General features: G+C 42.7%; 104 protein-coding genes, 2 tRNA genes and 1 riboswitch (2 of these 107 cut by a window edge). Of the genes, 54 read left to right on the top strand and 52 right to left on the bottom strand.

What is annotated here, in order from left to right:
* Window positions 1-717, top strand: the 3' portion of a protein-coding gene (locus KP803_RS02855; RefSeq protein ID WP_248007312.1) for a YccT family protein. The gene continues 36 nt to the left of window position 1, outside the view; 717 of the gene's 753 nt are visible here — the last part of the coding sequence; its start codon lies beyond the left edge, outside the window; its stop codon occupies window positions 715-717.
* A 36-nt stretch (window positions 718-753) separates the two neighbouring features.
* Here the strand turns inward: KP803_RS02855 and KP803_RS02850 are convergent, their stop codons facing one another.
* From KP803_RS02850 to KP803_RS02825, 6 genes are all read right to left on the bottom strand, one after another.
* Window positions 754-921, bottom strand: a complete 168-nt coding sequence (locus KP803_RS02850) for a hypothetical protein (protein WP_248007311.1) — start codon at window positions 919-921, stop codon at window positions 754-756.
* Window positions 922-1,049: 128 nt separating this feature from the next.
* Entirely contained in the window at window positions 1,050-1,499 is a 450-nt protein-coding gene (locus tag KP803_RS02845; protein WP_248007310.1) for an NfeD family protein, read from the bottom strand.
* Between the two features lie 8 nt (window positions 1,500-1,507).
* Entirely contained in the window at window positions 1,508-2,431 is a 924-nt protein-coding gene (locus tag KP803_RS02840; protein WP_248007309.1) for an SPFH domain-containing protein, read from the bottom strand.
* A gap of 156 nt (window positions 2,432-2,587) precedes the next feature.
* Window positions 2,588-3,442, bottom strand: coding sequence for a thioredoxin family protein (locus tag KP803_RS02835; RefSeq protein WP_248007308.1), 855 nt, complete (start codon window positions 3,440-3,442; stop codon window positions 2,588-2,590).
* Between the two features lie 352 nt (window positions 3,443-3,794).
* Window positions 3,795-4,622, bottom strand: coding sequence for an SDR family oxidoreductase (locus KP803_RS02830; RefSeq protein WP_248007307.1), 828 nt, complete (start codon window positions 4,620-4,622; stop codon window positions 3,795-3,797).
* 42 nt (window positions 4,623-4,664) lie between these two features.
* Entirely contained in the window at window positions 4,665-5,579 is a 915-nt protein-coding gene (locus KP803_RS02825; protein ID WP_248007306.1) for a TIGR01777 family oxidoreductase, read from the bottom strand.
* 187 nt (window positions 5,580-5,766) lie between these two features.
* Between KP803_RS02825 and KP803_RS02820 the strand changes: the two genes are divergently transcribed.
* From KP803_RS02820 to yfcE, 5 genes are read left to right on the top strand one after another with little or no spacing between them, the layout of a single operon-like run.
* Complete coding sequence (locus tag KP803_RS02820; RefSeq protein WP_248007305.1) at window positions 5,767-6,501, top strand: DUF1538 domain-containing protein; 735 nt, start codon at window positions 5,767-5,769, stop codon at window positions 6,499-6,501.
* Window positions 6,498-7,292 (top strand): DUF1538 domain-containing protein, encoded by a 795-nt coding sequence (locus KP803_RS02815; RefSeq protein ID WP_248007304.1) that lies wholly within the window; start codon window positions 6,498-6,500, stop codon window positions 7,290-7,292. Before KP803_RS02820 ends, KP803_RS02815 begins: the two co-directional genes overlap by 4 nt.
* Entirely contained in the window at window positions 7,282-7,632 is a 351-nt protein-coding gene (locus KP803_RS02810) for a P-II family nitrogen regulator (RefSeq protein WP_248007303.1), read from the top strand. The genes KP803_RS02815 and KP803_RS02810 overlap by 11 nt, the downstream gene beginning before the upstream one ends.
* Entirely contained in the window at window positions 7,629-8,039 is a 411-nt protein-coding gene (locus tag KP803_RS02805) for a CBS domain-containing protein (protein ID WP_248007302.1), read from the top strand. Before KP803_RS02810 ends, KP803_RS02805 begins: the two co-directional genes overlap by 4 nt.
* Window positions 8,040-8,085: 46 nt before the next feature.
* The gene (gene yfcE, locus KP803_RS02800) at window positions 8,086-8,637 is read left to right on the top strand and encodes a phosphodiesterase (RefSeq protein ID WP_248007301.1); all 552 of its coding nucleotides are present in this window, start codon (window positions 8,086-8,088) and stop codon (window positions 8,635-8,637) included.
* A 68-nt stretch (window positions 8,638-8,705) separates the two neighbouring features.
* Here the strand turns inward: yfcE and KP803_RS02795 are convergent, their stop codons facing one another.
* The 3 genes from KP803_RS02795 to KP803_RS02785 form a co-directional block, all read right to left on the bottom strand.
* Window positions 8,706-9,461 carry a sulfite exporter TauE/SafE family protein gene (locus tag KP803_RS02795; protein WP_248007300.1) on the bottom strand — a complete coding sequence of 252 codons (756 nt, stop codon included), beginning with the start codon at window positions 9,459-9,461 and terminating at the stop codon, window positions 8,706-8,708.
* Between the two features lie 168 nt (window positions 9,462-9,629).
* Window positions 9,630-10,142: a regulatory protein ToxS gene (locus KP803_RS02790; protein ID WP_248007366.1), complete on the bottom strand. Its 513-nt coding sequence runs from the start codon at window positions 10,140-10,142 to the stop codon at window positions 9,630-9,632.
* Between the two features lie 11 nt (window positions 10,143-10,153).
* Complete coding sequence (locus KP803_RS02785; RefSeq protein ID WP_248007299.1) at window positions 10,154-11,011, bottom strand: winged helix-turn-helix domain-containing protein; 858 nt, start codon at window positions 11,009-11,011, stop codon at window positions 10,154-10,156.
* A 252-nt stretch (window positions 11,012-11,263) separates the two neighbouring features.
* Between KP803_RS02785 and htpG the strand changes: the two genes are divergently transcribed.
* The 4 genes from htpG (at window position 11,264) to rfaH (ending at window position 15,863) form a co-directional block, all read left to right on the top strand.
* Window positions 11,264-13,168 carry a molecular chaperone HtpG gene (htpG, locus tag KP803_RS02780; protein ID WP_248007298.1) on the top strand — a complete coding sequence of 635 codons (1,905 nt, stop codon included), beginning with the start codon at window positions 11,264-11,266 and terminating at the stop codon, window positions 13,166-13,168.
* A gap of 351 nt (window positions 13,169-13,519) precedes the next feature.
* Window positions 13,520-14,164 (top strand): adenylate kinase, encoded by a 645-nt coding sequence (gene adk, locus KP803_RS02775; RefSeq protein WP_248007297.1) that lies wholly within the window; start codon window positions 13,520-13,522, stop codon window positions 14,162-14,164.
* 117 nt (window positions 14,165-14,281) lie between these two features.
* A complete protein-coding gene (gene hemH / locus KP803_RS02770; RefSeq protein ID WP_248007296.1) occupies window positions 14,282-15,244 on the top strand; it encodes a ferrochelatase in 963 nt (320 codons plus the stop codon).
* Window positions 15,245-15,368: 124 nt separating this feature from the next.
* The gene (rfaH, locus tag KP803_RS02765) at window positions 15,369-15,863 is read left to right on the top strand and encodes a transcription/translation regulatory transformer protein RfaH (RefSeq protein WP_248007295.1); all 495 of its coding nucleotides are present in this window, start codon (window positions 15,369-15,371) and stop codon (window positions 15,861-15,863) included.
* 90 nt (window positions 15,864-15,953) lie between these two features.
* Here rfaH and asnB read toward each other — a convergent pair whose 3' ends face one another.
* The 4 genes from asnB to nagA all read right to left on the bottom strand — a co-directional run bounded on the left by asnB (window position 15,954) and on the right by nagA (window position 21,896).
* Window positions 15,954-17,618 carry an asparagine synthase B gene (gene asnB / locus KP803_RS02760; protein ID WP_248007294.1) on the bottom strand — a complete coding sequence of 555 codons (1,665 nt, stop codon included), beginning with the start codon at window positions 17,616-17,618 and terminating at the stop codon, window positions 15,954-15,956.
* A 218-nt stretch (window positions 17,619-17,836) separates the two neighbouring features.
* The gene (locus KP803_RS02755; RefSeq protein ID WP_248007293.1) at window positions 17,837-19,432 is read right to left on the bottom strand and encodes a cation:proton antiporter family protein; all 1,596 of its coding nucleotides are present in this window, start codon (window positions 19,430-19,432) and stop codon (window positions 17,837-17,839) included.
* 110 nt (window positions 19,433-19,542) lie between these two features.
* On the bottom strand, window positions 19,543-20,757 hold the full coding sequence (gene nagC, locus KP803_RS02750) for a DNA-binding transcriptional regulator NagC (protein ID WP_248007292.1): 1,215 nt from the start codon (window positions 20,755-20,757) through the stop codon (window positions 19,543-19,545).
* A gap of 2 nt (window positions 20,758-20,759) precedes the next feature.
* Window positions 20,760-21,896, bottom strand: coding sequence for an N-acetylglucosamine-6-phosphate deacetylase (gene nagA, locus KP803_RS02745; protein ID WP_248007291.1), 1,137 nt, complete (start codon window positions 21,894-21,896; stop codon window positions 20,760-20,762).
* 520 nt (window positions 21,897-22,416) lie between these two features.
* Between nagA and nagE the strand changes: the two genes are divergently transcribed.
* Window positions 22,417-23,919 carry an N-acetylglucosamine-specific PTS transporter subunit IIBC gene (gene nagE / locus KP803_RS02740; protein ID WP_248007365.1) on the top strand — a complete coding sequence of 501 codons (1,503 nt, stop codon included), beginning with the start codon at window positions 22,417-22,419 and terminating at the stop codon, window positions 23,917-23,919.
* Between the two features lie 253 nt (window positions 23,920-24,172).
* A complete protein-coding gene (gene glnS / locus KP803_RS02735) occupies window positions 24,173-25,831 on the top strand; it encodes a glutamine--tRNA ligase (protein ID WP_248007290.1) in 1,659 nt (552 codons plus the stop codon).
* A gap of 69 nt (window positions 25,832-25,900) precedes the next feature.
* Here glnS and fcrX read toward each other — a convergent pair whose 3' ends face one another.
* Window positions 25,901-26,347 (bottom strand): ferric iron uptake transcriptional regulator FcrX, encoded by a 447-nt coding sequence (fcrX, locus tag KP803_RS02730; RefSeq protein WP_248007289.1) that lies wholly within the window; start codon window positions 26,345-26,347, stop codon window positions 25,901-25,903.
* A 202-nt stretch (window positions 26,348-26,549) separates the two neighbouring features.
* Between fcrX and KP803_RS02725 the strand changes: the two genes are divergently transcribed.
* Complete coding sequence (locus tag KP803_RS02725; protein ID WP_248007288.1) at window positions 26,550-27,032, top strand: DUF4442 domain-containing protein; 483 nt, start codon at window positions 26,550-26,552, stop codon at window positions 27,030-27,032.
* Between the two features lie 97 nt (window positions 27,033-27,129).
* Here the strand turns inward: KP803_RS02725 and fldA are convergent, their stop codons facing one another.
* The 3 genes from fldA to KP803_RS02710 all read right to left on the bottom strand — a co-directional run bounded on the left by fldA (window position 27,130) and on the right by KP803_RS02710 (window position 28,801).
* The gene (gene fldA, locus KP803_RS02720; protein WP_248007287.1) at window positions 27,130-27,663 is read right to left on the bottom strand and encodes a flavodoxin FldA; all 534 of its coding nucleotides are present in this window, start codon (window positions 27,661-27,663) and stop codon (window positions 27,130-27,132) included.
* A 50-nt stretch (window positions 27,664-27,713) separates the two neighbouring features.
* The gene (locus tag KP803_RS02715) at window positions 27,714-27,935 is read right to left on the bottom strand and encodes a DUF2788 domain-containing protein (protein ID WP_248007286.1); all 222 of its coding nucleotides are present in this window, start codon (window positions 27,933-27,935) and stop codon (window positions 27,714-27,716) included.
* A 104-nt stretch (window positions 27,936-28,039) separates the two neighbouring features.
* Window positions 28,040-28,801 carry an alpha/beta fold hydrolase gene (locus tag KP803_RS02710; RefSeq protein WP_248007364.1) on the bottom strand — a complete coding sequence of 254 codons (762 nt, stop codon included), beginning with the start codon at window positions 28,799-28,801 and terminating at the stop codon, window positions 28,040-28,042.
* Window positions 28,802-28,894: 93 nt separating this feature from the next.
* On the opposite strand from KP803_RS02710, the gene seqA reads away from it, so the two are divergent.
* Both seqA and pgm read left to right on the top strand, forming a co-directional pair.
* The gene (gene seqA, locus KP803_RS02705) at window positions 28,895-29,443 is read left to right on the top strand and encodes a replication initiation negative regulator SeqA (protein WP_248007285.1); all 549 of its coding nucleotides are present in this window, start codon (window positions 28,895-28,897) and stop codon (window positions 29,441-29,443) included.
* A gap of 92 nt (window positions 29,444-29,535) precedes the next feature.
* On the top strand, window positions 29,536-31,182 hold the full coding sequence (pgm, locus tag KP803_RS02700; RefSeq protein WP_248007284.1) for a phosphoglucomutase (alpha-D-glucose-1,6-bisphosphate-dependent): 1,647 nt from the start codon (window positions 29,536-29,538) through the stop codon (window positions 31,180-31,182).
* Between the two features lie 68 nt (window positions 31,183-31,250).
* On the opposite strand, the gene KP803_RS02695 is transcribed toward pgm, so the two are convergent.
* A complete protein-coding gene (locus KP803_RS02695; RefSeq protein WP_248007283.1) occupies window positions 31,251-32,003 on the bottom strand; it encodes a DUF1853 family protein in 753 nt (250 codons plus the stop codon).
* A gap of 104 nt (window positions 32,004-32,107) precedes the next feature.
* Between KP803_RS02695 and KP803_RS02690 the strand changes: the two genes are divergently transcribed.
* Complete coding sequence (locus KP803_RS02690) at window positions 32,108-32,866, top strand: Nif3-like dinuclear metal center hexameric protein (protein WP_248007282.1); 759 nt, start codon at window positions 32,108-32,110, stop codon at window positions 32,864-32,866.
* 102 nt (window positions 32,867-32,968) lie between these two features.
* On the opposite strand, the gene KP803_RS02685 is transcribed toward KP803_RS02690, so the two are convergent.
* Complete coding sequence (locus KP803_RS02685) at window positions 32,969-34,258, bottom strand: citrate synthase (protein WP_248007281.1); 1,290 nt, start codon at window positions 34,256-34,258, stop codon at window positions 32,969-32,971.
* A gap of 392 nt (window positions 34,259-34,650) precedes the next feature.
* On the opposite strand from KP803_RS02685, the gene sdhC reads away from it, so the two are divergent.
* The 8 genes from sdhC (at window position 34,651) to sucD (ending at window position 44,277) form a co-directional block, all read left to right on the top strand.
* A complete protein-coding gene (gene sdhC, locus KP803_RS02680; RefSeq protein WP_248007280.1) occupies window positions 34,651-35,043 on the top strand; it encodes a succinate dehydrogenase cytochrome b556 subunit in 393 nt (130 codons plus the stop codon).
* A complete protein-coding gene (gene sdhD / locus KP803_RS02675; protein WP_248007279.1) occupies window positions 35,037-35,384 on the top strand; it encodes a succinate dehydrogenase, hydrophobic membrane anchor protein in 348 nt (115 codons plus the stop codon). Before sdhC ends, sdhD begins: the two co-directional genes overlap by 7 nt.
* Window positions 35,385-37,151: a succinate dehydrogenase flavoprotein subunit gene (gene sdhA, locus KP803_RS02670; RefSeq protein WP_248007278.1), complete on the top strand. Its 1,767-nt coding sequence runs from the start codon at window positions 35,385-35,387 to the stop codon at window positions 37,149-37,151.
* 15 nt (window positions 37,152-37,166) lie between these two features.
* On the top strand, window positions 37,167-37,880 hold the full coding sequence (locus tag KP803_RS02665; RefSeq protein WP_248007277.1) for a succinate dehydrogenase iron-sulfur subunit: 714 nt from the start codon (window positions 37,167-37,169) through the stop codon (window positions 37,878-37,880).
* An 88-nt stretch (window positions 37,881-37,968) separates the two neighbouring features.
* Complete coding sequence (gene sucA / locus KP803_RS02660) at window positions 37,969-40,794, top strand: 2-oxoglutarate dehydrogenase E1 component (protein WP_248007276.1); 2,826 nt, start codon at window positions 37,969-37,971, stop codon at window positions 40,792-40,794.
* A gap of 28 nt (window positions 40,795-40,822) precedes the next feature.
* Window positions 40,823-42,028: a 2-oxoglutarate dehydrogenase complex dihydrolipoyllysine-residue succinyltransferase gene (gene odhB, locus KP803_RS02655; RefSeq protein ID WP_248007275.1), complete on the top strand. Its 1,206-nt coding sequence runs from the start codon at window positions 40,823-40,825 to the stop codon at window positions 42,026-42,028.
* 210 nt (window positions 42,029-42,238) lie between these two features.
* Entirely contained in the window at window positions 42,239-43,405 is a 1,167-nt protein-coding gene (gene sucC / locus KP803_RS02650; protein WP_248007274.1) for an ADP-forming succinate--CoA ligase subunit beta, read from the top strand.
* On the top strand, window positions 43,405-44,277 hold the full coding sequence (sucD, locus tag KP803_RS02645) for a succinate--CoA ligase subunit alpha (RefSeq protein ID WP_248007273.1): 873 nt from the start codon (window positions 43,405-43,407) through the stop codon (window positions 44,275-44,277). The genes sucC and sucD overlap by 1 nt, the downstream gene beginning before the upstream one ends.
* An 83-nt stretch (window positions 44,278-44,360) precedes the next feature.
* Here the strand turns inward: sucD and KP803_RS02640 are convergent, their stop codons facing one another.
* Window positions 44,361-45,686, bottom strand: a complete 1,326-nt coding sequence (locus tag KP803_RS02640; RefSeq protein WP_248007272.1) for a Na+/H+ antiporter family protein — start codon at window positions 45,684-45,686, stop codon at window positions 44,361-44,363.
* Between the two features lie 28 nt (window positions 45,687-45,714).
* Complete coding sequence (gene rnt, locus KP803_RS02635) at window positions 45,715-46,362, bottom strand: ribonuclease T (protein ID WP_248007271.1); 648 nt, start codon at window positions 46,360-46,362, stop codon at window positions 45,715-45,717.
* Window positions 46,363-46,546: 184 nt separating this feature from the next.
* On the opposite strand from rnt, the gene motY reads away from it, so the two are divergent.
* Window positions 46,547-47,431, top strand: a complete 885-nt coding sequence (motY, locus tag KP803_RS02630; protein ID WP_427916915.1) for a flagellar protein MotY — start codon at window positions 46,547-46,549, stop codon at window positions 47,429-47,431.
* Window positions 47,432-47,449: 18 nt separating this feature from the next.
* Here motY and KP803_RS02625 read toward each other — a convergent pair whose 3' ends face one another.
* From KP803_RS02625 to KP803_RS02580, 10 genes are all read right to left on the bottom strand, one after another.
* Window positions 47,450-47,887 carry a DUF2753 domain-containing protein gene (locus tag KP803_RS02625; protein WP_248007270.1) on the bottom strand — a complete coding sequence of 146 codons (438 nt, stop codon included), beginning with the start codon at window positions 47,885-47,887 and terminating at the stop codon, window positions 47,450-47,452.
* Window positions 47,888-48,005: 118 nt separating this feature from the next.
* Window positions 48,006-48,422, bottom strand: a complete 417-nt coding sequence (gene gloA, locus KP803_RS02620) for a lactoylglutathione lyase (RefSeq protein ID WP_248007269.1) — start codon at window positions 48,420-48,422, stop codon at window positions 48,006-48,008.
* Between the two features lie 9 nt (window positions 48,423-48,431).
* Complete coding sequence (gene nth, locus KP803_RS02615) at window positions 48,432-49,073, bottom strand: endonuclease III (RefSeq protein ID WP_248007268.1); 642 nt, start codon at window positions 49,071-49,073, stop codon at window positions 48,432-48,434.
* Between the two features lie 27 nt (window positions 49,074-49,100).
* Window positions 49,101-49,790, bottom strand: a complete 690-nt coding sequence (locus KP803_RS02610) for an electron transport complex subunit E (protein ID WP_248007267.1) — start codon at window positions 49,788-49,790, stop codon at window positions 49,101-49,103.
* Window positions 49,783-50,418: an electron transport complex subunit RsxG gene (rsxG, locus tag KP803_RS02605; RefSeq protein ID WP_248007266.1), complete on the bottom strand. Its 636-nt coding sequence runs from the start codon at window positions 50,416-50,418 to the stop codon at window positions 49,783-49,785. The genes KP803_RS02610 and rsxG overlap by 8 nt, the downstream gene beginning before the upstream one ends.
* Window positions 50,419-50,426: 8 nt before the next feature.
* Entirely contained in the window at window positions 50,427-51,473 is a 1,047-nt protein-coding gene (rsxD, locus tag KP803_RS02600) for an electron transport complex subunit RsxD (protein WP_248007265.1), read from the bottom strand.
* Window positions 51,473-53,956 carry an electron transport complex subunit RsxC gene (rsxC, locus tag KP803_RS02595; RefSeq protein ID WP_248007264.1) on the bottom strand — a complete coding sequence of 828 codons (2,484 nt, stop codon included), beginning with the start codon at window positions 53,954-53,956 and terminating at the stop codon, window positions 51,473-51,475. Before rsxC ends, rsxD begins: the two co-directional genes overlap by 1 nt.
* A complete protein-coding gene (gene rsxB / locus KP803_RS02590) occupies window positions 53,953-54,549 on the bottom strand; it encodes an electron transport complex subunit RsxB (protein WP_248007263.1) in 597 nt (198 codons plus the stop codon). Before rsxB ends, rsxC begins: the two co-directional genes overlap by 4 nt.
* Window positions 54,549-55,130 carry an electron transport complex subunit RsxA gene (gene rsxA, locus KP803_RS02585; protein ID WP_248007262.1) on the bottom strand — a complete coding sequence of 194 codons (582 nt, stop codon included), beginning with the start codon at window positions 55,128-55,130 and terminating at the stop codon, window positions 54,549-54,551. Before rsxA ends, rsxB begins: the two co-directional genes overlap by 1 nt.
* A 256-nt stretch (window positions 55,131-55,386) precedes the next feature.
* Window positions 55,387-55,462: transfer RNA gene (locus KP803_RS02580), tRNA-Asn, on the bottom strand.
* Window positions 55,463-56,030: 568 nt separating this feature from the next.
* On the opposite strand from KP803_RS02580, the gene uvrB reads away from it, so the two are divergent.
* From uvrB to luxU, 3 genes are all read left to right on the top strand, one after another.
* On the top strand, window positions 56,031-58,061 hold the full coding sequence (gene uvrB, locus KP803_RS02575) for an excinuclease ABC subunit UvrB (protein WP_248007261.1): 2,031 nt from the start codon (window positions 56,031-56,033) through the stop codon (window positions 58,059-58,061).
* Between the two features lie 264 nt (window positions 58,062-58,325).
* Complete coding sequence (luxO, locus tag KP803_RS02570) at window positions 58,326-59,714, top strand: quorum-sensing sigma-54 dependent transcriptional regulator LuxO (RefSeq protein ID WP_248007260.1); 1,389 nt, start codon at window positions 58,326-58,328, stop codon at window positions 59,712-59,714.
* Window positions 59,715-59,716: 2 nt separating this feature from the next.
* Entirely contained in the window at window positions 59,717-60,058 is a 342-nt protein-coding gene (luxU, locus tag KP803_RS02565) for a quorum-sensing phosphorelay protein LuxU (protein ID WP_248007259.1), read from the top strand.
* Window positions 60,059-60,085: 27 nt separating this feature from the next.
* On the opposite strand, the gene KP803_RS02560 is transcribed toward luxU, so the two are convergent.
* Window positions 60,086-60,973 (bottom strand): YvcK family protein, encoded by an 888-nt coding sequence (locus KP803_RS02560; protein ID WP_248007258.1) that lies wholly within the window; start codon window positions 60,971-60,973, stop codon window positions 60,086-60,088.
* A 219-nt stretch (window positions 60,974-61,192) separates the two neighbouring features.
* Window positions 61,193-61,356: riboswitch (molybdenum cofactor riboswitch) on the top strand.
* On the opposite strand from KP803_RS02560, the gene moaA reads away from it, so the two are divergent.
* From moaA to KP803_RS02500, 12 genes are all read left to right on the top strand, one after another.
* Window positions 61,345-62,334 carry a GTP 3',8-cyclase MoaA gene (moaA, locus tag KP803_RS02555; RefSeq protein WP_248007257.1) on the top strand — a complete coding sequence of 330 codons (990 nt, stop codon included), beginning with the start codon at window positions 61,345-61,347 and terminating at the stop codon, window positions 62,332-62,334. Its footprint overlaps the riboswitch before it by 12 nt.
* A 77-nt stretch (window positions 62,335-62,411) precedes the next feature.
* Window positions 62,412-62,924, top strand: coding sequence for a molybdenum cofactor biosynthesis protein B (moaB, locus tag KP803_RS02550; RefSeq protein ID WP_248007256.1), 513 nt, complete (start codon window positions 62,412-62,414; stop codon window positions 62,922-62,924).
* A 15-nt stretch (window positions 62,925-62,939) separates the two neighbouring features.
* The gene (moaC, locus tag KP803_RS02545) at window positions 62,940-63,419 is read left to right on the top strand and encodes a cyclic pyranopterin monophosphate synthase MoaC (protein WP_248007255.1); all 480 of its coding nucleotides are present in this window, start codon (window positions 62,940-62,942) and stop codon (window positions 63,417-63,419) included.
* A complete protein-coding gene (moaD, locus tag KP803_RS02540) occupies window positions 63,416-63,661 on the top strand; it encodes a molybdopterin synthase sulfur carrier subunit (RefSeq protein ID WP_248007254.1) in 246 nt (81 codons plus the stop codon). Before moaC ends, moaD begins: the two co-directional genes overlap by 4 nt.
* A gap of 2 nt (window positions 63,662-63,663) precedes the next feature.
* Window positions 63,664-64,122, top strand: a complete 459-nt coding sequence (gene moaE, locus KP803_RS02535; protein ID WP_248007253.1) for a molybdopterin synthase catalytic subunit MoaE — start codon at window positions 63,664-63,666, stop codon at window positions 64,120-64,122.
* 148 nt (window positions 64,123-64,270) lie between these two features.
* Window positions 64,271-64,480 (top strand): nitrate/nitrite transporter NrtS, encoded by a 210-nt coding sequence (gene nrtS, locus KP803_RS02530; protein WP_248007252.1) that lies wholly within the window; start codon window positions 64,271-64,273, stop codon window positions 64,478-64,480.
* A gap of 158 nt (window positions 64,481-64,638) precedes the next feature.
* Window positions 64,639-65,055, top strand: a complete 417-nt coding sequence (locus tag KP803_RS02525; protein ID WP_248007251.1) for a CBS domain-containing protein — start codon at window positions 64,639-64,641, stop codon at window positions 65,053-65,055.
* Window positions 65,056-65,131: 76 nt separating this feature from the next.
* The gene (locus KP803_RS02520; RefSeq protein ID WP_248007250.1) at window positions 65,132-66,619 is read left to right on the top strand and encodes an MATE family efflux transporter; all 1,488 of its coding nucleotides are present in this window, start codon (window positions 65,132-65,134) and stop codon (window positions 66,617-66,619) included.
* A gap of 82 nt (window positions 66,620-66,701) precedes the next feature.
* A complete protein-coding gene (locus KP803_RS02515; protein ID WP_248007249.1) occupies window positions 66,702-69,074 on the top strand; it encodes a zinc/cadmium/mercury/lead-transporting ATPase in 2,373 nt (790 codons plus the stop codon).
* 257 nt (window positions 69,075-69,331) lie between these two features.
* Window positions 69,332-70,090 (top strand): uridine phosphorylase, encoded by a 759-nt coding sequence (udp, locus tag KP803_RS02510; RefSeq protein WP_248007248.1) that lies wholly within the window; start codon window positions 69,332-69,334, stop codon window positions 70,088-70,090.
* A 236-nt stretch (window positions 70,091-70,326) separates the two neighbouring features.
* Complete coding sequence (locus KP803_RS02505; RefSeq protein ID WP_248007247.1) at window positions 70,327-71,505, top strand: efflux RND transporter periplasmic adaptor subunit; 1,179 nt, start codon at window positions 70,327-70,329, stop codon at window positions 71,503-71,505.
* Window positions 71,498-74,620 carry an efflux RND transporter permease subunit gene (locus KP803_RS02500; protein WP_248007246.1) on the top strand — a complete coding sequence of 1,041 codons (3,123 nt, stop codon included), beginning with the start codon at window positions 71,498-71,500 and terminating at the stop codon, window positions 74,618-74,620. The genes KP803_RS02505 and KP803_RS02500 overlap by 8 nt, the downstream gene beginning before the upstream one ends.
* Window positions 74,621-74,714: 94 nt before the next feature.
* Here KP803_RS02500 and KP803_RS02495 read toward each other — a convergent pair whose 3' ends face one another.
* Both KP803_RS02495 and metG read right to left on the bottom strand, forming a co-directional pair.
* On the bottom strand, window positions 74,715-75,260 hold the full coding sequence (locus KP803_RS02495) for a hypothetical protein (RefSeq protein ID WP_248007245.1): 546 nt from the start codon (window positions 75,258-75,260) through the stop codon (window positions 74,715-74,717).
* A gap of 205 nt (window positions 75,261-75,465) precedes the next feature.
* Window positions 75,466-77,526 carry a methionine--tRNA ligase gene (gene metG / locus KP803_RS02490; protein WP_248007244.1) on the bottom strand — a complete coding sequence of 687 codons (2,061 nt, stop codon included), beginning with the start codon at window positions 77,524-77,526 and terminating at the stop codon, window positions 75,466-75,468.
* A 155-nt stretch (window positions 77,527-77,681) separates the two neighbouring features.
* On the opposite strand from metG, the gene apbC reads away from it, so the two are divergent.
* The 3 genes from apbC to KP803_RS02475 all read left to right on the top strand — a co-directional run bounded on the left by apbC (window position 77,682) and on the right by KP803_RS02475 (window position 81,933).
* Window positions 77,682-78,773 carry an iron-sulfur cluster carrier protein ApbC gene (gene apbC, locus KP803_RS02485; RefSeq protein ID WP_248007243.1) on the top strand — a complete coding sequence of 364 codons (1,092 nt, stop codon included), beginning with the start codon at window positions 77,682-77,684 and terminating at the stop codon, window positions 78,771-78,773.
* A gap of 170 nt (window positions 78,774-78,943) precedes the next feature.
* A complete protein-coding gene (gene udk, locus KP803_RS02480) occupies window positions 78,944-79,585 on the top strand; it encodes a uridine kinase (protein WP_248007242.1) in 642 nt (213 codons plus the stop codon).
* 182 nt (window positions 79,586-79,767) lie between these two features.
* Window positions 79,768-81,933, top strand: a complete 2,166-nt coding sequence (locus KP803_RS02475) for an AsmA family protein (RefSeq protein ID WP_248007241.1) — start codon at window positions 79,768-79,770, stop codon at window positions 81,931-81,933.
* Window positions 81,934-82,063: 130 nt separating this feature from the next.
* Here the strand turns inward: KP803_RS02475 and KP803_RS02470 are convergent, their stop codons facing one another.
* The 4 genes from KP803_RS02470 to cobO all read right to left on the bottom strand — a co-directional run bounded on the left by KP803_RS02470 (window position 82,064) and on the right by cobO (window position 85,209).
* Window positions 82,064-82,450, bottom strand: a complete 387-nt coding sequence (locus tag KP803_RS02470; RefSeq protein ID WP_248007240.1) for a hypothetical protein — start codon at window positions 82,448-82,450, stop codon at window positions 82,064-82,066.
* A gap of 356 nt (window positions 82,451-82,806) precedes the next feature.
* Entirely contained in the window at window positions 82,807-83,541 is a 735-nt protein-coding gene (locus KP803_RS02465; RefSeq protein WP_248007239.1) for an SDR family NAD(P)-dependent oxidoreductase, read from the bottom strand.
* A gap of 58 nt (window positions 83,542-83,599) precedes the next feature.
* Window positions 83,600-84,361, bottom strand: coding sequence for a bifunctional 2-polyprenyl-6-hydroxyphenol methylase/3-demethylubiquinol 3-O-methyltransferase UbiG (ubiG, locus tag KP803_RS02460; RefSeq protein ID WP_248007238.1), 762 nt, complete (start codon window positions 84,359-84,361; stop codon window positions 83,600-83,602).
* 242 nt (window positions 84,362-84,603) lie between these two features.
* On the bottom strand, window positions 84,604-85,209 hold the full coding sequence (gene cobO, locus KP803_RS02455; protein WP_248007237.1) for a cob(I)yrinic acid a,c-diamide adenosyltransferase: 606 nt from the start codon (window positions 85,207-85,209) through the stop codon (window positions 84,604-84,606).
* A 268-nt stretch (window positions 85,210-85,477) separates the two neighbouring features.
* Here cobO and KP803_RS02450 point away from each other — a divergent pair, with 268 nt between their 5' ends.
* Both KP803_RS02450 and KP803_RS02445 read left to right on the top strand, forming a co-directional pair.
* A complete protein-coding gene (locus KP803_RS02450) occupies window positions 85,478-87,028 on the top strand; it encodes a phospholipase D family protein (protein WP_248007236.1) in 1,551 nt (516 codons plus the stop codon).
* Window positions 87,029-87,058: 30 nt separating this feature from the next.
* Window positions 87,059-87,553, top strand: coding sequence for a low molecular weight protein-tyrosine-phosphatase (locus KP803_RS02445; protein ID WP_427916914.1), 495 nt, complete (start codon window positions 87,059-87,061; stop codon window positions 87,551-87,553).
* A 9-nt stretch (window positions 87,554-87,562) separates the two neighbouring features.
* Here the strand turns inward: KP803_RS02445 and KP803_RS02440 are convergent, their stop codons facing one another.
* From KP803_RS02440 to sodB, 3 genes are all read right to left on the bottom strand, one after another.
* Entirely contained in the window at window positions 87,563-88,246 is a 684-nt protein-coding gene (locus tag KP803_RS02440; RefSeq protein WP_248007234.1) for an SDR family oxidoreductase, read from the bottom strand.
* A 189-nt stretch (window positions 88,247-88,435) separates the two neighbouring features.
* Complete coding sequence (locus KP803_RS02435) at window positions 88,436-88,939, bottom strand: VC2046/SO_2500 family protein (protein ID WP_248007233.1); 504 nt, start codon at window positions 88,937-88,939, stop codon at window positions 88,436-88,438.
* Window positions 88,940-89,119: 180 nt separating this feature from the next.
* Entirely contained in the window at window positions 89,120-89,704 is a 585-nt protein-coding gene (gene sodB / locus KP803_RS02430) for a superoxide dismutase [Fe] (RefSeq protein WP_248007232.1), read from the bottom strand.
* Window positions 89,705-89,960: 256 nt separating this feature from the next.
* Here sodB and KP803_RS02425 point away from each other — a divergent pair, with 256 nt between their 5' ends.
* Both KP803_RS02425 and KP803_RS02420 read left to right on the top strand, forming a co-directional pair.
* The gene (locus KP803_RS02425; protein WP_248007231.1) at window positions 89,961-90,296 is read left to right on the top strand and encodes a Grx4 family monothiol glutaredoxin; all 336 of its coding nucleotides are present in this window, start codon (window positions 89,961-89,963) and stop codon (window positions 90,294-90,296) included.
* Between the two features lie 84 nt (window positions 90,297-90,380).
* Window positions 90,381-92,321: a DNA topoisomerase III gene (locus tag KP803_RS02420; RefSeq protein WP_248007230.1), complete on the top strand. Its 1,941-nt coding sequence runs from the start codon at window positions 90,381-90,383 to the stop codon at window positions 92,319-92,321.
* A gap of 24 nt (window positions 92,322-92,345) precedes the next feature.
* On the opposite strand, the gene KP803_RS02415 is transcribed toward KP803_RS02420, so the two are convergent.
* Window positions 92,346-93,032, bottom strand: a complete 687-nt coding sequence (locus KP803_RS02415; RefSeq protein ID WP_248007229.1) for an SDR family oxidoreductase — start codon at window positions 93,030-93,032, stop codon at window positions 92,346-92,348.
* 383 nt (window positions 93,033-93,415) lie between these two features.
* Between KP803_RS02415 and KP803_RS02410 the strand changes: the two genes are divergently transcribed.
* A complete protein-coding gene (locus KP803_RS02410; RefSeq protein WP_248007228.1) occupies window positions 93,416-94,582 on the top strand; it encodes a nucleotide sugar dehydrogenase in 1,167 nt (388 codons plus the stop codon).
* Here KP803_RS02410 and KP803_RS02405 read toward each other — a convergent pair.
* The 6 genes from KP803_RS02405 to KP803_RS02380 all read right to left on the bottom strand — a co-directional run bounded on the left by KP803_RS02405 (window position 94,572) and on the right by KP803_RS02380 (window position 102,720).
* Window positions 94,572-96,920 (bottom strand): phosphotransferase, encoded by a 2,349-nt coding sequence (locus tag KP803_RS02405; RefSeq protein WP_248007227.1) that lies wholly within the window; start codon window positions 96,918-96,920, stop codon window positions 94,572-94,574. The genes KP803_RS02410 and KP803_RS02405 overlap by 11 nt on opposite strands.
* Window positions 96,921-96,923: 3 nt before the next feature.
* Complete coding sequence (locus tag KP803_RS02400) at window positions 96,924-98,711, bottom strand: ABC transporter ATP-binding protein (protein WP_248007226.1); 1,788 nt, start codon at window positions 98,709-98,711, stop codon at window positions 96,924-96,926.
* A gap of 33 nt (window positions 98,712-98,744) precedes the next feature.
* Window positions 98,745-99,902 (bottom strand): glycosyltransferase family 4 protein, encoded by a 1,158-nt coding sequence (locus KP803_RS02395; protein ID WP_248007225.1) that lies wholly within the window; start codon window positions 99,900-99,902, stop codon window positions 98,745-98,747.
* A complete protein-coding gene (locus KP803_RS02390) occupies window positions 99,899-101,119 on the bottom strand; it encodes a glycosyltransferase family 4 protein (RefSeq protein WP_248007224.1) in 1,221 nt (406 codons plus the stop codon). Before KP803_RS02390 ends, KP803_RS02395 begins: the two co-directional genes overlap by 4 nt.
* Before the next feature lie 75 nt (window positions 101,120-101,194).
* Window positions 101,195-102,382: a glycosyltransferase family protein gene (locus KP803_RS02385; protein ID WP_248007223.1), complete on the bottom strand. Its 1,188-nt coding sequence runs from the start codon at window positions 102,380-102,382 to the stop codon at window positions 101,195-101,197.
* 247 nt (window positions 102,383-102,629) lie between these two features.
* A tRNA-Ser gene (locus tag KP803_RS02380) sits at window positions 102,630-102,720 on the bottom strand.
* 443 nt (window positions 102,721-103,163) lie between these two features.
* On the opposite strand from KP803_RS02380, the gene KP803_RS02375 reads away from it, so the two are divergent.
* Window positions 103,164-103,985: a ParA family protein gene (locus KP803_RS02375; RefSeq protein ID WP_248007222.1), complete on the top strand. Its 822-nt coding sequence runs from the start codon at window positions 103,164-103,166 to the stop codon at window positions 103,983-103,985.
* Between the two features lie 198 nt (window positions 103,986-104,183).
* Here KP803_RS02375 and KP803_RS02370 read toward each other — a convergent pair whose 3' ends face one another.
* Together KP803_RS02370 and KP803_RS02365 are read right to left on the bottom strand one after the other, a co-directional pair.
* Window positions 104,184-105,977 (bottom strand): DUF3413 domain-containing protein, encoded by a 1,794-nt coding sequence (locus tag KP803_RS02370; RefSeq protein WP_248007221.1) that lies wholly within the window; start codon window positions 105,975-105,977, stop codon window positions 104,184-104,186.
* 24 nt (window positions 105,978-106,001) lie between these two features.
* On the bottom strand, window positions 106,002-106,226 hold the full coding sequence (locus KP803_RS02365; RefSeq protein WP_248007220.1) for a YejL family protein: 225 nt from the start codon (window positions 106,224-106,226) through the stop codon (window positions 106,002-106,004).
* Window positions 106,227-106,311: 85 nt separating this feature from the next.
* Here KP803_RS02365 and yejK point away from each other — a divergent pair, with 85 nt between their 5' ends.
* The 4 genes from yejK (at window position 106,312) to asd (ending at window position 111,511) form a co-directional block, all read left to right on the top strand.
* Window positions 106,312-107,310: a nucleoid-associated protein YejK gene (gene yejK / locus KP803_RS02360; RefSeq protein ID WP_248007219.1), complete on the top strand. Its 999-nt coding sequence runs from the start codon at window positions 106,312-106,314 to the stop codon at window positions 107,308-107,310.
* A 102-nt stretch (window positions 107,311-107,412) separates the two neighbouring features.
* Entirely contained in the window at window positions 107,413-108,867 is a 1,455-nt protein-coding gene (locus KP803_RS02355) for an Hpt domain-containing protein (RefSeq protein WP_248007218.1), read from the top strand.
* Between the two features lie 104 nt (window positions 108,868-108,971).
* Window positions 108,972-110,150: a chemotaxis protein gene (locus KP803_RS02350; RefSeq protein WP_248007217.1), complete on the top strand. Its 1,179-nt coding sequence runs from the start codon at window positions 108,972-108,974 to the stop codon at window positions 110,148-110,150.
* 245 nt (window positions 110,151-110,395) lie between these two features.
* The gene (asd, locus tag KP803_RS02345) at window positions 110,396-111,511 is read left to right on the top strand and encodes an aspartate-semialdehyde dehydrogenase (protein WP_248007216.1); all 1,116 of its coding nucleotides are present in this window, start codon (window positions 110,396-110,398) and stop codon (window positions 111,509-111,511) included.
* A gap of 94 nt (window positions 111,512-111,605) precedes the next feature.
* Here asd and KP803_RS02340 read toward each other — a convergent pair whose 3' ends face one another.
* Complete coding sequence (locus tag KP803_RS02340) at window positions 111,606-112,451, bottom strand: ion transporter (RefSeq protein WP_248007215.1); 846 nt, start codon at window positions 112,449-112,451, stop codon at window positions 111,606-111,608.
* A gap of 332 nt (window positions 112,452-112,783) precedes the next feature.
* Here KP803_RS02340 and KP803_RS02335 point away from each other — a divergent pair, with 332 nt between their 5' ends.
* On the top strand, window positions 112,784-114,604 hold the full coding sequence (locus KP803_RS02335) for a PhoX family protein (RefSeq protein WP_282437151.1): 1,821 nt from the start codon (window positions 112,784-112,786) through the stop codon (window positions 114,602-114,604).
* A gap of 109 nt (window positions 114,605-114,713) precedes the next feature.
* Here the strand turns inward: KP803_RS02335 and KP803_RS02330 are convergent, their stop codons facing one another.
* Window positions 114,714-115,343, bottom strand: the 3' portion of a protein-coding gene (locus tag KP803_RS02330; RefSeq protein ID WP_248007213.1) for a YchE family NAAT transporter. The gene runs 9 nt beyond the window's last position; 630 of the gene's 639 nt are visible here — the last part of the coding sequence; its start codon lies off the right edge, out of view — the gene reads right to left on this strand; its stop codon occupies window positions 114,714-114,716.

The raw sequence follows: 115,343 nt of genomic DNA, 5'->3' as shown, positions 1-115,343 counted from the left end.
ATGTTTACTTCATTCGCTCCTATGGCAGCGGTAGATGTTATATTAGATCGAAATATATCTGCATTAGTAGCACATGGTGAAGAAGTCGGGTTCTCTATTTCTAAAGTAGATAAATTAGAATTTGGAAATGGCCAAAATCAGGTTGTTTTACGCGTTGAACAGCTTGTTTCTAACCGTGGTGAGAAAGAAAAATTCAACTCTAAACCTATTGTTTTGACATTTGACGCGAAAAATACCACTTTAAATGTTGCAACTAAGTCGCCTATTAGTCGTGTTGAACATTCAGAAGCCTTTAATCGTGATCCTAGCTTTTTAATTACAGATGCTTCAGGAAAGGAAATTACAATCAGGCAGGATATTTTACCTGCATCTAGTGGTATCTCACGTGATTATCTCAAAGAGTTAGATAGATACAATTCTAAGCATTCAATTAATATTGCAACAGCTACTGTAGCAACCGCTGCTGTTGTTGTAGAAGCGAAACCTGAGGCATCACTAGCGTCAAGTAAACCAACTCAAATGGTTGAATACTGGTTTGAAAAAGCCTCAAAAGAAGATAAATCGACTTTTAGTGATTGGGCATTTGATAACCGAAAAGCTAAAGAAGTAGACGCGTTAGAGGGGAGCAAAGCGCTTGAAATGGCGAGCTATTGGTTTACTCAGAGTAGCAGTAAAGAAAGAAAACAGACTCTATCTTGGTTATTAGAGCAAGAATAAAACGAAAGGCAGGTGGTGATTCATCTGCCTTTTACTTTAACCCCTTTGACCCCCATTTTGTTTGCAAAGAAAGCTTGTCATTCTTACCACATCGCCACTCGACAGTTTACAATCGACTAAAGGGCCTGTTTGTGGTGTTCCTGTATTCGCAATAACAGAAAATGAAAATAGCGCGGTTAGGTATATCGATATAGTACGTTTCATTGACTACCTCCCTATCAAGTTAGTTTATCATTTTAGACTGATTTGAGAGGAGATTGAAATTCTATGGATAAAGAGCAATTTCCAAGTATAAATTTAGTGCTAATACAATAATCAGTAGCTTTTTAGTTTTACACTTTATTAATAGTTAAAATTATTCCATCAATTTTAGTGATGATGACTTTTTGACCTTTTTCTAAACTTGACTCCGATTTTGCCGACCAAGTCGTATCACCAAGCTTCAAACGATTAGTTCCAACGACAATATCTTCTTGTAAGATTAGTGTCTTACCTATTAACTGCTTTTGCTTCTGATTTAAGTCTCGGTTTTTATCATCTTGAGTATCGGTTTTTAGTTGTTTTCGCCACCATAGCCAAGTGGTGATGAGAGATAATACTCCAAAGCAGACCCATTGCAGCTGCCAACTCATCGGTAGACTAGTAAAAATAGCCCCAACGATAAGTGCTGAAATTCCTAGCCATAAGAAGTAACCAGCCGTACCGAGTAGCTCTATAGCGAGAAGAGCTAGACCAAAAGCGAGCCAGTGCCAATGATTAATTGATTCTAAGAATTCCAACACGTTACCACCTATTTATCTTGAGAAGAGTCTGCTTTAAACATTTCCGCGATGCCAGCAACAGAACCCATTAGACCGGTTGCTTCAAGTGGCAGCATGATGATCTTGTTATTTTCAGCTTGACCTATTGATTTTAGAGCATCGGTGTAGCCTTGCGCGATAAAGTAATTCACCGCTTGCATGTCACCTTGAGCAATAGCGGTTGATACCATTTCTGTCGCTCTGGCTTCCGCTTCCGCCGCACGTTCACGAGCTTCTGCTTGAAGTATAGCGGCTTGTTTATCACCTTCCGCTTTTAAAATTTCAGACTGTTTATGGCCTTCTGCTTTCAGAATTTCAGCTTGTCTTACACCCTCGGCTTCTAATATATCGGCACGCTTATTACGTTCCGCTTTCATTTGCGCGTTCATTGCGGCGGTCAAATCTGCTGGTGGCTGTACATCTTTAATCTCGATACGAGTGACCTTTACACCCCACGGATTGGTTGCTTCATCAACGATCGACAGCAGCTTGGTATTGATCATGTCACGCTGGCTGAGCATTTCATCGAGCTCCATTGAACCTAATACCGTACGAATATTCGTGAGCGTTAGATTACGAATAGCATGAGCGAGGTCGGTAACTTCATAGGCGGCTTTTGCAGCATCAATGGCTTGGATAAAACAGACGGCGTCAATAACCACATTCGCGTTATCTTTAGAGATCACTTCTTGAGCTGGGATATCTAGCACACGCTCCATCATATTGATTTTTTGCCCAATACGGTCAACAAAAGGGATGATGATGTTTAATCCGGGTTGAAGCGTTTGTGTGTAACGCCCAAATCGTTCTACGGTCCAGTTGCTACCTTGTGGAACGGTTTTTACCGCTGAGGCAATAAGCGCAATGATGACGAATACGAAAAAACCAATGGTGATCAGAGAGTCGATAGGCATAACAATTCCTTATGGGGGTTGTTGCATTATTTCTATCTATACTATCTTAGTTTTCGTCTAAATAGTCGATTTAGTGGCTAAGTTTTAATGACTTAAGGATTTAGTCGCAACCTTAAGTCATTGTATGAAATGCATTTTGATCAGGAGAAGAAGGGGCTAATAAAGTAGTGAGTAGAGCTGACGACGATACTTTCCAGCAATTGGGCTTGTCTGGCCTAGCGCACTCAAGATATCCATAATGGTCTTTTTCAATTCACCATCATGAACATTTAAGTTGGTTTTCAGGTGACTCCAAAGTAATTCTAGAGCTTCCTCTGAGCGGCTAACTTGATGGTATTGAAGTGCAAGCTCACAAACCGTGTCGTAGTCATTCGCATTTAAGGAAAGCGCAGATTCTAGAGCTTGAATTTCAGGGCTATCAGCAGCTTGTTTATGTAGCTCAAGTTTCGCTATTAGGCTCTTGTAGTAATTATCTTGGTATTCAAGCGGAATGCTGTCTAATTGCAGTTCTGCTAGCTCAAATTGTTGTGTTTCAAGTGCACTTTCAGCGATAGCAAGCTTCACTTCAGGCTTTGCTTTTAGTTCATCAGCAAGCTCAATAAATAGGGCTAATGCTGGCTCATATTCTTTCGCTTGCATTAACTCTATGGCTTTATTGAGATTTAGCTCATCTTGGCTTGGTAGGTGCTTTGATAGCATCTGTTCAATGGCGGTAATTTCTTGAGGGCCACCCATTCCGTCAACCGCTTGGCCATTGATAAACAGTGCGATGGTTGGTAGTGCTTGAACGCCAAATTGTGAGGCGATTGCTTGTTCTTGTTCACAGTTAAGTAGCGCAAGCGTAAAAGCACCGTTGTATTGTTGAGTCAGTGATTGAAGCTGTGGGATTATCGCTGCACTTTCTTGACTCATAGGAGCCCAGAAGTGAATAAGAACTGGGGATGTCGTTGAGCCTTCAAGGATCTCTCTGAAGTTTTGCTCATTCATTTCTACAATATAAGGGGATTGCATGTGTACTTATCCTAGATGAACTGCCTAATTACTATAGGAAATAAGGGCGAATCTTGAGTTTATCAAGGGGTAACAAAAAATGCCGCTGGGAGTGGCGGCATTTCAGTCCAATATCTGAATAATCTCGTTCGAAAGAACAAAAGACTTTAGAGATATCGTAGAGAACTTAAGGGAGCTAAAAGTTGCAAGCTAAAAATAGATAAACAATGTCAGCGTAACGCATACACCTAGTATGTTTAGTTGAGTTAATGTCATTGAATGTCTCACCTGATCAAATATTTTAAGTAACACTTTTGTATGTTTCATAAACAATATGACAGAGATCTGTGACGCTTTCATTACAGGTCGAATTTTAAGCTGCTTTTTGGAGAAGTTTATCAAGCCATCTATTAGGCAATATACGTTTCAACACTGAAAAGACCTTTGTTGGGGTCGTAACTCGATAACGAATCTTAGGCATTTTGGCTTCTAGTGCATGGATGAGAGGGGGAATACACGATTCAGGGGGAAGTACGAAAGCGTTGTTGGATTTGTCGTTATCCAGCCTAGACTTTTGAAGTGCATAAGCTTTGTGATGAACACTGTTATTAGGATCTATCCACTTTTCAAATGCAACCAAAGCATTGGAACGAAACTCAGTCTCAATCGGCCCAGGCTCAATTAAGCTAACATGAATATTGGTATTTGCTAGTTCAAGTCGAAGGGTATCGCTCCATCCTTCAATCGCAAATTTGGAGGAATTGTAAGCCCCTCGATATTTCATTGCAGCAAAGCCTAAAACGGAACTGTTTTGAATAATTCGACCTTCACCATTTTGACGTAAAGTTGGCAGTAACAGAGTAGTCAATGTATGCCAACCAAACACATTGGCTTCAAACTGTTCGCGAAGTGCTTGGGTTGGTAGGTCTTCAAGGGCTCCAGGTTGCCCATATGCGCCATTATTAAACAGTGCATAGAGCTGATTGTTAGAGATCCTTAGTGCAGACTCAACGGCGGCGTGAATGCTCTGCTCACTGTTTAAGTCAAGTTGAATGCAAGTGATACCTTGCTGATTGAGGGATTCTACATCTTTAGCACTTCGGCAAGAGGCAATGACGTTGTACCCTCTCTCTGTTAACGCCTTTACGGCTGTTAAACCAATGCCAGAAGAGCACCCTGTAATTAATATCCATCGACTCATATGTATGCTACGTACAATTAAACTTGACGATAGAATAATGGATCAGCCCTGATGATGTAACAGGTTTTTTAACGCAGGGTCGATACGTGAGTAGGTAAAGCGGAATCCTAGGTCCGTTAACTTTTTCGGTTTGCAGCGCACGCTATCAAGAAGCAGCATGGCACATTCACCGAGCATTAATTTAATTAACCAATCGGGCGTGAATAAGATATGTGGTCGCTTTAACGTCTTAGCCAGAGCCTTGCTAAAGTCTTGGTTTGTGACTGGGTGAGGGGCGGTAAGGTTAAATTCGCCGTCAGCATGGTGAGTATCAAGAAGGTGATTAATGGCTCGAACCATATCAATCATATGGATCCACGGCATATATTGCTGCCCAGAGCCAACCGCACCGCCTAACCCTAATTTATAAACGGGAAGCATTTTAGATAGAGCGCCACCGCTAGGGTGTAGCACGACTCCTGTTCTTAGTACGCAAACTCGCGTCTGTTCGGATCGCGCTCTCTTGGCGATTGACTCCCACTTTTCACAAACTTTATGTGGAAAATTCTCTTGGCTGACATGCAACGATTCATCAAAAGGGTGACTCTGCTGATCGCCATAATATCCAACCGCTGAGCCACTGATGAATACAGAAGGAGGAGAGGTACTAGCGTGAATTAAAGCGACTAACTTTTCTGTAATCTCCCAACGACTGTCACATATCTTTTCTTTCTGTTGTTTTGACCAACGCTTATCGGCGATGGGTTCGCCCGCAAGGTTTATAATGGCATCAAAATCATTAAGTTGTTGGAGCTTGTTAAGTGAAGAGACAAAGGAGAGGTTAATACTACTGATGTGAGACAGTGTCTGTTTTGCTCGCTCAATATTGCGTGTGAGTATGACGACCTGATGAGTTATTAGACTTTTTAAGAGCTCTTGACCGATAAACCCTGTCCCCCCTGTAATCAATATCTTCATTCGGCCTCCTTTTTCTAAATTATAATCACTTTGTTATTAAAGTAATGATAGACGTACATTTTTAGCATTAATAGGCGTTAACGCTACAATTAATAAATCTTTTATTACCACCTCGCTATGTTTATCACATCACTGCGGTGATCTATTTGCCATGATGTAAATGCCCCTTTAATTCCATGGAGATTGAATGAAAGGACTATCAGCCCTATTTAAATCATTGCTTTCAAGCTTTCGAGATCTCTTGCCCATTATTGTGGTCATTGCTTTTTTCCAACTTCTCGTGTTGCAAGAGCCTTTACCTAATATTGTATCGATAGTGATGGGTTTGGTTCTTGTCGTACTAGGGTTAACTTTCTTCATCTACGGACTAGAGATGGGGCTCTTTCCGATTGGAGAATCAATGGCTCAGACTTTTGCTCGAAAGGGGAGTGTCTTTTGGTTGCTGGTTTTTGCTTTTTGTCTTGGTTTTGGGACGACTGTAGCCGAGCCGGCTTTAACTGCTGTGGCTAATGAGGCGGCTGAAGTGGCAGCGGAAGGCGGAGTGATCACGAACTCAATGGAAACGAGGGATGATTATGCGAATGGCCTGCGCTATACCGTTGCATTGTCTGTCGGAGTCGCCATTCTAATCGGCGTGTTAAGGATACTTAAAGGCTGGCCTATTCAATATATGATCATTGGTGGCTATATTGGTGTGGTGGTCCTTACCGGTTTTGCACCCTCGCATATCATTGGTATTGCTTATGATTCAGGAGGGGTGACGACATCAACAATTACCGTTCCTCTTGTAACTGCGCTTGGTGTTGGATTAGCTTCTGCGATTAAAGGAAGAAACCCAATGCTTGATGGCTTTGGTTTGATCGCTTTTGCATCCCTATTACCCATGATGTTTGTGATGATCTACGGGATGGTGCTGGGATGATTAGCCTTAGCCATTTTATCAATACGTTTGCCGATACCATTATCAATGTATTTCCCATTGTAATAATACTCTTTGCCTTTCAAGTGGCAGTACTTCGACGTCCAGTCAATAACCTTCCTAAAGTAATCATTGGATTTATTTATGTTCTTTTAGGTCTATCCCTATTTTTGATCGGGCTAGAGCTCGCTCTTTTTCCCTTAGGAGAGACGATGGCGAGACAATTGACGGCACCCGACTTCTTAAACGAAGTTCGTATCAGCCTAGGTGCTCAGCTTTCATGGATTGATTATTACTGGGTGTACCTTTTTGCTTTTTTGATAGGTTTTAGTACGACAATTGCTGAGCCCTCTTTGATTGCCGTTGCGATAAAGGCCAATCAAGTGTCTGGTGGCAGTATCAGCGTAAATGGCTTGAGAGTTTCTGTGGCTTTAGGTGTGGCTTTTGGTATTGCACTGGGTAGTTATCGGATTGTAGTGGGGGATCCCATCCACTATTACATCATTGTTGGTTATATCGTTGTCGTCATCCAGACTTTTTATGCCCCTAAACTGATTATTCCATTGGCTTACGACTCTGGCGGCGTCACCACTTCGACAGTAACGGTTCCGTTGGTGGCAGCCTTGGGGTTGGGATTGGCTTCAACGGTGCCTGGAAGGAATCCAGTCATTGATGGCTTTGGGCTCATCGCGTTTGCCAGCTTATTCCCAATTATTTCAGTGATGGCTTATGCACAAATCACACAGTTTCTAAACAAAAAGAAAGTATCAAAGGAGAACTCTGATGCGCTTTAAACTCATACTGGCGTTTGTTGAAGAAAGTAAAACCGACATTGTTCTTGATGCCGCTAGGAATACTGGTGCAACTGGAGCAACCGTGATTAACAATGCTCGAGGTGAAGGACTCAATAAAAAACGAACCTTCTTTGGTTTAACACTCGAGGTACAAAAGGATGTGCTGTTGTTTGTCGTCGAAGAGCATCTATCGAGGCATATTTTGGAAACAATCAGTGAGGTTGGCGAGTTTGATTCCGAGTCAGGGCAGGGAATTGCTGTGCAAATCGATATTGAAGACGCTGTAGGTGTAGCCCATCAAGTTGAGACATTAACAAAAGTGGTAGAGGACGAATTATGAATGCTCATTTGAAAATACGAGTGCGAGATGTCATGGCGAATACTTATGTCATGGTTGATGGTTTAACGACCGTCAATGAGGCAATCGCTTTGGCAAGGAAACATCAAGTAAAAGCGCTTGTAGTGAATAAGCGCCACGATGACGATGAGTTCGGAATCGTATTGATGAATGATATAGCGAAGAAAGTCTTGGCACAAAATCGCTCTCCACTGAGAACCAATGTGTATGAGATTATGACCAAGCCTGCTTTGTCGGTAGAGCCTAATATGAACGTCAAATACTGCGCACGCCTGTTTGAACGTTTTGGTATCAGCAGAGCTCCAGTCATTGAAAATGGCGAAGTCATTGGGATGGTTAGTTACAATAATATTGTGGTTAATGGTATGGCTAGAGATGACGAAAGCTAGAATAGGCCTTAGAATGTGCCTCAATATTGATTGAGGAGTCATACCCGTGGAATTATTTTTTGCTTCTGATTTGCATGGAAGCCTGCCGGAAACCCAGCTGGTTATTGAAAAATTTAGGGAGTCTGGTGCCGGTACATTGGTTCTACTAGGGGATGTATTGAATCATGGCCCAAGAAACCCAGTACCAGAAGGCTATGCCCCTGCCGAGGTAGCAACATTACTAAATCAGTATGCGGACTCTATTATTGCCGTTAGAGGTAACTGTGATAGTGAAGTTGACCAAATGCTTCTGAATTTTCCAATGATGACGGATTATTCATGGCTGCTGCTTGAGTCTGGCCAGCGTATGTTTATTACTCATGGACACCTTTATAATTCAACTAAAAGACCTCCCTTAAAAAACAATGATCTCATGGCATTTGGGCATACACACATACCATTGGCAGAAAAAGAACAGGGAATCATTCTATTTAACCCTGGCTCGGTCACTTTTCCTAGAGAGGGACACCCGGCAAGCTTCGGCTACTACAGAAATGGTGAGTTGCAAGTGATTAGTTTCAAAGGTGATGTGATAGCTCAGTGCCGCTGCTCAGATTAATTTAGAAGCAGCTCGAAAGTTCAACAGACCTAGTGAGTAAAGCTCTTTCTAATTAAAAATATCTTCTCTTAGATTAAGAGCTTTATTCCCACGGCAAAAGTAAGAACCTCAAAACAGATCTTAATGGTCTTATTACTCTTTTTTAGAGCAATATAGGCGCCGATGCTACCACCTAGAAAAGAGCTCAATAAAAGAATAGGAATCCACTGCCAGTAAATAGGCGCCCCTGCTTGAGCGATGGCAATACCACCGATACCATTCCAGAAAATCCCCACGCATAGCATGGTATAAGCGACCGCTTGTTTGTAACTAAAACCGAACCAGCGAACTAAAAATAGTGTGACAAGTAGCCCTGATCCTGCGGTCAAAGAACCGTTGATGATGCCTATTGTGAATAGTCCTATTGCACCAATTACCCAGCCCATTGTGGTTCTATTTATGGATAACTCCTCTTGCCCAAGTGTTTTCTTAAATCGTGAGTAAACCCCTAAACAGAGAATCATGCTGCCTAATAACTTAGTGGCGATAGCTTCAGGAATAAGCATAACGATATTGGCCCCTACAATCGCCCCAGCGCTACCAACAAGTGTGATAAATAATGCGATTGGAAGGTGACATGTTCTGTGTTTTATATGGGTGTAGGCCGCCCCAAGACCTAAAGCGACACTCGCCACTTTATGCGTTCCTAAAGCGATAGAAAAAGGTAACCCTAGAAAAATAAGCAGTGGAAATTGGAGTAAGCCAGCGCCACCACCAGAGAGCGAGGCGAGGGTGTTAGCGATAAGTGAGCCAAAGAAAAGTACACTTGAGTCGATGATATCCATTGAGTTCCTTCTCAATCTGGTGCTGTTTTTTATTGCTAGAGATAACTTAAAACAAAAGGGAGACAAATTGTCTCCCTTTAGATTTTTTAGTTTAAGCTATGTGACGCTACCTAACTTATTGAACATTAAAATTTAGTCAGTAAGTGCTAACTAAAGGTTATGTATTGATTAGTTAGTAAACAGTACCGTTGAACCATGGCTAAGGCTTGTTAACAACAAGGTTTTAGCGTTAACGATATCAATACGACGGCTTTGCTGAGCATCCATCTTAAATAGCTGAGTAATCAGAGAGAGTTGGTCCTCGGTGAAATCTCTCGTTTGCGCTGATGAGACATCTTTAAATTCTCTTGGTGATACTAATAGGTAGTTGTCACTGATATCCCACTCGCCTGTTTCTGAAATATTAATAACGGTTTCATTATCGCTATTTTCTACAAGCAGTCTAACTAGCGAAACGCGAATATAAGTACCATTAGGCAGGTATTTTACATTGGAATTTACTTCAGCACGTCTTAGGGGGCCAACAGAGTCTTCAACGGTATGAGAAATCTCTGTGATCATACGTGATTGCCATTCGTGAGAGGTAAGCACCTGTTCAACTTTAAGATCACTTCCCCAGTATAACCAAGCACTGAATATCGCGGATAGTGCAAGAATTAGGGCCGCGACTTTTTGAGTCATCATCTTATTCATCACTTACATACCTTCTTGATATTTGGGTTATTCCAGATAATGCGAACACTCTTATTGTTAGAGGATTTCTCAACATCATGAATGTAGTTCAAAATGATTTGGTCATTTTGTCCACCAGTTGCAATGATCATGCTAGGTATTAATTCACCATCGTGTGATTCTACATAGTTATTAACACACGCTTTGAGTGATGGAAGCCATTGACTAAGTTCCGGGTGATTCATTGGAGCCATAACGGGTACATCGTTGTACACAGCAAGCTCTCTAAATTCTGTTTCACTTGGCGTAGAAAGCAGAGTGACGGATAGCGGGAGAAGAACCGCTAGAATCAATAGAATATTAGCGAGTAGCTTAGAAGGTTTAGCAATCCCAAAGCTTGGTTTGATATTTGGTGATTTTGCGTGCTCAACTGTCGGCTCTAAAGCCGCCTCAGGTGTGAGCGTTGTTGAAATTTCATCGATAGAACCCTCTTCTGTGGCGTCAATATTGACGTCTTTAGAAGAGCTTAATGCCGTTGTTTGTTCAACGGAACAGATCAACTGGTAACCACGCTTTGGCACTGTTTTGACGAATAATGGCGATTTTGTTGAGTCCTTCAACATTTTTCTAAGTGTTGATATTGCTTGTGTTAGGCTTGAGTCATCCACTTCAAAGCCTTGATCACGCCAGACGAATTCATGCAGTTCATTACGAGTAATGACTTCATTTGGGCGCTCACACAATAACAATAAAATTCGACTTTCATTGCTTCCTAAGCGAACGAGGTCGGTATCATTTTCTTGATCTACTAGTGAGTTGTTATTTGGGTCAAAAGTAAATCGGCTTGCGAGGATAAACTTCGTGCCTATATTGCTCATTGGACTCTTCTCAATTTATACAAATTCGGGGGCAAACGGTCAGTTTGAATGGCAACAACTGAAACATCAAATGATAGATTTTAGCTTCTTTGATGATTTTCGGTTGGTAGGATAAACAAAAATGATAAAAAAAACAGTGTTTTTATGACTTTTGACCTTGAATTTACATTTGTCATCCTCATGTTAACTATCAATTGCCCCTTAGGTGGGCTTATTACCGATTAATGAATTAATTAGAGTCACGGAGCTAATATGAGCGAAACGGCAACAAGCAATAAAGAAACGCGCGGCTTTCAGTCTGAAGTAAAACAGTTACTTCATTTAATGATTCACTCTTTGTATTCGAATAAAGAAATTTTCCTAAGAGAGTTAATCTCAAACGCGTCGGATGCTTCTGACAAACTACGCTTTCAAGCGCTTTCAGATCCAAGCTTATATGCTGGAGATGCGGATCTTGGCGTTAAACTCTCATTTGACGAAGCGGCTAACACGTTAACTGTTTCAGATAACGGCATTGGTATGAGCCGTGAAGATGTGATTGAGCACCTAGGAACTATCGCAAAGTCTGGTACTGCCGATTTCTTCTCTAAGCTTTCGGAAGACCAAAGTAAAGATTCTCAACTTATTGGTCAGTTCGGTGTTGGTTTTTATTCGGCATTTATTGTTGCTGATGCGGTAACGGTTCGTACTCGTTGTGCAAATCAAAATGCCGATCAAGCTGTTCAATGGCACTCTGCTGGTGAAGGCGATTACACGATCGAAGATACCACTAAAGAGACTCGTGGTACTGATATCATCTTGCACATGCGTGACGAAGGTAAAGAGTTCCTTTCTGAGTGGCGCCTTCGTGAAGTTATCGGTAAGTACTCTGATCACATCGGGATTCCTGTCTCTATTCTAACGGCGGTAAAAGACGAAGAAGGGAAAGAGACTGAAGAAACTAAGTGGGAGCAAATTAATAAAGCTCAAGCACTTTGGACTCGTAATAAGTCAGACATTTCAGAAGAAGAGTACCAAGAGTTTTATAAGCACGTTTCTCACGACTTTGCTGATCCATTGTTATGGAGCCATAACAAAGTTGAAGGTAAAAACGATTACACCAGCTTACTTTACATCCCAGCGAAAGCCCCTTGGGATATGATGAATCGTGATCATAAATCTGGCTTAAAACTGTACGTTCAACGTGTCTTTATTATGGATGACGCTGAGCAGTTCATGCCATCTTACTTGCGCTTTACTCGTGGTTTAATTGATTCAAATGATCTACCACTGAACGTTTCTCGTGAAATCTTACAAGATAACAAAGTAACGCAATCACTACGTAATGCATGTACCAAACGTGTGTTGACAATGTTAGAGCGTCTAGCGAAAAACGACGAAGATAAATACCAAAATTTCTGGAAAGAGTTTGGCCTTGTGCTAAAAGAAGGCCCTGCTGAAGATGCAGCGAATAAAGAAAAAGTAGCGGGCCTACTACGTTTTGCATCGACAGAAGTTGACTCTTCAGAGCAAACCATTGGTCTTGCTTCTTACGTTGAACGCATGAAAGAAGAGCAAGATAAGATCTACTACCTAACCGCAGACAGCCATGTTGCTGCGAAGAACAGCCCACACTTAGAACAGTTCAAAGCGAAAGGTATTGAAGTCATTCTAATGTCAGACCGTATTGACGAATGGTTGATGAACTACTTAACTGACTTTGACGGTAAGCAGTTCCAGTCAATTACGAAAGCGGGTCTTGATTTAAGTAAGTTTGAAGACGAAGCAGAGAAAGAGCAGCAAAAAGAGACGGAAGAAGAGTTCAAGTCAGTTGTTGAGCGTACTCAAGCTTACCTAGGTGACCGAGTTAAAGAAGTTCGTACAACGTTCAAGCTTGCTAATACTCCAGCAGTTGTTGTCACTGATGACTTTGAAATGGGTACTCAAATGGCGAAGCTTTTAGAAGCAGCTGGTCAGGAAGCGCCTCAAGTGAAGTACATCTTTGAGCTGAACCCACAACACGATTTAGTTAAGCGTATGGCTGATGAAGCTGACGAACAAGCATTTGGTGGTTGGGTTGAAGTTCTACTTGGTCAAGCAATGCTAGCAGAGAAAGGTTCTATGGAAGATCCGTCTCAGTTTGTTGGCGCGATCAATAAGCTTTTGACTAAAGTGTAATACGCAAATAAAAATCAAAGCTCGCTTAGGCGAGCTTTTTCTTTTTGTTGATTAAAACCATCGAAATTACTTACGTTTTTCTATTTGAGTAAGAAAACGGTTGCGTCTAGGACCATTCTTTAGTCGTAAATCGGATCGATTGATAAAAAAATATGTTAATATGCCTGCCGGATTGACATGCTCTATGCACTGTTATTCATTCAAAAGGCGACACATTTAATACATTATACCGAAACTTATCGTTACTACCCTGCTGTAAAATAGTGGCTTTGGAACCATAGAAATATGGTAATCAGAACAGTAGTGCAGTGAGCTTCGGTATAAATCATTTATTTCTAAAGAGGAACAAACATGCGCATCATCCTTCTAGGTGCTCCAGGTGCAGGTAAAGGCACACAAGCTCAATTCATCATGGAAAAGTATGGCATTCCACAAATCTCAACGGGTGACATGCTACGTGCTGCAATTAAAGCGGGCACTGAAATGGGCAAGCAAGCGAAAGCGGTAATTGATGCTGGTCAACTTGTTTCTGATGAGATCATTCTTGGTCTTATCAAAGAGCGCATTGCGCAAGATGATTGCGAGAAAGGGTTCTTACTTGACGGCTTCCCACGTACTATTCCACAAGCTGATGGCTTGAAAGCGATGGGCGTAGCGGTTGATTACGTAATCGAATTTGATGTTGCTGACAGTGTTATCGTTGAGCGTATGGCTGGTCGTCGTGCTCACCTAGCTTCTGGTCGTACTTACCATACAACATACAATCCACCAAAAGTGGAAGGTAAAGACGATATTACTGGTGAAGATCTTGTTGTTCGTGATGATGATAAAGAAGAAACCGTTCGTGCACGTCTTGGTGTATATCATGAGCAAACAGCACCTCTTATTTCTTACTACGGTGAAGAAGCAAAAGCAGGTAACACTCAGTACCTGAAATTTGATGGTACTAAGCAAGTAGACGCTGTGAGTGCTGACATTGAAAAAGCACTAGCATAAATCGTTAACTTCTTACCTAAGAATTTGATATATTTGAAGCGACCTTAAAGGTCGCTTTTTTTGTTTTAATTTTTAGTACATTACTTTCAAAAAGTAAAATGTTGGTCTCAGGTATCTATGGAAAATAATAAGAAACAGGGTGTTTTACTGGTGAACCTAGGTACTCCAGATTCAGCTACCCCGGCTGGTGTTCGTCGTTTTTTGGGTGAGTTTTTACACGATAAGCGAGTGGTAAGCTTAACTCGCTGGCTTTGGTGTCCAATTTTACATGGCGTGATTTTGCCAATTCGCTCACCAAAAGTGGCAAAGTTGTATCAGTCTGTTTGGATGGATGAGGGGTCTCCACTGCTTGTTTATTCAAAGAGGCAAGCTGAAAAACTGCAGAAGAAAATAGACATACCTGTTGCATTGGGTATGACCTATGGCAACCCAAGTCTCAAGACGGGCATTGAACAGCTGTTGGAACAGGGCGTTGAAGACATCATCGTATTGCCTTTATATCCTCAATATTCAGGGACAACCACCGCGGCGGTTTCTGATGGTTTAACGAAAGCCTTTAAACAGATGCCGGTTATCCCAAATTATCGCTTTATTCGCGACTATTACTCACACCCGAGTTACGCGAAAGCACTAGCTGAAAGTGTTCGCAGTCATTGGGATAAAAATGGCCGAGCCGATCATTTGGTTTGTTCTTTCCATGGGATTCCGAAGCGGTTGGCTGATGAAGGTGATATCTACCCGCAACATTGTGAAGCGACGACAAAGTTGCTTGCTGCAGAGTTAGGGTTGTCGGCGGAAGAAATCACGATGACCTACCAGTCTCGATTTGGTCGAGAAGAGTGGTTAAAACCCTATACAGATGAAACGTTAGAATCTTTGCCGGGAAAAGGCATTAAGAAAATTGATATTATGGCACCTGCATTCTCAGTAGACTGTTTAGAGACGCTGGAAGAGATTTCTGACCAGTGTAAGGAAACCTTCATCGAAGCTGGTGGTTCGGAGTTTAGCTATATTATGTGCCTGAACGACAGAGACTCACATATCGATATGATGGCGGAGTTAGTTGATCTTCATCGTTAATATCGATGTAAATGAACTAATTACCGAATAAGGTTTCAGTGTGATTATCCCTGTTTACCTAATTCAATTAACACCATTTTGGGCTTATGTTAATATGTCCGAAAAATAGAAAATGGCTAGTAAAATGAAACGTTGGTATCTTCTCTATTGTAAAAGAGGCGAACAGCAAAGAGCTAAACAACACTTGGAAAACCAGTCGGTGGAAGTGTTTTACCCTGAAGTGGAATTAGAAAAAATAACGCGCGGTAAGAAATCGATCAAGAAAGAGCCTCTCTTTCCTTCTTATATGTTTGTCCGTTTTGACTTTGAAGCCGGTCCATCGTTTACGACCGTCCGTTCTACACGTGGCGTGGTAGACTTTGTACGCTTAGGGAGAGACCCTCAGGAAGTTCAAGGTGATTTGATTTATACACTTAAGAAGTTTGAGAAAGAGACGGTAGAGCTACAAGCAAAAGATTTACCGAAAGAAGGTGAAACGGTCAGCGTGGTTAGCGGACAATTTACCGGACTAGAAGCGATTTATAAAGAATCCGACGGTGAGCTTCGCTCGATATTATTGGTGAAAATGATCAATAAAGTGGTTCCCGTTAGCATTGATAATAAACATCTGGATTTGTAGCTCAGATGATGAGTATATACAGAAAAGGCACCCGTGGGTGCCTTTTTCACATGAGACTATCTGGTTTACAGAAAGTCTTAACTTATCGTGTTAGTAAGAGTCATTATGTACAGCTTGTACAGCACGACCTGACGGGTCTACGCAGTTTTGGAATGACTCATCCCATTCAATCGCCTTCGCTGAAGAACACGCTACTGATGGACCACCAGGTACACATTCTGCAGCAGAAGGAAGAGGGAATAGCTCTTCAAAAATCTCACGGTAAGCGTACGCCTCTTTGGTTTGAGGAGTATTGTATGGGAAACGGAATTCAGCGGTTTCCATCTGCTTATCAGTCACTTTTGCATCTGCTGTTGCTTTCAGAGTGTCAATCCACTCGTAGCCAACACCATCAGAGAACTGCTCTTTTTGACGCCAAGCGATAGCTTCTGGCAGGTAGTGCTCAAAACACTCACGAAGAATGTGTTTTTCCATTTTTCCATTGCCACACATCTTATCTTCAGGGTTTAGTCGCATTGCTACGTCAATAAACTCTTTATCTAAGAATGGCACTCGGCCTTCAACGCCCCATGCTGCCAATGATTTGTTTGCACGAGCACAGTCAAACATATTAAGAGCTAATAGCTTACGTACTGTTTCTTCATGGAACTCTTTCGCGTTTGGTGCTTTGTGGAAATATAAATAGCCGCCAAAAATCTCATCAGCGCCTTCGCCAGATAGAACCATTTTGATACCCATGGCTTTGATCTTACGTGCCAGTAAGTACATCGGTGTTGAAGCACGAATGGTTGTCACATCGTAGGTTTCAATGTGGTAAATAACATCTCGAATGGCATCTAGGCCTTCTTGAATGGTGTAGGTCATTTCGTGGTGTACGGTACCAATTTGGTCCGCAACTTCACGAGCGGCTTTCAAATCAGGTGCACCTTCTAAACCAACAGCAAAAGAGTGCAGTTGTGGCCACCAAGCTTCAGATTGGCCATCATCTTCGATACGCTTTGCTGCAAAACGTTTAGCAACTGCTGATGTAATGGATGAATCAAGACCGCCAGAAAGTAACACACCGTAAGGTACATCGGTCATTAACTGACGTTTAACCGCCGCTTCTAATGCTTCGGTAAGATCTTCTTTACTCGTCGAGTTACCATGTACTGCAGCATACTCATTCCAGTCACGAGTGTAGTAACGTTGTGGCTCTGAGTCGCCAGACGTGTAGTAGCAACCTGGAGGAAATTCACTGACTGTCTTACAAACAGGGACTAACGCTTTCATTTCTGAAGCAACGTAGTAGTTGCCATGTTCGTCATAGCCTTGGTATAGCGGAATGATACCAATGTGGTCACGTCCTACTAGGTATTGATCTTTTTCTTCGTCGTATAGTACGAAGGCGAAAATGCCGTTAAGTTCTTCTAGAAGCTCTGAGCCGTACTCTTGATAAAGTGCCAAAATAACTTCACAGTCGGAATCGGTTTGGAAGTCAAACTTTCCTTCATAGCGAGCGCGGATCTCTTTGTGGTTATAGATTTCACCGTTTACCGCTAATATGTGTTTTTTATCTTGGCTATAGAGAGGCTGAGCACCACTATTTAGGCCAACGATAGCAAGACGTTCATGGGCCAAAATAGCATTGTCTGAAGTGTAGATTCCTGACCAATCCGGGCCACGGTGGCGTAATTTTTTAGACATTTCCAGTGCCACGGGACGTAGTGCACTTGCATCACTTTTAATATCTAAGATGCCAAATATTGAACACATAGAACTTCCTTTTAAATTATGTTTAACCTGTTAATAGCAATTTGCCATTTTGGTTAAGAAAAGCAACACTTAAAGAGAAATAAATACAATAAAATGGCCACGAGAAAGAAAATGTTTAATACAAGGTGTGTTTTGGTGAATTTTTTTTAAGGCGGGACGGTGTTTTAGTCGAGAAAGGCGAGATACCCTGTATCTCGCCCTTAAACATTAGATTTTATTTAGTGCTCGTTTTCTTTGGCGAACGTCGGCTCTAGCTGATCGCAAACGTGACGAGCGAAGCCACTCCCTGCTTCGTTATAGATATTGAAGGCAGCATCGACGCCATTTTCAATAAGAAGATCAAGTTGGTCTGAGTGCTCAGCAATCGCGGCGATTTGCCCCTGGAAGTTACGGGACTGAAGCTGTTTTAACGCGATTTGATTACCTTGGTGATGTGGCATCGCAAGCAAAACGAGCTTCACATTGGCTGTATCGAGAATTCGCTCCCAAAAATCAGGGTCGGTTGCATCGCCAGAAATTACATTCCTACCTTCCGAACGATGCTCAATGGCAGAGTCTTCTTTGATTTCTATCCCAAGGCTAATTTTACCATAACGGCTTATAAGCTCATCGTACGCACCCGATCCAATTCTTCCCATACCCAGTATGAGTATTTGAGCGTTTCCTGGATTAATCAATTGATCTCGATTATTGAGCTTTTCAGCTGCATGCTCTTTTAGCCAACGACCAGAGCGTTGGTATAGTTCATGACCTTTACGGTTAATTGGAGCTGCAACAATAAATGACATTGATACCGTTAGTGCTAACGCAACAAGAATGTCGCTAGAAATCCAACCTTTACTGAATGCTAATCCACCAACAATCAAACCAAACTCACTAAAGTTCAATAGGGATAATGATGTGAGCAGTGAGGTTCTAACTCTGAATTTATAGGAATTAAGAATTAAGAAATATAGAGCCCCGTTAATTGGCAGGATAAGCATAAATAGCAGAGAAAGACCAATAGCAGACAGGGTTGGCTGACCAGATAACCCGATATTTAAGAAGAAACAAACTAGCAGTAGCTCCTTAATGTTAAAGAGCGATTTAGAGAGCTCTGATGCCTTTTTGTGCCCTGCTAGCAACATGCCAATAAGCAGTGCACCTAAGTCTGCTTTAATGCCGACTAAGTCGAATAATCCTGCGCCAAGAACTAGGCAGATGAAAATACCGCAAAGGACCAGCATTTCACCATGTCCCACCTTATCAAGTAGGCGGTAAATTAATGGCCTTAAGAATGGCAGGGCAAACAGTGCGATGGCGTACCACTCTGGTATCTTACCGGTTGATACTGTAAGGAAGATGACAGCAAAGATATCCTGCATAACAAGAATACCAATGGCGAGTGTGCCGTACGTGGCATTCATTTCACCTTTCTCTTGCAGTGTTTTAACGGCGAAAACAGTGGATGAGAAGGAGAGGGCAAATGCGAGTAATACAATCTGTTCAATTTCTACCGACGCTAAACTTGACACACCTAAGTACTTAAATAGCAAAAGTGCGGCACTAAAAGATAGTGTTGATAGAAGGTTGTGTACCGTTGCTCCTGCCCAAATCTCTTTGGAGAGTAAAATCTTTACATCGAGCTTTAACCCAATGGTGAAAAGGAGAAGAGTAACACCGAGATCGGCAAGGGTAATTATCGTTTCATTGCTTTGGTAACCAAAAGCATGAAGACCGAAACCGGCTAATAGAAACCCCACAAGAGGGGGAAGGTTGCACTTTAGTGCAAGAAACCCTGCGACAAACGCAGTCGTAATAAATATGATTTCCATATGATTTGGATGTTCCTAGATAGCAAAAGGCTGTGAAAAATCACAGCCTAGGATTGTACATCAGTTAGTTGTAAATGGGATAGATGCAGATGGATTAGCTGCTATTAAAGCTAATCTTCGAGCAGCTTTTGCAGCAATACACCATTGAGCATTGAACGCTTTATCATCGCAAATGCGCCAATTGTAGGTTGGTTATCAACTAATGACGCCACGATAGGGAGTGATTGGTGGAACGTTGTCAACGATTGGTTTTCTACATTACGGCGGATCGCTGGAAAGAGAATATCTTCACTTGCGGTAATGTCGCCTGCTATGATCACTTTCTGTGGGTTAAACAAGTTGATGGTGATTGCGATGGCCTTGCCTAGCTGATTCCCAACACGAACTAGACTTTGGCTTGCAAGTTCATCCCCTTTATTGGCATGTTCACACACATCTTGAATAGTGACGCTATCAAGTTTTGTCAGGCTAGATTCATACCCTTGCCCTATCAACTTTCTTACGCGCTCTAAAATTGCAGGGTTAGAGGCGACGGTTTCTAAACAACCAAAGTTACCGCATTGGCACTGTTCACCAAGAGGGTCGATTTGAATATGGCCAATCTCACCGACGTTACGGTTGAAACCTAGAAAAACCTGACCATTGACGATAATGCCCGCACCCGTACCACGATGTACACTAACCAAAATCGAATCTTGGCAATCTTGGGATGCACCAAAATAATGTTCTGCTAGTGCAATACCTCTGACATCGTTGCCTACAAAGCACTCGACATTGAATTTATCTCTGATGATTGAGCCTAGAGGAAGGTGGTCGATATCAGTATTTGGCATGTACTCGACGATGCCTTTCTCTGGGTCGACAAGGCCAGGTAGCGCAATACCAATCGCAATAAGTTGCTGAGTGATAGATTTGTATCGCTCGATAAAGGAGCTTAAGTGCGCCACTAAACCATCGGTCAGTTCAGTTTGATTAGTATAGAAAAGTTCGTGATGTTCAGTGACCAGTTCTTTGCCACCAAGGTCATAGAGACTAAATTGGAGGTAGTCTCGTCCTAGTCTCACTGCCACAGAGTGGAAGGGTTCCACTTCTGTGGTAAGCGATATTGCTCTACGTCCACCCGTAGAGGCTTGTTGCGCGACTTCTTTAATCAAGCCGCGCTCTAATAGTTGACGGGTAATTTTGGTAACACTTGCTGGTGCTAATTGACTCACATCAGCGACCTGTATTCTGGATATAGGTCCTTTTTGATCGATCAATCGATATACTGCTGCGCTATTTAGTTGCTTAACTAAATCTACGTTACCTATTTGTCCGCCATTCATTATTAGTTGTGCTCATATTGTCCGTTAACAACAGTCGCTTGAACATTAAAGTCTCTATCAAATACAGCTAGGTTTGCAACCATGCCTTTCTTAATTCGGCCTAGTTGGTTATCAACACCAATTGCTGCAGCTGGGTATAGCGTAGCCATACGAAGAGCTTCATCCAAAGCGATACCGACATGCTCTACTGTATTTTGAACTGCTTCAATCATAGTCAGCGCAGAGCCGCCAAGCGTGCCATTTTCATCAACACACTTGCCATCACGGTAATATACTTTCTTGCCGACAAAAATAAAGTAATCCATCTCAGCGCCTGCTGGAGCTGTGGCATCGGTCACTAATACGAGCTTTTCACCCTTAATTTTGTGAGCGATTCTGATGTTTGCGTAATCGACATGGAAGCCGTCTGCGATAATACCAGCGTACACTTCTGGTGTGTCATAAATCGCGCCTACAACGCCAGGTTCACGACCAACCATTGGTGTCATTGCATTAAACAGATGTGTGGCAAACGTGATACCAGATTCGAAGCCTTGACGAGCTTCAGCGTAAGTTGCGTTCGTGTGACCAATAGCAACAACAACACCAGCTTTACGCAAGCGTTCAATATGCTCAGGCGAATTTTGCTCTGGTGCCAACGTTACCTTAGTAACAAGGTCTGCGTTTTCACAAATCAGATCAATCATTGCATCGTCAGAAGGACGGATGTGGTCAACACTGTGAATGCCTTTTTTTAGAACATTCAGGTAAGGGCCTTCAAGGTGCAGTCCTAGAGACTGGTTTTGGTATTTGTTGTGGTATTCACGAGCAGCGCTGATTGCACTCTTCATATCTTCATCAGAAGAAGTGATAAGAGTTGGCAAAAAGCTCGTACAACCTGATTTTAGGTTAGCAAGGTGCATCGTTTGCATCGTTTCTGCAGTCACTTCGTCATTAAGCATAACACCACCACAACCGTTTAGTTGTAGATCGATGAAACCTGGGCTTAAGTTTGAACCTTGCAGATCTTTGGTTTCGATACCTGCAGGCAACTCTGATAGAGGGCATACAGAGTCAATGATGCCTTCATTAATAACAACGGCGTGATTGACGAGCACATCGCTGCCGGTGAAGATTTTACAGTTAGTTAGCGCATACATGATCAGCTAATCCTTATATTTAAAAATTATTAAATTTTAATGAACCTGACTGAGAACAAGGTGTTTAATTAGTACTTAATTTCTGTCGTTCAATTAGGTTTGAATTATTGTTAGCAAACGGCTTTTAAAGGTAGCGGCTCTTGGTTGTTAGTGCTTTGTTCTCATGCGCTTTATGGTCTATCCCCGCATGATGAAAAACTATCAAACCCCTTTATTTTATTACTCTGAGCTATACTCTTAGAGTGTAAATAACGCTGAAATATTATCGTCATTTAACCATTTTTTTGAATTGTAAAATAAGTTTTATGATCTAGCTAGCAAAAACCTTCTGATTTGGTTGTTTCTGGTGATTAGGATCACAAATGGTGAGGTTTTAATTTGCGGAGCAAAATTAATATCATAAACTGAGTGTGACTAAATTGAGTGACCGAAATAAGTCGCTCGCAAAAAATATTAAATCCTATAGGGGGAACTTAAGGTGAATATTCTTGGATACGCGCAAAAGTTAGGTAAAGCTCTAATGCTACCTATCGCAACGCTACCGATTGCGGCATTACTACTACGTCTGGGTCAGCCAGATCTACTAGATATCGCATTCATGGCATCTGCTGGTAACGCAATCTTCAGCCAACTACCATTGTTGTTTGGTTTGGGTATAGCTATCGGTCTTTCGAAAGATGGTAACGGTGCAGCAGGTCTTGCTGGCGCAGTTGCTTACTTTGTACTGACTGCAACAGCAACAAATATTGATGCAAGTGTAAACATGTCGTTCTTCGGCGGTATCTTTGCAGGTATCATCGCAGGTCACTCTTACAATGCATTCCACGCAACTCGTCTTCCTGAGTGGCTAGCATTCTTCTCTGGCAAACGTCTAGTTCCAATTATGGCTGGTCTATTTGCTCTAGTTGCTGGTGCAATCTTCGGTGTTGTATGGCCTGCAGTTCAGTCTGGTCTAGATGCTCTTGCTCACGCAGTTTCTACATCTGGCGCAATTGGTCAATTCGTTTACGGTACTCTTAACCGTGCACTTATCCCTGTTGGTCTTCACCATGTTCTTAACTCGTACTTCTGGTTCGGCATGGGCTCTTGTCAAGAGATCATCGTAGCTGCAGAAGGCTTCTCTCAACTTTGTATTGACCCTGCACTTGCTAAAACACTAGTTGTTGGTCAAGAGTACACATTTGAATTTGCTAACTCAGTAAACCCAGAAATCGTAGCAACTGTTAAAGAAGTAACTGAAACAGTGAAAACGGGTGACCTACACCGTTTCTTCGGTGGTGATAAAGGCGCTGGCGTATTCATGAACGGCTTCTTCCCTGTCATGATGTTTGGTCTACCTGGTGCAGCTCTTGCTATGTACCTAGCAGCTCCTGCTGAAAAACGTAGCCAAGTTGGTGGTGCGCTATTCTCTGTTGCATTCTGTTCATTCCTAACAGGTATTACAGAGCCTCTAGAGTTCATGTTCGTATTCCTAGCGCCTGCACTATACGCAATGCACGCGGTGTTCACTGGTCTGTCTCTAGTTGTTGCTAACATGTTTGGTACGCTACACGGCTTTGGTTTCTCTGCTGGTCTTATCGACTTCGTATTGAACTGGGGTCTAGCAACTAAACCATTCGTTCTACTACTGATTGGTCTAGCATTCGGTGCTCTATACTTCTTCACATTCAGCTTCGCTATCCGCGCATTTAACCTTAAATCGCCTGGCCGTGAAGATGAAGATGAAGCAGCTGCTCCAGCTGGTGATGCTCCTAAGGGTGACGTTGCACGTCAATACCTTAAAGCACTAGGTGGTCATGAGAACCTAACATCAATCGATGCTTGTATCACACGTCTACGTCTAACGCTTAAAGACCGCTCTATCGCTGATGAAGCTGTACTTAAGAAACTAGGTGCTAAAGGTGTAGTGAAACTTGGTGAGAATAACCTTCAAGTTATCCTAGGCCCACTGGCTGAAATCGTTGCTGGCGAAATGAAAGCAATCGGTGCTGGTGAAGACCTATCTGAAGTAAAACTTCCTTAGTCGCTAATTACGACAAGTAAGTAATATTTTAAAGCCTCCCATTTTGGGGGGCTTTTTTGTGTCTGCAATATTTTGAGATAGGAACAATGTCGGTTAACTCGCGAGATAATTGAGTGCAGATCGTACGACTCTTCATTGAATCGACCACTAATTGGAAAATTAGTGCGAGAACTTATTGTGTAAAGGCGCAGAATTGTGGATCATAAACGGCTATATTTTCTGAACAATACTAAACCATATTGAGGTGCTATAGATGACTGAAGCTGAGGCTCGTCCATCGAATTTCATTCGCCAGATCATTGATAAAGATTTAGCGGATGGCAAACACACTAGCGTGCATACTCGTTTTCCACCGGAACCGAACGGTTACTTGCACATTGGACACGCTAAATCCATCTGTTTGAACTTCGGTATTGCTCAGGACTATCAGGGTCAGTGTAATCTACGCTTTGATGATACCAACCCTGAAAAAGAAGATGTCGAATACGTTGAGTCAATCATGAACGACGTAAGCTGGCTCGGTTTTGAATGGTCAGGCGATATCTGCTACTCATCAAACTACTTCGATACGCTGTATAGTTATGCAGTTGAGCTTATTAATAAAGGCTTAGCATACGTCGATGAGTTGAGCCCTGATCAAATTCGTGAATATCGTGGCACGCTAAAAGAGCCAGGTAAAGCAAGCCCGTATCGTGACCGTAGCCCTGAAGAGAACCTCGAACTGTTTGAAAAGATGCGCGATGGCGGCTTTAAAGAGGGGACTGCTTGTCTACGAGCTAAAATTGATATGAGCTCGTCATTTATGGTAATGCGTGATCCAGTGATTTACCGTGTCCGTTTTGCACATCATCATCAAACAGGAGACAAGTGGTGCATCTACCCGATGTATGACTTTACTCACTGTATCTCTGATGCGTTAGAAGGTATTTCGCACTCTCTATGTACGCTTGAGTTCCAAGATAACCGTCGTCTCTATGACTGGGTTCTTGAGAACATTACTATTGATTGTCAGCCTCGTCAGTATGAGTTTAGTCGTCTTAACCTTGAATATACGGTTATGTCTAAGCGTAAGCTAAACCAGCTTGTCGTTGATAACCTTGTTGAAGGTTGGGATGACCCTCGTATGCCGACAATTTCAGGCCTACGTCGTCGTGGATTTACGCCAGGCTCTATCCGTGAGTTCTGTAAGCGTATCGGTGTGACCAAGCAAGAGAACATGATTGAATTTGGCTCTCTTGAGTCTTGTATTCGTGACGATCTCAATGAAAATGCTCCTCGTGCGATGGCAGTTCTTGATCCTATCAAGGTTGTAATCGAAAACTTTGATGCTAACAGTGTTGAAACATTGACCGTTTCTAACCACCCAAACAAACCAGAAATGGGCACACGTGACGTTCCGTTTAGCCGCGAAGTTTGGATTGAACGTGATGATTTCCGTGAAGAAGCAAACAAGAAATACAAGCGTTTGGTTCTAGGGAAAGAAGTGCGTTTACGTGGTGCTTACGTAATTAAAGCTGAACGTATTGAGAAAGATGCGGAAGGCAATATTACTACTATCTTCTGTTCTTACGATAACGAAACGCTAGGCAAAAACCCTGCTGATGGTCGTAAAGTAAAAGGTGTGATTCACTGGGTTTCTGCAGATAAGGCATTACCTGCTGAGATTCGTCTTTACGATCGTTTATTTACAGTGGCAAACCCAGCGGCTGAAGATAACTTCTCTGAGACAATTAACCCAGAATCCTTGGTGAAAATGAACGGTTTTGTTGAAGCAAGTTTAGCATCAGCGAAAGCGGAGCAAGGGTATCAGTTTGAACGAACAGGGTATTTCTGTGTTGATTCAAAAGACTCGACAGAAAACGCATTAGTGTTTAACCGCACTGTCGGTTTACGTGATACTTGGGTCGGCTAAGTAAGCGAAATTAAGTTCAAAAACAAAAATGCCAGCTGATGCTGGCATTTTTTTATTGTTTAAAAAGATTTATTTCGGCTTATGAGCGTCTGCTTTCTCTTTACAATCACCACTTGCACATTTGCCGTAGAGGTAAAGGCTGTGGTTAGTCAGCTCAACATTAAACTTCTTCGCGATCTCTTTTTGACGTTCTTCAATAAGGTCATCTGCAAACTCAATCACAGTTCCACAGTCTAGGCAAACTAGGTGATCATGATGTTGCTGAGTTGAAAGTTCAAAAACAGACTTGCCGCCTTCAAAGTGATGGCGGGTTACAATACCTGCATCATCAAATTGGTTAAGAACACGGTACACGGTGGCTAAACCAATTTCCTCACCAAGATCTATCAGCTTCTTGTACAGATCTTCCGCACTAATGTGCTGAGAAGCTGGTTGTTGCAGAATCTCTAAAATCTTAAGCCTTGGTAGGGTTATTTTAAGACCCGCATTTTTTAACGCTTGGTTATTGTCTGACATACACTTTCCTGTTGATGCTCTGCGGTCGTAACAGAATCTAATATTCTCGTTATTATAAGTCAGTGCTTCCCAACAATAAACCGTCAACTTCAAAGGGTTATTATGAATGCTTGATAAACGTTGCAAAAATAGCCATTAAACATGTCTGACCAGTGTGTTTTGTGTAACAATTTCGTTCTCTTATGTGAAGGTCAACATTGTTATGGACGTATTTCTATCAAAAATTTATAAGCCAAGTATCGTCAAGTTTGCTCTTAATAGTTGGCCACCGTTTTGGGGGGCAGGTATAAAAATCATTTCCATCAGTGAAGACTTCAGAGAGGTGAAAATGAAATTGAAGTTGAGGTGGTGGAATAAAAATGCCAATCGTACCCAGTATGGAGGCAGCATATTTTCGCTGACAGATCCCGTTTATTCATTGATGCTCATGGGCATTCTCCGTGAGCAATATTTTGTTTGGGATAAAGAGGCAAGCATTAACTTTATCAAGCCGGGAGGAAGTGATCTTTTTGCTGACTTTATGATTTCACAGCCACAACTCGACGCCATTTATGAAAGTACGATAAATGGTGATAAGTGTTTTCCAGAATTTGTTATTCATGTGAAGAACAATAAAGGAGAGGTTGTCTCTGAAGTACAAAGAAAGCTGTATATTAGAAAAAAGCCTAAATATAGAACCGAGTAGAAGATTAGTTGGTCATTTAGAAAGGCGCAATAAAAAAACCTCCACTTGGGAGGTTTCTTGAATCGATTAAGCGTTGCTTAGGTAAACAACTGGATGACTAGCCTTCCAGTTCTGCTAAGCACATCTCTTCGTGAATCTGAGCTACCCACGTGTTAACGCGTGAGTCAGTTAGCTCTGGTTGACGGTCTTCATCGATACACAGGCCAACAAATTGGCTCTCATCACCTTCAACAAGTGCTTTTGATGCTTCAAACTCGTAACCTTCGGTAGAAGTGTAACCTAGAATAGTGCCGCCTTTCGCTTCAACGATGTCACGGATTGTGCCCATCGCATCGCAGAAATATTCAGCGTAATCTTCTTGATCACCACAACCAAATAGAGCAACTAGCTTGGTAGAGAAATCAATGCCTTCTAACTCAGGGAAAAAATCGTCCCAATCGCATTGAGCTTCGCCATAGTACCAAGTTGGAATACCAAGAAGAAGAAGATCAAAATTATCAATGTCTTCTTTACTGCTTTTTGCGATGTCTTGAACGTGAACTAGTTGCTTACCTAGTTGCTTTTGAATCATCTTAGCAACAGCTTCAGTGTTGCCGGTGTCGCTACCAAAGAAGATACCTACACTTGCCATAGAATCATTACCTTAAATATTATCTGTATCGGGTGACAGCGAGATAGTGGTTAGCCAAGCCCTGTACCTTCCCAGCTTATTTGGATTAATCCTTTAGTGATAAACCCAGCGCAGCCAAGAAAGAGAACTAGCCATACAATACGACGCCCAAATGGAGGAACATTACCTTGCTTGAGAACATCTTTAATCGCCATACCGATAAGGAAGAAGATAGATGCAAAAAGTAAGTCCAAGCCAATAGACTCGAGTATGTTCATATAGTCGTAGAGCATGATATCCCTTTATGCCAATTTACTTGCGCGCACTATACCATTGTTAAACGGTAAAGTTAATGCATCGCATTTATCAAAATCTTAGATCCAATCGATAAAACTGACTATATGAAATTTCGAATCACACGGATCACTTCTTTAGGCTTTTCGGCATGTAGCCAATGACCCGTATTTGAAACGATATGCGCTTTCGCGTTTGGGAACTGTTTCTGAATATCAGCTTGATGTTCAGCAAGTAAATAATCTGATTGTTCCCCTTTCACAAAGAGAGTAGGTACCTCAATGGCTGACAAAGTGTGCCAGCCTAATATGCCCCAATAATTGTCAATGATAGCGTCGACATTAAAGCGCCATGCCATCGCATCGTTTACTCGATAGAGTGATTTACTTAAGAACTGTCTAACACCTTCAATTTCTATATGCTCTGACATTAAAGATATTGCGTCACTTCTATTGCTTGGTTTCGCATCAATGACAGCTTGCAGCCCATATAAAACATTTTCATGGCGATGGACGGTATATGAGACGGGGGCCATGTCTAAGACAATCAGTTTTTGAACTCTTGCTTGAATAAGTTCAGTGACTTTCATAGCGACCTTTCCACCCATTGAGTGGCCAATCAAAATGACATTAGATAGACCAAGGTGAGAGAGCAGGTCAACGACATCTTCTGCCATAGTGTGATAGCTATGTTTGTCTGAATGAAATGACAAACCATGATTTCTCAAGTCGACACTCAAAACTTGGTAATCTTTGACAAGATCGCGAGCAAGTAACCCCAAATTATCCAAGTTTCCGAATAGACCATGGAGTAAAACCAGAGTTTGACCTGAGCCTTCGAGTTTATAGTTCAGTAGTTGTGACATTTTTATCTTATTCATGATTGGTTTGACGTAGAGTATCAGCAAAGATCTCGCTATAATCCCCAAGAGTTTAAACATAGAGATTGTGAAAAGCGAATGAAAACAATTGAGGTAGATGAGGATCTATACCGTTATATTGCGAGCCAGACTCAACATATTGGTGAAAGTGCGTCAGACATTCTGCGCCGTTTACTGGATGAGAAATCTGAAGCTGCACCGGTAACTCAGAAAGAGACGCAAGTACCAGCTGCAGCGAAAAGCATCGTGGTCAGTAAAGATGCAGGGAAAACACCTGTTGTTGATAGCGTGAAAGAGATGCGTTCATTATTAATATCAGATGAGTTTGCGGGCCTGAAAAAAGCTATTGATCGATTTATGTTGGTTCTGTCGACTCTACATCGCATTAATCCAACTAGCTTTTCAGAAGCCACTCAAGTAAAAGGGCGTAAGCGAGTTTACTTTGCCGATAACGAACAGACGCTATTGGCAAACGGAAATACAACCAAACCGAAAGCGATACCAAATACACAGTTTTGGGTTATTACCAATAATAATACAAGTCGTAAACGACAAATGACTGAGCAGCTGATGACAAGAATGAACTTCCCAGCTGACTTAATCGAAAAGGTAATTAACACCATTTAGAATTTTATTTAGAGCCTCACCGTAACGCGCTTCTTAGCAAACTATTGTGAGGCTTTTTATTGTTTTAAAACTACCAAGAAAGGACGTCACTAATGGCTATGCATCCAAGGGCTGGAACAAAAGCACAACAAAAAGATTTGCACAACATTCCAGCTTTAGTCTCAAACTACTTTTTATTAAAACCAATTGCGGGAAACCCTGAGCATCAGGTTCAATTTGGTACATCGGGTCACCGCGGTACGGCTGACAAGTCGACATTCAATGAAAACCATATCTTAGCGATTGCTCAAGCGGTTGCTGAAATTCGTGCTGAGCAAGGGACGACAGGCCCACTTTTTGTCGGTAAAGATACGCATGCTTTATCAGAGCCTGCGTTCTTTAGCGTGCTAGAAGTTCTTATTGCGAACGGCGTTGAAGTCATCACCCAAGAAGATAATGGTTACACGCCAACACCAGGCGTGTCTCATGCGATTCTTACATACAATGAAACGCATCAAGAAAAAGCGGATGGCCTTGTTATTACGCCGTCCCATAATCCACCGCAAGATGGTGGTATTAAGTACAACCCAACACACGGTGGACCTGCGGAAGACGCACTGACGAAAGCAATTGAAAACCGTGCTAATGCACTTATTGCTGAAGAGATGCAAGGCGTTAAACGCATGCCTCTTGAACAAGCGAAAGTCTCTCCGTTATTTAAGCAAGTGGACCTTGTGAAGCCTTACATTGAGGACTTAGTGAATGTCATCGATATGGAAGCCATCCAAAAGTCGGGTCTGAAACTGGGTGTCGATCCATTAGGCGGCTCTGGGATTGATTATTGGCGTCAAATTGGCAAGGCTTATAACCTAGATCTTACACTGGTTAGCGAAGCGGTTGACCCAACTTTCCAATTTATGTCTCTGGATAAAGATGGCGTCGTTCGTATGGACTGCTCATCACCGTACGCAATGGCGGGTCTATTAGAACTTAAAGACGACTATGACTTAGCGTTTGGTAATGATCCAGATTACGATCGCCATGGCATAGTTACGCCAAAAGGTTTGATGAATCCAAACCACTTCCTAGCTGTTTGTATTGATTACCTATATCGCAACCGTGGAGGTTGGGGCAAAGATGTTGCCGTGGGTAAGACATTAGTTTCAAGTGCACTTATTGATCGCGTCGTTGCTGATTTAGGCCGTGAACTGTGTGAAGTTCCAGTAGGCTTCAAATGGTTTGTCGATGGCTTGTACGAAGGTAAGTTCGGCTTTGGTGGCGAAGAGAGTGCCGGTGCCTCTTTCCTAAGAAAAGATGGTACACCTTGGTCAACAGACAAAGACGGTATCTTACTTTGTTTGCTAGCGGCTGAAATTACGGCGGTAACGGGTAAGAACCCTCAAGAATACTACGAAGAGCTAGCTGCGAAACATGGCGCTTCTAAGTACAACCGTATTCAAGCGGTTGCGAACGGCCCTCAAAAAGATATTTTGAAGAAGCTATCAGCCGAAATGGTATCAGCGGAAACATTAGCGGGTGAGCCGATTACAGCGCGCTTAACCCATGCTCCGGGAAATGGTGCGGCGATTGGTGGTCTTAAAGTGACGACTGAAAATGGTTGGTTTGCAGCACGCCCTTCAGGCACAGAAGATATCTATAAGATCTACTGTGAAAGCTTCAAAGGCTCAGAACATTTAGCTCAAATTGAAGCGGAAGCTCAAGAGATTGTAAATCAAGTGTTTGCTGATGCAGGATTATAGAGCGAATTCATAATTGGAAAGGCGGCCTAGTGGTCGCCTTTTTTGTGTCTGGCATTTAAGTACGCTGATCAGTTAGGCCATTTATCGGGAACAACAAACCAAAATTTGCCTTTCTTGGTTTGAGCGTGAATAAAACCTTCTTTAGGCTTTTCTTCGAGTTCATCAAAGGTATCCGTGCCTATCGCCCAATTGGATTTCTCTAATGCGTATAGAGGCACATCAATGAGATGCCATTGGCTTTGGTAGCACCAATATCCTGAAATCTGGCTTGAGTTGAGTTCAAACCCTAAACACTCTGTTGGAATCGGTTCTGGGGAGAAAGGGTTCACGTATAAGCGCCCTTGCATTAGTAGGTGCTCACTCAATGAACCGAAGCCATCATATTTTTGGGTAAATTCGTCTACTGAACTCATCTTAAGTTGATGAGACAGCATTCTATCGAGTTTTTTATCGAGTTGGTCATGAGCGTTTGGCCCATACCAAACTCCTTTATGGAGCAGGTAGAATTTGATCGCGACTTCCCAGTGCTCATAAGAACGAGTATCAATATTGTGTAGTATCAAATCTATCGCTCCGATGGTTTGTCCAGATGCCGAGTTGATCTGGATTTCATCGAGTTCAACTTGATAGTCGGGGATGTTTTCAATCAACTTGGTACATAAGTGTTGATAGAGAAAGCCAAGTCTTCGGTTACCATCATAAACCTCTGATGAGCTTAGATCTGAAACATCGATACCACGAAAATCAACAAAGGGAGGCTGTAGTTGAAATAGTGAGGGGGTAGAAGCGACCCATCGATAGAAACGTTGAAGTTGGTTCATCCATAATCCTATTGAATTTCCATAGGCCACTATTGTAACCATTAGCCACCAGAGTATACACTTTGGTCAACAGATAATAAGTAAAGACATCATCGGAATGCATCATGAATAATCTACAGCTTGAAAAAATCCTCAATGAGAAGCTCTCCCCTCATCTGATTAAAGACTACGCCCCAAATGGCCTTCAAGTAGAAGGTGGTGCGCAAATTAATAGGATAGTCACAGGGGTAACCGCATCACAAGCATTAATAGATAAGGCCATTGAGTTAAAGGCAGATGCTATTTTGGTTCACCATGGCTATTTTTGGAAGGGTGAACCAGCGCCTATCCGAGGAATGAAAGGGAAGCGTATTCGCGCGCTAATAAAAAATGATATCAATTTATATGGGTATCATCTTCCACTTGATATTCACCCAGAACTTGGGAATAACGCAGAACTAGCTAGGCTTTTGGATATAGAAGTCGAGGGTGGGCTAGAGGGGCATGCTCAGTCTGTCGCCATGTTTGGTCGTTTGACTGCTTCTTTAACAGGTGAAGAGTTTGCGCAGAAAATTAGCAAGACTCTGAACCGCGAAGCTTTGCACATTGCCCCGGATAATGCTGAAAAAGTGATTGAGACAGTAGGTTGGTGTACTGGTGGTGGACAAGATTATATTGAACTTGCTGCTCAACATGGCCTTGATGCGTTTGTGTCGGGAGAAATATCAGAACGCACAACTTACACTGCTAGAGAGCTAAATATTCACTATTTTTCGGCAGGCCATCATGCGACCGAGCGCTATGGTATTAAAGCATTAGGAGAGTGGTTGGAAAAAGAACACCAGATTGAAGTGATCTTTGTTGATATTGATAATCCTGTCTAAGAGCTATATTTGAAAGAAAATAAAAAAGCTTGCCGAAATAGGCAAGCTTTTTCTTTATATTTAACTGAAGCTGGTCGTTATATAAATACAACGAAACAGTAATTAATCACGCTCATGTAGAGGTTGGAAATCACGTTTCTCTTTACCCATGTAAAGTTGACGTGGACGTCCAATTCGGTTGCTTGGATCACTGTGCATTTCATTCCAGTGTGCAATCCAACCGACAGTACGAGACATCGCAAAGATAACTGTAAACATAGAGATTGGAATACCAATCGCTTTTAGGATGATACCAGAGTAGAAATCTACGTTCGGGTAAAGTTTCTTCTCAACGAAATACTCGTCAGAAAGAGCAATACGTTCCAGCTCCATTGCAACATCAAGCAGTGGATCATTAATATTAAGCTCTTTAAGAACATCGTGACACGCTTCGCGCATAACCGTTGCACGAGGATCGTAGTTCTTATAAACACGGTGACCAAAGCCCATTAGGCGGAATGGGTCGTCTTTATCTTTCGCTTTTGCGACATACTCTTCAATATTATCAACGCTACCGATTTCTTCTAGCATACGTAGACACGCTTCGTTAGCACCACCGTGAGCTGGTCCCCATAACGATGCGATACCCGCAGCTATACAAGCGAATGGGTTAGCACCCGATGAACCTGCTAGACGTACTGTTGACGTTGAGGCGTTTTGTTCGTGATCCGCGTGTAGAGTAAAGATTTTATCCATTGCGCGAGCAACAACCGGGTTTACTTCGTACTCTTCACATGGGTTTGCAAACATCATGTGTAGGAAGTTCTCAGCGTAGCTCAGCTCATTTCTTGGGTAAATGAACGGTTGACCGATTGAGTACTTGTAACACATTGCCGCAAGTGTAGGCATTTTTGAAATCAAACGATAAGCCGCAATTTCACGGTGAGTATCGTTATTAATATCTAGTGAGTCATGGTAGAAGGCAGCGAGTGCGCCAACCACACCACACATTACCGCCATTGGGTGAGCATCACGTCTAAAGCCGTGGTAGAAACTAGCAATTTGCTCATGGACCATAGTGTGGCGAGTAACAGTGCGTTTAAAGTCTTCGTATTGCTCACGATTTGGGGCTTCACCATAAAGAAGTATGTAACATACTTCTAGGTAGTCTGCGTTATTCGCTAATTGATCAATAGGATAGCCACGGTGTAATAGAACACCTTTGCCGCCATCGATATAAGTGATTTGAGACTCACAAGATGCAGTGGCAAGAAAACCCGGGTCGAAGGTAAAATATCCATTAGCTCCTAGTTTACGAACATCGATTACTTCAGGGCCGACAGTCCCGTCCATAATTGGTAGCTCGATTGGCGCTAAACCTTCAATGTGAAGGGTTGCTTTCTTATCCGCCATAACATTCTCCTTTGTTTTTATTAATCCATCCAGGATGTTTATGTGCCATTTTTGTACGTGTGTTCGTCTATAAAGTCAATTTTTCTCCTTCGATGTGTGCACTTACCGTAACTTTTTATGGCAAATAAGTTAAAAATCTGTTCTATGTAGCAAAATTTGTTACATCAATTGTATTAGAATGTTGCCGGTCGTATAGTTAACCTGAAATTTCCGTTGAAAACCTTATAAATTCAAGGCTTGAAACAATTGAGAGGTAGGTTTTTAAGTTTTGTTGTTAACATTTTATTTACAATTAACTGGGGCGATTACCCCTGTTTTTGTTGTTTTGATGTTAACTTTTATCGGTTTTTGCACGAGATTCGTTAATAACAATAAATGCTCAATGGAGCTGAGTGAGCAAGCCCGTGAAAGAAAGAAAGTCAAGACCTGTTAATTTAGATTTACAGACAGTTAGCTTTCCGATAACAGCAATCGCATCTATCCTGCACCGAGTGTCAGGGGTAATTACGTTTGTTGCTATTGGTATATTGTTGTGGCTATTGTCTATTTCCCTTGAGTCCCCACTAGGATTCAAAGAAGCCAGTGACCTTGTTAGTGGCTTTTTTATGAAGTTTGTTCTTTGGGGAATCGCAACTGCCTTGGCCTACCACATTGTTGGTGGCATTCGTCATTTGATGATGGATTTAGGCTATTTTGAAGAACTCGATACTGGAGCTTTAAGTGCTAAAGTCGCTTTTGCTGCCACTGCCGTTCTATCACTTCTTGCAGGAGTATTAGTATGGTAAAGCATGTCTCATCATTCGGGCGTAATGGGGTACACGATTTTCTATTGATTCGTGCCACCGCTATTATCATGACCCTCTACACAATCTACTTAGTTAGTTTTTTTGCGTTCTCTGGGGATATCTCTTACATCTCTTGGACTCAATTTTTCGGTAGTGCCTTTACCAAAGTATTTACAATGCTGGCACTGACCTCTGTACTGATCCATGCCTGGATCGGTTTATGGCAGGTCCTTACCGACTACATTAAGTGTTCTAAGCTTCGTGGCGGATTACAGCTAGTGATTGTGATTGCATTGTTAAGCTACTTCTTTTCTGGCTTCTTTATTTTGTGGGGTGCGTAAGTGACTATTCCAGTACGTGAGTTCGATGCCGTTGTAATCGGCGCTGGTGGCGCAGGTATGCGCGCTGCCCTTCAAATTTCAGAGCAAGGACTTTCGTGTGCCTTGCTATCAAAAGTATTTCCTACTCGTTCCCATACTGTATCCGCTCAAGGTGGTATCACTGTAGCGCTGGGCAATGCCCATGAAGATCACTGGGAACAACACATGTATGACACTGTGAAAGGTTCCGATTATATCGGTGACCAAGACGCAATTGAGTACATGTGTAAGAACGGTCCTGAGTCAGTTATTGAGCTAGAAAAGATGGGCTTACCATTTTCTCGCTTCGATAATGGCAAAATTTACCAACGTCCTTTTGGCGGCCAGTCAAAGAACTTTGGGGGTGAACAAGCGGCACGTACCGCAGCAGCAGCTGACCGTACAGGTCACGCGCTTCTTCATACGCTTTACCAGCAGAATATTAAGCATAAGACGACGATTTTTTCGGAGTGGTATGCACTTGACCTTGTTAAAAATGAAGATGGTGCCGTATTAGGTACGACAGCACTTTGTATGGAAACGGGTGAGGTTTGTTATTTCAAAGCGAAAGCGACGATTTTAGCAACGGGTGGCGCAGGCCGAATCTACGCTTCAACAACCAATGCTCACATTAATACGGGTGATGGTGTTGGTATGGCGATTCGTGCTGGCGTACCGATGCAAGATATCGAAATGTGGCAGTTCCACCCAACCGGTATTGCCGGCGCTGGTGTACTGGTTACTGAAGGTTGTCGTGGTGAAGGTGGTTATCTTCTTAATAAAGATGGTGAGCGCTTTATGGAGCGTTATGCTCCTAATGCGAAAGACTTAGCTGGTCGTGATGTTGTTGCGCGTTCAATGATGATTGAAATCCGTGAAGGTCGTGGTTGCGATGGGCCATGGGGTCCTCACATTAAACTTAAGCTTGATCACTTAGGTAAAGAGACACTTGAGTCTCGTCTACCTGGTGTTTGTGAATTATCTCGCACCTTTGCTCACGTTGACCCCGTTAAAGAACCAATTCCAGTTATCCCAACTTGTCACTATATGATGGGTGGTGTTCCTACCCAGGTATCTGGTCAAGCGATTAAACAAGATGAGTCTGGTACTGATGTTGAAGTACAAGGTCTATTTGCTTGTGGCGAAATCGCGTCTGTGTCGGTTCACGGTGCAAACCGACTTGGTGGTAACTCACTACTTGATTTAGTGGTATTTGGTCGCGCAACTGGCTTGCACCTTGGCGAAACGCTGAAGAAACAAGCAGAAGCGAAACCTGCGACGGAAGACGATATTGCGCGTTCTCTAGAGCGTTATAATCGTTGGGAGAATAGTACAGATGGTGAAGACCCTGCTGTCATTCGTAAAGATCTTCAGCAATGTATGCAGAATAATTTCTCAGTTTTCCGTGAAGGTGACGCAATGGCTAACGGCCTTGAAGAGCTTAAGGTAATCCGAGAACGTCTGAAAAATGCTCACCTATCAGATAAATCAACGGAATTCAATACTCAGCGTATCGAGTGTTTAGAATTAGAAAACCTGATGGAAACTGCATTTGCTACCGCTGTAGCTGCGAACTTCCGTACTGAGAGCCGAGGCGCACATGCTCGCTTTGACTTCCCAGACCGTGATGATGAACAGTGGCTATGCCACTCTCTTTACAACCCTGAGACGGAAAGTATGTCTAAGCGTGGTGTAAATATGGAACCTGTTCATCGTGAAGCATTTCCACCAAAAGCTCGTACGTACTAAGGAGAGGACCATATTATGAAATTGAATTTCTCTTTGTACCGCTATAATCCTGATACGGATGATAAGCCGTACATGAAGGATTACGAGCTGGAAGTAGAAGAAGGCTCGGACATGATGCTACTTGATGCGTTGATTTTGCTTAAAGAGCAGGATGCAACGATTTCATTTAGACGCTCATGTCGTGAAGGTGTATGTGGATCCGACGGCCTTAACATGAACGGAAAAAATGGATTAGCGTGTATCACACCGCTATCTGCATTAACCGATCAAAGTAAAATTGTTATCCGTCCGCTTCCTGGTTTACCGGTGGTTAGAGATTTGATCGTAGATATGACGCAGTTTTACGATAACTACTCTAAAGTTAAACCATTCTTAGTGACTGATGGTGATTTGCCACCGTCTCGTGAAAACTTACAAAGCCCAGATGAACGTGCACATCTAGATGGCCTTTACGAGTGCATTATGTGTGCGTGTTGTACGACATCTTGCCCATCGTTTTGGTGGAACCCTGATAAGTTTATTGGCCCTGCTGGGCTGCTTGCTGCCTATCGTTGGTTAATTGATAGCCGTGATACAGCGACAGATGAACGTTTATCGAATCTTGATGATGCATTTAGCGTTTTTCGTTGCCATGGCATCATGAATTGTGTAAGTGTTTGTCCTAAAGGATTAAATCCGACGAAAGCCATTGGTCATATTAAGACCATGTTAGTGAATCGCTCGGTTTAAATGATAAGATTGTCGCCCTCTAGTAGGGCGACGAATACTGGCTCGGTTTAACCGAAGCAAACGTGAAAACTACTGGTTAAGGGAATTTATGCACAACGGCGTGATGAAGGCATGGCTCGAGTCTTCACACTTGGCTGGCGCCAATGCAACTTATGTAGAGGAACTCTACGAAACGTATCTAAGTGATCCCGATCTGGTAAGTGAGGAATGGAGACGTGTATTTGAAGATCTGCCAACGCAATCTTCAGAAGTGGTTGAACAACCACATTCGCGTGTTCGTGAATACTTCCGACGACTCGCTCAAGAGACTAAGCATTACAATGTCCAAGTTAGTGATCCTGATGTCGATGTTAAACAAGTAAAAGTTCTACAGCTTATTAATGCTTTCCGTTTTAGAGGGCATCAAGCTGCAAATTTAGACCCTCTAGGTTTATGGATTAGGCCAGCAGTTGCTGAACTCGATCCATCCTTCCATAATTTAACTGAAGAAGATTTTGACGAAACCTTCAATATCGGTTCTTTTGCTATTGGGCAAGAGACAATGGTTCTTCGAGATCTCTATAAAGCACTGAAGCAGACCTACTGTGGTTCAATCGGCGCTGAATATATGCACATGACTAACACAGAACAAAAACGTTGGATTCAGCAACGTTTGGAATCTGTTTCAGGTCAACCTTCCTTTAATCTTGATGAAAAGCGTGCGTTCCTTGAAGAATTGACTGCTGCTGAAGGTCTGGAGCGCTATCTTGGTGCTAAGTTCCCAGGAGCAAAGCGTTTTTCTCTTGAGGGTGGCGATGCATTAATTCCTATGACGAAAGAGCTCATTCGCCATGCGGGCAGTCAAGGAATGCGTGAAGTCGTTGTTGGTATGGCTCACCGTGGTCGCTTGAACATGTTGGTTAACGTGTTAGGTAAGAAGCCACAAGACCTATTTGACGAATTTGCTGGCAAACATGATGAAACGTGGGGTACAGGTGATGTTAAGTATCACCAAGGCTTCTCTGCCGATTTCGCCACACCGGGTAACGATGTTCACTTAGTGTTGGCGTTTAACCCATCTCACCTAGAAATTGTTAACCCAGTGGTTATCGGTTCTGTGCGTGCTCGTCAAGATCGTTTGGACGATAAAGACGGTAGCATTGTACTGCCAATTACCGTTCACGGTGACTCTGCAATTGCAGGTCAAGGTGTCGTACAAGAGACATTCAACATGTCTCAAACACGTGGCTTCCGCGTTGGTGGTACGATTCGAATCGTGGTGAATAACCAAGTCGGTTTCACAACGTCGAATCCTCGTGATACACGTTCTACGATGTATTGTACCGATATAGCTAAGATGGTTCAGGCACCTATTTTCCACGTTAATGCAGATGATCCAGAAGCGGTTGCTTTTGTCGCACGCCTTGCGTTGGATTACCGTAATGAATTTAAACGCGATGTTGTTATCGAACTTGTTTGTTATCGCCGTCATGGGCATAACGAAGCCGATGAGCCAAATGCAACTCAGCCTTTGATGTATCAAAAAATCAAGAAGCACCCAACACCACGTAAGCTTTATGCCGACGTGCTGATAGATCGTGGTGAGTTTGATATTGAAACAGCGACTGAACTAGTTAATGGTTATCGCGATGCACTTGATCACGGAGAAGTGGTTGTAAAAGAGTGGCGCCCTATGGCACTGCATTCTGTTGACTGGTCTCCGTACCTTGGGCATGACTGGAATATGGAGTGGGACAGCAAGGTCGATATTGAGCGTTTGAAAGAGCTTGGTAACCGAGTTTGTCAGTACCCAGAAAGCCATAAATTACAAAGCCGTGTAAACAAGTTAGTTAATGATCGCGTTGCGATGGTTGGTGGCGAGAAGCGTGTTGATTGGGGTATGGCTGAAACCATGGCCTATGCAACATTAGTTGACGATGGCAAACGTATTCGTATCTCAGGGCAAGACTCTGGTCGCGGTACTTTCTTCCATCGCCATGCGGTATTGCATAATCAAATTGATGCGAGCACCTACGTTCCGCTAAGTAATATTCACGATAAGCAAGGCCCGTTCCAGGTGTATGATTCTGTACTTTCTGAAGCTGCAGTACTGGCATTTGAATATGGTTATGCGACAGCTGAACCTGGTGGTTTAACGTTATGGGAAGCTCAATTTGGTGACTTTGCTAACGGCGCTCAAGTCGTTATTGACCAATTTATTTCCTCAGGTGAGCAGAAGTGGGCACGTTTATGTGGCTTAACAATGCTTCTTCCTCATGGTTATGAAGGTCAGGGGCCAGAGCATTCTTCTGCGCGTTTAGAGCGTTATTTACAGATGTGTGCTGAGCAAAATATGCAAATTGTTGTGCCTTCGACACCTGCTCAGGTTTATCACATGATTCGTCGTCAAGTGGTTCGCCCAATGCGACGTCCACTGATCGTTATGTCACCAAAATCACTATTGCGCCATCCTTTATGTACGTCTTCGTTTGAAGAATTAGCAGAAGGTACGTTCCAGTCAGCGATTGGTGAAATTGATGAGTTAGACGCATCTAAGGTTAAGCAGGTTATATTCTGTTCGGGTAAAGTGTATTTCGACTTACTAGAACAGCGTAGGAACAACGAGCAAGATGACGTGGCTATTGTGCGTATCGAACAACTTTATCCGTTCCCATTAGAAGATGTTCAAGCCGCTATTGCACCTTACTCTAATGCGAAAGAGTTCGTTTGGTGTCAAGAAGAGCCACAAAACCAAGGTGCTTGGTATAGTAGTCAGCATAACTTCTTAGCAGCTATCCCTGCTGACGGTAAGTTACGATATACCGGACGTCCAGCATCAGCTTCACCAGCAGTCGGCTATATGTCGGTGCATTTGAAACAGCAAAAAGCGTTAGTTGAAGACGCTTTGACTATCAATCCTCAAGTTTCGAAATAAGAACTAGAAGTAAAAGGAAGACACTAATATGACTATTGAAATTCTGGTTCCAGACTTACCTGAATCAGTAGCGGACGCAACAGTAGCGACTTGGCACAAAAAGCCAGGTGAAGCCGTTGAGCGCGACGAAGTAATCGTTGATATTGAAACAGATAAAGTTGTTCTAGAAGTACCAGCGCCTGAAGCTGGTGTTCTAGAAGCTATTATCGAAGACGAGGGTGCTACGGTATTGTCAAAGCAGCTCATCGCGAAACTGAAGCCAGGCGCGGTTGCCGGAGAGCCAACGGTAGACACAACAGATGACAAAGAAGCGTCACCTGATAAACGCCACAAAGCCTCGTTAACAGAAGAGAGTAATGATGCGCTTAGCCCTGCCGTTCGTCGACTTCTTGCTGAGAACAGCCTTGAAGCATCGCAAGTGAAAGGTACGGGTGTTGGTGGCCGTATTACTCGTGAAGATATTGATGCGCATCTAGCCGCAGCTAAGTCTGTACCGGCTGAAAGTGAAGAGCCAGTAGCTGCGCCTGCTGCAGCTCGCAGCCAGAAACGCGTTCCAATGACTCGCCTACGTAAGACAGTTGCTAACCGTCTTCTAGAAGCGAAGAACAGCACGGCAATGCTCACTACGTTCAACGAAGTGAACATGAAGCCTATTATGGACCTGCGTAAGCAGTACCAAGAGCAGTTCGAAAAGCGTCATGACACTCGTTTAGGCTTTATGTCGTTCTACGTTAAAGCAGTTACTGAGGCGTTAAAACGTTACCCAGAAGTGAATGCTTCTATCGATGGTACTGATATCGTTTACCATAACTATTTCGACATTAGCATGGCAGTTTCAACGCCACGTGGTCTTGTTACACCAGTCCTAAAAGACTGTGACACGCTAGGCTTTGCTGATATTGAAAAAGGCATCAAAGAGTTAGCAATTAAGGGCCGTGACGGCAAGTTAACCGTTGATGAGCTAATTGGTGGCAACTTCACTATCACTAACGGTGGTGTATTTGGTTCACTTATGTCAACGCCAATTATTAACCCACCACAAGCTGCGATTCTTGGTATGCATAAAATCCAAGACCGTCCAATGGCTGTGAATGGTAAAGTTGAAATACTACCAATGATGTACCTTGCGTTGTCATACGACCACCGTTTAATCGATGGCCGTGAATCTGTTGGTTTCCTTGTGACAATTAAAGAGTTACTAGAAGATCCTGCACGTCTGTTATTAGACGTTTAGTATCGCTAAAACGTCGAGTTAACCTTGTTAGCTCGACGGTGATAGTTTCAAAGGCTAGACTCGCTCAACGGTTTAGCCTTCATTTAAGTCGTTTATTATTGCCCAAATAGAACACGATTTATTTGAGAAGACCCTACAGACGTTTCGCGATATACAGCGACGTTACGGAAATAATAAATCCCTTTAGGGATAAACAAATGGAATAACAAAATGAATTTGCATGAATATCAAGCCAAACAGCTGTTTGCAGAATTCGGTTTGCCTGTACCAGAAGGCTTCGCATGTGATACTGCTCAAGAAGCTTTCGAAGCTGCTGGCCGTATTAGCACGGAAAAGAAAGTCGTTAAGTGTCAAGTACACGCAGGTGGACGTGGTAAAGCAGGTGGTGTAGAGCTACATGACACTAAAGAAGGTGTTAAAGAGTTCGCACAAAAATGGCTTGGTAAAAACCTAGTTACATTCCAAACTGACGCTAATGGTCAACCTGTAACGAAGATCCTAGTCGAAGAAGCATCGAACATTGCTAACGAACTTTACCTAGGTGCGGTTGTTGACCGCGCAACTCGTAAAATCGTATTCATGGCGTCAACTGAAGGCGGTGTGGACATTGAGAAAATCGCTGAAGAAACGCCAGAGCTGATTCATCAATCAGCGATCGACCCGCTTGTTGGCCCTCAGGCTTACCAAGGTCGTGAACTTGCATTTAAACTGGGCCTGAAAGGCGATCAAATCAAGCAGTTTGTTAAGATCTTCTTGGGTCTTGGCAACATGTTCTCTCAGTACGATCTTGCTCTTCTAGAAATCAATCCACTTGTTGTTACAGCAGAAGGTGACCTTCTTTGTCTTGACGGCAAGATTAACATTGACTCAAACGCAATGTACCGTCAGCCAAAACTTCGTGAAATGCACGATCCTTCACAAGAAGACGTGCGCGAAGCTCACGCAGCTCAGTGGGAACTGAACTACGTAGCACTTGATGGTAACGTTGGCTGTATGGTTAACGGTGCGGGCCTTGCAATGGGTACGATGGATATCGTAAACCTTCATGGTGGTAAACCAGCTAACTTCCTTGATGTAGGTGGCGGCGCGACAAAAGAACGTGTAGCAGAAGCATTCAAGATCATCCTTTCTGATGACAACGTTAAAGCCGTACTTGTAAACATCTTTGGCGGTATCGTTCGTTGTGACATGATCGCAGAAGGTATCATCGGTGCTGTTAAAGAAGTTGGCGTTGCTGTTCCTGTTGTTGTTCGTTTAGAAGGTACTAACGCAGACCTAGGTCGCGAAGTTCTTGCTAATTCTGATGTTGATATCATTGCAGCTGAGTCTCTAACTGACGCTGCTCAAAAAGTTGTTGCTGCTGCGGAGGCGAAATAATGTCTGTACTAATTAATAAAGACACTAAAGTGATCTGTCAGGGCTTCACTGGTGGGCAAGGTACATTCCACTCTGAGCAAGCTATTGCTTACGGTACTCAGATGGTTGGTGGTGTTTCTCCTGGTAAAGGTGGTCAAACACACTTAGGCCTTCCTGTATTTAACACAGTACGTGACGCTGTAGAAGCAACGGGCGCTACTGCGACTGTTATCTACGTACCAGCTCCATTCTGTAAAGACGCAATCCTAGAAGCGATTGATGCTGGCATTGAGCTTATTGTAACGATCACCGAAGGTATCCCTACAACGGATATGATTGATGTGAAAGTTAAGCTAGAAGAGACTGGCGCTGTTATGATCGGTCCAAACTGTCCGGGTGTTATCACTCCGGATGAGTGTAAGATTGGTATCATGCCTGGTCATATCCACAAGAAAGGTAAAGTTGGTATCGTATCTCGTTCAGGGACATTAACTTACGAAGCGGTTAAGCAGACGACAGATGAAGGTTTCGGCCAATCTACGTGTGTTGGTATCGGTGGCGACCCTATCCCAGGTTCGAACTTCATTGATATCCTAAAACTTTTCCAAGAAGATCCTGAGACTGAAGCAATTGTAATGATTGGTGAGATCGGTGGTACTGCGGAAGAAGAAGCGGCAGAGTTCATTAAAGCGAACGTAACTAAGCCAGTTGTTTCTTACATTGCGGGGGTGACGGCTCCTCCTGGTAAGCGTATGGGTCATGCTGGCGCAATTATCTCTGGTGGTAAAGGTACCGCTGAAGATAAGTTTGCAGCACTTGAAGAAGCGGGCGTTAAGACTGTTAAGTCACTAGCGGAGATCGGTAAAGGTCTACGTGAAGTAACGGGTTGGTAAGCTAACCTAACCTAACTTAATAAAAAACCGAGCAGCGATGCTCGGTTTTTTTGTATTTGTTGCTTTTATATTTTCGGGCTAGATTAAAGAACCATTGCCGCTATCCAACCAAAAATGATCAATGGAATGTTGTAGTGGATAAATGTAGGTACTACCGTTTCCCAGATGTGTTCGTGTTGCCCATCAGCGTTTAAGCCTGAGGTTGGTCCTAGCGTTGAGTCTGAAGCCGGAGAACCCGCATCACCAAGCGCCGCTGCAGTACCAACAAGTGCAATAGTTGCCATTGGAGAGAAACCAAATGCCGCTGCTAATGGTACATAGATAGTCGCAAGAATCGGAATCGTAGAGAACGAAGAGCCAATACCCATGGTGACAAGTAAGCCAACAATCAGCATCAGTAGAGCAGCGAGAGGTTTATTGTCGCCAATCGTTGTTGATAGGGCTTCAACGAGTGATTCAACACCACCAGTCTCTTTCATTACGGCAGCGAAACCAGCGGCAGCAATCATGATGAAACCTATCATTGCCATCATATGAACGCCTTTAGTGAAGACATCTTGCGTCTCTTTCCAAGCAATTACGCCACCAAAAGTGAACACCATAAAGCCAGCAAGAGCGCCAATGATCATTGAACCTGTAGAAAGCTGTACAGCAAGAGCGACAACAATACCAACACAAGCAACGAGAATGCTCTTCTTATGAATGCTTTTTGGTTCTTCATTAACGTGAGTTAATTCGGTTTCTTTGTACTCACGAGGTTTTCTATAGGTAAATAGAATGGCACTTAAAAGACCAAATACCATACCTAACGCAGGTAGAATCATTGCTGTTGGTACTTGTGAAGCAACAACACCTTCTAAACCGTTGTCATGCAAGTTTTTAAGCAGGATATTGTTTAGGAAAATGCCACCAAAGCCGATTGGCAAAATCATATAAGGGGTCACTAAGCCAAATGTTAGAACACACGCTATCATGCGGCGATCCATCTTTAGCTTTGCAAACACGCCTAATAGAGGTGGGATTAAAATTGGGATAAAGGCGATATGTACAGGAATCACGTTTTGAGATGACATTGTGACTAAGATAAGCGATGCCAATACCGCGTATTTTAGCCCAGTGGTCGCACTTCCATTTTCTTTGCCATGGATACGTTTTATCACGTTTTGAGCAAGAAGATCGGTAATACCAGATTTTGAGATAGCGACAGCGAAAGTACCAAGCATAGCGTAGCTTAATGCAATCGTTGCACCGCCACCTAAACCACTTTCAAAAGCAGAAACTGCGTCATTTAAACTCATGCCAGATACAAGACCGCCAACAATGGCACTGAATGTCAAAGCAACAACGACATTCACGCGCATTAAAGCGAGTATCAACATGATACAGACAGAAATTACAACAGGGTTCATAGTTTTCTCGGTTAGTTGTGTTTGTTTTCTAATTATCGTTATCAATAAGTGGCCAGCCGCCTAAGGCTTTCCATTTATTGACTATGCCACAAAAAAGCTCAGCTGTTTTTTCAGTATCGTATAGCGCTGAGTGTGCTTCTTTGTTGTCAAATTCCATCCCTGCTGTTTTACACGCTTTAGCCAGAACGGTCTGACCGTAAGCGAGGCCACTTAGTGCGGCGGTATCAAACGTTGCAAATGGGTGGAATGGGACTCTTTTAAGCTTGCTGCGCTCGCTGGCAGCCATAACGAAGTTATGATCAAACGTCGCGTTGTGAGCAACGATAATTGCACGGCTGCAATTGGCGTCTTTTTGCTCTTTGCGAACAAGCTTGTAAATCTCTTTTAGGGCATGCTCTTCTGAAACAGCAGCTCTTAACGGGCTGAACGGATCGATGATGCCGTTGAACTCGAGAGCGGCCTTTTCAAGGTTAGCGCCTTCAAAAGGTTCGATGTGGAAATGAATTGTTGAGGCAGGGTGTAGATCACCGTGTTCGTCCATCTTTAAGGTAATAGCGCAAATTTCTAACAACGCATCGGTTTCTGAATTAAATCCTGCAGTTTCAACATCAATAACAACAGGAAAATACCCACGAAAACGTTTATTTAGAGCTAACATTTCATTCTGTACGGTCATAATTAATTTGGCTAGATGAACAAGCCGTGCATTATTGCAGATTCTCGCTACGAGCAAAACCGAAGATTTAATAATGAAGCGGAAATTACCCTCTATGTTTGGCTAGATTTTTGCATTAACAATTGTAGAAATTGACAGCGGCAATGACTCGCCGTCACTTAGCAGTTTGAAGAGATCAGTACATATGAAGAAGTGGGCCGCGTTTAGCGCAGTATTATTGACCAATATAATGGTTTCTCCAACGGTGTTTGCCTTGGATAAGCGCTATGTTGCGACGCCAATTCAGTCTACATGGCAGATGGTGGCAAATACGCCATTAGAGTGCCGATTAGTCCACCCAATCCCTAACTACGGCGATGCAGAGTTTTCCTCTAGGGCGAGTAAAAAAATCATTCTAGATTTTGAATTGAAAATGCGCAGACCAATGGGAGAAACTCGTGATGTGAGCTTAGTTTCGCTTCCTCCTTCATGGAGACCGGGCGAAAGTGCTGAGCGTATTACCAATATAAAGTTCTTTAAGCAGTTTGATGGCTATATTGGCGGTCAGACAGCGTGGGGGATTTTAGGCGAGCTTGAAAAAGGTCGTTACCCAACTTTCAGTTATCAAGATTGGCAAAGTCGTGACCAAAGAATTGAAGTTGCGTTGTCATCTGTATTGTTTCAACAGAAATACAATGTATTTAGTGATTGTATCGCGAACTTACTGCCATACAGCTTCGAAGATATCGCGTTTACCATACTTCACTATGACCGCAGCAGTGTTCAGTTAAACAAGGCGTCAAGAAAACGCTTGGCACAGATCGCGGAGTATATCCGTCACAATCAAGATATTGATCTTGTTTTGGTCTCAACTTATACGGACTCTGTTGATACTAGAAGCGTGAGTCAAAACTTATCTGAGCAACGGGCAGAAGTATTACGAGACTATTTCGAGTCTCTTGGACTTCCTGAAGATAGGATTCAAGTTCAAGGTTATGGTAAGCGCCGTCCTGTCGCCGATAATTCTTCTCCGATCGGTAAAGATAAAAACCGTCGTGTTGTTATTTCATTAGGACGCACACAAGTATAGTGATCAATGTCCAAATCACTAGTTGAGTTTAAACATCGATATAAGGTTACAGTTAGTCGCTGAGTCTAGGTGGCTAACTTGTTTTGCTATGTATGGGTTAGGGTGACGCTTCAAAAACTCTATAAGCGCTTTTTTACAGCAGCCAAGTGAGTCGATATAGGAGTCGCATTGGCTGTTTGCACATTGTGGAACTAAAGATAGGACTTTTTCAGATGCGAGCTGTAAGTACTTTAATTCGTATTTTTCATCTCCCATAGTACGCCAGAACTTTGCCATATTGTGACAAGAGATCACAGAGACAATCAGCCGATCTTCAATGTCGATATCTTCAGAGTGCGTGAGGTCTTCACTGATCGTTAAGGCTTGTTGATAATGCAAAATACTTCTCAAGCTATCGCTTTGCTGCATCGCAATATCGGCAAGCAGAGTATGCTTTTCCCAATTTGTTACACTCATTAAACTTCCCCATAAATGCTTTAAATAAAAATGAGAATTATTATTAACATCGAGAAGCAAAAAAGGCAACACATGGCTGCCTTTTTATAGATTATTCTTAAACCTTATCACCTAAACTTTAGCTACCTAAACCTTCTGATGCTTGCTTACGTTGAATCAGCTCGATCATGTAACCATCAGGATCTTTGACAAAAGCAATCTCAGTAGTACCACCTTTCACTGGGCCTGCTTCACGAGTTACGATACCGCCAGCGGCTTTAATGGCGTCACAAGTAGAATAGACATCCTCTACGCCAATAGCGATATGACCAAAAGCGTTCCCTAGGTCATACTCAGTAGTTCCCCAATTGTAAGTAAGTTCAATCACTGAACCTTGGGATTCATCACCATAGCCGACGAAGGCTAATGTATATTCATACTCTTTATTTTCATTGGTTCTTAGTAAGGTCATGCCCATTACTTTAGTGTAGAACTCAATAGATTTATCTAAGTTTCCAACACGTAGCATCGTGTGAAGAACTCTTCCGTTTGACATTATAGGCTCCTAGCTTTCTGGGTATACTTTTTCTTTGAATTCACACAGGTCTTCTATCATGCAGCTTCCACAGCGTGGTTTTCGCGCAATGCAAGTGTAGCGACCGTGCAATATTAACCAGTGATGCACATCGACTTTAAACTCTTTAGGCACAACTTTAAGCAGTTTTTGCTCAACATCATCGACCGTTTTGCCCATCGCAAACTTAGTACGATTTGAGACTCGATAAATATGGGTATCGACAGCGATGGTTGGCCAGCCAAATGCGGTATTAAGAACGACATTAGCGGTTTTTCGACCAACGCCAGGAAGCGCTTCTAAGGCCTCTCGGTTCTCTGGTATTTCGCTATTGTGAAGTTCGACGAGCAATCGACATGTCTTAATGACGTTCTCTGCTTTTGAATTAAATAGACCAATTGTTTTTATATACTCTTTTACTCCGTCTACGCCTAGATCGAGAATCGACTGTGGCGTATTGGCGACAGGATAAAGTTTGTCAGTGGCTTTATTGACACTGACATCGGTCGCTTGCGCTGAAAGTAAGACAGCGATAAGCAGCTCAAAAGGTGTGCTCCAGTTAAGCTCGGTTTCTGGTTTTGGATTGTTGTCTCTTAGTCGCTCTAAAATGACTAGCCGTTTGTCTTTATTCATTATTTTGTCACTTAATTAACGCCTGATTTAGTTTGTTACCCGCGCACGCTCAATTGCTTCTTTTTTAGCTTTAGGCTGTCGAGATTTAATTTGGGTATCGATAACATTTTTGATCGCAATGATGAATCCTACCCCGATAAAAGCTCCTGGAGGAAGAAGGGCAAGTAAGAAGCTATTATCAAATTGAAAGACTTCGATTCTTAGTGACTGAGCCCAATCGCCTAACAAAATATCAGCACCATCGAAGAGAGTACCGTTACCAAGTACTTCGCGCATTGCACCAAGGAGTACGAGAACCGCTGTCATACCAAGCCCCATCCAGAGCCCATCAAGAGCAGAGGGTAATACTTCGTTCTTAGAGGCAAAGGCCTCTGCACGACCAATAATGACACAGTTAGTTACGATAAGAGGAATGAAAATACCCAGTGACAAATAAAGGCCATAAGTATAGGCATTCATTAGCAATTGAACGCAGGTGACCAGTGAGGCGATGATCATTACAAAAACAGGTATACGTACTTCTTTTGGTACGTAATCTCTTACTAGAGAGACGATAACGTTGGAACCGACCAAAACAAGCAGAGTTGCGATGCCTAGCCCTAGCGCATTGGTTACTGTCGATGAAACGGCTAATAATGGACAAAGCCCAAGCAGTTGAACGAGAGCTGGGTTATTATCCCAAAGGCCATTCTTCAATAGTGATTTATGGTCACTCATTAGAGCCTCCACAGTTGAATTCTTGATCGATGAGCTGCTGTTTATTTTGATTTACAAAGTTAACCGCATTTTTCACTGCGCCAACAACGGCTCTTGGTGTAATGGTTGCGCCGGTGAACTGATCAAATTGCCCACCGTCTTTACGTACATTCCAGCTTCCCAAGTTTGATTCAGTCACTGTTTTTCCAGTAAAACTCAATATCCAGTCACTGACACGTAAATCAATTTTGTCACCAAGCCCTGGTGTTTCTTGATGGGAGAGTACACGAGTGCCAGTAATGTAACCTTGCTGGTTAATACCAACAATGATTCTAATCGTGCCGTTGTACCCATCTGGGGCTATCGCTTCAATAGCTATAGCACTTGGCTCATCATTTAATGTAGCAAAATAAGCCGGCATTGGATCGTTAGTACCAAGGGAGGCATTGGATACTAAACTACAAGATTGATAAAGGTCATTATCGTGAAGATCATGCGGAATCACCTGATTGAGTGTAGAAAGAAGTTGAGCCTTTTCTTGAAGGTGAATTCGATCTTTTGTCAAATAATGAGTAACCGCTACAAGCCCAGTTGAAGCACAAGCAAAAATAGCCAGTGTGAGTCCGTTTTTACGAATAGCCGCGAGCATAACTTCCCTTAGTGTCCGTAGGTACGTGGTTTGGTGTAGTAGTCGATCATAGGTACACACATATTAGCGAGTAAAATAGCGAAAGCGACACCATCAGGAAAACCACCCCAGCTTCGAATAACAAAGACTAAAGCGCCAATAAAGGCACCAAAAATTAGGCGACCTTTCACTGTCGTTGAAGCAGACACAGGGTCGGTGGCGATGAAGAATGCTCCTAACATAGTAGCCCCTGATAATAGGTGTAGAATTGGGCTTGCCGTCTCTCCTGGTGTTATGACAGAGAAAACAGTACTAACCAGTAAGAGACTGGCGAGAAAAGCCACGGGAATATGCCAATTAATCACTCGTAGTTTAATTAGAAGAAGCCCTCCAGCGAGATAAGCGAGGTTGACCCATTCCCATCCGATTCCAGCTAGACCATCAAATTGAGGCTGCTGCATGGCTTCTGATGCCGTGCTACCAGCGTGCAGTGCGGATTTATAAGCGTCTAAAGGTGTCGCCATTGTTACGCCGTCAATGCCAGTTCTAATCTGAGCAAGAGAAAGACCTTCATGATTGAAGCCACTAAAAATCAGTGAGAAAGCGTCAACAAAGTGAACAGGGTCTTGGCTTAATTGGATAGGAGCAACCCATGAAGTCATCTGTACCGGAAAAGAGATAAGTAGTACGACATACGCGACCATCGCTGGATTGAATATATTTTGGCCGATCCCACCATATAAGTGCTTCGCTATAACAACCGCAAAAATAAGTCCAACCACGATAACCCACCAAGGTGAATAGGGTGGAATAGCGATGGCTAATAACCACGCAGTTACTAAAACACTGTAATCGCGAAGACCAGAAATAGGGTGACGCTTTCTAATTAGCAAAACGGCGGTTTCAAGGAGTAGCGCAACAACGATCCCCAGAATCAGTTGGATAATGGTGCCCCAACCGAAATAGTAACTCTGAGCGATAAGGCCAGGTAATGCAGCAATCATCACCCATTTCATGAGCTCGGGAGTGCTTTTTTTACTATGAGCGTGTGGGGAGCTGGTAATAAAAAAGGCCACTAGTTTTTCTCCTTGGTATTATCTTGTGGTTCTGATGCTAGTGCCTCTTGCTTTGCTTTACGTGCTTTAGCTCTGGCAATCGCAGCAGCAACTGCCGCTTTTTTCGGGTCGTCGTTTACAGGTTCAGTTGGCTCACTGCTAGGTGCATCAGCTGATGCTTCCTGTTTGGCTTTTCGTGCTTTCGCTCTGGCTATCGCAGCAGCGACAGCGGCCTTTTTAGGATCGTCGTTTACAGATTCAGTTGCCTCACTGTTAGGTGTCTCATCTGATGCTTCCTGCTTGGCTTTTCGTGCTTTCGCTCTGGCAATCGCAGCAGCAACGGCGGCTTTTTTCGGATCGTCGTTGACAGGCTCAGTTGGCTCACTGTTAGGTGTCTCATCTGATGCTTCCTGTTTGGCTTTTCGTGCTTTAGCTCTGGCAATCGCAGCAGCAACGGCGGCTTTTTTAGGATCGTCGTTGACAGGTTCAGCTGACTCACTGCTAGGAGCATCATCTGATGTTTCCTGTTTGGCTTTTCGTGCTTTGGCTCTAGCAATCGCAGCAGCAACGGCTGCTTTTTTAGGATCGTCGTTGACAGGTTCAGCAGGCTCACTGTTAGGTGATATATCTGATGTTTCCTGTTTAGCTTTCCGTGCTTTAGCTCTAGCTACTGCCGCGGCAATTGCTGCTTTCTTTGGATCTTTCTCTGTTACACCTTCAATGATGTCAGCATTATTGGCATCTTGTGAATCTGTTGATGGAGTGGCTTCATTTACATTTTGCTGTTGACGCTTTTCATCGCGAGCACGTTGTTTTCTTTCTGCTCTTAATCTACTCATTTCTGAGTTATCAGGCTCAGTAACCGGCTCTTTACCTTGTGCTTGTGCTTGTTTGGCTTTTGCTCTTGCAATAGCGGCAGCTACGGCAGGTTTTATCTCTTTATTTCCTGCATTACTTTCCGCGGATTCTTTTTGTGCTTTAACTCGTGCAATCGCTGCAGCGACAGCGTCATCGCCGCCTTTCTGCTTCATCTCACTTCTACGATTGTCAGCCGCTTTTTTAAATTTGTTTTCTCGTTCAGCTTTTGCTCGTTCAAGGCGTGCATTTTTCTCTTCAAACCGTTGACGAGCACGTTCTGCGGCTTGCGCTTCTTCTTTGCGCGAACGAATCTCTGCTTTGGCTTGACGATAATAATGAACGAGTGGAATTTCACTTGGACATACGTAAGCACAAGCGCCACATTCAATACAATCTTGCAGATTAAGTTCGGTACACTTATCAAACTCTTCTGCCTTGGCATGCCACTGTAGCTGCTGAGGAAGTAAAGAAGACGGGCAAACCTCGGCACACTGACTGCATCGAATACAAGCCATTTCGTATTGATTTGCGGGCAGTTCATTGGCACTTGGTGCTAATAAGCAGTTGCTGGTCTTGGTAATTGGAATATTGCTATGAGGTAGCGTGTAACCCATCATAGGACCACCCATAATAATTCGGGGGTTCTTTCTCTGCGCTTTGTATTCGAACTGTTCAACTAGGTGTTTAACGCTTGTCCCAAAGAGTGCCCATACATTTCTGGGCTGAGAAAAACACTGTCCAGTCAAAGTAACGAGTCGCTGGATAAGAGGTTCGCCATGACATATTGCACGTTTTATTGCATACATTGAGGCAACGTTCTGCACCAACATGCCAATCTCAGCGGGAATCCCCCCTTTAGGAACTTCTTGATTAGTCAGAAGCTTGATCAGCTGCTTTTCACCACCCGAAGGAAATTTAGTTGGAATAACTCGAATAACGATGTCTTTATCTTTGGCCGCGAGCTCGAGTGCCTTAATGGCTTCTGGTTTATTGTCCTCAATGGCAATAATCGTCAGTTTCGGTGCCAATATATGGTCGACGATGTCAATGCCGATCATTATTTCATCGGCGTAATGCTGCATGAGAACATCGTCAGAGGTGATAAACGGTTCACACTCGGCCGCATTGATAATCAGAATCTCGGTTTTGGAGAGCCCTGATTGAATCTTCTTTGCCGTTGGAAATCCAGCGCCGCCCATTCCGGAAATACCCGCAAGGCGGATATGTTCCATTAACGTTTCAGCGGATTCCGATCGGAAGTCTTCGATGATGTTCTTATCACACCAATTCTCATGACCATCAGGAGAGATGACGATACACGTTTCACTCAGCCCAGAAGGGTGATTCGTTGCTCTAGGTTCAATCGCGGTAATGACACCAGACGTTGGTGCATGAACAGGCAGCATCATACTTGTGTTGTATTGAGTAAGCGGTTGGCCTTTTAAAACCTTATCGCCACTGTTGACGATCAAATCCCCCGCTTTACCTATGTGTTGCTTGATAGGTACAACAAGTTCATTAGGTAGCGCTGCCCAAACAGGTGGTAGTTGATTAGATTGAGTTTTGTTCTCTTGCGGGTGAATACCCCCATGGAAATCCCACAGCTTACCTGTTTTGATTTGCTCAATTAACGATGGTGTGTTCATGACTGCTTCCCTTCAAGGCTTTCTGGTTGGGAAGTTGCGTCGGTAATATCGACGACTGGAATCGAATTCATTTGCCATTTCCAGTTTTCAGTGGTTTGGGCGAGAGGGATCATTTCAATGCAGTCAGTTGGGCAGGGAGCGACACATAAATCACAGCCTGTGCATTCATCTTTTATAACGGTGTGTAAAGCTTTAGTCCCGCCAACAATAGCGTCAACAGGGCAGGCTTGAATACACTTGGTACAGCCAATACACATATCTTCATGGATATAAGCAACGGTTTTAATGGTGTTTTCTAAATCATGAGCTGATTCTTCTACATCGACTCCCAATAGGTCAGCCAGTTTTTCTATCGTTGCTTGGCCTCCGGGAGGACATTTATTAATACTATCGCCATTTGCGATAGCTTCTGCGTACGGACGACAGCCAGGGTAACCACATTGGCCACATTGAGTTTGAGGAAGAATACCGTCGATTTGTTCAACAATCGGATCCGCTTCAACTTTGAACTTGATCGATGCGAAACCTAAGATTGCACCAAACAGCGCCGCAAGTGCGACGAGAGCGAGAACAGCAATAACAATGGTCGTCATTATAGCTTCACCAAACCAGTAAAGCCCATAAAGGCCAGTGACATTAAGCCCGCTGTTATCATCGCTATTGAAGCGCCTTTAAACGGCCCTGGTACATCCGCGGCAGCAATGCGTTCACGCATAGAGGCAAATAAGATCAAAACAAGTGAGAACCCTGCTGCTGCGCCAAACCCATAAATGATAGATTCAATGAACGTATGGTTTTCGATGATATTAAGTAGAGCCACACCAAGCACCGCACAGTTGGTGGTGATCAAAGGTAAGAAAATACCAAGTAGTCGATAGAGTGTTGGACTTGTTTTATGAACAACCATCTCAGTAAATTGAACGACAACGGCGATCACTAAGATGAAACTCATGGTTCTAAGGTACTCAATACCTAATGGAGCGAGTAGATAGGTTTCCACAAGGTACGAGGATACAGAGGCAAGCGTCAGCACAAAAGTGGTCGCCAAGCCCATACCAATTGCGGTTTCAAGTTTCTTTGAAACGCCCATGAAAGGGCATAAGCCCAAAAACTTTACCAGTACAAAGTTATTGACGAGTACAGTACCAATCAACAACAAAAAATATTCGGTCATAATTATATGTATTTGAAATTCCGATCCTAATATTATCGTGCTTTGCTAGGCTAATAACAACTGACGATCAGTAAGGTTTTAAGGAATTTGAGTAAAAACTTAATGAATTGATGATTATAGCGAGAGGACGCGTTATTAAACTATCGATTTAATGCAGTGAAAACTTAACTTTCAGTTAACGGTTGAATAGTATTGATAGCGAAAATCTTGCCATAAAAACGGAAAAGGCCCAGTCAAAAGACTGGGCCTTAAAATTTGGCTCCCCTTGCAAGACTTGAACTTGCGACATACGGATTAACAGTCCGCCGTTCTACCAACTGAACTAAAGGGGAATTGCTGTAAAGCGGGGCGAATATTAACGATAGCTTTTTAAGGTGTCAACTCTTTGAATAGAGAAAATGCCAAAATTTTTTAATGAATTATTCTTTACTTTCTCGTACACCTTGCTGTTATTGGGCTTGATTTACTTATCCACTAAATTTGTGGATAAGTGTGTTAATTACTCGGTAGAACAACGTTTAGTAAGATTGATTAGATAAAATACTCTAACATTTTCGTATTTATAAATTTCGCTAATGCTTTGTATTTTATAGGGAATTAATAAAAGTAGAAACGAGGTGTTGATTAGCGCTACTGAGCAGAGAAAATAAAATATAGGTAATTTTAGTCAAAAATGGGGAAATCGTGTGAATAAATATGGCGCATTTTCAAGGGGGATCTTGAAGTAGGGCGAAAGATAGTAACAAAGTCCGATTGAAATAGCTAGGTGGAATCCTACACATATTGATTCTTTATAAGGATCTAAATCCAGAAATAGAGATGAACTTAAATAATTTCATTGCAGGTGTATATATATACAGCAATAATGAAGGTTATGCGATGTATTGTAGTGAGGGAAAGATGAGTAAAGTGTTTAATTTAAAGTCTGATTACCAACCAGCAGGCGATCAGCCAACGGCTATTAAGCAGCTACTTGATGGATTAGATTCAGGGTTGGCTCATCAAACTCTACTTGGTGTAACAGGCTCAGGAAAGACATTTACTTTGGCCAATGTCATTGCTGAGGCTCAGCGACCGGCTATTTTATTAGCGCCTAACAAAACGCTAGCTGCTCAGTTATATGGAGAGATGAAATCCTTTTTTCCAAATAACTCAGTAGAGTACTTTGTTTCTTACTACGACTACTATCAGCCAGAGGCGTATGTGCCCACGACCGATACCTTCATAGAGAAGGATTCATCGGTGAATAAACATATTGAGCAGATGCGGTTATCGGCCACTAAGGCGCTCTTAGAAAGAAAAGACGCCATCATTGTCGCTTCGGTCTCTGCTATCTACGGGCTAGGTGACCCTCAATCTTATCTGAAAATGATGCTTCACGTTACGCGTGGCGATGTGATAAATCAACGCGATATCTTACGCCGTTTAGCGGAACTGCAATACTCACGTAACGATGTCGCGTTTGAACGTGGTCAGTTTCGCGTTCGTGGGGAAGTGATTGATATTTTCCCTGCCGAATCCGAGCAAGATGCTGTTCGCCTTGAGATGTTTGATGATGAAATTGATTGTATCAGTGTTTTTGACCCATTAACGGGGGCTGTAAAACAGCGAGATCTTGCTCGTTATACGATTTACCCTAAAACACACTATGTCACACCCAGAGATCGTATTTTAGATGCGATTGAACATATCAAGGTGGATTTGAAAGAGCGTCAAACCTACTTAATGGACAACAATAAGTTGCTTGAAGAGCAGCGTATTAGCCAACGAACACAGTTTGACTTGGAAATGATGAATGAGTTGGGTTTCTGCTCGGGCATTGAGAATTACTCGCGGTATCTCAGTGGACGAAAAGAGGGTGAGCCGCCACCTACATTGTTTGATTACTTGCCAGATAATGGTGTGCTTATCATTGATGAGTCACATGTTACCGTTCCACAAATTGGCGCTATGTTCAAAGGCGACCGTTCTCGTAAGGAAACATTAGTTGAGTTTGGTTTTCGTCTGCCTTCAGCTCTGGATAATCGTCCGCTTAAATTTGAAGAATTTGAGTCCTTAGCCCCACAAACGATTTTTGTTTCTGCGACCCCTGGTAACTATGAGTTAGAAAAGTCAGCGGATGATATTGCTGACCAAGTCGTGAGACCAACAGGGTTACTCGATCCCTTATTGGAAGTGAGGCCCGTTGCGACACAGGTCGATGATCTTCTGTCTGAGATCAGGATAAGAGAGAAAAAAGATGAAAGGGTACTGGTCACAACGCTGACCAAACGAATGGCAGAAGACTTAACTGAGTACCTGACTGAGCATGATGTGAAAGTTCGATACCTTCACTCCGATATTGATACGGTTGAGCGTGTTGAAATCATTCGAGACTTGCGCCTTGGTGAGTTTGATGTGTTAGTGGGCATTAACTTACTTCGAGAAGGTTTAGATATGCCGGAAGTTTCGTTAGTCGCTATTTTGGATGCTGATAAAGAGGGCTTTTTACGTTCTGAACGGTCGCTGATTCAAACGATTGGTCGTGCGGCGAGAAACCTCGAAGGTAAGGCAATCCTTTATGGTGACCGTATTACTAAGTCGATGAAGAAAGCGATGGATGAAACCAATCGTCGCCGTGAAAAACAACAAGCGCATAACCTCAAACTGGGTATCGTTCCACAAGCTCTCAAACGCAATGTAAAAGATATTATGGAAATTGGCGATATTGCCAAAACAAAAAATCAACGCAAGGGCAAGCAGGTGCCGTTGTCTAAGGTTGCGGAACCCTCTAAGGCATACACTGTTTTGACCCCCCAAGAGCTTGATAAAGAAATTGTTAAACTTGAAGGTCAAATGTACCAGCACGCGCAAGATCTTGAATTTGAACTAGCGGCTCAAAAAAGAGATGAGATAGAGAAGCTACGTCAGCAGTTTATAACAAACAGTTGATGTCTAAGGCAGATAAACAAAAAATAGCCAATAGATAATTGAAGGTCTATTGGCTGTAATTTGTGGACATTGAATCCACTAACAACGTCAGTTGGCTAGGTGACCCATTCAGGTCATAGTTACAGATGCATCAATTACGCCATATGAAATTGGAGAATATCGCACAAAATATACCCATTTAGGGTTGTATTTATTGATGTTATTTGCAAATTGCAACTCGCAATGCGATCATTTATAAAAATGCAAATGATTATTGGCTAGGTTATGCAGCAACTGTCAGATGTACATAAATCAAAATATCTATTGATGGTAGAAGATACCGCGTCCGTTGCGGCCTTGTACCGTTCTTACCTTACTCCGCTTGGTCTCGACATTAATATTGTTGGGACGGGTAGAGATGCCATTGATAGCTTAAAAAATCGAACACCCGATTTAATCCTTCTCGACTTACGACTACCTGATATGACGGGTATGGATGTATTAGAGAGTGTAAAACAGAGTCATCCAGATGTGCCTGTGATTTTCATGACTGCGCACGGCTCCATAGATACCGCCGTTGAAGCTATGCGTTTAGGCGCCCAAGACTTCCTTATCAAACCTTGTGAAGCGGATCGACTGCGTGTCACTGTCAATAACGCTATTCGCAAAGCAAGCAAGTTAAAAAATAAAGATGATTATCCTGGCAATCAAAACTATCAAGGCTTTATTGGTAGTAGCTTAACGATGCAAGCGGTTTATCGCACTATAGATTCTGCAGCCATGAGTAAAGCGAGTATCTTTATCACGGGTGAAAGTGGAACGGGTAAAGAGGTTTGTGCTGAAGCTATTCACGCTGCGAGTAAGCGAGGAGATAAACCATTCATTGCCATAAACTGTGCTGCGATCCCTAAAGATCTGATTGAAAGTGAACTCTTTGGGCACGTAAAAGGTGCATTTACTGGTGCCGCTACCGATAGGCAAGGTGCGGCAGAGCTTGCTGATGGAGGCACTCTGTTTCTCGATGAGCTGTGTGAAATGGATCTCGACTTGCAGACCAAACTGCTACGCTTTATCCAGACGGGTACATTCCAAAAGGTCGGCTCTTCAAAAATGAAAAGTGTGGATGTCCGTTTCGTTTGTGCAACCAACCGCGACCCATGGAAAGAGGTACAAGAAGGACGATTTAGAGAAGATCTTTATTATCGCTTGTACGTGATCCCATTGCATCTTCCGCCATTAAGAGAGCGTGGTGAAGATGTGATTGAAATTGCTTATTCTCTATTGGGCTTTATGTCAAATGAAGAAGGTAAGGGCTTTGTTCGTTTATCTCCGGAAGTGGTAGAGCGATTTAACCGTTATGAGTGGCCAGGAAACGTTAGGCAGTTACAGAATATATTGCGTAACGTGGTAGTACTAAATAACGGGAAAGAGATAAATCTGGATATGTTACCTCCGCCGCTAAACCTACCGACAGAGAATCAAATTCGAGTCGAGAAAACGGTAAAAGAGAGTCTGTCGGTTCATGAGATCTTCCCTTTATGGCAGACGGAAAAAACGGCCATTGAGCAAGCGATTGAAGCATGCGAGGGCAATATTCCTCGGGCTGCTGGCTATTTAGATGTCAGTCCTTCGACTATCTATAGAAAGTTGCAAGCATGGGGTAATGGAAAATAGCGATGGATATCTTAAACAAAGAAAAAATAGAGCGTCTTTCCAACGAGATTGGGGCTGATAATCTACCCGTGTTGCTCGATATCTTTCTCAGTGAATTGAGCTTGTATAAAAAGACCCTTTTGGAAGATGAAACGGTTGATAAAGAGAAGTACTTAAGGGAAATAAGCCATGCTTTAAAAAGCAGTGCGGCGAGTTTCGGTGCCGATAGGCTTTGTCACGTTTCCATTGATATGGATGCTCGAATTAAAGCTGGGGAAGCGCTTAACCCTGTGGCGGATTTAGAAAAAATGGTTCAACACCTAGAAGAGACCAGAGAGACGTATCAAGCTCTGGTCGCTAAGTAGTTGCGTCATTAGAGTATCTACGCCGTTTTATTTAAGTAGGTTTTCAATGGCCGATTGGAGTTTACTTCTGTCATGTCGCCAATCTCTATTTGGCGATGCAAGTTCAGTGGTCAAGCAGTGCCACTCTTGGTCAATCTCTGGATGAGGCGTATCACCGAGTACGACGTCTATTTTTCTTCCTTGGCAGGCCCGTTCACACCATTCCAATTTCTGTTTGAGGCTCATGCGTCCTGCTGGGCCATATTCAGGTGACAAGTTTTCAACGAAAACCAATTTCGCTTTTGTATTATTAGCAATCGCTTTACCGACTTCAGGAAGCAATAATGGCGGCATAATACTCGTTAAAAAGCTTCCTGGCCCTAATACGATGCAGTCAGACTCGTCAATGGCCGTAACGCCTTCTTTTGTCGCTGGAACTTCTGGAGAGAGATCTAAACGCATAAGGTCATCAGGCATCTCATCCACATTGGTTTCACCCGTTACCCATTTACCTTCAACGGAAAGGGCGGTTAGGTCTGACGGATGCTCAGACATTGGAACAATATTGACATCAACTTTAAGCATATTACGAATCAGTTGAATGGCTTCAAAAGGCCGAACAGACAGGTTGTCTAATGCGGTAAGCATTAAATTTCCCAAGTTATGCCCATCAAGCTCTCCCGCGCCTTTAAAGCGGTACTCAAACATCATTGAACTGATGGAAGGGTCGGTGATCAACTGGTTAATACAGTTTCGTGTATCTCCCCAAGCAATACCGCCTTGGCAATGACGAATTCGCCCCGTGGATCCCCCATTATCTGTGGTGGTCACAATTCCTGTTGCGTTAGACCCAAAGTCTTTAAGTGCAGCAAGCATACGACCTAATCCGTGTCCGCCTCCAATGGCAACCACTTTTTTAGATGAGTATAGAGTCATGAAGTTCTTCTTAATTGTAGGGCGGTAGAATAATTATCAGCGCTTTCACTATACAAGTTAGTCGCTGTGTCTATTAATTTAGTGTAATTCCGCCCTTTTAAATACTCAATAGTGGGTAATTTGTGGGGTGAGCAAAATTTTTTGACCGCTAGGGTAGAATCGTATCAAAATATTAAGTATTTTATTAAATAGCTACCATTGAATGTGAATCAGCATTAATGGTTGCCATAACTCCGAGCTCATTTCGCTAAGTTCCCGTCTTTGGTTAATACCTTGTATGTCGGTAAGGATAGGCGCAATGAGCCAGTGACAAGTTGTCACCAGGGCTGAATTAGAAATGATTCCGCCTCCCGTATTTGGAAAGGTGTTCCATGGCGCAACAATTCGAAGATAAATTTAACCGTAAGTTTTATTACTTGCGGTTATCCGTTACAGATGTCTGTAACTTCAAGTGTACCTACTGTTTACCTGATGGCTATAAGCCTTCGGGGCAGAAAAACTCGTCTTTTTTAACCGTCCCTGAAGTGAAACGAGTGGTTTCCGCATTTGCTGAATGTGGAACATCCAAAGTTCGCATCACCGGTGGTGAACCTAGCTTACGTAAAGACTTCATAGATATTATCGATACTGTCTCCTCGACCTCTGGAATCCAAAAGGTAGCGACGACGACGAATGGCTATCGTATGGAGAAGCAGGTTGCTGATTGGAAACAAGCGGGTCTGACGCATATCAATGTGAGTCTAGATAGTCTCGACCCTAGAATGTTCCATCAAATAACTGGTGAGAATAAATTCACTCAAGTCATGGCGGGTATCGACCGCGCCTTTGAAGTGGGATACGAGCAAGTTAAAGTCAATGTCGTTTTGATGAAAGATCTTAACTCTCAAGAACTGCCAAACTTCCTTAATTGGATTAAAGATCGTCCGATTCAATTGCGTTTTATCGAACTGATGCAAACGGGAGAAATGGATGATCTGTTTCACAAACATCATGTATCTGGTGTTGCGATACGTAATCAGCTCATTGCCAACGGCTGGATATTAAAAGTCCGTGCTGTCAATGACGGTCCAGCGCAAGTTTTTGTTCATCCTGATTATCAGGGAGAAATTGGCCTTATCATGCCGTATGAGAAAAGCTTCTGTGAAAGCTGCAACCGATTAAGAGTGTCGGCTCGAGGTAAGCTTCATATGTGCTTATTTGGTGATCACGGCGTTGAGTTAAGAGATCTTTTGCAAAATGATCTGCAGCAAAACGCGTTGATGGAACGTATTTCACAACAACTTCAGAATAAATCTCAAAGCCATTTCTTACATGATGGCAATTCAGGAATTACTCCTCATTTAGCGTCTATTGGTGGCTAGTATGCCTCCGGCTGTGATTGATCATGGCCGGGACACCTTTAAGACGTCGGATTAAAATTTATCAAATAGGTGAATAAATGGGTCACGCAGAAAGCAAATTTCAAGCAGCGAACATTGCTGTTTTAACGGTTTCAGATACACGTACTGAAGAGAACGACACATCGGGCGGCTACTTAGCAGAACAAGCGAAAGAAGCGGGTCATAATGTTATCGATAAGCAAATTGTAATCGATGATATGTATAAAATCCGTGCAATCGTTTCTCAGTGGATTGCCGATGAGAAAGTACAAGCAGTCGTTATTACTGGTGGTACAGGTTTTACTTCTCGTGACAGTACGCCTGAAGCACTAGTACCGTTGTTCGATAAGCAAGTTGAAGGCTTCGGCGAGCTTTTCCGTACGGTTTCTTATGAAGAGATCGGTACGTCAACGATTCAATCTCGCGCGATTGCAGGCTTTGCTAATCATACGGTTATCTTTGCTATGCCAGGTTCAACAGGGGCTTGCCGTACCGCGTGGACCAAAATAATTAAACAGCAGTTAGACGCAAGTCATCGCCCTTGTAACTTCATGCCACATTTATCGGTATAAGGGCAGAGACATTTTATGAGTGAATTAACCCATATTAATGCTTCAGGTGAAGCGAACATGGTTGATGTGTCTGCGAAAGCTGATACCGTTCGAGAAGCCAGAGCAGAAGCTTTTGTTTCTATGTCTGCAGAGACGCTCAATTTGATTGTTTCTGGTCAACATCATAAAGGCGATGTGTTCGCCACCGCACGCATAGCAGGGATTCAAGCAGCAAAGAAAACATGGGATTTGATCCCGCTTTGTCATCCGCTTCTGCTCTCTAAAGTTGAAGTCCAACTTGAAGCGCTGGAAGCTGACAACAAAGTTCGCATTGAGTCGGTGTGTAAGCTGGCAGGTAAAACTGGCGTTGAGATGGAAGCATTAACGGCCGCTTCAGTGGCTGCGTTAACCATTTATGACATGTGCAAGGCTGTGCAAAAAGACATAGTGATTGAGAATGTACGTTTACTTGAAAAAACGGGCGGTAAATCTGGTCACTTTAAGGTGGAGTCATGATTAAGGTTCTGTTTTTTGCTCAAACCCGCGAGCTAGTTGGGGTTGATAGTGTCGAACTTGACGCTAATTTCGACACGGTAGAGCAAATTCGATCTCACCTCGCTCAGCAAGAAGGCAAGTGGGACATCGCACTAGAGCAAGGTAAGTTATTGGCGGCGGTGAACCAATCGATTGTTCCGCTAGAGTCTACTATTGTTGATGGTGATGAAATCGCTTTCTTCCCTCCTGTTACCGGAGGTTAGTCATGGATAATCGCGTTAGTGTTCAATATGAAGACTTCTCAGTTTCTGACGAGTGTGACTATTTAGGTGAAGGTACCGATGCGGGTGCTGTCGTAACTTTTATTGGTAAAGTTCGTGATATGAACCTAGGTGATAATGTGACCGGTCTTTCCTTAGAGCATTACCCAGGAATGACAGAAAAAGCGCTATTGGAGATTTGTGACCAAGCTGAAAAACGTTGGCCTTTATTAAGATTGCGCGTTATCCATCGGGTAGGTGATCTTGATATTGGCGATCAAATTGTCTTTGTTGGTGTGTCTAGCGCTCATCGTGGGGCTGCATTTGAAGCGTGTGAGTTTATTATGGATTACTTGAAAACCAAAGCGCCGTTCTGGAAGAAAGAGCGGACGACAGAGACCACTCGCTGGGTAGAGTCAAGACAATCCGATGCCGATGCCGCTGAGCGTTGGAAAGACAAATAGCTGGCATGGCATATGCATTTTTAAAGGTTAACTTCGGTTAGCCTTTTTTGATCCTATGACTCAAATTTACCTCGCTAACTTTGCCATACTAGAACGTGTATTAAGGTAGGAAGCACAATAAAAGCGCGACAAAAGAAGGAATTCGAGCGTGTTAAATAGAAAAGTCATCAAGCGCGCTGCATGGATTGCACTGATTGTGGGGACGCTTTTAAATATCATTAATCAGCATGATGCGATTTTCTTTGATGCATCAATACAATGGATAAAAATTGGGCTGACTTATTGTGTTCCATTTTTCGTATCGCTCATCAGTAGCATAATCACAATGAGAGATATGGCACAAGAACATAAAAAATAGTGACAGTACCATATGGCTGGAAGTGAGGTACAACGGGGCTTTAGCGATCAATCGGTCATATCTATCGATAATATTGGTTAAATCCATTTAGTAAAATCAAGAAATTAGACAACAATTACTATAGACACGTTAAAAAGTTGTTGCTTAAGGAGCAAGCTATGGAATCACAAAGAGTAAAAGATTATATGACTCTTCAGGCAGTAACCTTTACACCTGATATGTCTTTAAGTGTTGCCTTGCAGAAGGTGATGAAGTGTTCTCACCTTGGTGGTCCAGTTATTGATGAGCAAGAGAAAGTGATTGGCTTCTTATCTGAGCAAGATCTACTCGATAAGTTAGTGAAAGTCAGCTACTTTTGCCAAGATACGCACCTAGTCGGCGACTGTATGCACACAGAGGTACTTTCTGTCTCTCCCGAAACTACTATCATCGAGATGGCTGATAAGATGAAAGTCGGCAAACCTAAAGTATATCCCGTCGTCGATAACGAAAAGTTGGTTGGCATAATTAGTCGAACAGACGTATTGAGAGCGATTGGTCAAAGTATTGATGATTGCTTTAAACACCCTGTGTGATAGGTTGTCCCTAGCGTAAAAGAGTAACAAAATGTAAGGCGCTTATTGCGCCTTTTCTTGTTTTTGAGGGAATAGAATGTCAAACCAAGGTGCAAAATTCGTTGAAGGATCAACCATGAGGCACATCTTAGTGATGTCTGGTGCAGGCTCTGTTGGTTTGATGGCACTCTTTGTAGTCGACTTACTGGATATGCTCTTTATCAGTATGCTTGGTCAAGTTGAATTAGCCGCAGCGGTTGGCTTTGCAGGAAGTTTAGTCTTTTTCTCTACCTCTATCTCTATTGGTACTTCCATTGCAATGGGAGCACTTGTCTCTAAAGCCATAGGCTCAAAAAAACGCGATTATGCGCGAAGGCTCAGTGCGAGCATTATGGCAACCGCATTTGTTATAAGCTCAATTGTTTGCGCTTCTATGTATGTCTATATTCCTGAATTACTGTCATTAATTGGTGCTCAAGGTATCGCTGCTGAACGAGCGCAAGCGTATTTACAAATACTCTTGCCGAGCGGGCCTGTGATTGCTTTAGCTATGGCGGCAGGGGCTGGATTACGCTCCGCAGGTGATGCAAAACGATCCATGTGGGCGACCTTATCTGGTGGTATTGTTAATGCGGTACTTGATCCTATCTTTATCTTTGGCTTTGGATGGAATGTGGAAGGGGCGGCGCTTGCCTCGGTCATCGCGCGTTTCACGGTATTGTTCTTTTCTCTCTATCCACTTATCAAGGTCCATAAGTTGGTGGCAATGCCGTCATTTGGCGATTGGCAACGCAACTTGAAAGTCATTTTGGCCATTGCAATCCCCGCGATTATTACCAATATTGCTACGCCAGTTGGTAACGCGATTGTGACCTCATCGATTGCACAATTTGGAGAAAATTTTGTTGCTGGATACGCGGTAATAGGGCGACTTATTCCGGTCTGTTTTGCTGTCATATTTGCCCTTTCCGGTGCGGTTGGGCCGATTATTGGGCAAAATTTCGGTGCGGAACGTTTTGATAGAGTCAAAGAAACGCTCAATAACTCTCTCATTGTGACAACAAGCTATACCCTAGTGGTTTGTCTTATCTTGTATTTTGCTCAGGATCTTATTGTCGCCATGTTTAGCCTTGAAGGGGATGCTGCCATCATCGTTGTTGCCTTTTGTACCTATGTCGCGATCAGTTTCATTTTTAATGGAACCCTGTTTGTTGCCAACACGTCGTTTAATAATCTTGGTAAGCCTCTCTATTCAACAGCTCTCAATTTAGGCAAAGCAACGATAGGCACATTACCTTTCGTCTATTTTGGGGCAATGTGGTTTGGTGCACTTGGGGTGTTATATGGTCAAGCCGTGGGTACCATGGTATTTGGGATCATCGCAATCTACATGTTACGAAGGCACATTGCAGGCATGATGGAAGGCCAAGAGCCAGAAGTGGATGATGATCCTTCGTTTACTTGCGTTAACTCACAGCCATTCTGTTCTCATGATGCCGTGTTAATTGATGATGCAATTATCGATAAAGAGGTGATGGACATCATGCACCTCGATGAAAATAAGAGCGAAAAAGAGAAAATATAGTTTGACCTTGGAGTAGGCTCAAAGGTTTACACTCTTTATAAACAGTACTTATTCTTTGAATATGGATTATGGAGAGAAAGATATGTGCACAAAACACGCAGGGTGCCGCTCAAATAAAGTCACACCAGCCGCAGCGGCAAGTAGTGGATGCTCTACACCTAAAATAAACTCAATACAGATGGCGGGTGTCTCAACCTCGTCGGATAGCAGTTGCTGCAGTTCAAGCTCTTGTGACAGTAGCGCGAGCTCGAATGATGAGGAAAGCGAGTCCAGTTGCTCTCCTAGTTTAACCTCAACGGAACAAACATCTACTTCCACTAAAATTAAAAATGAAACAAATACGGCTCAATCCGTACTAAGCCAGAGTTGGAAGATTGAGGGCATGGACTGCCCTGCCTGTGCAAGGAAAGTTGAAACCGCGGTCAATAAAATAGAGGGGATAAAAGAATCAAAAGTCTTATTCGCCACCGAAAAGCTGGTTGCCAAGTTCAATGACCCGTCTGTCGTTAACAGCATTGAACAAGCCGTCATTAGTGCAGGTTTCTCCTTTGTCACCGCGAATAACAGTCAAACGGAAACCCAAACGGGTTGGCTACCTCTACTGAAACAAAATGGAAAGATAATTGCCATTGCTGTGGCGATGGTTCTCGCTGCCATAATTAAACCCTCATTGCCTGTTTTGAGCGAAGGGTTATTCATATTTACCTGTCTTGCTGGTTTATACCCTATTGGCAAAAAAGCTATTCAGCTTGCGAAATCGGGTACACCATTTTCAATTGAAACACTCATGAGCGTTGCCGCTTTGGGGGCATTGTATTTAGGTGAGACAGTGGAAGCGGCGATGGTTCTACTGTTATTTCTGATTGGCGAGCGCCTTGAAGCTTTTGCCGCTTCTAGAGCAAGAAGTGGTGTTCAAGCGTTAATGGCACTGGTTCCTGAAACTGCAACAAAGATTATTGATGGTCAACGAGTCGAGGTTTCTGCCAGTGAATTAAATCCGGGTGATGTTATTGAAGTCTCTCCGGGCTCAAGGCTTCCGGCCGATGGTACTCTGCATGATGAACTAGCAAGTTTTGATGAAAGTGCGTTAACAGGTGAATCCATTCCTGTTGAGCGCTATAAAAGTGAAGCGGTGATGGCTGGTGCTGTTGTAGCCGATCGCGTGGTTCGATTTACCATTACCTCAAAACAGGGCGAGAATGCGATTGATCGTATTCTTCACCTTATCGAAGAAGCGGAATCTCGCAAAGCACCCTTAGAACGTTTTCTGGATAAGTTTAGCCGTTGGTATACGCCGCTGATGATGTTGGTGGCCTTAGCGGTTATCACGCTTCCGCCCCTGCTATTCGCTCAACCTTGGGAAACGTGGGTTTACCGAGGTTTAGCTTTACTGCTTATCGCTTGTCCATGTGCATTAGTGATTTCTACGCCAGCTGCAATAACTTCAGGATTAGCCGCTGGTGCTAAGAGAGGCGCGTTGATCAAAGGTGGCGCCGCACTTGAACAACTTGGAAAAATAGAAACCGTCGCGTTTGATAAAACCGGTACCTTAACCAAAGGAAAACCTGAAGTGACTAACGTGATAGCCTTTAACGAATGGGAAGAAAACTCACTGTTAGAAGTGGTAGGCGGCATTGAAGTTGGTTCAAGTCACCCGCTCGCTGTTTCTCTTGTTAAGCGTGCAGAAGAAATGGGCATAACATTGCCAGAGGCGAGTGAGAAACAAGCCTTGATTGGTAGTGGCGTGAAAGGCACGGTTAATGGACATATCTATCAGGTGTGTGCACCGAGCAAACTGACGGTATCCCTTCATGCTGATATCGTGGCTATGGTTGAACAGCTTGAAGACGAAGGTAAAACGGTTGTTATTGCCACTAAAGGCGAACCTGAATGTATCGGCCTGATTGCTTGGCAAGATACCCTTCGAGAAGATGCGAAACAGGCGGTTAAAGCCCTACAGTCACTTGGTATTCATTCCATTATGTTAACGGGCGACAACCCACGCAGTGCAGCGGCGATTAGCTCGCAGATTGATATTGATTATAAAGCCAGTTTGCTGCCACAAGATAAAGTCACCTATGTTGAGCAACTGTCTCAAAATTCTAATGTCGCCATGGTTGGTGATGGGATTAACGATGCGCCTGCAATGAAAGCATCAAGCATTGGTATTGCGATGGGTGGTGGGACAGACGTTGCGTTAGAAACAGCTGATGCAGCAATTACCCATAATCGTTTGATTGAGCTCTCTGGCATGATTGAGCTATCACAAGCGACACTCGCTAATATCAGACAGAATGTCTGCTTGGCTCTTGGGCTCAAAGCCGTATTTCTTGTCACGAGCTTATTTGGGATTACGGGCTTATGGGTGGCTGTTATGGCCGACAGTGGTGCTACCGCACTAGTGACGCTTAACGCGTTACGGTTATTAAAGTTTAAATCCAAATTTGGTCACTAAAACTTCTCGTTGAGAGGGAAATGAGATGTCGTTGTGATACCCACTTTGATCGAAGTGGGTATCAAAATTGTGCAATCAGTTGTTAACTACATTGATAAAAGTGTGATGCCAACCGTTTTTGTGTGAAATGAAATGATAATCACGAACTCTTGATGTGATGCTTGTCACTCTTTGTTGTTGTTAGGTTCGATACAGTAATTCCATACCCTACGAACCCAATAAACTCATAGCTGAACAAGCTGCAAAAGGAGTGACTTATGTCTCAAGCTGTTTTCCACCTAGGTATTACTGAAGCTGATTTGAATGGCGCGACGCTTGCGATCATTCCGGGCGATCCTGCACGCGTACAAAAGATCGCTGAAGAGATGGAGAATCCAGTTTTCCTAGCGAGCCATCGTGAATACACCCTTTATCGTGCTGAATTAGATGGAAAGCCAGTTGTTGTTTGTTCAACAGGTATCGGTGGTCCTTCAACGTCAATAGCGGTTGAAGAGCTTGCTCAACTAGGTGTTCGTACTTTCCTTCGTGTCGGCACGACTGGGGCAATTCAACCGCATGTTAATGTTGGTGATATGATTGTTTCGACGGGTTCCGTTCGTCTAGACGGTGCAAGCTTACATTTTGCGCCAATGGAGTTCCCTGCAGTTGCTGATTTTGATGTGGCGACGGCAATGAAAGCCGCTGTTGAAGAGTCTGGCGCTGATGTTCATATGGGCGTAACTGCTTCAAGCGACACCTTCTACCCTGGGCAAGAGCGTTACGATACATTCTCAGGGCGTGTTGTTAAGAGCTTCCAAGGCTCAATGCAAGAGTGGCAGGATATGGGCGTACTGAACTTCGAAATGGAATCAGCAACGCTACTGACCATGTGTGCAAGTTCTGGCTTAAAAGCGGGTTGTGTTGCGGGTGTTATTATTAACCGTACCCAAAAAGAGATTCCAGATCACGCGACATTAAAAGAGACAGAAGCGCGTTCAATTAAGGTCGTTGTTGCAGCTGCTCGTAAAATGCTTTAATCCAAGCGTGAAAACTTATGCGTAGTTAGCTTTCTTAATAGTGAGTTAGTTTATCAAAGCATGACATATTGTATCAAAAAGCCACTGAATCCCATCAGTGGCTTTTTTTTATGAGTACTAACAGCGTATCATTGAGGTAGAGCAGAGTATTTGTCGTTGTATAACGGAATACTATTGCGTGATTTTACCTATGAAAAATCAAATTATTACTATTGTCTTCCCAGTTAAGGACTCATATGAACTTCGCACTCATAGCAAGAAGAGCTGCTCCTCTCATTATTCTCGGCGTGTTTTTTATTGCATCCCAGATACTCATCGCAAGCAAGGAGGAGCCTGAACAGATAGCTATTGAGCCAACTGAACTTCGTATCGAGGTATTAGATGCGGCGCCAAAGGAAATGACTTTCCATATTGATTCTTATGGCTTTGTTGAACCTAAGTATCAATCTAAAGTCGTCAGTGAAATATCAGGCAGAATCGTAACCTTATCACCAGACTTATTGGTGGGTGGTTTAGTTAAGAAAGGTCAGATACTCGCGAATATTGATCCCTCTGATTATGAAGCGGACCTTGAGCAAGCGAAAGCGTCATTGGCTCAGGCAAAAGCCTCACTAGAAGAAGAGCTCGCGCGAGCAGAAGTAGCAAAGCGAGATTGGGCTCATGTTGGCGAGGGTGAAGCGCCAAAACTCGGGTTGCGAGTCCCACAAGTCAAGCGTGAACAAGCCAATGTTAAATTTGCTCAAGCAGCGGTAAAGCGTGCCATTCGTAATGTCCAAAGAACGGTGATCAGAGCACCTTTTGATGGCTTAGTAAGTGAACGACACGCCAGCCTAGGGGAGTACTTAACCGTTGGCGCGCCTATCGCCGATATTTATGATACTCAGCAGGCCGAAGTCTCATTACCTATTACAAACAGTGATTTAGCTTACTTACCGATTAATGATGATGTTTCGTTAACTGCGACACTTCAAGTTCGATATGCAGGGCAGGAGTTCAATTACCCAGCAACTATTAAGCGAAGTGAGCGTGTTATCGACCGTAACTCACGTATGTTCAACCTCATTGCTGAAATCGATGACCCATATTGCTTAGAGCAGGGGCGTTGTATTCAACCATCGCTAAAGTTTGGTAGTTATGTGACGGCGAAGGTGGTTGCCAATACAGTGGAGGATGTCGTTTCTCTGCCGCGTAATTTAGTTCGTAATGGTAAAGCTTACGTGGTGAATGATGAATTGAAACTTGAGCAACGTAACGTGAATATTATTCGTCAAGATGAAGCGTTTGCTTATATTCAATCAAGCTTTGTTGAGGGTGAACAAATCTCTGTGACACCTATCAATCAATACAGCGAAGAACAAATAGTGACCATCATTGGTGTGAAAGAGAACGGCGCGCAGGAGCAACAGAATGACTAAGCAGCGCGGTATCATCGCTTGGTTTGCTCACAACCCAGTCGCAGCAAACCTTATCATGTGGCTGCTTATTATTGGCGGGACCTTTAGTGTCTTCACATTGAACAAAGAAGTTTTCCCAACGATTGAAACTAACTTCGTTCAAGTTACCGTCGCTTATCCCGGCGCCGCTCCTCAAGAAATTGAAGAGGGGATAAACATCAAGATTGAAGAGGCCATCAAAGACATTCGGGGAATTAAGCAGGTTTCTTCTGTCGCCGCTGACAGTGTCGGTACCGTTACTGTTGAAGTGGACTCGGGTTATCGGCCTAAAGATATTTTAGATGAGATTAAGTTAGAAGTTGATGCGATATCCACCTTTCCGGACAGTATTGAACAGCCAAATATTTTCCAAATAAAGCCCAAAAATCTGGTGATGTTTGTTTCCATTTACGGAGACCTGACTGATCATGAGATGAAAGAGCTAGCGAAGCAGACTCGTGATGAATTTACGTCACTTCCTGCGGTATCAAGTGCGGATTTAATCGGTGCGTTAGACTATGAAATTGCAATAGAAGTCCGTGAGCGTCAACTTAGGGAGTATGGCTTAACTTTCAACGATGTTGCACAAGCGGTACAACGCTCGTCATTTGACTTACCGGGTGGCTCCATTCGTGCCGATGATGGAAATATTTTACTGCGAACGAAGGCGCAAGCGTACAGAGAGGGTGATTTTACGGACATAGTGATTGCCGCTAATCCCGATGGTAGCCGTATTCTATTATCGCAAGTTGCAGATGTGCGTGATGGCTTTATTGATTGGGATAACTATGTTCGTTTTAATGGTTACCCCGCTGCGATCATCCAAGTGAACAGTGTGGATAGCCAAGATGCTGTGGAGATATCAAAACAAGTTAATGCTTGGCTTGATGAACATAAAAAGACGCTCCCTAGCGGGGTCTTTATGGACAGTTGGCTTGATTTAACGCACTACCTTGATGGTCGCTTGGACATGATGGTTTCCAATATTGTTTTCGGTGCTATTCTTGTTTTTGCCATACTCGCTCTGTTCTTAAATGTAAAATTGGCCTTTTGGGTCATGATGGGCCTTCCGGTCTGTTTCTTAGGGGCGTTCTTTTTAATGCCGCACCCACCATTTGGGGTAACGCTCAATATGGTGAGCTTGTTTGCCTTTATTCTCGTGCTCGGGATTGTAGTGGACGATGCGATTGTAACAGGGGAGAGTGCCGCTCAAGAGATTGAGAATAATGGCCACAGTGTTGATAGTGTTGTGACGGGCGTACGTAAAGTGGCAACGCCAGCGACGTTTGGTGTTTTAACCACGATTGTCGCCTTTATTCCCATGTTGCTCATCTCTGGCCCAATGAAAAGCTTGAGTGAAGCGGTGGCTTGGGTTGTTATTCTGTGCCTCATTTTCTCACTGGTTGAGTCAAAGCTTATTCTTCCTGCGCACCTTGCGCATATGAAAATCAAACCGAACAAAAATCCCAATCGATTTGTTAAAGCGAAACAAGCGTTTAATGCTCGATTGAATACCTTTGTTTTTGAGCGCTATAAGCCATTCCTACAGCGATGTATCCAGTATCGATACAGTGTATTAGCCGCCTTTATTGGCGTACTCATGTTCTCTGTTGCGTTGGTGATGAGCGGCAAAGTACGTTGGGTTTTCTTCCCAGACATGCCTTCGGACTATATCCATGTAACGCTTGAAATGGAACCGGCCTTTTCTGAAGCCAGAACCATTGAAACGGCGCAGCTAATCGAGAAATCGATGCATAAAATGGATGAGAAAATTCAGCAGGAATATGGCAGTTCTGTGGTCGATCACTATTTAGTAGTGAAATCATCTCTGACCAATATCGAATTTTTTGTCGAGCTTTCTAAAGCTGAAGACCGTGAAGTTGATGGCGTTCAAATTGCTGATAAATGGCGTGCGGAGCTACCGACGTTAGTGGGGGTAAATAAACTCTCATTTGAGGCGGGTGGTGGAGCGCAAACAAACACAGTGACGTTTGAACTGGCCTCTGATGACCTGGATGCCTTGACGGCAGCTTCTGATGAGCTGAAAGAGAAGTTACGCCTCTATAATGGGCTCTATGATATCTCTGATAACTTCTCTTCAGGTTCAAGCGAAATTCGTCTACAGATAAAGCCAGAAGCGGAAGCATTAGGGTTAACCCTGTTAGATTTAGCCTCTCAAGTTCGCCACGGGTTCTTTGGCTATGAAGCACAGCGCTTGTTACGTGACAAAGAAGAAGTCAAAGTCATGGTGCGTTATCCTCGTGATGAAAGGCGCAGTATTGGTCATTTAGAAAACATGCTGATACGAACGCCATCTGGTGATCGAGTTCCTTTTTCTACGGTTGCTGAGATAGAGCTTGATGACTCATATTCATCCATTAACCGTAAAGATTACCGCAGAGCGCTGACTGTCGTAGCGAACGTTAATACCAATGTGGCCGAGCCGAAAAAGGTGATAGATGACATATTGACGAATTTTGTCCCAGAGTTAGCGACTAAATACGACGGTTTAACTGTGAAGCTAGGTGGCGCGAGTTTAGATGAACAAGAATCCATGGTCGCGTTAGCGCAAGGGGCGCTGTTTGTTCTATTAGCGGTGTATACGCTGCTGGCGATTCCGTTGAAGTCGTATACTCAACCGATGATTATCATGTCGGTGATCCCATTTGGCATGATTGGCGCGCTATTTGGCCACCTGTTCTTGGGGCTATCAATGAGTATGTTGAGTATGACAGGAATTATCGCCCTAGGCGGTGTTGTCGTGAACGATTCACTGGTGTTGGTGGATTATGTCAATCGAGCTCGCTCTGAGGGCAAGAGTATTACGCAAGCCGCGATAGATTCAGGCTGCTTCCGTTTTAGAGCGGTTATCTTGACCTCTCTAACCACGTTCTTTGGTTTGGTGCCAATGATGCTTGAAACTAGCCTTCAAGCTCAGGTGATGATACCAATGGCCGTGTCATTAGCGTTTGGTATTCTATTCTCTACCTTTGTAACGTTATTATTGGTGCCGATTCTTTATTTGGTACTGAACGATATCAAACGTGGCTCGTCTAAGTTTTATCAGTGGTGGTGGAAACCAGAAAGCGAGGCATAGTAACTTTTACCTGTTTACTCTTGGTAAATAAAAAGCTGGCTCTAGGGCCAGCTTTTTTTACACATCATTTGAAATGACTGAAGATTTATTCTGATTAAAATCGGTATCTTAATCCAACGCTTCCAGAGAAACCGCCACTATCAAATTCTTCATAGTCATAAGAATCAACGCCAACTAACCCGTAAATGCTAAGGTCGTCGACACTTTCAAAGGTTCTCGATACGCCAAAAAATAGGCCGTAATAGGTGGCGCTATGATCACTCTTGTCTGTCGAAATAACTTCGTTAGAGCTCATGTTGGTTCGAATTAACTTGTTGTCCGTATTACCAAGGCCGAATGAAGCATTGATCATCATATCGAAGCCATCAAAGCTTCCCAGCGTATATTCATAGTCGAGTACGGCAAATTGAGCTTCTGCTTCATAATGCTCTGAAAATGGAGATGTTCCTTGTGTGTAGGTTTTATCGCTGTCTGATTCTGTTGCCATATAGCCCAACGATAATGCGTGTTTATCGACTGCGTAACCAAATGAAATCTTATTGGCCTTATCTGAGCCTACGCCAATTTGAGCGTTTACGAAGGGAGTTGCGTTTACTGCGGCGCTTAACAAAGCGGTTGTTGCCAATACTAGAAGTCTCATTACACACTCTACTTATCATCATGATTTGCGTAGCGTATAGAAGGCGTCATCTTATTACAATATACCGATAGATAACTTTACGAACCCTTTACAGTTGTTATTTCTATCGACAAAAAAATCCCCGTTATTCGATGCTAATAAGTTAGCCATAACGGGGACTTCTATTTTCTACTTTTGCTTCTGTATTGGAAGCGAGTAGTGAGTATTACATCACGCGCATACCAGGTTGAGCACCTTCGTGTGGCTCAAGGATCCAAAGATCGCTGCCACCAGGGCCTGCTGCTAAGATCATGCCTTCAGACATACCAAACTTCATCTTACGAGGTTTCAGGTTTGCGACCATAACGGTTAGCTTACCTTCTAGCTCTTCAGGTTTGTACGCTGATTTAATCCCAGAGAATACCTGACGCGTTTCACCGCCGATATCCAATTGGAATTTCAGTAGTTTGTTCGCTTTTGGCACTTCTTCACAAGAGATGATACGAGCAATACGCATATCGACAGCAGCAAACGCATCGAACTCAATCTCATCGGCGATTGGCTCTTTCTCTAGCTCTGTTTTGCTCGCTTTTTCTTTCTCAGCTTCTGCTTTCTCTTTGGCTGCCATTTCTGCTGCTGCATCTTCTTTTGAAGACTCAACCATTGCTTCCACTTTCTTAGGATCAATACGACTAAATAGCGCTTTGAACTTAGTGATCTCGTGATCAGTTAGCGGTGTAGCAATCGCTTCCCACGTTAGCTCTTCGTTTAAGAATGCTTCAGTGCGAGCTGCAAGTTCAGGCATTACAGGTTTTAGGTAAGCCATTAGAACGCGGAACAGGTTAATACCTACAGAAGATACTTGTTGAAGCTCAGCTTCTTTGCCTTCTTCTTTGGCAAGAACCCAAGGTGCTTTTTCATCAATGTACTGGTTCGCTTTATCAGCTAATGCAGTAATTTCACGAATAGCGCGGCTAAATTCACGAGTTTCGTATAGCTGACCGATACGCTCAGCCGCTGCTACGAATTCGTTGTAAAGCTCAGGTTCAGCAAATTCAGCAGAAAGCTTACCTTCGAAACGCTTAGTGATGAAGCCAGCGTTACGAGATGCCAGGTTTACAATCTTGTTTACTACGTCAGCATTTACACGTTGAGTGAAGTCTTCAAGGTTAAGGTCAAGGTCATCGATACGGCTGTTTAGTTTCGCCGCGTAGTAGTAACGTAAACACTCAGGGTCTAAGTGGTTTAGGTATGTACTTGCTTTGATGAAGGTGCCTTTAGACTTGGACATCTTCGCGCCGTTAACCGTTACGTAGCCGTGTACGAATACGTTGTTTGGCTTACGGAAACCAGAGCCTTCAAGCATTGCAGGCCAGAATAGGCTGTGGAAGTAAACAATGTCTTTACCGATGAAGTGGTAAAGCTCTGTTGAGCTGTCTTTATTCCAGTACTCATCGAAATCTAGGTCATCGCGCTTGTCACATAGGTTTTTGAATGAACCCATGTAGCCGATTGGGGCATCTAGCCATACGTAGAAGAACTTGTCTTTTTCGCCTGGGATTTCGAAACCAAAGTAAGGCGCGTCACGTGAGATATCCCACTGCTGAAGACCAGACTCAAACCACTCTTGCATCTTGTTCGCGGTTTCAGATTGCAGTGAACCAGAACGTGTCCACTCTTTCAGCATGCTTTCGAATTGAGGCAGATCGAAGAAGAAGTGCTCAGAATCTTTCATTACTGGAGTAGCACCAGACACTGCAGACTTAGGATTGATTAGCTCAGTTGGGCTGTATGTCTCACCACAGTTATCACAGTTATCACCGTACTGGTCTTCTGACTTACATTTAGGGCAAGTACCTTTTACGAAGCGGTCTGGTAAGAACATCTCTTTTTCTGGATCAAACAATTGAGAGATAGTGCGGCTAGAAATAAAGCCATTCTTTTTCAACTCAAGGTAGATATGAGAAGCGAGCTCACGGTTCTCTTCAGAGTGTGTGCTGTGGTAGTTGTCAAAGCTGATATCAAAACCGGCGAAGTCTTTTTGGTGCTCTTCGCTCACTGCTGCAATCATCTCTTCTGGGGTAATGCCCATTTGCTGAGCTTTCAGCATTATAGGCGTGCCGTGTGCATCGTCTGCACAGATGAAGTTTACAGTGTTGCCACGTAGACGCTGGTAACGAACCCAGATATCCGCTTGGATATGCTCAAGCATATGACCTAAGTGGATTGAACCGTTAGCGTACGGAAGGGCACAAGTTACAAGCAGTTTCCTTGAATCAGTCGCCATACTTAATATTTCGCTTCTTGATAGGTATAAAAATGATGGCTAATACTACCGCATGCGGCGATTAACTCCAAGGTGTGGTACGGGCTATTCCCGCAGTTTTTTTAGGGTTCAGTCGTGCCCTTTCCAGTGTTAGGATTGCTAAAAAAGGAGATGTTATGCGTCAGTTTCAGTCTAAAGCGGAGTTTTGTCAGTGGCTCAATGAATTTAGCCATCAAAATCTCATCGATGGTTGGGCCAGCCAAGTGGGTATCGTTACTATTTTACCAACAGGCGTTTTTCAGATCTCGATTCCATTTGCAGCCAACGAACTTATCGATTCTCTACGTGATTGGATCGACGCGTCTCAGCAGGCTCAACATGTTGGGTCATTTGAATATTCAATATTAAGCCGTGTTAAAACCCTAGAAACACCCGTACCAACGCCAATTAAGGGCGTAAAAAATGTGATTGCGGTTACTTCTGCTAAAGGGGGCGTCGGTAAATCAACGACTTCGGTGAATTTAGCATTAGCGATTGCAAAGTCTGGGGCGAAAGTCGGGCTACTTGATGCCGATATTTATGGTCCGTCAGTGCCAATGATGCTCGGGCAAGAAGACGCAAAACCAGAAGTTCGAGACAACAAGTGGATGCAACCGATAGAAGCGCATGGCATTCATACACATTCTATTGGTTATCTGGTGGATAAATCAGAAGCCGCGATATGGCGTGGGCCAATGGCCTCAAAAGCGTTAGCGCAATTGGTGAATGAGACAGAGTGGCCTGAACTTGATTATTTGATTATCGACATGCCACCGGGAACGGGGGATATTCAGTTGACGTTATCTCAACAAATTCCGGTGACAGGTGCTGTAATTGTCACTACGCCACAAGATCTTGCTTTAGCGGATGCTCGTAAGGGCGCAGCCATGTTCAACAAAGTTGATGTGCCCGTAATTGGATTAGTTGAAAATATGAGCTATCACATCTGCAGTCATTGTGGTGAAAAAGAGCATATCTTTGGTGCGGGTGGTGCGCAAAGCTTATCAGTCGAGTATGGCCTGTCACTATTAGCGCAGATTCCATTGCATATTAAAGTGCGAGAAGATATCGATAAAGGCGTTCCTACCGTCGTCTCGCCATCAAACGAAACGTCGCTTTGTGAGCATACGCAGCGCTATCTGGCCTTAGCTGAAAGAGTGTGCAGTTGCTTATATTGGCAGGGAAAAGTGAAGCCAGATGCTATCGCTTTCCAGCAAGTAGCCGACTAGTCGTTAAGATATTTAAGGCTTTTTATTCTTGGTAATCGATTGCATGATGGTTTGTTATTCTATTTACGTAAAAGCTGACATAAAACTCAGCAGACGACTAGAATCTATAGAATGAACTGCCTATAATCGGGCCGTTTATCTGTTCCTCCAAATCATCACTGGGTGTAAAAATGTCTGAGAATAATCAATGTGTCATCATCGGAATTGCTGGCGCATCGGCTTCTGGTAAGAGTCTTATCGCAAGTACTGTCTATAAAGAGCTGTGTGCAAAAGTAGGTTTTGATCAAATTGGTGTCATCACAGAAGATTGTTACTACAACGACCAAACCCACCTGAGTATGGAAGAGCGTGTAAAAACGAATTACGATCACCCTAAAGCGCTAGACCATGACTTGCTTTGTCAGCACCTTGAGCAATTACTGAAAGGCGACGCAGTAGAAGTCCCTGAGTACAGTTATTCTGAGCATACTCGTATGGAGAATACGACTACTCTGACACCAAAGAAAGTGATCATTTTAGAAGGTATCTTACTTCTAACTGATCCACGTTTGCGTGATTTAATGCATGCAACGGTCTTTATGGACACTCCGCTAGACATCTGCTTACTTCGTCGAGTTAAACGTGATGTGGAAGAGCGTGGCCGTACTATGGAGTCAGTGTTGGCTCAGTACCAAGAGACAGTACGCCCAATGTTTATGCAGTTCATTGAGCCTTCGAAGCAGTATGCCGACATTATTGTCCCTCGTGGTGGTAAGAACCGAATCGCTATCGATGTTTTAAAAGCGCATATCGCTAAATTACTTAAAGCGTAAATTGCCGCTGAGTAATCTAACCTTTTGATGCTATTGCATGTTTGGATTAGGTTAAATCTCAAATTCAAAGCGCAATTGAGTCTTTATTTTTGTTAAGAGAAGTGGCACTTTAAGTGCCACTTTCTTTTTTCTAATTCCTATACAATGATTGAAAGGAATTACTTCCAGCAAGGAAAAAGCTAATGAAAAAACTGTTTCTGTTCATTGCCATCCCGTTGTCCGTTATTTTTATAGCGATCGCCGCTCTGGTTTTTCTCGTTAACCCTAATCAATTTAAGCCTTTAATCGTAGAGCAAGCTAAACAACATACGGGGCTTGAACTTGTTATTGATGGGGATATTAGTTGGCAGTTTTTTCCTTCGATTGGTTTTGAGCTAGGAAGAACAGCATTAAAGAACCCTCAAGGGTTTAGTCAGCCGAATCTTTTTAAAGTGAGCTCTATTGGTGTTGATGTTTCGGTGATGCCGCTGTTTGACCAGAAATTGGAAATCGGAAACGTCACGCTAGATGGAGCTGAATTTTACCTTGAGACACTAAAAACTGGCGAACGTAATATTGATGCCTTGACGTCATCTCAAGCAGATCAAGCTGCAACAGAGGTAACGTCATCTGAGCAAACACAAGCAGATTCGTCAGCAGCGAGCTCTTCAGCGTCTTCGCAGTGGAGCATCAATTTAGCGGGTGTTACGGTTTCAAATGCGGTGCTTGAAATTCAAGACCACCAAACAGGTTCGTTTACCAAACTTTACGATGTTGCTCTTGGATTATCTCAATTCGAATTTGATAACTGGACGACAGCCACATTTGCAGCGAAAGGCCAAAATAATCAGCAAGAGTTTGCCGCGAAAGGGCAAGCGGAGTTTAATTTAGCGTCTGACTTCTCTCGTTACGCTTTGAAAAATATAGCTCTTGATGCAAGTTTTAACGACCCAGCTAACACCATCGAGTCCGCCAAAATTGGTTTGGATACGTTTGAATTCGACAAAGTAAATAACCTAACGTATGCGATTTTGGGTAATGCTGCAGGGTTGGACCTTGATATGAAAGGAGCAGGGCAGCTAGCCGTTGACAGCGCTGTTTCGAAGGTTCTGCTGAAGAAACTAACACTGGATGCCACTTTCAAAGGTGACGCTTTACCACAAAGCCCAATGAAAGTAGATATGGCGTCTGATTTGAGTTTTGATTTAAACAAGAGCCATCTGCAATTCATTCTTGAAAAACTGACAGCAAATGCCATTGAACTCGATGGAGAAGCGAATGTAACGCTTCTTGAAATCCCTAAGGTTCGCTTTAACCTCCATAGCCCAAATATCGATTTGGATGAGTTTTTAGGGTTAGCTCAAACTGAGCCGGCATCAAAGACAAGCACTTCAAGTGAAGGAACGCCATCAAGTAGTGGTGATAATAAAGCCGCTAAAACGTCACCAACGAAATCTGCATCAAGTAATACAACCGAAGTTGAACCTGATTTATCAGCACTAAAAACCTTAGATGTGAAAGGCACAATAGTGATTGATAAGTTCAAGGCGAGTAACGCGAAGATGCAAGATGTGACTGCGAATTTCTCGGTGAATCGTGGTGTGGCTGAGCTTACGTCATTCAGCTCTAAACTCTACAAGGGTTCTATCAAAGCCAGCGCAAAACTTGATGCACGTAAAACGCCAGCAAGTTACACGGCTAAGAAACGTATTAAAGGCGTACAGGTTTTACCATTGCTCAAAGATGTCGCTGATAATGAGATGCTTGAGGGAACAGGTAATATTAACGTGGATGTTAAAGGTAAAAGCTTAACACCAACAGGTATTAAGAAAAACCTAGTAGGTACCGTTGATATCAACTTCGAAGACGGTGCGGTGAATGGTATTAACGTTGCTCAGGTGATTCGTGATAACTACGCTCGCTTTACGGGTGGAAAAATTGATGATCATGATGAACCTCAGAAAACCGACTTTAGTGCAATGAAAGCGACGCTGAAACTGAATAAAGGCGTGGTTACGACGAACAACCTGACTGCTCAATCTCCTTTGTTGAGAGTGAGAGGGGAAGGTAAAGCTAACTACATTAATGAAACCGTTGATATGACGATCAGTACCTCTGTCGTAGGTTCTTTAAAAGGGCAGGGCGGTAAGGACATTGATGAGCTTAAAGACGTGACGATTCCTATCCGTATTCATGGTGCATGGACACAGCCTCAGTTTTCGTTGATTTTTGATGATGTATTAAAACAGAAAGCAGAGAAAGAGATCGATCGTGGTCTTAATAAGCTGGAAGAAAAATACGGTGACAAAATTGGTGACGAGAAAACCAAAGATGCTATCCGTGGCGCATTAAAAGGGTTGTTTAACTAATCACTTCCTATAAACGGTAAAGAATAACTAAGGGCCGCATATTGTGGCCCTTAGTTTATATGTGCTTGGATTGATCTAGTCTTGGTACAAAACGTTATTCTGTGAATTTGGAGAGAGGAACTTCAGTTGTTCACATATCACCATTGGAATCAAATAAAACCGCATTGTTGGAATGTTCACTAAAAGCGAGTACTTCCGCTAGCATCGCTTTTTCTCCATTTTCTAGATCAATACCCGAGAAGTGGAACAATATTTTCTTCACTTTGTTTTTCGGAGATAGGTGCCACCACGTTTGGATTGCTTCTCCTTTTTCGAACACAGAGCGATAATATAATAACGTTGTAGCAACAACTTCTGACATTTCCTTTTTAAGATCTCTGGACCTTAATTCTTCGAGACTGTCTGACTCCCATACGTCTAATGCTGAGTCATTCGCCCAGATTACGTAACCTTGATCAATGCTGTATATCCAGATTGGGGTTTTTAAATTTTGAGATAATTGAGGGAATGAAATCACAGTGATTAACTTGAAATCCTTTCGGTATATGCTTTTTGCTATGAGATGTAATTAGTTATACCAGTTACATCCCTGACAATCAGTCGATTGAGGAAGAGATTGCGGGGAAGTTTGTAAGTATTAGTTTCATATCCTTGATGTACATTAATTTTCGATTATGTATTGAAGCAGAAGGCTAAGAAAGAGATTGACCTTAGTTTGAATAAACTTGATAAAATTGGTGACGAGAAAACCAAAGACGCCATTCTAGGGGCTTTGAAAGGGTTGTTTAGTTAAGCTTTTTATTATTAATGTTACTGCCAATGCTGACAAAAATAGTGAGCATAAAACCTTTGCCGTCTTGTGTTTAGGGAAATTTAAGGTGTTATCTCTTTGCCATCCCAAGCTATTATTTTGCCACTTTGATTGGGTGATAGAGTATTGAGTACATTAATTAAACAGCGAGCGGAGTGTTGCGCAGTAAACAGCTTGTCTTTTGGGACATTACGCTGAAAGGGTTTAGAGAGTTGGCTATCAACAGTCCCCGGATGTAGACCAACAATGACTGACTCTGGATGGGTTCGTCTTGTTTCTATCGATGCCGTTTTTATGATCATATTTAATGCGGCTTTTGATGCGCGATACGAATACCACCCACCAGAGTGGTTATCTGAAATACTTCCAACGCGAGCGGACAATACAGCAAAACAGCTACGTCTATTTCTATTTAAGCACGGGATGAAATGTTTAGCGATTAGCGTGGGAAGGATAGTGTTTGCTTCGTAAATATGTTGTAGATTGGCGGCTGATAAATCTTTTAGCGACTTTTCTGGCTTAATGCCTTCGCTATGTAAAACTCCTGTGGTGACGACGATTAAATCAAGCTTATTTTCATGAGAAGCGATGTAAGCCGCTTCCTTAATGCTTTCTTCAACATATTCTATGTTGTATGGCCTGACATTAGAGTGTTTAGGATGATTCTGATTATCGCCGTCCAGATTTTTACGTGAAAACGCACTGATGTGTGAAGAAGGGTATAGCTGGGCAAGTTGATGAGTTAAGGCGCTGCCAATCGTTCCAGTACTACCAATAATCGAGATATTGTTATACATGTTGTAACCTTTATGATGGTTCATGATTATTTACGCAGACACTGAATGAGTAACCTATTCAACTTTTCCTAACTGCGCTTAGTAAGTAATTTACATCGTAGGAGCGAGCGAATTTCCATTGCTGAGTTAGTGGGTTGTAACGCATCCCCTCGATTTGGTTTACTTTGAAACCTAAGGGGCAAATAGCTTGCTCAACTTCACTAGGAGTAACAAAACTTTTCCAACTATGAGTGCCGACAGGTAAGGCTCGAAGAATATACTCTGCACCAATGATACCAATTAGGTAGCTTTGCCAAGTTCTATTAAGGGTAGCGATAATCAAGATTCCAAGAGGGGCAACCAGAGCACAGCATTCTTCGAGAAGCAGCCTGGGATTCGGTACATGCTCAAGCACTTCGGTGTTAATTACTAAATCGAATGCAGTAAGCAGATTGTTTCTCGTATCTGCTACTAAAGCATCACTTAATGCATGGCGGTAGTGTAAATTTGGTAGATGTTTTCCATGATGGTTTGCGACTGAAATATTAACTTGGCTGGCGTCGATCCCTAAAACTTCATGGCCAGCTTCTGCAAGTGGCTGAGTCAATAATCCAGCACCGCAACCCACGTCTAATATGCGGATTTTCTTACTGCCATACTGGTGGGTAATTTCAGTGGTAATGTATTGTAATCTGACCTGGTTGAAGGCGAGGACAGATGCAAACTTCCCTTTCGGATTTCTCCACTCGTGGGCGAGTTCATCAAACTTAGCCACTTCCTCTGGCCGTAAATTTTGGCCGTTGCTATCTTGGGTGTACGTCAGCTTGTTTTTTAGTCGCATATTGTAAATTCCGCCTTAGAATGCAAAGACTTACGTTAGGTTTTCTATATTCATTGTATAAGCATACGTAAACAGAGAGTCTAACGATCAAATTTTCTGCTGAGTTGGGCTGGTTAGTAAACGACGGTGAGAAGTGGAAGAGATGGAAGTCTTCTTAGACAAAAAGAAGGGGGCATAAATCCCCCCCTCTGCGCTATGATTTTGATAACCAATTACTTTGAGTCACGGTTGCGTCGGCTTCGTTACCAGTCAACACCTTTAAGTGCTTTAACGCCAGATTCAAAGGCGTGCTTGACGTTCTTAACTTCAGATACAGTGTCAGCCATCTCTATCAAAGTACGGTGTGCACCGCGCCCTGTGATAATGACCGACTGCATTTTCGGGCGGTTATTCAATGCTTCAACCACTTCATCGAGTTCAATATACCCATAGCTCACCATGTAGGTCAGTTCATCAAAAAGTACAACATCGATAGACTCATCCTGCAGCATGCGTTTACATTCCTGCCACACTTTTTGCGCAGCGAGTGTATCGGCTGTTTTATCTTGCGTTTCCCAGGTAAACCCTGTCGCCATCACTTGAAACTCAACCCCAAGCTTTTCAAGCAGGTTCTTTTCACCGTTGTCCCAGGTGCCCTTAATAAATTGAGCAACTGAACAATTAAGCCCATGACCAACTGCGCGAGCAACCGTCCCAAAACCTGATGTGGATTTACCTTTTCCATTACCGGTAATGATAAGAAGCAAGCCTTTCTCTTCTTGAGCCGCAGCGACTCTTTCATCTACTTTCTCTTTTACTTTCTGCTGGCGAGCCTTATGCCGTGACTCTTTGTCAATATCACTTGTCATTACTAGTCCCTTATCTCTATAGTTATTCCTATCATAACTGAGTTTATCGGATGCAAACACCACTGAAAATTAAGGAAATAGTAAGAAGTAGAACACGTACAACCCTGAGTTTTCATCTTATTTGGTAGAGCGTCTTATTTTAGGGCGTTAGCTCGGTTCTTGTTAGGATAGAATCAGCTAATACGGTACAATTTATTAGAGTTTTTTATCTATATCGACAGCTGCAAATCAAAGCCTAGGTTAATCACACAAAAAGGACACTATCTCAATGCTATCGCGCATTCGATTCACTAATCTCTCTATATCCTCGAAGGTGTTACTTATTTCTGTATTACTTTCAGGCTGTTCTTCGCTACCTGAAGAGTTTGAGCACTCACCTGAAAGTAAAGTGGCATATTCGACGAGTTCGCTCTCTGAGTTGCGTGACGGTCAAAAAAGCGGACAAACAGAAAGCGAGAACAGTGCTGTTTTGCTTCAAAATAGCGGTTGGGAAGCGTTATCTCAACGGTTAGCGCTGATTGAAATGGCAGAGCAGAGCATAGATATCCAGTATTACATTTGGAACTCAGATGACTCTGGCCGCTACTTAGCTAGCCGTATTATTGAGGCGGCAAATCGCGGTGTTAAAGTTCGCGTTATGCTTGATGATATAAATCTTGATGAGCGAGAAGATCTATTAACCAGTCTTAATGCCCACTCTAATATCGAGATCAGAATATTCAACCCTATACCTACTCGTAAAGGTGTCTCCAAGTGGTTAAGAGTGCTGGGTGACTTTTCTCGCCTAAACCGTCGAATGCACAATAAGACATTCACCGTTGATGGCGTGGTATCCGTCGTTGGTGGTCGTAATATTGGTGATGAGTATTTTGACCTTTCTGATGAAATTAACTTCCGTGACCGAGACGCCATGGTGATGGGAGAAGTCGTCGGTGAAATTCAATCGAGCTTTATAAGTTACTGGGATAGCCGCTGGTCTTACCCTGTTGAATTGTTAGGGGGGGAGCAGACACTCGATTTATCAGATATCGATAAAATAGCCCGTCCACACTATCATGGCTATCCTAATCTACCTGAAGATAATGAAGCTGCTTATCACTTTTTGCAGGCTTTAATGCCTCAGATGACATGGGTTCAAGCAAGCTTCATATCTGATCAACCTGTCCCTGAAGATGCTGACGATACTTCTATTCCAAAAGAGACTGCTGTGACTTTGAGCCAGTTGGTGAATCAGGCCAAGTCGTCGGTAACGCTAGAGTCAGCCTATCTAATATTTGATGATCGTCAGTTGGAAGGGATTAAGCAGCAAACAAACAGCGGTATTGAGATTAAAGCACTGACAAACTCTATGGTTTCAAATGACCTTATCACCAATCATTCTGGCTACGCCGGTAGGCGACAAGATATGCTTGAAAATGGCTTGCAACTGTTTGAGCTAAAACCAGACACTGCTTTGTGCGAGAGTTCAACAAGAGATGCTTCTAAATGCGCTCCAATCACACCTTACGGCCTTCATACTAAGAGCGCTGTGTTTGACAAAAAAGTCGCTGTGATTGGTTCATTTAACTTCAACCTACGTTCTACTTATCTCAACACTGAATCGCTACTGATAGTAGAAGATTTGGCGATTGCTGAAGAGTTAGCAAACGATATAACCCAAGCAATGAATGAAGAGAACAGCTGGCGTTTGGGTCTAGAAGAGGGTGACCCTCGTTGGTATTCAGGGGATAAAGTTTGGGAAACCGAGCCAGAAACTGGCCGTTGGGAGCGTTTCAACTCACGATTTTTACAGTTATTTCCAATTGAGAAGTACTTGTAAAATACGCAGAGTTCAACACTTTATAAATTTATGACAAATGGAATTGGCATGACGAACAGAAACAAAACTCCATCGATCCTCGTTGTATGCATGGGCAATATATGTCGCTCGCCTACTGGAGAGGCGGTGTTACGAGCAAAAGCAAATGAGCTTGGTTTGGATGTTGATATCGACTCTGCGGGAACGATAGGTTATCACCAAGGAAATGAGCCAGACTCACGCTCAAAAATGGTAGGTAAGCAACGAGGTTATAGCTTTAAGGGCATTCAATCGAGAAAGGTCGTAAATAGTGATTTCATAGATTTTGATCTGATTTTAGCAGCTGATAAGGCCAATTTGGCCGATCTTTATGATATATGTCCCAAGGAGCATCAGCATAAACTGTCACTATTTTTAAGCTACTCAGATTCTGATTACGATGAGATTCCTGACCCATACTATGGTGGGGATAAAGGGTTTGAGTTAGTACTTGATCTCATTGAAGAAGCAGCCGAACAAATTTTACGTCAGCTGCAGGGTTCTTGAGGCTACTGATTACGAAGCCTCTGCTGCCATGATGCGGCCACTAAAATAGTCGTTGGCGACAATATATTCGGTATTTCTTATTAGCTCGTCTCTGACTTGATGCCAGTGGTAATCGCTTTTTCTTGATGAGCGGCTTAATGCAGGAACAACGCCCCCAACTCGAATATTAAAAGGGGTTAACTCTTTTGCCCAGCTTTGAGTAAACCCAGTCACAATAGAAGAGGCGTTTTCAAAACCTTCAAAGTCGTTCGTGTTATCGACCGATATGACATTAACGATGACACCTTCTTTCTTTTCTAAGCACATTCTTTCCGCGCTTGCTTGACCAAAGCCGAACAAGGTCGAAGCTAGCGATGTTAATTTATCTGAAAACTGTTCTGCAGATTGGTCACTGATAAGACCGGGAAGAGGTGCGTTGGGCCAGTTATTGACCAGTACATCCGGTGAACGTTGAAACTTCTCATCCACAAAATCAAAAAGCTGATGAATCGAATCAAGAGAATAGTCGTCAACTTTAAAGTAGTGTACATCATCTGAAATAATGCTACATCGATGGTAGGTATCATTGAGTAGTTCAATATCTTGATCGCATATCACTAGCTTTGCACCGAGCGATGCAAAGTGGGTTGCCAGTGTTCCCCCTAACAACGATCCGGCAGATGTAATTAATATGACAGCACTTTTAATATCCATTGATGACAGTACCCCTTTCTTTATTTATTGGTGGGATTTTTTGTCCACATAGCATGGTACATTAACTGTGGCTTAGGTGTGAATAACGTCAAATAAGCTGTGGATGAAGGACAATTATTACGAAAGTTAGTCTGAGGTCACATAAACCCATTCATTTGTCGAATGGGTCTTAATAGTGAGATAAGGGATCTAAGCTTGCGCGCTGATCTGGAAGCTACGCTGGGCAACAACAAGCTGATTGTATAGATCAGCAGGTAGTAAATTTTTTGGCTTAGTTTCAATAAGTTGCCGTCGTAAATGCCCAGAAAGGTTGTGATACACCTCTTCAGGTAGATCATGAGTCTCTTCTGGCAAGTAGGTCAATGTCTCTGGAACTAAGTAATGATTGAGCTTTGCACTGGCCATCCCGCCATGATGAAAAGCATGGGCTTGTGCTGCTGAAATATCGTAAGAGCTTTGATCAGAACGAAGTTGCTGCGGCGACTGAAGTTCAAATCGTTTACGAAGGGTTTGATCGGTAATTTCCGGCTCATCTATTTTTTCAACAGGCGTGTTATCGCGAACATCGTCCGAGAACATAGATAGGATAAGAGAAAAGTCAGCACGTCGACCAGCATGGACGGCATGATTGATTCCCGCACCAAATTGTAGCTCGTTAATAATACCAGCTTTGTCTAACGTATGAATTTGCATATTACTCCCCGCTTAGTTCACTTTTAGCGGCAAGGAGTTAGATAACTTTAGATGAATAAAGCGAAGGAAAGGGATTTTGAGGTTAAGTGGTTAAAGTTTATTCATTATAAAAAAGCCTGCACTTCTTATATAAAGTAAGTGCAGGCTTTAAAGTGACAAAATTGAGTTGGGAACTCGATTTTATTTAGCTAGGTTTTGTGCAACAAAATCCCAGTTTACTAGATTCCAGAACGCACCCATGTAATCAGGACGAACGTTACGGAAATCGATGTAGTAAGCATGTTCCCAAAGGTCAACAGTTAGAAGTGGCGTAACACCTTCTTCTGTTAGTGGCGTCGCAGCGTTAGAAGTATTAACGATGTCTAGAGAGCCGTCAGCTTTTTTCACTAACCAAGTCCATGAAGAACCAAAGTTGTTGATTGCTGAATCAGTGAACTTAGCTTTGAATTCTTCGAAAGAACCAAATGCAGCGTTGATTGCGTCAGCTACCGCACCCGTTGGTTCGCCGCCTGCTTTAGGAGCAAGACAGTGCCAGTAGAAAGTGTGGTTCCAAATTTGTGCAGCGTTGTTGAATACGCCACCAGTTGAAGTCTTAATGATCTCTTCTAGTGTTTTGCCTTCGAACTCAGTACCAGGGATAAGACCGTTTAGCTTAACAACGTAAGTGTTGTGGTGCTTACCGTGGTGGAAATCTAAAGTCTCAGCTGAGATATGTGGTTCTAGTGCGTCTTTTGCATAAGGTAGTGCTGGTAATTCAAATGACATTGCTTAATTCTCCGATTAGTTGAGAGCGTTAACTCTCTTTAATTGCTTCCAATATTATTGTTTTCTTGTCGGCATTGCTGACTTGCAAACTAGTTTAGCAAGTTTTTACTTTATTAAAAGGGGGCGCTCTGATTTTGTTGCAACTTTTACGTTAAAATGAGAACAAAATAATAACCTTACTATTTAACCGCTTTTTATTCTTTAGTAATGGTTTAGAATGAGCGTCTAAACGCAGGACATCGATTCAGAGGAAGCAATGGAAACTATCGATAAAATTAAACAGCAAATCGCAGAAAACACAATCCTTCTATATATGAAAGGCTCTCCTAAGCTACCTAGCTGTGGTTTTTCTTCTCAAGCATCACAAGCATTGATGGCGTGTGGAGAGAAGTTTGCTTATGTAGATATTCTGCAAAACCCAGACATTCGAGCTGAGCTTCCGGCTTACGCACAGTGGCCTACGTTCCCACAACTATGGGTTCAAGGTGAACTGATCGGCGGCTGTGACATCATTTTAGAAATGTTCCAAAAAGGTGAGCTTCAGCCTCTCATCAAAGAAGCAATGGCAGATCAGCAAGACGATGCTGAATAACACTGTATAAATACACATTATTGCTTGAATTATTAGGGCCACATTTTAAAATGTGGCCCTAATTGTTTTTATAGTGATCACTTTATGTCTCGTCTGTTTATAGCTGAAAAACCCAGTCTAGGTAGAGCGATAGCATCAGCTTTACCAAATCCCCAAAAGAAAGATCAAGGGTTTATTCGTTGTGGTAATGGAGACATAGTCACATGGTGTATTGGTCACCTTTTAGAACAAGTTGAGCCAGATGCTTATGATGACCGTTATAAAAAGTGGAATTTAGCCGACCTCCCAATTGTGCCTGAACAATGGCAATTAAGACCAAGAAAAACCTCAAGTAAACAGCTCACGGTTATTCGAAAACTGTTAAAAGAAGCCTCATCTATTGTCCATGCTGGAGATCCAGATCGAGAAGGGCAACTTCTGGTGGATGAAGTCCTTGATTACTGCAAAGTTGGAAAACGCAAGAAAGAAGCGGCGCAGCGACTGCTTATTAGTGACTTAAACCTTCCTGCGGTGAAAAGAGCCATTTCTCATATGCGCAGTAACCGTGATTTTATTCCTTTATCCATTTCTGCTTTAGCGCGCTCCCGTGCTGATTGGCTCTATGGTATGAATATGACACGTGCGTATACGTTACTTGGGCAAAAAGCTGGCTATCAAGGCGTGCTATCTGTAGGGCGAGTACAAACGCCGGTATTGGGCCTTGTTGTTCGTCGTGATGAAGAGATAGAAAATTTCGTATCGAAAGACTATTTCACTCTTGATGCGCTTATTCCTTATCAGGAGTCGATAAAACCTTTTGATATTGTGGCGAAATGGAAGCCAAGTGAAGCGTGTGAGCCGTGGCAGGATGAGGAAGGGCGTATTCTAAATCGAAAGCTGGTTGAGAATGTCGCGCAGCGTATTACTAATCAACCAGCGACTGTGGTAAAGTCAGAACAAAAGAAGTCTAAGCAATTTTCACCATTACCTTACTCTTTATCTTCACTTCAAATTGATGCGGCTAAACGCTTTGGAATGAGCGCACAACAAGTTCTCGATACCTGTCAGTCTCTTTATGAGAAACATAAGCTAATTACTTATCCTCGTTCGGATAGCCGGTATTTACCTGCAGAACATTACGCTCAAGCGTCTGTTGTTACTCAGGCTGTTGCCAATAATGCAAAAGAGCTTAGCGAAGCGGTAAAGAACGCGAACTTATCAATTAAATCCAAGGCGTGGAACGACAAAAAAGTGGATGCGCACCACGCAATTATTCCTACGCCTAAAAAAGCGTCGCTCAATGCTTTGTCTGCGTTTGAAATGAAGATTTATTCTCAGATTGCTCGCCAATATTTAATGCAATTTTATCCTGAAGCCGTTTACGCAGAGTCCAAGCTAGAGTTTGATATTGCTGGTGGGTTATTTATTGCAAAAGGTAAACAACTGATTGAGGCGGGCTGGAAAGTCTTAATGGGCAAAAGTGACAATGAAGACTCTTCGATTGATACCGTTCCTGCGCTCCCTAAAAGCACGGTATTAACTTGCCGCGAGGGGGTGATCCACGATCGAAAAACAGAACCACCGAAACACTTTACTGAAGCGACGTTACTTCAAGCAATGACAGGGATAGCCCGTTTTGTCGAAGATAAAAGCCTTAAGGCGATACTCAAAGAGACCGATGGGCTCGGTACGGAAGCAACGAGAGCCGGAATATTAGATACCTTGTTCAAAAGGCAGTTACTTACGAGGCAAGGGAAAAGTATCATGAGTAGTGGTGCTGGACGTGGCCTAATACATGCGCTACCAAAAGAATCTACCTTCCCAGATATGACAGCACATTGGGAGCACCAGTTGCAAGGCATGGCTGAGAAGAACCAAGCCTATTCTCCATTCATGCAGGCTTTAGAGCAGCGTGTGACCTCAATTATGTCTAACGTAAAAGTAAATGCCGTTCCTGAGTCGTTGCGTTCATTACCTAAAGTTGAGAGGCCTGCATTTAAACGAAAAAAACGCAGTTATTCAAAAAAACCAAAGAAGAGTTCGTAATGACATTTGCTCAATAAGTAGCACTTACCATGGAATACTGCTGCCATCAAAATTAATGAACTGCCCACTTTGTGAATTGGTCAGTGAGCTGATGACCTGAGCCAAGCCAGAAGCCGAGGTAGCACTATCAATAAGGGCATTCGGCCCACCCATTTCCGTTTTTACCCACCCAGGATGAAGGGCGACAATTTTGAATCCTTGGGAGCTTAAGTCGTTACTCAAGCTTTTTACCACAGAGTTAAGTGCGGCTTTTGAAGAGCGGTAGATATATCCTCCACCAGACGTGTTTTCCGTCATACTACCGACTTTTGAAGAGAGACAGGCAATCTTCTTTAACTTGCCTTCTAGAAGGTTAGGGTAGAGAGATTCAACTAGCTTTAATGGGGCTATAGTGTTGATTTCAAATACCTTACGCCATTCAATATCATCAATTTGACCAAACTTACTCCCTTTGGGGCCATAATAACCAGCATTGTTAATCAGCAGGTCTAATAGAGGTAACGAATCCGCTAATTGAGTGAGCGTAGGGTAATCTGTGATATCGATTTGATGGCAAACTAATAGCGGCTGATTCGTAGCAAGCTTGAGAAGCTCTATTGATTGCTCAGTGTCACGATAACTAGCATGGACGCTCCACCCTTGCTCTAGATAATGCTTTACTAAGCTAAAGCCAATGCCTCGATTCCCACCAGTAATAAATACAGAATTCATCGTTACTCCTAAGCTTCAAATTCTTACTAAGTGATTAATACTTCGATAACGAACCAGTAGCTACTGATCGTCATGAGAGAGAATAAAGTGACTGCGCCAATAGCGCCAGAGATAACACCTAGAAGCAGGAATATTTTCTTAGACATAAAATAACCGGAACAATAGTAAATGATAATCATTATCGTTTATTGTTATTTTTCAATCAATTCTTTTTATCTGTGTTGTTAGAGTTTGTTATTACGCTAAACGCTATAAATTTGTTCAGCTTGAGCCATGTTTTTATCGTCTATACTAGGTAAGTACTAGGTTAAAACTACAATAATTAAAAGAGTGATCTCTTTGGCTATGACTCAATGACTATTGATTGAAAGTAAAGGGAAAATATGAAAATCACGGTAGTTGGTATTGGTTATGTTGGATTAGCCAATGCCATTTTGTTCGCCCAGCATAATCCAGTGGTCTTACTCGATATTGACGAACAAAAAGTCCAACTGGTTAATCAAAAGTCCTCACCAATCGATGATCCTGATATCAATTACTTCTTATCTCATAAGTGTTTAGATATGACAGCGACAACGAATGCTGCTGAAGCGTATTTAAATGCTGAAATGGTAATTGTTGCTACACCGACGGATTACGACCCAAATAGTTGTAAATTTGACACAGCAGTGGTTGAAGCTGTGATTGAAGAGGCAATAGCATTAAGCCCTCAAACAGCCGTAATTATCAAAAGTACGGTGCCGGTCAATTTCACTCAATCGCTGAGAAACCGTTTTCAGCATCGTAATATTATATTTTCTCCAGAGTTTTTAAGGGAAGGGAAGGCGCTATTTGATTGTTTAAATCCATCACGAGTTATCGTTGGTGATGACTCTGATGTTGCAGTTAAATTTGGCGAGCTAGTGTTGCAAGGCTCAGAGCGGAAGTCTATGAAAATTCAGTATACAGGTTCATCTGAGGCAGAATCGATAAAGCTTTTTGCGAATACATTTCTTGCTATGAGGGTGGCATTTTTTAATGAGCTCGATACTTATGCAGAGTTGGATGGATTAAACAGTAAGGAAATCATTGACGGAGTTTGTAGCGACCCTAGAATCGGAGGTCATTATAATAACCCTTCGTTTGGCTATGGAGGCTATTGCCTTCCAAAAGATACCAAACAACTATCAACTAATTTTCAAAATATTCCGAGTAAACTTATTCACGCCATTGTTGAGGCTAACTCGATACGTAAAGATCATATTGCAACGGTGATCAGAGAGAGAAACCCTAAGATTGTCGGTATCTATCGATTAATCATGAAGGTAGGCTCTGATAATTTTAGATCTTCATCGACATTAGGGGTGATTGAACGTCTAAAGTCGATGGGTTTGGAAGTGATTATTTACGAACCCGTACTACAACGTAGTACCTTCAATAATGATCTAGTTATCAGTGATTTACACCAATTCAAACAAGCGGCGGATGTTATATTAGCGAATAGGATGACAGATGAGTTGATAGACATTCTCGATAAAGTGTATAGCCGAGACATTTTTTCTAGCGACTAACTTTTGAGGTGTACTTGTTGAGAATATCCTCAGAAAGCGATAGGCAATGGACAATGATCGCTTTGGTGAAGGGCTGTCGCTCGGCTATTCGCTGGCTAATGTATATATGCCGAGTCCAAGAGAGTAAGGTGTAGATTTCAATTGAAGGGGCTGTTTGTTTTTTACTCAGCTCTTGGTAAGAACGGGTTAACTCGCTGAGGCTCTTATTTGCATAATTAAGATCTCCAAAATCACGAAGACATTGTTCTTGTATATGAGCGATAAAGTTTCCAATATCAACGGCAGGATCGCCGAGACAGCACAGATCGAGATCTAAAATGAATAATGATTCTCTTTGAACGATGAGTTGATCTTGGTAGAAATCTCGGTGAATCACACAAGGGGCGGACGGAGGAAGTAATTCCGATAGTAGCCTACACCGCAAGAGCAGTTCTTTTATATCTTCTTTCCATTCGTTGTGTGTTTCCATTACTTTGCTGAGGTATCCCCAGAGTAGCGATAGCTCTTTATCAATAGTGTGGTGTTTGTCGATGTTAATGCTACTGGAATGTAGTTTATAGAGAGCTTCTGCAACCTTATTGGCCAGTATCAGGCCTTCTTCTTTATTAGAAAAGGGATAGAAGAGTGTTTCACCTGCTACCTTTCGCTGAAACCATATATGAAGCGATTCGTTATAACCCAGTGGTTCAGGAACTTGAATTTTATCTCCGCTTTGCTCGTTAAATCCTGCTTCGTAAAGCTGAGTGTTGATACTCCATGCCCTTTTATCAAACCCTTTTATCCGACCCTTTCCTAGAATGGATAGCTCATTCTTAATATCACCTTTTGAAATGGTGAACATATATTCCAATAAACAACGTTTTCCTTTTTTATGACGAATTAAGTGGATGGACTCTAGATTAGCAATTTCTCCTTTTGCGAGAATCGGGCTTAGCATTTTAATCAGTGGAGCTGCCATGTAGGAGAGTTCTTGAAGCTGTTTGGGACAGCTCTCACCTGCAATGACTATAGGCGGTGAAGATAAAGGGGCGGACACATTTAAATATTGTTTAAGGTGATCTTGGCAGCAGGAAATAATGAGACTGATAACTGAGGGCCACTGTGGGTTTGCATTACGAAATGGATGATGGGCCAGTTGTAATAGCCCGACTGCAATGAAGAGTTCCACCTCTTTTTTCGAGTATGGGTGTATCTCTGCGTAACCTTCTAGAAGAGATTGAGTGATTTGGTTAGCCAAGCCATGGGTAATAATACCTGACAGTGCATCACGTTCTAGGTGAGCAATAAATAGCCCTAAATCGTAAGCTGGATACCATATACAAACATCATCAAAGTCGATGAATTGTATGCCTTTACGCGTCAATAGTACTTGCTTTGAGTAGAAATCCCCATGGATACGTCTAAGTTTGGAATGTAATGAATTAATGGCTGTTGTTAGAGATGGTAATAGGGCCTTAATTCGTGGCTTCAATGCTGGCAGAAGGTGGCTAATCCCTTCTCCTAGTTGTGTGAGAACGTGGGTAAACTCATCGTTGTTTCGTGTATTAAGCCTTTTTTTCTTAGAACGATGAAACCTTGCTAGGTACTGTCCTGTTGACCGAATATGTTCAAGGTCAAAACCTTCTCCGTGATAACTATCTGTTAAATTATCACCCTCTATCCAGCGGTACATCAAGATATGATGTTTGCTACTTCTCCCGGTTATAGTCAGGAGCCGTTTCTCATCCATTTTCAATTGTTGAGCTTGGCTAGCTAATTGGTAACGATGTGCCGTATGTAGCTTTATAAGAAAATGCTCACCAGAGGGTTGTGTTAGTTTGGCGACAAATCGTCTTTCAGGTTTGTACTGCAGTGGTGTGATATGCGTATTTTCCAATGAACCTTCGTGCTTTAACACTCTTTCAAGCAATACCTGTCGGGAAGCATCTTTTATCAATCGTGGTAGAGCTTTTAGTTTATCGTCGTAAGGAAAGCCGTAGAAAATCAATTTATGTTCGACAAGGACATATCGCTGAAAATAGTCCTTTTGATTGAAATTCAAATCGTCATGGCGACGCTCTTGTTGTTGCAGAAGTAGAGCCTTGGTCAGTTTGAAATCATCTTTCTTGGTGAAGGCTTTTACATACAGCTCTTGGCGGGTTGAATTGGTAGTGATGTGATAACGAGCTAAGCAGTTAGTAGTTTGCTTATAACGAAGGTAATGTTTTTGTACTGACGTGACATTTAGCTGTGGAAAGTGCTGTTGGATGACCAATAGCATGGCTTGATCATCCAGAATAAGATCAAACCCTGTGATGTTTGGGTCCCTTTTTACGAGTGATCTTTCTTCCTCTAACATAGGCTACTCCTTTCCATGTGAGGTCGATTGATAGAACTGTTGTGCATAACAAGAGTTAAAACTCATTAGTTCTTCATGGCTTCCTTGTTCGATGATCTCCCCATGCTTTAGATACACAATATGGTCACACTGCTGGGCAATCTCTTTTCGATGGGTAATGAGTAGTGTTGTACAGGTTTGCGCGAGTTTCATGAGAGATTGATTTACGGAATATTCCGTCTGTGGGTCAAGGCCTGTTGTTGGCTCATCGAGAATCAAAATAGGTGATTTTCTGAGAGCTGCCCTTGCGATAGCGATACGCTGTCTTTGGCCTACTGATAGAGTGACGCCGCGTTCACCCACATCAGTATCATATCCGTTGGGAAGGGATTCGATAAATTCGTGGATGTCGGCCAGTTTAGCTGCTTCTATAATCTGTTCTTGACCAGAGTTATCGAGGCCTATGCTTATATTGTTGGAGATGGAAGTCGCAAATAGTGCCGTATCTTGCATCACTACGGAGATTTGATGCCGAACACTCTGAAATGTGTAGCGACGGATGTCTACATCGTCAATTAAAACACGGCCTTGCTGTGGGTCATAAAGCCTCATCAGTAACGCAATTAATGTTGATTTCCCACTGCCTGAAGGTCCGACGATAGCCACTCTCTTCCCTTCTGGGATGGTTAAATTAATATTGCGTAAGTTGGTGGTTTCGTCATTGAGGTAAGAAAATTGTATCTCTTCAAATTCTATATTGCCCAGAAAGCTCGGGGATGGTTTGGCATCTGGTTTATTTTCGATATCTCTTGGGTGCTCAAGTACTTTGAGTATCCTTTCTGCGGCAGCGGATGCCTTAGCCAGTCTAGCGGTGTATTTGGTAAAGTCTCGTATCGGCCTGAATACTCGTCGTAGATAATATATGAAAACCAATAGTTCACCGGGAGTGAGGATTTGCTCAATCACTTGCAATGAGCCCATCCAAAGAACCAATGCTGTTGATATCGCTAATAGAATCTCGACGCTTCGCTGTAAACCCGCAGCCAATCTTTTTCCCTGTACACCTTCTTTGAGGCTTTTGTTGTTGGCATCGCTGAATATTGAAGAAAATCGGTTTTCTAATGCGAGAGCTTGGACGGACTTGATCGCGTTAATGGACTCAGAGGCGGCCGCGGCCATTACCCCTTCTCGTTGGCGGTTTTTTCGCGCAACATTATGGATACTCTTACTCTTTTTTAGCGTTACTAGCCAAAGAAAAGGTAAGGTGCTGAGTGAGATCAATGCCAACTGCCAGTTTATCCACAGCATCACGCCGATGATGCTGAAGAAGATAAAGCTGTTGCCAATTAAGGGCACGGCTGCGGTAACGGCGACTTCTTTCATCAAGCCCATATCACTTATAATCCGCACCACTAGGTCACCACTTCGTTGTTTTTGGTGATAGACCGTGGATAACCCCTGTAAGTGACTAAACAGCTTCTCTCTAAGGCTTATGATGACGTGATTGCCTGCTAGTGCCATTAGAACGGTGGTTACGTAAGTCATGAACGCGCGAGACATGGTAATGATGACCAATGCAAAAGCGAGGGCAGCGAAGTAGGTGGGGAGGCTAAAAGAAGCTAGAAATTGAAGGTCACTTGAGCTGTCAAACTCGGGGCTAACGAGTCTATCAATGATAAATTTAAGAGGCCAAGGTTCGAGCAAGCGCAAAACAGTTTGGCCTAATAAGCCCGTGAAGGCTCCGATGACTAGCCATTTTTTCTGTTTGATGTATGGCCAAACGTATTTTAAGAATTGGATAAGTTTGGGCATGGATTTTTTGAGCCCTTTAGGCCTTGCCATCATTTACCTTATTGTTATGCCAGACCAGTCTAGTACGTGTTTGACTCTACTTTGCCAACTATGGTGTTGAATGGCACACTGTCTACCTGATTGGCCGTAGCTACGCGCAATATCTGGATGCTCTACTAGGTAGCTTAGCGCTTCCGTTAATTGGCCTATATCGTGAGCAGAGTAGACGAGCCCATGATGGTGGTCATTCACTAAGTCTGAGATTTTTCCCACGTTACTGGCGACTACCGGTAACCCTGCCGCCATATACTCATAGATTTTAAGTGGGGAAAAATAGAAATGGATGTCGTCTGGGTAGGGTGCAACCCCCACATCCATCTGGTCAAAATACTGTGCGATATCGCTTGGTGCGACAGGCCCGGTCATCTCCACCACATCTTCTAGCTTTAGTTGATGAATCCGCGATTGGAGTTCATCGCGCATAGGTCCGTCTCCTACAATCAATAAACGAGTCGTTGGATAAGTGTGGTTTAGAGTGGCGAAAGATTCCAATAATCGTTCCACACCATGCCAAGGCTTTAACGTGCCAACAAATCCAATGGTGAAATTGACATGGTCAGGTTCCAACTCATGATGAATTTGTGAAAATCGTTCGATATTTACGCCATTGGGCAAGACTTGAATTTTCCCTCTTGCCTCGGGAAAAGTGTTGACGTAATCAGCCACTTCATTGGACACAGTGAGAATAAGGCTAGCAGCCGAAAAGCATTGCTGGGTTACTTTGATCGCGCTTTGTTCATCGAATAACTCACGGTATTTTTTCTGCTCCTCAACCAAAGGTGCATTGACCTCCAAAATAGACGGAATCTGATGGGCTTTGGCAAATGTCATTCCTGCATGGCTCCAAAGTGAATAACGTTCATAGACAAAGTCGAGTTGTCCTAGCTGATCGAGTTCCTTAATCACTTTTTGGTTGTCTTGAATATCGTATTGCTCACGTTGTTGCCTATCGGCTGTTTTTGTATGCTTTACGTGATGGGTTTCAACTGTCTTGAGCTCTTGAGGGCACTTGCCGCCTAGTGCTGCCGCGACCAAGCGGATATGGATACCTAAGGCTTCAAATGCCTTGGTTATCTCTTGAACATGCAAGGAGCAACCTTTGGTACCAAAAACTGGTACGCCCCTATCTGAGCATACGTACGCCGCCTTCATAAGGTAGACTCCTCACTAATGGACGGTTTTAGAGGCTGGTATTCAAAGCACTGACGAATTTTTTCTGCGTTAATATCAATATCAAATTTTTGCTCTATCAGTTGTCTAGCATTATTAGCGAGCTTTAGCCGAAGCTCTGAGTTCAGCAGTAATGTTTCTATCGCAGAAGCTAAGGAGGCTGGATCATTTTGCTTGGCAAGAAGGCCGGTTTCATTATCAGTAATAACTTCAGGAATACCAGTCACACTGGTTGAAACGCAAGGTGTGCCCAATGCCATGGATTCTAGCAGTACGGTTGGAAGGCCATCTCGATTACCATCTACACCGACGACACAGGGGGCTGCAAATACAGCCGATTGATGCAACCTCTGTTTGATTTCTACTTGTGGTAGTGAGCCTGACATGACGACGTAGTTGGTTAAATCAAGTGCTTTGATTTGTTGCTCAAGTGAACTTTTAAGCTCGCCATCACCAATAATTTCACACGTAAAATCAATCTGTTTATTTTTCAATATATGACAAGCACTGATCAGATCGCTGAATCCTTTTTTTTCAACAAGCCGTCCGATGGCACAAACTTTCATTGGTCGCTGAAAGGGAGATAAAAATAGAAAATCCGTTAGGTTTAAACCGTTGTATATTTTCTTAATTTTTTCTGGAGATATATGAAGCTCTTCCCCTAAATATCTAACGTTAAAATTACTGACGGTAATGGCGAGTTTTGAGTGAGAAAATTTTTCTTTTAGCACATCAAAGTTGTTATCATTATGGAAAATATCTTTCGCATGAGCGGTGAAAGTATAAGGTACAGATGTAATGGCTGAGGCAATTTGAGCTACGGTTGTAGAAGTGGTTGCAAAGTGGGCGTGTAAGTGGGTAATGCGCTTTTTATGAATGAAACTGGCGAGTTCAAGTGCTTGTAAAACCTCACGAGCGCTCGCTTCAGGAAACATTCCTAAAGCAGACCAAACCGAGGGATATTTGGCCGCGACATTCTTCTGTAACTTCCAAAATGGGCTAGCTCTCTCCGCTTTTGCCGTCAGATAGGTAACAGGCGCTCTAACTCTCGATATGATGTCTTGAAAATGTGAATCTTGGGGGGGTAATAGAGCGTAAATTCGAACATCAAGTCCCGATCTCTCATGCGCTAGAATCTCATTCACAATGAAGGTTTCTGAGTAACGTGGATATCGTTTGACTATATAAGCGACGCGCATGGCTTTTTACTCCTTGCAGATTCTTGTGCATTGATAGAAAGCCGAACTGACGTTGTTCTTTTTGTTTTATTTATATTAGTGCTTATTGATGAGAGAGAGTAACTTTTGTTCGAGTTTTTTCATCCCCTGTAGATCGACTTCATTTGAGTAGTTAAGCGGCGTATCGGTAAACAAAGTGTGAGATATGCACTCAATTAGAGACTGCGCAGAGAGGTCGTTAGGGTGGATATAGTTAAAGATATTAAGCTTATGGAAGCATTCAGCTCGTATTAGTTGTTCTTTGACAGGCTCAACGCGAGGAATAATGACCGCTGGCTTGTTGAGTGATAGTATTTCGCAAACGGTGTTGTATCCGCCCATAGAAATGACTAGATCGGCGGTCGATAAGTAGCTTATAAAGTCATCGGTAAATTCAGCTAATGTCAAAGATTCAATGCCATGAGCGAGTCCATGTAATTCATCACAGTCCTTAGAGGACATTTCTGGCCCATAAAAAATGATGCTATGGATTAAATGACTATACGCCGCGTGTTTTTTGAGTCCCTCTAAGTAGGCGGTAATGATGTTCTTACCATCATTCCCCCCACCAGCGCTAACAACAATAATTTGTTTTGTGCTGGGGATGTGTAGCTTGTCACGAATGTTATTTTTGCTACGATTACTCTTCATTCTTTCAAGGTAGCCACAAAAGAACGTTTTACTCGCAACGTCACTGGGGAAGTTATAGTGCTTAGGGAGGTCAAAGATGGTTTGCTCCCCAACAACGGCAACCGCATCATAGTCCCTTTCTATTCGCTGGTAATACTTATTCTTAGCCCATATCGTTTGCGTTTCTTCTGGGGTGTCGAGTATATCTCTTAGTAGTAAGACTAAGGCGGGTCTATAAGGTTGAGTGCAAATTTGCTCAAGCGTTTCGTTGAGCTCTCCATTTAACCCTTCTGGCTTTTTATCAACTAAGAGTAGGTTGGGGTAAAACTGTGTGATCGCATCTTTAATCATCTGGCTTCGTAACCTAAGAAGTGACTTTACTGAAAAACAATTAAGCTTTGCGTGATATTCCCCTGCTTGTGAACGATGTAAGCAAGGTAATTTTATATAATCGATTTGTGGGTGGGTGCGAAAAGCGTGCAACATCGGTGAACCAGTTATGAGAAGAATGTACAAATCTTGATGTTGACTGACTAAATAGTTCGCAATCGCGACCATTCTACGAATATTACCTAGACCATAACTATCATGAGAGTAGAACAGGAGCTTCTTCATTTTTATCTCGGTGACTTGTGATTCAATATGAGACGAGCTTGTGATCTTTAAGGCGTAATCGCTGTGGGATCTTCACTATCAACAGGTCGCTTTGTTGAAGACTCTCTGAAGTATAGTCGTGTTAAATAATAATGAAGCCATTATTGATAAAAATATCGATTGAAGTGTGGGGAACGGTGGAGGTGAAATCGGCTAAGTACAAGAAACGAAAAAGCCCGCTAATTTCTTAGCGGGCTTTTTCTGAATGTGGCGGAGAGATAGGGATTTGAACCCTAGAAGGGCTACAAACCCTTGCCGGTTTTCAAGACCGGTGCTTTCGACCACTCAGCCATCTCTCCGTTGTTGGGACGCATAATATAGGGTGGTTATCCCCTTGTAAAGAGACAAATGTACTGTTCGCTCTAAATTTAATCACTTAACGTAAAGTTTTTGGTCTAGGGGCGTTTATTACGCTTTTGAGTGCCAAAGTAGCGTCCGGAATATCATTACCAATTTGGAAAAACAAAAAATGAATATCTTTAATTGTTGCTTAAAGAAAATAATCTTTTATACATATTTGGTACAAAGATCTTCTTCTCTAAAGAGTTAAATATGATTCATCTTGCCACGATACTAGTATACAGAAAGTAAAATTATTGGTTATTAATGTGTTGAGCTAGGTTGCTTATGTTTATGCTTTGAAAGCATTAAATTGATAATTCAACTGGATGATTGTTCGCAGAATAAAGTAGGTACTAACTCAGTACTTTATTTATACACATTGAGGTGAAATTGAATTGCTATGAATAGTTTAAATGAAGTCAGAGGGCTGGCGCCTTCATTCAGTTGCCGACTTAGATCTTCAATTACAAATAAAGATAAAGTGAGCATCGCTCATACTAAAGCGAAACGTATTATTACTTTGAACCTAAAAGGTGGTGTAGGGAAGTCGACATTTACCGCTGGTTTATTGAGTCAATTGGTTGAGAAAGGGCACAAGGTTGAGCTCATTGATTTTGACCAGCAAGAGTCCTCATACAACTGGGCATCTTCAGTACCAGAAATAGAGTGTCAAACCTATAATCCCGCATTGAAGAGCTTTTCTGAGATGGCTTCAACACTAAAGGTGAGTACGTCTTCTGATTATGTCGTGATTGATTCCCCGGCTAACTTTAGTGAACGTGAGCTATTTCGATATTTAAAGTACGCAGACTATATTGTTATTCCAATGCAACCATCTCCAATTGATTTGCATTCATCGTTGCCCTTGATTAATAACTTAATTGATCAACACCTTTATAAAGGAAGGGAAATAAAAGTTGGGTTCGTTCTTAATCGCGTCTATCAAGGTGATGAGCGTTTAGTCAACGTTCAAAAACTGTTGAAGAATTTTAGGCAATTTCAGTCACTAGGGATAATGAGTGAATCTGCACACTATCAAGAAGCGTTTTATTATAAGAAGCTTATAAAGAGTTCAAACAAAGATGCTGATTTATGGCAGAGCACTTTAAACTGGATGGGTGCGAATGAACGGAATAAACAAACGGAATTAACGGCATCAAGTATGGTTGATAATGAGCAGGTTAGACAAAAGTCGTCAGATAAAAAGTGGGCACTGGCTTAATCGTTGATGTTTAGAACATCAAGTTATGAGAAGCCATACTATTCTCGCTGACAAGTACAGTCATTAATAACAATATTTATACAGTTTGGTATTTAAACAAAAGGAGCATTAGCTCCTTTTGTTTATTTTTAGGTTCACGTTGTGAGAGGCGCGGTCTTAGCCTAAATGACGCTGAATCAGCCTATCGTTACAAATAGACTAATCATTACGAATATAGAAGCGTTGTAGCTCGGTTAACCCTTGCATCAATATAGGTAAGGTTGGGCTTTGGTCTTGCACTCTCTGATACATGTTGTCGTATAACTTGAAGTTACCAAACTTGTCAATCACAGTCGTTTGATTAGTGGTAATCAGCGCAAGTTCTCTCGAGTCACCGGCCAATATCCATTTTCGCTTTCGTTCATCAAAGATGTTACGGCCACTACTATAGTCTGTAGGGTTAGACGAAACCCCCAACAAATCTTGCAATAAGGTAACAGACACATCAAGGTGGCTAGAACGATGTGAATAGGTTGTAGGCAGTTTACCTGGCCAATGTATTATCATAGGAACTTGAAGTTGGTAGCGGCTATAATTTGTGCTTGCCCCCCAAGTGTTGCTATTCGTTTCGTTAAATTCGGTACCATGGTTTGAGGTAACAATAACAATCGTTTTATCAACGAGGTTTTGTTCTTCGAGTTGTGCAAATAAGTTACCTAACTCTTGATCCACTTGCTGAACTGACGCCTGGTAGTTTTTCTTAAACACCTCTTTCGCAGTGCCTTTAGCAGAAGCAAAAGTGAAGTTATCTACCGTCGTTAATTCGATAAAGCTAAACCATGGGCTATTGGTATTTTCTACCCAGCTACTCCAAGCTTCAATTGCCTGGCTGTCGGCAGACTTTGTCTTGTCGAATGCGATTCCGGTAAATTCCATACCTCTAAATACGGTTTCTGCGTAAAGGTCGTCATCAAAATTATCACCGCTGAATAAACCAAAGTTGTACTTTTTGTCCTCTAGGGTACTCATTAGAACAGGTAAGCTTGCTTGAGCTTTAATACTAGCCGCGTAGCTACTTGGCAACCCATAAAGCAAGCCAAAAATACCATGCATATTATTGCTAGAGCTGTAGTGGTTGGTGAAGCTCAAAGCATTGGCTGCATATTCTGTCGTGATTGGCATAGATCCAGAGTTTAATGCATCACTTCTTAAGCTATTCACACTAACCATTAGAATATTTAGATTGTTTGCTCTGCGGTCAAAGCGAAGATCTTCATATGGGTAGCGAACCAAATCGCTGCTGTCTTCACTTTCAGCAAGGCGCTTTAAGTAATCATCTTTATCAAGCAACCCATGTTTTTCCATGAAAGACTTAGCGGTCATTGGGTACGAGAGTGGGAAGTTCGCTTTTTGAGAGGTTACTGGATTATAAAAGAAAGCATCTGACCAAACGTAGATTAAGTGACTAGCAATAAAGCTGACAAAGAAAATAGCGGTAATTGGGCGACCAACATGCTTATGAGAGAGCTTACGCTGCTTGCGCCATACCCATTCAGAAAGGCCCAACTGAAGTAAAAAGATCAGCGGTAATACAATAAACAGTTGTTGCAGTCCCGCGCCCGCTTCTCGGTTGCCATCACTAAATAGCAGCTCCCAAACGACAGGCGTAAGGTGTAAATTGATGGTCTGATAAGCTTGAGTATCGATAAGGAGAATCGTTAATCCTGCGGTACCAAAACAGACCGAAAGTAAGCGAAATAGCTTACGTGACGGGATCACAAATGTTAACGGGAACAAAACCAGCAGATAAAGTGCAAACACTAAGAAGCCAAAGTGACCTACCCATGAAACCGCTAGGTAAAATTGCCCAAGTAGCGTTTCTGGCCAAGGTGACTGTGTAATATAGCGAGTACCAATCAGCATTGCTGCGATGATATTAAAGAAGGCAAACCAGTGCCCCCAACCCACTAAACGAGAAACTCGTTCACTATATGTATTTCCGCTATCTACCATTCGTTGTTTTGCAGCCCGTCAAGATTAATGTGTTTGTTCTTCTAATGAAGAGATCAACGCTTGTGCAAATTTTTCAGCAATTGCTTTGCGTTGTGAAGCAGCAACGTTTTGATTTAAGACATTGGTTGCGATATTACCTGCGATCATTAAAGAAAGCTCAGGGGTTGCACCATGTTTTTCCAAGATCGCAGCCACCTCAGCAAGGATGATTTCAACTTGGTCGTCACTGTATTTCGATGTAATAGGCATAAAGACTCTATAAATGATAGTAAAAGCGGCTTATGATAACCTACAATGCCTAACAACTGAAACCTAGAACGACGATATTTTCATTATGAGCCTTCAACTTTCCAACGTCATTTTACATCAAATTTCGAAAAACGATCAGGATGAACTGATTGTTAATTTTCGTTCCCACTCTCTAGAAAACGATGGCTCAACAGAGCACCTTGTTGCTGAACTACATCGTGTTTTTAATGCTAAAGCAGGTAAAGGCTTTGGTTCTTTTAAGTCAGACAGCGAATTTCAAATGTGGTTGCAAGAACTTCGCCAAGGTGAGAAGAATTTTTATGATTTCTCACAACTTAGTGCAAATAGACTGAAATCAGAGTTGAGTAAGTACCCATTTGCTGATGAAGGTATCTTGGTTATTGCTGAATATCAGTCACTAGCAACAGATTATCTTTTTGTTGCCTTACTCCCATCAATTCAAAGCCTTAAAGTGACTGAAGGGCTAGAAATTAGCGCGACGGATTATTTAGATATTAACAAAATGGATATCGTCGCTCGCATTGATCTTTCTAGTTATGAAACAGATAAAGAATCAAACCGTTACCTGTCTTACATTAAGGGTAGAGTTGGCCGTAAAGTGGCAGATTTTTTCCTCGACTTCCTACAAGCGGAAGTTGGCTTAGACACGAAGCAGCAAAATCAAGTATTAATGCAAGCAGTACAAGACTTCTGTAGTGACTCTAAATTAGAGAAGGAAGAGGCGACGAATTATAAGAAGCAAGTATACGATTATTGTAATGAGACCATTAAATCTGGCGAGGAAGTACAAGTTCGAGAGTTATCAGGTGAGCTTCCACAAAGCCAAGAGGGGACTAGCTTCTTAGATTATACCAAAGAACAAGGCTATGAACTCGAAGAGAGCTTTCCCGCAGACCGTAGCACAATGAGAAAACTGACGAAGTATGTTGGTGCGGGTGGTGGTTTAAATGTGAGTTTCGATAGCTTGTTACTGGGAGAACGTATCTTCTACGATCCAGAAACGGACACATTAACAATAAAAGGCACGCCGCCTAACTTGCGTGACCAATTGACACGAAATTAGTGATGAGGGAGAGCTTTTGCTCTCTCTTTTTTTATTTATTCACTAAGGTGTCATAATCTATATAAGTGTCTTTTCTAGTTTGAAAAATAATAGGCTATCTCTATGTCGAAGGAATCGATGAAAACTCTACGTTCAATGAAGAATAAGCGTAAGCAGATATCCATCATTGTTGGTCTTTGGCTTGCGGTGATTCTTGTCATTACGATGTTCGCTCGATCTAATTTACAGAACCTGACCAGTGTTGATGAACTAGGTAATGGCCTAGAAGAACTCAGAAGCGCCCTGTATTTTGATACTCAATATCGTATTGCCCATGCCGAGGATATTGCACTTAAAATTCAATTGGTCTATTCATTGAGAATCCAACTAGAAACGAATTACCAACAAGGGTTTTTCCAACCTGATATCGAACACCTGCTCTTTACGACAGATCGTTTTATTGAATTAGTAAAACAGTTTAACGGTACAGAGGTAGAACTCATGGCATTAGTTGATCAGCTGAAGAGCACGAGGGAGAGTTATAGTCAGCGACCAGAAATTCAGGATCTTTACTACCAGTTGAGTAGCCGTGTTTTTGAGGCGATGTTTAGTAGCTCGTCGGCTAGCCCTGAAATTTATCGTTCACTGGATTCTATATTTGCTCACTCTCAAACTATGGATTCCTTGGATGGCGAAAAGCTTCAGAAAGCGTTGGCTCAAACTTCTTCTGTTTTAGGCAGTTACGCTAAGGGGAGTTACTTAGTCGAAAGGTTAGTGAACCATCCAGTCAATATTCTTCAGCTCCAACTAAAAATGCAATTTAACGAATTGGAGAGATACTATTTTTTCATCGCAATCTTTGTTAGCGCCATAGCTCTGTTCTTCTTGTCGCTTATTACCATCAAGAAAGAGAGTGTAGAGGTGAGTGAGACGTTTTATGAGGAGCCAAGATTAGCGACAGATTCACCAGTTAGCGGGCAGGTACGTGTACAGGTTGAAAGTGAGCTTGTAACAAACCCAAGCCAACTAAATAAGGTGAAGACCCCCAATGCGCCAATAGTCAATGAAGAGTCAGTGAGCAAGGAGTCCGTTAGTAAAAGGTCTGTAGATAAACAAACGGCCTCGCCAACCGCTGCATCCTCGTCCTCCTTACCAGCATCCGAAGCCAGAACGATGGATATACCCGAAGTAGAGCCGTATGAGCTCGAGAAGCTTAACAATCAAAACGTAGACGTTGTGGCTTCGTCGGAAGTCTCCATTGATTACATGCTTAATACCTTAAATGGAGATAAAGAGTCTGTACTTATGTTGCTAGGGGTGTTTATTGAAGACCATGAGAATGATGCCAAGATGTTACCTGAGCTACTTGAGTCTGATATTGAGCACGCGATGAGAAAGGTCCATAGTTTGAAAGGTGTATCGGCAAACTTAGGCGCCGCGCCTTTAAAAGATATCTCAATGTCAATTGAAGAAGATTTAAAAAATGAAATCAAGGTAACGGATCAAAAACTAGAACGGTTAGTTATAGAGTTATTATCGACCATTGAGAGTGCTAAGCGATATATCGAGAGCCAATGAGGGTATGGAAGACACATCACATTTATTTTTGAGTTCTGATAGTTCTCTGACTTATTGATTTCATAATCTTGACCGATTTTAGGTTGTACTGTGAGATTTCTATAATGACTAATTACTGGATTAGATGGGTGGCTCTGTTTTGCGTGTTTACTTTAAGTGGGTGCTCATTGTTAGAGGTGAAAATAGACAGCCAAACGACGCCCTTAACAAAACAAGAGCTGAATATGCGTTTGATGACGCGAGAATTCGCTCAGCAGTTTTTTGCTCAAGTGGAACAAACGGCCGATATGATGGCCTTAAGTTATTCTGAAGACGACACATTCAACCAATCTCATTTATTACTGTGGAAGATTAACGCTTCTGAAGGATTACAGGGCGCAGCGTATCAAGTCGCCCCGATGGCAGGGTTGATTGATACCTGGGTGTTTAGTTACCAGATGACAAAATTTTTTGAAAGTGGAGCAGGGCAAGCATTATTTGCTCAAGACGATGCGCTTATGGCATCCAAACAGCTTTCAATGGAAATGGATCAATTGGCGAAAGGTGTATTAAAAGGCAGTGCTTTCCAATCGACTCAGGCGTTTGTTGTTCAGTTTGCTCAAGAAAACCCATTTTCTGATATCTCTTTTACTCGAACGCCAGCTTATCGTAAATGGTTAGAATCCAATGATATTAACGGTGATGAGGCAGTCGCTACTTTAGGTACGATGCCAGAGGCACTCGGTGATGTGTCTGATAAATTGAGCTTAGTTTCAGAGCAAACGCCGAAAGTAATGACGTGGAAAGCTCAATTATTGGCACTAAACAGCAGTTTAAGTGGTGCTGAGTTAACGGCCACATTGCAAAGCATTCAAGAAAGCTCTCAATCATTCCAAGATTTTGTCGAAAATAACCCTGAGTATATGCGTAACCTTGCCGAGCAGATGGCGATAGAGTTGCAGCCTTTGGTTGATGATATTGATACCAAAACGAATGACAAATTAAGTCAATTAAGTATCGAGCGACAGGCGCTTGAAAAAATGGTAGAAAAAGAGCGTATTGAACTGATCAGTATGATTGAAAGAGAAAGAAAAGCGATTGCTGTAATTGTCTCGAATGAACGAGAGAGGTTTACTCAAGATATTGATCAGATGTCCCAAGACATCGTGACTTTGGCGATTGAGAAACTGATTGAATTAATCAAAAGTGTACTTCTGTATTTCGTTTTATTCATTCTAACCATCTTCTTTGCCCCATTAGGATTAGGTTACTACCTCGGAAAAAGGGCTAGTACGAAAGCCTGATAATAACAAAGCGTCACAATGTGGCGCTTTTTTAAATTATTGTTTTTATGAATACGCTTTTTCTTCTCTGTTACTAGAGTCTCAATCTAAAAAACCGACCTGTGGTTGGACTTCTAGCCTTCTAAAGCAGTTTTTACCCATTTCCGTCGTTAAATTGTAACTTTTAGCAATTATTGCTTGAGATCTTTGGCTTAAAAACTTATAGATGGAGGTATACCCTATTTAAAGTACATGGAGAGTTTGTGATGAGAGTTGGTTTAGTTGGTTGGCGTGGCATGGTTGGTTCTGTATTGATGCAACGCATGGTTGAAGAGAAAGACTTCGACCTAATCGAGCCAGTATTTTACAGCACGTCTCAAGTAGGTATTCCGGCTCCTAATCTAGGTAAAGATGCTGGCATGCTGCAAGATGCATTTGATCTTGAAAGCTTAAAGCAATTAGATGCAGTCATTACTTGTCAAGGTGGTAGCTATACTGAGAAAGTTTACCCAGCGCTGCGTCAAGCAGGTTGGAAAGGCTACTGGATTGATGCGGCATCTACTCTACGTATGGATGCTGATTCAATTATAACTCTTGATCCTGTTAACTTGGCTCAAATCCAACAAGGCATTCACGGCGGCACCAACACCTTCGTTGGTGGTAACTGTACGGTGAGCTTGATGCTTATGGCGTTAGGTGGTCTTTACGAGAAGGGTATGGTCGAGTGGATGAGCGCCATGACTTACCAAGCCGCATCAGGTGCGGGTGCTAAGAACATGCGTGAACTTATTTCACAAATGGGCGTGATTAACGACTCGGTAAGTTCAGAGCTTGCAAACCCTGCTAGTTCGATCCTTGATATCGACAAGAAAGTCGCAGAGACAATTCGCTCAGACTCTTTCCCAACCGATCAATTTGGTGCTCCTCTAGCGGGCTCTCTGATCCCTTGGATCGATGTTAAGCGTGAAAACGGTCAAAGCAAAGAAGAGTGGAAAGCGGGCGTTGAAGCGAACAAGATTCTTGGCCTAGATGGGCAGCCAATTCCCATTGATGGTACTTGTGTTCGTATTGGTGCAATGCGTTGCCACGCTCAAGCTCTAACGATCAAGCTTAAGCAAGACGTTCCGATGGACGAAATCGAAGAGATCATCGCGACTCACAATGATTGGGTTAAAGTGGTTCCTAATGACCGGGATATCACAGCGCAAGAACTCACTCCTGCGAAAGTGACAGGAACAATGTCAGTTCCTGTGGGCCGTCTACGTAAGATGTCTATGGGTAATGATTTCCTCAATGCATTTACTGTGGGCGACCAATTACTTTGGGGTGCAGCTGAACCTTTACGTAGAACATTGCGTATCATACTCGCAGAAAAGTCATAGTTGACGACTGTTCAATCCCGATGTGGTTTATATCGGGGATAAAAAGCGCCGAGTATGGCGCTTTTTTAATGTCTATTGTTTACCTTCCTAATCGTTACCCATTTTCTACAGGTACAACGCGTTCGTCTGGTTCAGCTAATTCGCTACCACAGAACTTACAATGTATGGCATCACTTTCATGACCGGTCTTCATACAGTTCGGACACTTAACCAGTGTTTTATGTGAATTCATTTCTTGGTTTAGCTCAGCAGTGATAATACCGGTGGGAACCGCCAATATGGAATAACCGAGTAACATGGTAATTGAAGCCACCGCTTTACCTACCGATGTTTGTGGCACGAGGTCGCCATACCCTACCGTCGTAATAGTAACAATTGCCCAATAAATGCTCTGTGGAACGGAAGTAAACCCATTGTCAGGCCCTTCAATAACGTAGATTAACGATCCCAAGATAATAACCAAAATTCCAACCGTGCTAAAAAAGATAAAAATCTTTCTTTTTGCCATGAGTAATGAACGAAGGAGGATATTTGAATCTTGCAGGTACCGCACCAACTTGAGTATGCGAAAAATACGCATCACCCTAAGCATTCTAATTACGCCAATATAGGTAGCGGCAGGGAAGAAAAGCGCGAGATAGGTAGGCAATATTGCCAGCAAATCTACCATGCCATAAAAGCTGGTCGCATAAGCCTTTGGTTTTGGCGAACAATAGAGCCTTAATAAATACTCAATGGTGAATAAAACAGTAAAACTGAGTTCGAGATAGAAGAATACATCAGCCCACTTATCATTCAGAGCAGGTATGGAATGCAAAATAAGTACAATTAGAGAAGCGATAATGGCGATGATCAAGCCAATGTCAAAAGCTCGACCCGCAGGGGTGTGGGCTCCAAAAATGATAACGTACAAATGATGCTTTAGAGAGTGTCGTGGCATGAAATTACAACCCTTGGTATTGACGCTTAATAATAGCAGATTAGAGAGGTACGCCAACCATTACCAATGGCAGCCTAGATTCATTGGCTATCGAATATCTGAGATTTTTATATCATATCGATAATCTTAGACATTAAAACTACATATTAATGTCAAGATTTTGCAACCAAGTTGTAACTCTTCATCTTCACGATTAACGTCGAAATATCATTGCTAGATATAGAGACTAATTCATAAATATAAAGGAAGTCATTGTGAAGCATTTCGACCATAACCACGATCAGCGCCCACTTGAGCAAGAACCTGAATTCAATAAATTCATTGAGGCGGCAATGTCGCGTCGTCAATTTCTTAGGACGACAGGAGCAGCAGGCACTGTTGGATTTTTTGCTGCTAGCCCAGTGAGCCAAGCAATAGCGAAAACAAATGCTACGCCATCGAGTTTATTAGGATTTGGGGCGATTCCTATTTCAGTGGCAGACACGATTGAAGTTCCGGATGGGTATCAAGCGGAAGCGTTAATATCTTGGGGTGATGCCGTTATCAAAGGGGCGCCCGCTTTTAATCAAGAAAATGACTCAAAAGCCCAAGAGATGCAGTTTGGCGACAATAATGATGGCATGACTTTTTTCCCACTCTCTAGTACTCGTGCTGTATTGGTCGTCAATAATGAATACACGAATAATGAATATTTGTATGCCCATCAAGGAAAATCTATTTCTGCTGACGATGTGCGTAAAGCCCAAGCGGCACATGGCGTCTCAGTGATTGAACTAAAAAACACCTCTGGAAAATGGGAGGTAAATGTAGATGGCCGTCTAAACCGCCGAATAACGGCTTACACTGAAATGGAAATGACAGGGGTAGCAGCTGGCCACAATTTACTTCAGACAGAAGCGGATCCATTAGGTAAACGGATTCTGGGTACATTTAATAATTGTGCAAATGGCGAAACACCATGGGGGACTTACCTGACTTGTGAGGAGAATTTTAATGGGTATTTTGCTAATACGGCTGGAGGAAAGCTAGCTGACTCTTATGCTCGCTATGGTTTGAAAGATGAAGACTGGGATTATGACTGGTATAAGCATGATAAACGCTTTGATATTAGTAAAGAGCCAAATGAAGCGCACCGTCATGGCTGGGTCGTTGAAATTGATCCGATGAATCCAAACTCAACACCCAAAAAACGCAGTGCGCTCGGTCGATTTAAACATGAAAATGCCGCACTGATGGTGAACGATGATGGTCACATTGTTGTTTATCTCGGGGACGATGAGCGAGGGGAGCACCTTTATAAATTTGTCTCTAAGAACAAATTTGTAAAAGGATCAGATTCTAATCGTGACCTTTTGGAAGAGGGGACATTATATGTTGCTAAGTTTGAAGGCACAGAAGGTGAACTCAATGGTCAAGGTAAGTGGCTAGAGCTTACTTGGGGTAAGAATGGACTGACCCCTGAAAATGGTTTCCCAGATGAAGCATCCGTGATGGTATTTGCTCGTCTTGCAGCAACACAAGTAGGGGCAACGACAATGGATCGCCCAGAATGGGTGGCTGTTCATCCTGATAATAAATCTGTGTTCTGTACCCTCACCAATAATAAATATCGAGGAGTAAAAGACTCGCAGCCAGTTAATCCCATTAACCCAAGAGAGAAAAACCCGTATGGCCATATCGTTCGTTGGAGACCTAGTAAAGGAAATCATACTAGCCCATCTTTTGAATGGGATATCTACGTATTAGCGGGGAATCCTGAGGTACATGAAACGGGCCTTATGGCGGGTACGGCTAATATTAATAAAGATAACATGTTCAACAGTCCCGATGGTATTGGCTTTGATAAAGCAGGTCGTCTTTGGATTCAGACCGATGGTAAGTATTCAAATAAAGGAGATTTTTCAGGAATGGGTAACAATCAAATGTTGTGCAGTGACCCTGCCACGGGTGAAATTCGCAGATTCTTAACCGGGCCCATTGCATGTGAAATCACGGGGCTAGCTTTCACACCTGATAGCAAAACCATGTTTGTTGGGGTTCAGCACCCCGGTGAATCTCTGGCTCCATCTCATTATCCTGACGGAGGTTCAAGTATACCAAGATCGACGGTTGTAGTGATTACTCGTAAAGATGGTGGAATCATCGGTGCATAGATAAACCTATTGCGACCACGTAATAATAAATAAGCTCGGTATAACACCGAGCTTATTTACGCAGACCCAAGCAATAGCCACTTTCTATTGTTAGTGACTAGCAATAGAACTAAGCGAGCCCTGGGAAAAGGTTTCGCAAACCATTTGCAATAAACTCTATGCCTAGTGCACCAAGGATCAATCCCATAATACGGGTGATTACGTTGATTCCAGTTTGACCAAGAAAACGGACAATTAAGGGAGCCGAACGAAACAGTAGCCATGAACAAAAGCAAAATAGAGCGACCGTCACAATGATTCCGACGGTGTCGAGTGCGCTTGGGTAGCGCGCGCCATAAACAATGGTTGAGCTGATCGCACCTGGGCCGGCCATTAAGGGCATAGCCAAAGGAACGACACCAATTTGTTCTTTAGTGACGTATTCTGACTTCTCTTGTTTATTTTGCTTATCTTCCCCAAGCTTACCGCTCATCATAGAGAAGGCAATGCTAAGTAGCAGCAGACCGCCAGCAACACGGAATGAATCAAGTGAAATACTGAACATATCGAGCAATACTTGCCCTGCAAGCAGAGAGATAATCAGAATCATAGCGACAGCTATATTTGCGGTCCTCGCGGTTTTGTTCTTTTCTTCCACCGTCATGTGACCGGTTAAAGAGACAAAAATTGGCATGATCCCAATTGGATTAACAGCAGCAACCAATCCTAAGAAAAACTGCAAAAATATGGCGATTTCAAA

The organism is Vibrio amylolyticus (assembly GCF_023145695.1).
Classification (GTDB): Bacteria; Pseudomonadota; Gammaproteobacteria; order Enterobacterales; family Vibrionaceae; genus Vibrio; species Vibrio amylolyticus.
The sequence above is the reverse complement of the archived record's forward strand: the minus strand, read 5'-3'. Positions and strand labels throughout refer to the sequence as shown.

Excerpts from the sequence above, each read along its gene's own strand:
- KP803_RS02850 (WP_248007311.1), bottom strand. The coding sequence starts at position 921 with ATGAAACGTACTATATCGATATACCTAACCGCGCTATTTTCATTTTCT.
- KP803_RS02840 (WP_248007309.1), bottom strand. The coding sequence starts at position 2,431 with ATGCCTATCGACTCTCTGATCACCATTGGTTTTTTCGTATTCGTCATC.
- KP803_RS02835 (WP_248007308.1), bottom strand. The coding sequence starts at position 3,442 with ATGCAATCCCCTTATATTGTAGAAATGAATGAGCAAAACTTCAGAGAG.
- KP803_RS02830 (WP_248007307.1), bottom strand. The coding sequence starts at position 4,622 with ATGAGTCGATGGATATTAATTACAGGGTGCTCTTCTGGCATTGGTTTA.
- KP803_RS02825 (WP_248007306.1), bottom strand. The coding sequence starts at position 5,579 with ATGAAGATATTGATTACAGGGGGGACAGGGTTTATCGGTCAAGAGCTC.
- KP803_RS02820 (WP_248007305.1), top strand. The coding sequence starts at position 5,767 with ATGAAAGGACTATCAGCCCTATTTAAATCATTGCTTTCAAGCTTTCGA.
- KP803_RS02815 (WP_248007304.1), top strand. The coding sequence starts at position 6,498 with ATGATTAGCCTTAGCCATTTTATCAATACGTTTGCCGATACCATTATC.
- KP803_RS02810 (WP_248007303.1), top strand. The coding sequence starts at position 7,282 with ATGCGCTTTAAACTCATACTGGCGTTTGTTGAAGAAAGTAAAACCGAC.
- KP803_RS02805 (WP_248007302.1), top strand. The coding sequence starts at position 7,629 with ATGAATGCTCATTTGAAAATACGAGTGCGAGATGTCATGGCGAATACT.
- KP803_RS02795 (WP_248007300.1), bottom strand. The coding sequence starts at position 9,461 with ATGGATATCATCGACTCAAGTGTACTTTTCTTTGGCTCACTTATCGCT.
- KP803_RS02790 (WP_248007366.1), bottom strand. The coding sequence starts at position 10,142 with ATGACTCAAAAAGTCGCGGCCCTAATTCTTGCACTATCCGCGATATTC.
- KP803_RS02785 (WP_248007299.1), bottom strand. The coding sequence starts at position 11,011 with ATGAGCAATATAGGCACGAAGTTTATCCTCGCAAGCCGATTTACTTTT.
- htpG (WP_248007298.1), top strand. The coding sequence starts at position 11,264 with ATGAGCGAAACGGCAACAAGCAATAAAGAAACGCGCGGCTTTCAGTCT.
- adk (WP_248007297.1), top strand. The coding sequence starts at position 13,520 with ATGCGCATCATCCTTCTAGGTGCTCCAGGTGCAGGTAAAGGCACACAA.
- hemH (WP_248007296.1), top strand. The coding sequence starts at position 14,282 with ATGGAAAATAATAAGAAACAGGGTGTTTTACTGGTGAACCTAGGTACT.
- rfaH (WP_248007295.1), top strand. The coding sequence starts at position 15,369 with ATGAAACGTTGGTATCTTCTCTATTGTAAAAGAGGCGAACAGCAAAGA.
- asnB (WP_248007294.1), bottom strand. The coding sequence starts at position 17,618 with ATGTGTTCAATATTTGGCATCTTAGATATTAAAAGTGATGCAAGTGCA.
- KP803_RS02755 (WP_248007293.1), bottom strand. The coding sequence starts at position 19,432 with ATGGAAATCATATTTATTACGACTGCGTTTGTCGCAGGGTTTCTTGCA.
- nagC (WP_248007292.1), bottom strand. The coding sequence starts at position 20,757 with ATGAATGGCGGACAAATAGGTAACGTAGATTTAGTTAAGCAACTAAAT.
- nagA (WP_248007291.1), bottom strand. The coding sequence starts at position 21,896 with ATGTATGCGCTAACTAACTGTAAAATCTTCACCGGCAGCGATGTGCTC.
- nagE (WP_248007365.1), top strand. The coding sequence starts at position 22,417 with ATGCTACCTATCGCAACGCTACCGATTGCGGCATTACTACTACGTCTG.
- glnS (WP_248007290.1), top strand. The coding sequence starts at position 24,173 with ATGACTGAAGCTGAGGCTCGTCCATCGAATTTCATTCGCCAGATCATT.
- fcrX (WP_248007289.1), bottom strand. The coding sequence starts at position 26,347 with ATGTCAGACAATAACCAAGCGTTAAAAAATGCGGGTCTTAAAATAACC.
- KP803_RS02725 (WP_248007288.1), top strand. The coding sequence starts at position 26,550 with ATGGACGTATTTCTATCAAAAATTTATAAGCCAAGTATCGTCAAGTTT.
- fldA (WP_248007287.1), bottom strand. The coding sequence starts at position 27,663 with ATGGCAAGTGTAGGTATCTTCTTTGGTAGCGACACCGGCAACACTGAA.
- KP803_RS02715 (WP_248007286.1), bottom strand. The coding sequence starts at position 27,935 with ATGCTCTACGACTATATGAACATACTCGAGTCTATTGGCTTGGACTTA.
- KP803_RS02710 (WP_248007364.1), bottom strand. The coding sequence starts at position 28,801 with ATGTCACAACTACTGAACTATAAACTCGAAGGCTCAGGTCAAACTCTG.
- seqA (WP_248007285.1), top strand. The coding sequence starts at position 28,895 with ATGAAAACAATTGAGGTAGATGAGGATCTATACCGTTATATTGCGAGC.
- pgm (WP_248007284.1), top strand. The coding sequence starts at position 29,536 with ATGGCTATGCATCCAAGGGCTGGAACAAAAGCACAACAAAAAGATTTG.
- KP803_RS02695 (WP_248007283.1), bottom strand. The coding sequence starts at position 32,003 with ATGAACCAACTTCAACGTTTCTATCGATGGGTCGCTTCTACCCCCTCA.
- KP803_RS02690 (WP_248007282.1), top strand. The coding sequence starts at position 32,108 with ATGAATAATCTACAGCTTGAAAAAATCCTCAATGAGAAGCTCTCCCCT.
- KP803_RS02685 (WP_248007281.1), bottom strand. The coding sequence starts at position 34,258 with ATGGCGGATAAGAAAGCAACCCTTCACATTGAAGGTTTAGCGCCAATC.
- sdhD (WP_248007279.1), top strand. The coding sequence starts at position 35,037 with ATGGTAAAGCATGTCTCATCATTCGGGCGTAATGGGGTACACGATTTT.
- KP803_RS02665 (WP_248007277.1), top strand. The coding sequence starts at position 37,167 with ATGAAATTGAATTTCTCTTTGTACCGCTATAATCCTGATACGGATGAT.
- sucA (WP_248007276.1), top strand. The coding sequence starts at position 37,969 with ATGCACAACGGCGTGATGAAGGCATGGCTCGAGTCTTCACACTTGGCT.
- odhB (WP_248007275.1), top strand. The coding sequence starts at position 40,823 with ATGACTATTGAAATTCTGGTTCCAGACTTACCTGAATCAGTAGCGGAC.
- sucC (WP_248007274.1), top strand. The coding sequence starts at position 42,239 with ATGAATTTGCATGAATATCAAGCCAAACAGCTGTTTGCAGAATTCGGT.
- sucD (WP_248007273.1), top strand. The coding sequence starts at position 43,405 with ATGTCTGTACTAATTAATAAAGACACTAAAGTGATCTGTCAGGGCTTC.
- KP803_RS02640 (WP_248007272.1), bottom strand. The coding sequence starts at position 45,686 with ATGAACCCTGTTGTAATTTCTGTCTGTATCATGTTGATACTCGCTTTA.
- rnt (WP_248007271.1), bottom strand. The coding sequence starts at position 46,362 with ATGACCGTACAGAATGAAATGTTAGCTCTAAATAAACGTTTTCGTGGG.
- motY (WP_427916915.1), top strand. The coding sequence starts at position 46,547 with ATGAAGAAGTGGGCCGCGTTTAGCGCAGTATTATTGACCAATATAATG.
- KP803_RS02625 (WP_248007270.1), bottom strand. The coding sequence starts at position 47,887 with ATGAGTGTAACAAATTGGGAAAAGCATACTCTGCTTGCCGATATTGCG.
- gloA (WP_248007269.1), bottom strand. The coding sequence starts at position 48,422 with ATGTCAAACGGAAGAGTTCTTCACACGATGCTACGTGTTGGAAACTTA.
- nth (WP_248007268.1), bottom strand. The coding sequence starts at position 49,073 with ATGAATAAAGACAAACGGCTAGTCATTTTAGAGCGACTAAGAGACAAC.
- KP803_RS02610 (WP_248007267.1), bottom strand. The coding sequence starts at position 49,790 with ATGAGTGACCATAAATCACTATTGAAGAATGGCCTTTGGGATAATAAC.
- rsxG (WP_248007266.1), bottom strand. The coding sequence starts at position 50,418 with ATGCTCGCGGCTATTCGTAAAAACGGACTCACACTGGCTATTTTTGCT.
- rsxC (WP_248007264.1), bottom strand. The coding sequence starts at position 53,956 with ATGAACACACCATCGTTAATTGAGCAAATCAAAACAGGTAAGCTGTGG.
- rsxB (WP_248007263.1), bottom strand. The coding sequence starts at position 54,549 with ATGACGACCATTGTTATTGCTGTTCTCGCTCTCGTCGCACTTGCGGCG.
- rsxA (WP_248007262.1), bottom strand. The coding sequence starts at position 55,130 with ATGACCGAATATTTTTTGTTGTTGATTGGTACTGTACTCGTCAATAAC.
- uvrB (WP_248007261.1), top strand. The coding sequence starts at position 56,031 with ATGAGTAAAGTGTTTAATTTAAAGTCTGATTACCAACCAGCAGGCGAT.
- luxO (WP_248007260.1), top strand. The coding sequence starts at position 58,326 with ATGCAGCAACTGTCAGATGTACATAAATCAAAATATCTATTGATGGTA.
- luxU (WP_248007259.1), top strand. The coding sequence starts at position 59,717 with ATGGATATCTTAAACAAAGAAAAAATAGAGCGTCTTTCCAACGAGATT.
- KP803_RS02560 (WP_248007258.1), bottom strand. The coding sequence starts at position 60,973 with ATGACTCTATACTCATCTAAAAAAGTGGTTGCCATTGGAGGCGGACAC.
- moaA (WP_248007257.1), top strand. The coding sequence starts at position 61,345 with ATGGCGCAACAATTCGAAGATAAATTTAACCGTAAGTTTTATTACTTG.
- moaB (WP_248007256.1), top strand. The coding sequence starts at position 62,412 with ATGGGTCACGCAGAAAGCAAATTTCAAGCAGCGAACATTGCTGTTTTA.
- moaC (WP_248007255.1), top strand. The coding sequence starts at position 62,940 with ATGAGTGAATTAACCCATATTAATGCTTCAGGTGAAGCGAACATGGTT.
- moaD (WP_248007254.1), top strand. The coding sequence starts at position 63,416 with ATGATTAAGGTTCTGTTTTTTGCTCAAACCCGCGAGCTAGTTGGGGTT.
- moaE (WP_248007253.1), top strand. The coding sequence starts at position 63,664 with ATGGATAATCGCGTTAGTGTTCAATATGAAGACTTCTCAGTTTCTGAC.
- KP803_RS02525 (WP_248007251.1), top strand. The coding sequence starts at position 64,639 with ATGGAATCACAAAGAGTAAAAGATTATATGACTCTTCAGGCAGTAACC.
- KP803_RS02520 (WP_248007250.1), top strand. The coding sequence starts at position 65,132 with ATGTCAAACCAAGGTGCAAAATTCGTTGAAGGATCAACCATGAGGCAC.
- KP803_RS02515 (WP_248007249.1), top strand. The coding sequence starts at position 66,702 with ATGTGCACAAAACACGCAGGGTGCCGCTCAAATAAAGTCACACCAGCC.
- udp (WP_248007248.1), top strand. The coding sequence starts at position 69,332 with ATGTCTCAAGCTGTTTTCCACCTAGGTATTACTGAAGCTGATTTGAAT.
- KP803_RS02505 (WP_248007247.1), top strand. The coding sequence starts at position 70,327 with ATGAACTTCGCACTCATAGCAAGAAGAGCTGCTCCTCTCATTATTCTC.
- KP803_RS02500 (WP_248007246.1), top strand. The coding sequence starts at position 71,498 with ATGACTAAGCAGCGCGGTATCATCGCTTGGTTTGCTCACAACCCAGTC.
- KP803_RS02495 (WP_248007245.1), bottom strand. The coding sequence starts at position 75,260 with ATGAGACTTCTAGTATTGGCAACAACCGCTTTGTTAAGCGCCGCAGTA.
- metG (WP_248007244.1), bottom strand. The coding sequence starts at position 77,526 with ATGGCGACTGATTCAAGGAAACTGCTTGTAACTTGTGCCCTTCCGTAC.
- apbC (WP_248007243.1), top strand. The coding sequence starts at position 77,682 with ATGCGTCAGTTTCAGTCTAAAGCGGAGTTTTGTCAGTGGCTCAATGAA.
- udk (WP_248007242.1), top strand. The coding sequence starts at position 78,944 with ATGTCTGAGAATAATCAATGTGTCATCATCGGAATTGCTGGCGCATCG.
- KP803_RS02475 (WP_248007241.1), top strand. The coding sequence starts at position 79,768 with ATGAAAAAACTGTTTCTGTTCATTGCCATCCCGTTGTCCGTTATTTTT.
- KP803_RS02465 (WP_248007239.1), bottom strand. The coding sequence starts at position 83,541 with ATGTATAACAATATCTCGATTATTGGTAGTACTGGAACGATTGGCAGC.
- ubiG (WP_248007238.1), bottom strand. The coding sequence starts at position 84,361 with ATGCGACTAAAAAACAAGCTGACGTACACCCAAGATAGCAACGGCCAA.
- cobO (WP_248007237.1), bottom strand. The coding sequence starts at position 85,209 with ATGACAAGTGATATTGACAAAGAGTCACGGCATAAGGCTCGCCAGCAG.
- KP803_RS02450 (WP_248007236.1), top strand. The coding sequence starts at position 85,478 with ATGCTATCGCGCATTCGATTCACTAATCTCTCTATATCCTCGAAGGTG.
- KP803_RS02445 (WP_427916914.1), top strand. The coding sequence starts at position 87,059 with ATGACAAATGGAATTGGCATGACGAACAGAAACAAAACTCCATCGATC.
- KP803_RS02440 (WP_248007234.1), bottom strand. The coding sequence starts at position 88,246 with ATGGATATTAAAAGTGCTGTCATATTAATTACATCTGCCGGATCGTTG.
- KP803_RS02435 (WP_248007233.1), bottom strand. The coding sequence starts at position 88,939 with ATGCAAATTCATACGTTAGACAAAGCTGGTATTATTAACGAGCTACAA.
- sodB (WP_248007232.1), bottom strand. The coding sequence starts at position 89,704 with ATGTCATTTGAATTACCAGCACTACCTTATGCAAAAGACGCACTAGAA.
- KP803_RS02425 (WP_248007231.1), top strand. The coding sequence starts at position 89,961 with ATGGAAACTATCGATAAAATTAAACAGCAAATCGCAGAAAACACAATC.
- KP803_RS02420 (WP_248007230.1), top strand. The coding sequence starts at position 90,381 with ATGTCTCGTCTGTTTATAGCTGAAAAACCCAGTCTAGGTAGAGCGATA.
- KP803_RS02415 (WP_248007229.1), bottom strand. The coding sequence starts at position 93,032 with ATGAATTCTGTATTTATTACTGGTGGGAATCGAGGCATTGGCTTTAGC.
- KP803_RS02410 (WP_248007228.1), top strand. The coding sequence starts at position 93,416 with ATGAAAATCACGGTAGTTGGTATTGGTTATGTTGGATTAGCCAATGCC.
- KP803_RS02405 (WP_248007227.1), bottom strand. The coding sequence starts at position 96,920 with ATGTTAGAGGAAGAAAGATCACTCGTAAAAAGGGACCCAAACATCACA.
- KP803_RS02400 (WP_248007226.1), bottom strand. The coding sequence starts at position 98,711 with ATGCCCAAACTTATCCAATTCTTAAAATACGTTTGGCCATACATCAAA.
- KP803_RS02395 (WP_248007225.1), bottom strand. The coding sequence starts at position 99,902 with ATGAAGGCGGCGTACGTATGCTCAGATAGGGGCGTACCAGTTTTTGGT.
- KP803_RS02390 (WP_248007224.1), bottom strand. The coding sequence starts at position 101,119 with ATGCGCGTCGCTTATATAGTCAAACGATATCCACGTTACTCAGAAACC.
- KP803_RS02385 (WP_248007223.1), bottom strand. The coding sequence starts at position 102,382 with ATGAAGAAGCTCCTGTTCTACTCTCATGATAGTTATGGTCTAGGTAAT.
- KP803_RS02375 (WP_248007222.1), top strand. The coding sequence starts at position 103,164 with ATGAATAGTTTAAATGAAGTCAGAGGGCTGGCGCCTTCATTCAGTTGC.
- KP803_RS02370 (WP_248007221.1), bottom strand. The coding sequence starts at position 105,977 with ATGGTAGATAGCGGAAATACATATAGTGAACGAGTTTCTCGTTTAGTG.
- KP803_RS02365 (WP_248007220.1), bottom strand. The coding sequence starts at position 106,226 with ATGCCTATTACATCGAAATACAGTGACGACCAAGTTGAAATCATCCTT.
- yejK (WP_248007219.1), top strand. The coding sequence starts at position 106,312 with ATGAGCCTTCAACTTTCCAACGTCATTTTACATCAAATTTCGAAAAAC.
- KP803_RS02355 (WP_248007218.1), top strand. The coding sequence starts at position 107,413 with ATGTCGAAGGAATCGATGAAAACTCTACGTTCAATGAAGAATAAGCGT.
- KP803_RS02350 (WP_248007217.1), top strand. The coding sequence starts at position 108,972 with ATGACTAATTACTGGATTAGATGGGTGGCTCTGTTTTGCGTGTTTACT.
- asd (WP_248007216.1), top strand. The coding sequence starts at position 110,396 with ATGAGAGTTGGTTTAGTTGGTTGGCGTGGCATGGTTGGTTCTGTATTG.
- KP803_RS02340 (WP_248007215.1), bottom strand. The coding sequence starts at position 112,451 with ATGCCACGACACTCTCTAAAGCATCATTTGTACGTTATCATTTTTGGA.
- KP803_RS02335 (WP_282437151.1), top strand. The coding sequence starts at position 112,784 with ATGTCGCGTCGTCAATTTCTTAGGACGACAGGAGCAGCAGGCACTGTT.